At 68.9% G+C, this 111,602-nt stretch carries 113 protein-coding genes and 1 riboswitch; of the genes, 53 read left to right on the forward strand and 60 right to left on the reverse strand.

What is annotated here, in order from left to right; genetic code table 11:
- The first annotated feature begins 243 nt into the window (after positions 1-243).
- Entirely contained in the window at positions 244-1,149 is a 906-nt protein-coding gene (locus tag ACIHAX_RS23165) for an IS5 family transposase (RefSeq protein WP_397279491.1), read from the forward strand.
- Between the two features lie 240 nt (positions 1,150-1,389).
- Here ACIHAX_RS23165 and ACIHAX_RS23170 read toward each other — a convergent pair whose 3' ends face one another.
- Positions 1,390-2,148 (reverse strand): HAD-IIA family hydrolase, encoded by a 759-nt coding sequence (locus tag ACIHAX_RS23170; RefSeq protein ID WP_355072115.1) that lies wholly within the window; start codon positions 2,146-2,148, stop codon positions 1,390-1,392.
- 220 nt (positions 2,149-2,368) lie between these two features.
- Here ACIHAX_RS23170 and fgd point away from each other — a divergent pair, with 220 nt between their 5' ends.
- Positions 2,369-3,379: a glucose-6-phosphate dehydrogenase (coenzyme-F420) gene (gene fgd, locus ACIHAX_RS23175; protein WP_355071568.1), complete on the forward strand. Its 1,011-nt coding sequence runs from the start codon at positions 2,369-2,371 to the stop codon at positions 3,377-3,379.
- 69 nt (positions 3,380-3,448) lie between these two features.
- Here the strand turns inward: fgd and ACIHAX_RS23180 are convergent, their stop codons facing one another.
- Entirely contained in the window at positions 3,449-3,955 is a 507-nt protein-coding gene (locus ACIHAX_RS23180) for a nitroreductase family deazaflavin-dependent oxidoreductase (RefSeq protein ID WP_397279493.1), read from the reverse strand.
- 139 nt (positions 3,956-4,094) lie between these two features.
- On the opposite strand from ACIHAX_RS23180, the gene pta reads away from it, so the two are divergent.
- Positions 4,095-6,167, forward strand: a complete 2,073-nt coding sequence (gene pta, locus ACIHAX_RS23185; protein ID WP_397279495.1) for a phosphate acetyltransferase — start codon at positions 4,095-4,097, stop codon at positions 6,165-6,167.
- A gap of 102 nt (positions 6,168-6,269) precedes the next feature.
- Entirely contained in the window at positions 6,270-7,475 is a 1,206-nt protein-coding gene (locus ACIHAX_RS23190) for an acetate kinase (protein WP_356962812.1), read from the forward strand.
- Here ACIHAX_RS23190 and ACIHAX_RS23195 read toward each other — a convergent pair.
- From ACIHAX_RS23195 to ACIHAX_RS23205, 3 genes are read right to left on the reverse strand one after another with little or no spacing between them, the layout of a single operon-like run.
- On the reverse strand, positions 7,472-10,297 hold the full coding sequence (locus ACIHAX_RS23195; protein WP_397279497.1) for a tetratricopeptide repeat protein: 2,826 nt from the start codon (positions 10,295-10,297) through the stop codon (positions 7,472-7,474). The two genes, ACIHAX_RS23190 and ACIHAX_RS23195, sit on opposite strands and share 4 nt — an antisense overlap.
- 7 nt (positions 10,298-10,304) lie before the next feature.
- Positions 10,305-11,288, reverse strand: coding sequence for a glutamate ABC transporter substrate-binding protein (locus ACIHAX_RS23200; protein WP_397279499.1), 984 nt, complete (start codon positions 11,286-11,288; stop codon positions 10,305-10,307).
- Positions 11,285-12,649 carry a hypothetical protein gene (locus ACIHAX_RS23205; RefSeq protein ID WP_355071578.1) on the reverse strand — a complete coding sequence of 455 codons (1,365 nt, stop codon included), beginning with the start codon at positions 12,647-12,649 and terminating at the stop codon, positions 11,285-11,287. Before ACIHAX_RS23205 ends, ACIHAX_RS23200 begins: the two co-directional genes overlap by 4 nt.
- Before the next feature lie 186 nt (positions 12,650-12,835).
- Between ACIHAX_RS23205 and ACIHAX_RS23210 the strand changes: the two genes are divergently transcribed.
- On the forward strand, positions 12,836-13,528 hold the full coding sequence (locus tag ACIHAX_RS23210) for an NUDIX hydrolase (RefSeq protein ID WP_356963475.1): 693 nt from the start codon (positions 12,836-12,838) through the stop codon (positions 13,526-13,528).
- A gap of 9 nt (positions 13,529-13,537) precedes the next feature.
- On the opposite strand, the gene thiE is transcribed toward ACIHAX_RS23210, so the two are convergent.
- The gene (gene thiE, locus ACIHAX_RS23215) at positions 13,538-14,236 is read right to left on the reverse strand and encodes a thiamine phosphate synthase (RefSeq protein ID WP_355071580.1); all 699 of its coding nucleotides are present in this window, start codon (positions 14,234-14,236) and stop codon (positions 13,538-13,540) included.
- 56 nt (positions 14,237-14,292) lie between these two features.
- Between thiE and thiO the strand changes: the two genes are divergently transcribed.
- The 3 genes from thiO to ACIHAX_RS23230 are packed head-to-tail and all read left to right on the forward strand — an operon-like array spanning position 14,293 to position 16,359.
- Complete coding sequence (gene thiO, locus ACIHAX_RS23220) at positions 14,293-15,366, forward strand: glycine oxidase ThiO (RefSeq protein ID WP_397279501.1); 1,074 nt, start codon at positions 14,293-14,295, stop codon at positions 15,364-15,366.
- Positions 15,363-15,581: a sulfur carrier protein ThiS gene (gene thiS, locus ACIHAX_RS23225; protein WP_355071584.1), complete on the forward strand. Its 219-nt coding sequence runs from the start codon at positions 15,363-15,365 to the stop codon at positions 15,579-15,581. The genes thiO and thiS overlap by 4 nt, the downstream gene beginning before the upstream one ends.
- Entirely contained in the window at positions 15,574-16,359 is a 786-nt protein-coding gene (locus ACIHAX_RS23230; RefSeq protein ID WP_355071586.1) for a thiazole synthase, read from the forward strand. Before thiS ends, ACIHAX_RS23230 begins: the two co-directional genes overlap by 8 nt.
- A 187-nt stretch (positions 16,360-16,546) precedes the next feature.
- Here ACIHAX_RS23230 and ACIHAX_RS23235 read toward each other — a convergent pair whose 3' ends face one another.
- The gene (locus tag ACIHAX_RS23235; protein ID WP_397279503.1) at positions 16,547-17,533 is read right to left on the reverse strand and encodes an aldo/keto reductase; all 987 of its coding nucleotides are present in this window, start codon (positions 17,531-17,533) and stop codon (positions 16,547-16,549) included.
- A gap of 138 nt (positions 17,534-17,671) precedes the next feature.
- Positions 17,672-18,127, reverse strand: coding sequence for a DUF6194 family protein (locus ACIHAX_RS23240; protein ID WP_397279505.1), 456 nt, complete (start codon positions 18,125-18,127; stop codon positions 17,672-17,674).
- Between the two features lie 84 nt (positions 18,128-18,211).
- Here ACIHAX_RS23240 and ACIHAX_RS23245 point away from each other — a divergent pair, with 84 nt between their 5' ends.
- The 5 genes from ACIHAX_RS23245 (at position 18,212) to ACIHAX_RS23265 (ending at position 22,110) form a co-directional block, all read left to right on the forward strand.
- Positions 18,212-18,904 carry a MerR family transcriptional regulator gene (locus ACIHAX_RS23245; RefSeq protein ID WP_397279685.1) on the forward strand — a complete coding sequence of 231 codons (693 nt, stop codon included), beginning with the start codon at positions 18,212-18,214 and terminating at the stop codon, positions 18,902-18,904.
- A gap of 6 nt (positions 18,905-18,910) precedes the next feature.
- Positions 18,911-19,036 carry a hypothetical protein gene (locus ACIHAX_RS23250; protein ID WP_397279507.1) on the forward strand — a complete coding sequence of 42 codons (126 nt, stop codon included), beginning with the start codon at positions 18,911-18,913 and terminating at the stop codon, positions 19,034-19,036.
- A 93-nt stretch (positions 19,037-19,129) separates the two neighbouring features.
- Positions 19,130-20,074: an ATP-binding cassette domain-containing protein gene (locus ACIHAX_RS23255; protein WP_364424617.1), complete on the forward strand. Its 945-nt coding sequence runs from the start codon at positions 19,130-19,132 to the stop codon at positions 20,072-20,074.
- Positions 20,074-20,835 (forward strand): ABC transporter permease, encoded by a 762-nt coding sequence (locus ACIHAX_RS23260; RefSeq protein ID WP_355071593.1) that lies wholly within the window; start codon positions 20,074-20,076, stop codon positions 20,833-20,835. Before ACIHAX_RS23255 ends, ACIHAX_RS23260 begins: the two co-directional genes overlap by 1 nt.
- Before the next feature lie 354 nt (positions 20,836-21,189).
- The gene (locus ACIHAX_RS23265) at positions 21,190-22,110 is read left to right on the forward strand and encodes an adenylate/guanylate cyclase domain-containing protein (RefSeq protein ID WP_397279509.1); all 921 of its coding nucleotides are present in this window, start codon (positions 21,190-21,192) and stop codon (positions 22,108-22,110) included.
- Between the two features lie 21 nt (positions 22,111-22,131).
- On the opposite strand, the gene ACIHAX_RS23270 is transcribed toward ACIHAX_RS23265, so the two are convergent.
- Entirely contained in the window at positions 22,132-22,290 is a 159-nt protein-coding gene (locus ACIHAX_RS23270) for a hypothetical protein (RefSeq protein ID WP_356962800.1), read from the reverse strand.
- 181 nt (positions 22,291-22,471) lie between these two features.
- Here ACIHAX_RS23270 and ACIHAX_RS23275 point away from each other — a divergent pair, with 181 nt between their 5' ends.
- The 7 genes from ACIHAX_RS23275 to ACIHAX_RS23305 are packed head-to-tail and all read left to right on the forward strand — an operon-like array spanning position 22,472 to position 31,548.
- Positions 22,472-24,187, forward strand: a complete 1,716-nt coding sequence (locus ACIHAX_RS23275) for an acyclic terpene utilization AtuA family protein (RefSeq protein ID WP_364424613.1) — start codon at positions 22,472-22,474, stop codon at positions 24,185-24,187.
- Positions 24,184-25,335 (forward strand): acyl-CoA dehydrogenase family protein, encoded by a 1,152-nt coding sequence (locus ACIHAX_RS23280; RefSeq protein ID WP_397279512.1) that lies wholly within the window; start codon positions 24,184-24,186, stop codon positions 25,333-25,335. The genes ACIHAX_RS23275 and ACIHAX_RS23280 overlap by 4 nt, the downstream gene beginning before the upstream one ends.
- Positions 25,332-26,930, forward strand: coding sequence for a carboxyl transferase domain-containing protein (locus ACIHAX_RS23285; RefSeq protein ID WP_355071600.1), 1,599 nt, complete (start codon positions 25,332-25,334; stop codon positions 26,928-26,930). The genes ACIHAX_RS23280 and ACIHAX_RS23285 overlap by 4 nt, the downstream gene beginning before the upstream one ends.
- Before the next feature lie 8 nt (positions 26,931-26,938).
- A complete protein-coding gene (locus tag ACIHAX_RS23290) occupies positions 26,939-28,981 on the forward strand; it encodes an acetyl/propionyl/methylcrotonyl-CoA carboxylase subunit alpha (RefSeq protein ID WP_397279514.1) in 2,043 nt (680 codons plus the stop codon).
- On the forward strand, positions 28,981-30,141 hold the full coding sequence (locus ACIHAX_RS23295; RefSeq protein WP_397279516.1) for an acyl-CoA dehydrogenase family protein: 1,161 nt from the start codon (positions 28,981-28,983) through the stop codon (positions 30,139-30,141). The genes ACIHAX_RS23290 and ACIHAX_RS23295 overlap by 1 nt, the downstream gene beginning before the upstream one ends.
- A gap of 10 nt (positions 30,142-30,151) precedes the next feature.
- Entirely contained in the window at positions 30,152-30,928 is a 777-nt protein-coding gene (locus tag ACIHAX_RS23300; RefSeq protein ID WP_355071604.1) for an enoyl-CoA hydratase family protein, read from the forward strand.
- Between the two features lie 5 nt (positions 30,929-30,933).
- Positions 30,934-31,548, forward strand: coding sequence for a TetR/AcrR family transcriptional regulator (locus tag ACIHAX_RS23305; RefSeq protein WP_355071605.1), 615 nt, complete (start codon positions 30,934-30,936; stop codon positions 31,546-31,548).
- Here the strand turns inward: ACIHAX_RS23305 and ACIHAX_RS23310 are convergent.
- Both ACIHAX_RS23310 and ACIHAX_RS23315 read right to left on the reverse strand, forming a co-directional pair.
- The gene (locus ACIHAX_RS23310) at positions 31,519-32,859 is read right to left on the reverse strand and encodes a glycosyltransferase 87 family protein (RefSeq protein WP_397279519.1); all 1,341 of its coding nucleotides are present in this window, start codon (positions 32,857-32,859) and stop codon (positions 31,519-31,521) included. The genes ACIHAX_RS23305 and ACIHAX_RS23310 overlap by 30 nt on opposite strands.
- Before the next feature lie 318 nt (positions 32,860-33,177).
- Positions 33,178-33,543 (reverse strand): hypothetical protein, encoded by a 366-nt coding sequence (locus tag ACIHAX_RS23315; protein ID WP_364424601.1) that lies wholly within the window; start codon positions 33,541-33,543, stop codon positions 33,178-33,180.
- A gap of 243 nt (positions 33,544-33,786) precedes the next feature.
- On the opposite strand from ACIHAX_RS23315, the gene ACIHAX_RS23320 reads away from it, so the two are divergent.
- A complete protein-coding gene (locus tag ACIHAX_RS23320) occupies positions 33,787-34,551 on the forward strand; it encodes an NAD(P)H-binding protein (protein ID WP_364424599.1) in 765 nt (254 codons plus the stop codon).
- Between the two features lie 153 nt (positions 34,552-34,704).
- On the opposite strand, the gene ACIHAX_RS23325 is transcribed toward ACIHAX_RS23320, so the two are convergent.
- Positions 34,705-37,005 carry a glycosyltransferase family 39 protein gene (locus tag ACIHAX_RS23325; protein WP_397279521.1) on the reverse strand — a complete coding sequence of 767 codons (2,301 nt, stop codon included), beginning with the start codon at positions 37,003-37,005 and terminating at the stop codon, positions 34,705-34,707.
- Entirely contained in the window at positions 37,002-38,264 is a 1,263-nt protein-coding gene (locus ACIHAX_RS23330; RefSeq protein WP_355071612.1) for a bifunctional glycosyltransferase family 2/GtrA family protein, read from the reverse strand. Before ACIHAX_RS23330 ends, ACIHAX_RS23325 begins: the two co-directional genes overlap by 4 nt.
- 116 nt (positions 38,265-38,380) lie before the next feature.
- Between ACIHAX_RS23330 and ACIHAX_RS23335 the strand changes: the two genes are divergently transcribed.
- Positions 38,381-39,127: a TetR/AcrR family transcriptional regulator gene (locus ACIHAX_RS23335; RefSeq protein WP_397279524.1), complete on the forward strand. Its 747-nt coding sequence runs from the start codon at positions 38,381-38,383 to the stop codon at positions 39,125-39,127.
- A gap of 141 nt (positions 39,128-39,268) precedes the next feature.
- Here the strand turns inward: ACIHAX_RS23335 and thiD are convergent, their stop codons facing one another.
- The gene (thiD, locus tag ACIHAX_RS23340) at positions 39,269-40,114 is read right to left on the reverse strand and encodes a bifunctional hydroxymethylpyrimidine kinase/phosphomethylpyrimidine kinase (protein WP_355071616.1); all 846 of its coding nucleotides are present in this window, start codon (positions 40,112-40,114) and stop codon (positions 39,269-39,271) included.
- Positions 40,115-40,204: 90 nt separating this feature from the next.
- Between thiD and ACIHAX_RS23345 the strand changes: the two genes are divergently transcribed.
- The gene (locus ACIHAX_RS23345) at positions 40,205-41,341 is read left to right on the forward strand and encodes a GTP-binding protein (protein WP_397279526.1); all 1,137 of its coding nucleotides are present in this window, start codon (positions 40,205-40,207) and stop codon (positions 41,339-41,341) included.
- 45 nt (positions 41,342-41,386) lie between these two features.
- Here ACIHAX_RS23345 and ACIHAX_RS23350 read toward each other — a convergent pair whose 3' ends face one another.
- Together ACIHAX_RS23350 and ACIHAX_RS23355 are read right to left on the reverse strand one after the other, a co-directional pair.
- Entirely contained in the window at positions 41,387-42,010 is a 624-nt protein-coding gene (locus ACIHAX_RS23350; RefSeq protein WP_397279528.1) for an NAD(P)-dependent oxidoreductase, read from the reverse strand.
- 106 nt (positions 42,011-42,116) lie between these two features.
- Positions 42,117-43,199, reverse strand: coding sequence for an epoxide hydrolase family protein (locus tag ACIHAX_RS23355; RefSeq protein ID WP_364424570.1), 1,083 nt, complete (start codon positions 43,197-43,199; stop codon positions 42,117-42,119).
- 86 nt (positions 43,200-43,285) lie between these two features.
- Here ACIHAX_RS23355 and ACIHAX_RS23360 point away from each other — a divergent pair, with 86 nt between their 5' ends.
- Positions 43,286-43,930: a TetR/AcrR family transcriptional regulator gene (locus tag ACIHAX_RS23360; RefSeq protein WP_397279530.1), complete on the forward strand. Its 645-nt coding sequence runs from the start codon at positions 43,286-43,288 to the stop codon at positions 43,928-43,930.
- A gap of 62 nt (positions 43,931-43,992) precedes the next feature.
- Positions 43,993-44,400, forward strand: coding sequence for a VOC family protein (locus ACIHAX_RS23365; RefSeq protein WP_397279532.1), 408 nt, complete (start codon positions 43,993-43,995; stop codon positions 44,398-44,400).
- A gap of 37 nt (positions 44,401-44,437) precedes the next feature.
- Here the strand turns inward: ACIHAX_RS23365 and ACIHAX_RS23370 are convergent, their stop codons facing one another.
- Together ACIHAX_RS23370 and ACIHAX_RS23375 are read right to left on the reverse strand one after the other, a co-directional pair.
- A complete protein-coding gene (locus tag ACIHAX_RS23370; protein ID WP_397279534.1) occupies positions 44,438-45,232 on the reverse strand; it encodes a thioesterase family protein in 795 nt (264 codons plus the stop codon).
- 149 nt (positions 45,233-45,381) lie between these two features.
- Entirely contained in the window at positions 45,382-46,626 is a 1,245-nt protein-coding gene (locus ACIHAX_RS23375; RefSeq protein WP_397279687.1) for a KasA/KasB family beta-ketoacyl-ACP synthase, read from the reverse strand.
- A 39-nt stretch (positions 46,627-46,665) separates the two neighbouring features.
- Between ACIHAX_RS23375 and ACIHAX_RS23380 the strand changes: the two genes are divergently transcribed.
- Entirely contained in the window at positions 46,666-47,223 is a 558-nt protein-coding gene (locus tag ACIHAX_RS23380; protein ID WP_364424563.1) for a TetR/AcrR family transcriptional regulator, read from the forward strand.
- Positions 47,224-47,523: 300 nt separating this feature from the next.
- On the opposite strand, the gene ACIHAX_RS23385 is transcribed toward ACIHAX_RS23380, so the two are convergent.
- The gene (locus ACIHAX_RS23385; RefSeq protein ID WP_397279536.1) at positions 47,524-47,985 is read right to left on the reverse strand and encodes a MarR family winged helix-turn-helix transcriptional regulator; all 462 of its coding nucleotides are present in this window, start codon (positions 47,983-47,985) and stop codon (positions 47,524-47,526) included.
- 57 nt (positions 47,986-48,042) lie between these two features.
- Here ACIHAX_RS23385 and ACIHAX_RS23390 point away from each other — a divergent pair, with 57 nt between their 5' ends.
- A complete protein-coding gene (locus tag ACIHAX_RS23390) occupies positions 48,043-48,444 on the forward strand; it encodes a VOC family protein (protein WP_355071642.1) in 402 nt (133 codons plus the stop codon).
- A gap of 75 nt (positions 48,445-48,519) precedes the next feature.
- Here ACIHAX_RS23390 and ACIHAX_RS23395 read toward each other — a convergent pair whose 3' ends face one another.
- From ACIHAX_RS23395 to ACIHAX_RS23440, 10 genes are all read right to left on the reverse strand, one after another.
- Positions 48,520-49,143, reverse strand: coding sequence for a PIN domain-containing protein (locus tag ACIHAX_RS23395; RefSeq protein WP_355071643.1), 624 nt, complete (start codon positions 49,141-49,143; stop codon positions 48,520-48,522).
- 52 nt (positions 49,144-49,195) lie between these two features.
- On the reverse strand, positions 49,196-49,633 hold the full coding sequence (locus tag ACIHAX_RS23400; protein ID WP_355071645.1) for a helix-turn-helix domain-containing protein: 438 nt from the start codon (positions 49,631-49,633) through the stop codon (positions 49,196-49,198).
- Between the two features lie 326 nt (positions 49,634-49,959).
- A complete protein-coding gene (thiC, locus tag ACIHAX_RS23405; RefSeq protein ID WP_364424554.1) occupies positions 49,960-51,612 on the reverse strand; it encodes a phosphomethylpyrimidine synthase ThiC in 1,653 nt (550 codons plus the stop codon).
- Positions 51,602-51,724, reverse strand: a riboswitch (TPP riboswitch). (Overlaps the previous gene by 11 nt.)
- Before the next feature lie 89 nt (positions 51,725-51,813).
- Complete coding sequence (locus ACIHAX_RS23410; RefSeq protein WP_364424552.1) at positions 51,814-52,260, reverse strand: hypothetical protein; 447 nt, start codon at positions 52,258-52,260, stop codon at positions 51,814-51,816.
- Positions 52,261-52,420: 160 nt separating this feature from the next.
- Positions 52,421-53,599: a fumarylacetoacetase gene (gene fahA, locus ACIHAX_RS23415; RefSeq protein ID WP_397279540.1), complete on the reverse strand. Its 1,179-nt coding sequence runs from the start codon at positions 53,597-53,599 to the stop codon at positions 52,421-52,423.
- Complete coding sequence (locus ACIHAX_RS23420; RefSeq protein WP_355071651.1) at positions 53,596-54,792, reverse strand: homogentisate 1,2-dioxygenase; 1,197 nt, start codon at positions 54,790-54,792, stop codon at positions 53,596-53,598. Before ACIHAX_RS23420 ends, fahA begins: the two co-directional genes overlap by 4 nt.
- A gap of 65 nt (positions 54,793-54,857) precedes the next feature.
- A complete protein-coding gene (locus ACIHAX_RS23425; protein ID WP_355072123.1) occupies positions 54,858-55,484 on the reverse strand; it encodes a TetR/AcrR family transcriptional regulator in 627 nt (208 codons plus the stop codon).
- 71 nt (positions 55,485-55,555) lie between these two features.
- Complete coding sequence (locus tag ACIHAX_RS23430; protein WP_356962759.1) at positions 55,556-56,386, reverse strand: exodeoxyribonuclease III; 831 nt, start codon at positions 56,384-56,386, stop codon at positions 55,556-55,558.
- A 32-nt stretch (positions 56,387-56,418) separates the two neighbouring features.
- Positions 56,419-57,420: a GNAT family N-acetyltransferase gene (locus ACIHAX_RS23435; protein WP_355071654.1), complete on the reverse strand. Its 1,002-nt coding sequence runs from the start codon at positions 57,418-57,420 to the stop codon at positions 56,419-56,421.
- Positions 57,410-58,000 carry a peptide deformylase gene (locus ACIHAX_RS23440; RefSeq protein WP_355071656.1) on the reverse strand — a complete coding sequence of 197 codons (591 nt, stop codon included), beginning with the start codon at positions 57,998-58,000 and terminating at the stop codon, positions 57,410-57,412. Before ACIHAX_RS23440 ends, ACIHAX_RS23435 begins: the two co-directional genes overlap by 11 nt.
- Positions 58,001-58,181: 181 nt before the next feature.
- On the opposite strand from ACIHAX_RS23440, the gene ACIHAX_RS23445 reads away from it, so the two are divergent.
- The gene (locus ACIHAX_RS23445; RefSeq protein WP_356962756.1) at positions 58,182-58,535 is read left to right on the forward strand and encodes a DUF3263 domain-containing protein; all 354 of its coding nucleotides are present in this window, start codon (positions 58,182-58,184) and stop codon (positions 58,533-58,535) included.
- 53 nt (positions 58,536-58,588) lie between these two features.
- On the opposite strand, the gene ACIHAX_RS23450 is transcribed toward ACIHAX_RS23445, so the two are convergent.
- On the reverse strand, positions 58,589-58,891 hold the full coding sequence (locus ACIHAX_RS23450) for a hypothetical protein (RefSeq protein WP_379249049.1): 303 nt from the start codon (positions 58,889-58,891) through the stop codon (positions 58,589-58,591).
- Between ACIHAX_RS23450 and ACIHAX_RS23455 the strand changes: the two genes are divergently transcribed.
- The 4 genes from ACIHAX_RS23455 (at position 58,884) to ACIHAX_RS23470 (ending at position 62,582) form a co-directional block, all read left to right on the forward strand.
- Entirely contained in the window at positions 58,884-59,141 is a 258-nt protein-coding gene (locus tag ACIHAX_RS23455; RefSeq protein WP_379249047.1) for a LytR C-terminal domain-containing protein, read from the forward strand. The genes ACIHAX_RS23450 and ACIHAX_RS23455 overlap by 8 nt on opposite strands.
- 162 nt (positions 59,142-59,303) lie before the next feature.
- Complete coding sequence (gene sodC, locus ACIHAX_RS23460) at positions 59,304-59,990, forward strand: superoxide dismutase[Cu-Zn] (RefSeq protein ID WP_355071662.1); 687 nt, start codon at positions 59,304-59,306, stop codon at positions 59,988-59,990.
- An 11-nt stretch (positions 59,991-60,001) separates the two neighbouring features.
- A complete protein-coding gene (locus ACIHAX_RS23465; RefSeq protein ID WP_355071663.1) occupies positions 60,002-61,147 on the forward strand; it encodes a glutamate--cysteine ligase in 1,146 nt (381 codons plus the stop codon).
- Positions 61,148-61,223: 76 nt separating this feature from the next.
- Positions 61,224-62,582 carry a DUF5933 domain-containing protein gene (locus ACIHAX_RS23470; protein WP_364424544.1) on the forward strand — a complete coding sequence of 453 codons (1,359 nt, stop codon included), beginning with the start codon at positions 61,224-61,226 and terminating at the stop codon, positions 62,580-62,582.
- A 14-nt stretch (positions 62,583-62,596) separates the two neighbouring features.
- Here the strand turns inward: ACIHAX_RS23470 and mnhG are convergent, their stop codons facing one another.
- From mnhG to ACIHAX_RS23535, 13 genes are all read right to left on the reverse strand, one after another.
- Entirely contained in the window at positions 62,597-62,932 is a 336-nt protein-coding gene (gene mnhG, locus ACIHAX_RS23475; RefSeq protein WP_355071667.1) for a monovalent cation/H(+) antiporter subunit G, read from the reverse strand.
- Positions 62,929-63,189, reverse strand: a complete 261-nt coding sequence (locus ACIHAX_RS23480; RefSeq protein WP_356962749.1) for a monovalent cation/H+ antiporter complex subunit F — start codon at positions 63,187-63,189, stop codon at positions 62,929-62,931. The genes mnhG and ACIHAX_RS23480 overlap by 4 nt, the downstream gene beginning before the upstream one ends.
- Positions 63,186-63,752, reverse strand: a complete 567-nt coding sequence (locus ACIHAX_RS23485; protein WP_355071670.1) for a Na+/H+ antiporter subunit E — start codon at positions 63,750-63,752, stop codon at positions 63,186-63,188. The genes ACIHAX_RS23480 and ACIHAX_RS23485 overlap by 4 nt, the downstream gene beginning before the upstream one ends.
- The gene (locus ACIHAX_RS23490; RefSeq protein ID WP_355071671.1) at positions 63,749-65,353 is read right to left on the reverse strand and encodes a Na+/H+ antiporter subunit D; all 1,605 of its coding nucleotides are present in this window, start codon (positions 65,351-65,353) and stop codon (positions 63,749-63,751) included. Before ACIHAX_RS23490 ends, ACIHAX_RS23485 begins: the two co-directional genes overlap by 4 nt.
- Complete coding sequence (locus ACIHAX_RS23495; protein WP_355071672.1) at positions 65,350-65,727, reverse strand: Na(+)/H(+) antiporter subunit C; 378 nt, start codon at positions 65,725-65,727, stop codon at positions 65,350-65,352. The genes ACIHAX_RS23490 and ACIHAX_RS23495 overlap by 4 nt, the downstream gene beginning before the upstream one ends.
- Complete coding sequence (locus ACIHAX_RS23500) at positions 65,724-68,627, reverse strand: Na+/H+ antiporter subunit A (RefSeq protein ID WP_364424536.1); 2,904 nt, start codon at positions 68,625-68,627, stop codon at positions 65,724-65,726. The genes ACIHAX_RS23495 and ACIHAX_RS23500 overlap by 4 nt, the downstream gene beginning before the upstream one ends.
- A 110-nt stretch (positions 68,628-68,737) precedes the next feature.
- Positions 68,738-70,039, reverse strand: a complete 1,302-nt coding sequence (locus ACIHAX_RS23505; RefSeq protein ID WP_397279546.1) for a hypothetical protein — start codon at positions 70,037-70,039, stop codon at positions 68,738-68,740.
- A 131-nt stretch (positions 70,040-70,170) separates the two neighbouring features.
- Positions 70,171-72,435: an AAA family ATPase gene (locus ACIHAX_RS23510; RefSeq protein WP_355071677.1), complete on the reverse strand. Its 2,265-nt coding sequence runs from the start codon at positions 72,433-72,435 to the stop codon at positions 70,171-70,173.
- 75 nt (positions 72,436-72,510) lie between these two features.
- On the reverse strand, positions 72,511-72,951 hold the full coding sequence (locus ACIHAX_RS23515) for a hypothetical protein (RefSeq protein WP_355071679.1): 441 nt from the start codon (positions 72,949-72,951) through the stop codon (positions 72,511-72,513).
- Between the two features lie 73 nt (positions 72,952-73,024).
- A complete protein-coding gene (locus ACIHAX_RS23520) occupies positions 73,025-73,378 on the reverse strand; it encodes a UBP-type zinc finger domain-containing protein (RefSeq protein ID WP_397279548.1) in 354 nt (117 codons plus the stop codon).
- The gene (locus ACIHAX_RS23525; RefSeq protein WP_364424529.1) at positions 73,375-74,865 is read right to left on the reverse strand and encodes an ATP-binding protein; all 1,491 of its coding nucleotides are present in this window, start codon (positions 74,863-74,865) and stop codon (positions 73,375-73,377) included. Before ACIHAX_RS23525 ends, ACIHAX_RS23520 begins: the two co-directional genes overlap by 4 nt.
- 14 nt (positions 74,866-74,879) lie before the next feature.
- A complete protein-coding gene (locus ACIHAX_RS23530) occupies positions 74,880-76,547 on the reverse strand; it encodes an FAD-dependent oxidoreductase (RefSeq protein WP_364424527.1) in 1,668 nt (555 codons plus the stop codon).
- A 53-nt stretch (positions 76,548-76,600) separates the two neighbouring features.
- On the reverse strand, positions 76,601-76,801 hold the full coding sequence (locus ACIHAX_RS23535) for a hypothetical protein (protein ID WP_355156224.1): 201 nt from the start codon (positions 76,799-76,801) through the stop codon (positions 76,601-76,603).
- Between the two features lie 207 nt (positions 76,802-77,008).
- Here ACIHAX_RS23535 and ACIHAX_RS23540 point away from each other — a divergent pair, with 207 nt between their 5' ends.
- Entirely contained in the window at positions 77,009-77,464 is a 456-nt protein-coding gene (locus tag ACIHAX_RS23540) for an SRPBCC family protein (protein WP_397279551.1), read from the forward strand.
- A 63-nt stretch (positions 77,465-77,527) separates the two neighbouring features.
- Here the strand turns inward: ACIHAX_RS23540 and ACIHAX_RS23545 are convergent, their stop codons facing one another.
- Entirely contained in the window at positions 77,528-78,556 is a 1,029-nt protein-coding gene (locus tag ACIHAX_RS23545; protein WP_355071688.1) for a beta-ketoacyl-ACP synthase III, read from the reverse strand.
- Positions 78,557-78,775: 219 nt separating this feature from the next.
- Here ACIHAX_RS23545 and ACIHAX_RS23550 point away from each other — a divergent pair, with 219 nt between their 5' ends.
- From ACIHAX_RS23550 to ACIHAX_RS23580, 7 genes are all read left to right on the forward strand, one after another.
- On the forward strand, positions 78,776-79,048 hold the full coding sequence (locus tag ACIHAX_RS23550; protein WP_356962735.1) for a GlsB/YeaQ/YmgE family stress response membrane protein: 273 nt from the start codon (positions 78,776-78,778) through the stop codon (positions 79,046-79,048).
- 103 nt (positions 79,049-79,151) lie between these two features.
- A complete protein-coding gene (locus tag ACIHAX_RS23555; protein ID WP_355071692.1) occupies positions 79,152-79,880 on the forward strand; it encodes a phosphatidylserine decarboxylase in 729 nt (242 codons plus the stop codon).
- Positions 79,880-80,824, forward strand: a complete 945-nt coding sequence (locus ACIHAX_RS23560; RefSeq protein WP_355071694.1) for a phosphatidylcholine/phosphatidylserine synthase — start codon at positions 79,880-79,882, stop codon at positions 80,822-80,824. Before ACIHAX_RS23555 ends, ACIHAX_RS23560 begins: the two co-directional genes overlap by 1 nt.
- A 135-nt stretch (positions 80,825-80,959) precedes the next feature.
- Complete coding sequence (locus ACIHAX_RS23565; RefSeq protein WP_397279553.1) at positions 80,960-81,889, forward strand: RNA polymerase sigma-70 factor; 930 nt, start codon at positions 80,960-80,962, stop codon at positions 81,887-81,889.
- Between the two features lie 82 nt (positions 81,890-81,971).
- Entirely contained in the window at positions 81,972-83,060 is a 1,089-nt protein-coding gene (locus tag ACIHAX_RS23570; RefSeq protein ID WP_397279555.1) for an NAD(P)/FAD-dependent oxidoreductase, read from the forward strand.
- Positions 83,061-83,115: 55 nt separating this feature from the next.
- The gene (locus ACIHAX_RS23575; protein WP_364424514.1) at positions 83,116-83,841 is read left to right on the forward strand and encodes a Clp protease N-terminal domain-containing protein; all 726 of its coding nucleotides are present in this window, start codon (positions 83,116-83,118) and stop codon (positions 83,839-83,841) included.
- Positions 83,842-83,846: 5 nt separating this feature from the next.
- Positions 83,847-84,083, forward strand: coding sequence for a hypothetical protein (locus ACIHAX_RS23580; RefSeq protein WP_364424512.1), 237 nt, complete (start codon positions 83,847-83,849; stop codon positions 84,081-84,083).
- Here the strand turns inward: ACIHAX_RS23580 and ACIHAX_RS23585 are convergent, their stop codons facing one another.
- Positions 84,084-84,758 carry a suppressor of fused domain protein gene (locus tag ACIHAX_RS23585; RefSeq protein ID WP_379249010.1) on the reverse strand — a complete coding sequence of 225 codons (675 nt, stop codon included), beginning with the start codon at positions 84,756-84,758 and terminating at the stop codon, positions 84,084-84,086.
- A 59-nt stretch (positions 84,759-84,817) separates the two neighbouring features.
- Positions 84,818-86,875, reverse strand: a complete 2,058-nt coding sequence (locus tag ACIHAX_RS23590; protein ID WP_397279557.1) for an NAD(+) synthase — start codon at positions 86,873-86,875, stop codon at positions 84,818-84,820.
- Positions 86,876-87,064: 189 nt separating this feature from the next.
- On the opposite strand from ACIHAX_RS23590, the gene ACIHAX_RS23595 reads away from it, so the two are divergent.
- Complete coding sequence (locus ACIHAX_RS23595; protein WP_355071706.1) at positions 87,065-87,358, forward strand: hypothetical protein; 294 nt, start codon at positions 87,065-87,067, stop codon at positions 87,356-87,358.
- Positions 87,359-87,570: 212 nt separating this feature from the next.
- Positions 87,571-89,196: a chaperonin GroEL gene (groL, locus tag ACIHAX_RS23600; protein ID WP_364424505.1), complete on the forward strand. Its 1,626-nt coding sequence runs from the start codon at positions 87,571-87,573 to the stop codon at positions 89,194-89,196.
- 75 nt (positions 89,197-89,271) lie between these two features.
- Here the strand turns inward: groL and ACIHAX_RS23605 are convergent, their stop codons facing one another.
- Positions 89,272-90,270: an SMP-30/gluconolactonase/LRE family protein gene (locus ACIHAX_RS23605; protein ID WP_397279560.1), complete on the reverse strand. Its 999-nt coding sequence runs from the start codon at positions 90,268-90,270 to the stop codon at positions 89,272-89,274.
- A 122-nt stretch (positions 90,271-90,392) separates the two neighbouring features.
- On the opposite strand from ACIHAX_RS23605, the gene ACIHAX_RS23610 reads away from it, so the two are divergent.
- Positions 90,393-90,845, forward strand: coding sequence for a MarR family transcriptional regulator (locus ACIHAX_RS23610; RefSeq protein ID WP_355071711.1), 453 nt, complete (start codon positions 90,393-90,395; stop codon positions 90,843-90,845).
- Between the two features lie 60 nt (positions 90,846-90,905).
- Here the strand turns inward: ACIHAX_RS23610 and ACIHAX_RS23615 are convergent, their stop codons facing one another.
- On the reverse strand, positions 90,906-92,024 hold the full coding sequence (locus tag ACIHAX_RS23615; RefSeq protein WP_397279562.1) for an MFS transporter: 1,119 nt from the start codon (positions 92,022-92,024) through the stop codon (positions 90,906-90,908).
- A gap of 100 nt (positions 92,025-92,124) precedes the next feature.
- Here ACIHAX_RS23615 and ACIHAX_RS23620 point away from each other — a divergent pair, with 100 nt between their 5' ends.
- Positions 92,125-92,445 carry a helix-turn-helix transcriptional regulator gene (locus tag ACIHAX_RS23620; RefSeq protein WP_355071715.1) on the forward strand — a complete coding sequence of 107 codons (321 nt, stop codon included), beginning with the start codon at positions 92,125-92,127 and terminating at the stop codon, positions 92,443-92,445.
- A gap of 13 nt (positions 92,446-92,458) precedes the next feature.
- On the opposite strand, the gene ACIHAX_RS23625 is transcribed toward ACIHAX_RS23620, so the two are convergent.
- Positions 92,459-93,142, reverse strand: a complete 684-nt coding sequence (locus ACIHAX_RS23625) for a ZIP family metal transporter (protein ID WP_355071716.1) — start codon at positions 93,140-93,142, stop codon at positions 92,459-92,461.
- A gap of 54 nt (positions 93,143-93,196) precedes the next feature.
- On the opposite strand from ACIHAX_RS23625, the gene ACIHAX_RS23630 reads away from it, so the two are divergent.
- The 3 genes from ACIHAX_RS23630 (at position 93,197) to ACIHAX_RS23640 (ending at position 95,868) form a co-directional block, all read left to right on the forward strand.
- Positions 93,197-94,021 carry an HAD-IIA family hydrolase gene (locus tag ACIHAX_RS23630; RefSeq protein WP_355071718.1) on the forward strand — a complete coding sequence of 275 codons (825 nt, stop codon included), beginning with the start codon at positions 93,197-93,199 and terminating at the stop codon, positions 94,019-94,021.
- Positions 94,022-94,329: 308 nt separating this feature from the next.
- Positions 94,330-94,962 carry a TetR/AcrR family transcriptional regulator gene (locus ACIHAX_RS23635; RefSeq protein WP_355071720.1) on the forward strand — a complete coding sequence of 211 codons (633 nt, stop codon included), beginning with the start codon at positions 94,330-94,332 and terminating at the stop codon, positions 94,960-94,962.
- Positions 94,963-95,010: 48 nt separating this feature from the next.
- The gene (locus tag ACIHAX_RS23640) at positions 95,011-95,868 is read left to right on the forward strand and encodes an alpha/beta fold hydrolase (protein WP_356962720.1); all 858 of its coding nucleotides are present in this window, start codon (positions 95,011-95,013) and stop codon (positions 95,866-95,868) included.
- A 21-nt stretch (positions 95,869-95,889) separates the two neighbouring features.
- Here the strand turns inward: ACIHAX_RS23640 and ACIHAX_RS23645 are convergent, their stop codons facing one another.
- Complete coding sequence (locus tag ACIHAX_RS23645) at positions 95,890-97,947, reverse strand: prolyl oligopeptidase family protein (protein WP_397279564.1); 2,058 nt, start codon at positions 97,945-97,947, stop codon at positions 95,890-95,892.
- A gap of 33 nt (positions 97,948-97,980) precedes the next feature.
- Entirely contained in the window at positions 97,981-98,523 is a 543-nt protein-coding gene (locus tag ACIHAX_RS23650; RefSeq protein ID WP_397279566.1) for a hypothetical protein, read from the reverse strand.
- Positions 98,524-98,744: 221 nt separating this feature from the next.
- Here ACIHAX_RS23650 and ACIHAX_RS23655 point away from each other — a divergent pair, with 221 nt between their 5' ends.
- From ACIHAX_RS23655 to ACIHAX_RS23665, 3 genes are all read left to right on the forward strand, one after another.
- The gene (locus ACIHAX_RS23655) at positions 98,745-99,719 is read left to right on the forward strand and encodes a membrane dipeptidase (protein WP_364424492.1); all 975 of its coding nucleotides are present in this window, start codon (positions 98,745-98,747) and stop codon (positions 99,717-99,719) included.
- A 73-nt stretch (positions 99,720-99,792) separates the two neighbouring features.
- Entirely contained in the window at positions 99,793-101,196 is a 1,404-nt protein-coding gene (gene lpdA / locus ACIHAX_RS23660) for a dihydrolipoyl dehydrogenase (RefSeq protein WP_355071727.1), read from the forward strand.
- A 127-nt stretch (positions 101,197-101,323) separates the two neighbouring features.
- Positions 101,324-102,031 carry a polysaccharide deacetylase family protein gene (locus tag ACIHAX_RS23665; RefSeq protein WP_397279568.1) on the forward strand — a complete coding sequence of 236 codons (708 nt, stop codon included), beginning with the start codon at positions 101,324-101,326 and terminating at the stop codon, positions 102,029-102,031.
- A gap of 377 nt (positions 102,032-102,408) precedes the next feature.
- On the opposite strand, the gene ACIHAX_RS23670 is transcribed toward ACIHAX_RS23665, so the two are convergent.
- Together ACIHAX_RS23670 and ACIHAX_RS23675 are read right to left on the reverse strand one after the other, a co-directional pair.
- The gene (locus ACIHAX_RS23670) at positions 102,409-102,837 is read right to left on the reverse strand and encodes a PPOX class F420-dependent oxidoreductase (RefSeq protein ID WP_355071731.1); all 429 of its coding nucleotides are present in this window, start codon (positions 102,835-102,837) and stop codon (positions 102,409-102,411) included.
- A 36-nt stretch (positions 102,838-102,873) separates the two neighbouring features.
- The gene (locus ACIHAX_RS23675; protein WP_356962711.1) at positions 102,874-103,272 is read right to left on the reverse strand and encodes a helix-turn-helix domain-containing protein; all 399 of its coding nucleotides are present in this window, start codon (positions 103,270-103,272) and stop codon (positions 102,874-102,876) included.
- Positions 103,273-103,367: 95 nt separating this feature from the next.
- Here ACIHAX_RS23675 and ACIHAX_RS23680 point away from each other — a divergent pair, with 95 nt between their 5' ends.
- A complete protein-coding gene (locus ACIHAX_RS23680; protein ID WP_364424486.1) occupies positions 103,368-104,219 on the forward strand; it encodes an SDR family oxidoreductase in 852 nt (283 codons plus the stop codon).
- Positions 104,220-104,245: 26 nt separating this feature from the next.
- Here ACIHAX_RS23680 and ACIHAX_RS23685 read toward each other — a convergent pair whose 3' ends face one another.
- Entirely contained in the window at positions 104,246-104,623 is a 378-nt protein-coding gene (locus tag ACIHAX_RS23685; RefSeq protein ID WP_355071736.1) for a VOC family protein, read from the reverse strand.
- Between the two features lie 129 nt (positions 104,624-104,752).
- Between ACIHAX_RS23685 and ACIHAX_RS23690 the strand changes: the two genes are divergently transcribed.
- Positions 104,753-105,529 carry a TetR/AcrR family transcriptional regulator C-terminal domain-containing protein gene (locus ACIHAX_RS23690; RefSeq protein WP_397279571.1) on the forward strand — a complete coding sequence of 259 codons (777 nt, stop codon included), beginning with the start codon at positions 104,753-104,755 and terminating at the stop codon, positions 105,527-105,529.
- Here ACIHAX_RS23690 and ACIHAX_RS23695 read toward each other — a convergent pair.
- Entirely contained in the window at positions 105,526-106,059 is a 534-nt protein-coding gene (locus tag ACIHAX_RS23695) for a carboxymuconolactone decarboxylase family protein (protein WP_355072125.1), read from the reverse strand. The genes ACIHAX_RS23690 and ACIHAX_RS23695 overlap by 4 nt on opposite strands.
- Before the next feature lie 228 nt (positions 106,060-106,287).
- Here ACIHAX_RS23695 and ACIHAX_RS23700 point away from each other — a divergent pair, with 228 nt between their 5' ends.
- A complete protein-coding gene (locus ACIHAX_RS23700; RefSeq protein ID WP_356962705.1) occupies positions 106,288-107,160 on the forward strand; it encodes an NERD domain-containing protein in 873 nt (290 codons plus the stop codon).
- Between the two features lie 4 nt (positions 107,161-107,164).
- On the opposite strand, the gene ACIHAX_RS23705 is transcribed toward ACIHAX_RS23700, so the two are convergent.
- From ACIHAX_RS23705 to urtB, 5 genes are read right to left on the reverse strand one after another with little or no spacing between them, the layout of a single operon-like run.
- Positions 107,165-107,866, reverse strand: coding sequence for a GntR family transcriptional regulator (locus tag ACIHAX_RS23705; RefSeq protein WP_356962703.1), 702 nt, complete (start codon positions 107,864-107,866; stop codon positions 107,165-107,167).
- Positions 107,867-107,874: 8 nt separating this feature from the next.
- Positions 107,875-108,567, reverse strand: a complete 693-nt coding sequence (gene urtE, locus ACIHAX_RS23710) for an urea ABC transporter ATP-binding subunit UrtE (RefSeq protein ID WP_355071742.1) — start codon at positions 108,565-108,567, stop codon at positions 107,875-107,877.
- On the reverse strand, positions 108,560-109,414 hold the full coding sequence (gene urtD, locus ACIHAX_RS23715; protein WP_355071744.1) for an urea ABC transporter ATP-binding protein UrtD: 855 nt from the start codon (positions 109,412-109,414) through the stop codon (positions 108,560-108,562). Before urtD ends, urtE begins: the two co-directional genes overlap by 8 nt.
- On the reverse strand, positions 109,411-110,550 hold the full coding sequence (gene urtC, locus ACIHAX_RS23720; protein WP_397279575.1) for an urea ABC transporter permease subunit UrtC: 1,140 nt from the start codon (positions 110,548-110,550) through the stop codon (positions 109,411-109,413). The genes urtD and urtC overlap by 4 nt, the downstream gene beginning before the upstream one ends.
- Positions 110,547-111,431 carry an urea ABC transporter permease subunit UrtB gene (gene urtB, locus ACIHAX_RS23725; protein ID WP_379248979.1) on the reverse strand — a complete coding sequence of 295 codons (885 nt, stop codon included), beginning with the start codon at positions 111,429-111,431 and terminating at the stop codon, positions 110,547-110,549. The genes urtC and urtB overlap by 4 nt, the downstream gene beginning before the upstream one ends.
- Positions 111,432-111,602: the final 171 nt, after the last annotated feature.

Below are 111,602 nucleotides of genomic sequence, written 5' to 3' on the forward strand. Positions count from 1 at the left end.
TATACTCCCCCCCCCCCACCACCCGTGATTTGGGGCGCCCCTCACCGTCCAACCCTGGCAAACCCGCCCCCCCCCGGGGGGGGGGGGGGGGGTTTTTTGGGGGGGGGGGGGGGGGGGCCCCCCCCCCCCCGCCCCCACCCCATCAACGTGTTCAGCGGCATCTGTTGTCCGCGTTGGCATGTAGGTGAGGTCTCCGGTAGTTGGTTCAGCTGTCGAAGAAGAACCTTGAATACCGGAGACCTCGTGGCCAGCGTAGCGGTGGTGGCGGGGCGCGCGGACCTGACCGATGCCCAGTGGGCCCGGTTGGAGCCGTTGCTGCCCCGGAACAAGAAGGCGGGACGACCGCCTCAGTGGACGAAACGGCAGCTCATCGATGGGATCCGGTGGCGGACCCGAGTCGGATCACCGTGGCGTGACGTCCCGGCGGTGTATGGGTCGTGGCTGGCGGTGTATGGGCTGTTCCGGCGCTGGCAGCGCGCCGGAGTGTGGGTGTTGATCCTGAAGTTGCTGCAGGCGTTCGCCGACGCGGCAAACCGGATCGTGTGGCAGGTGAGCGTGGACTCGACGATTCTGCGGGCCCACCAGCATGCCGCCGGGGCTCGCCGCGATGGTGACGGGCAGGCCGAGCCGCCCGGAGGGGTGGTCCGCGAACCCGACGATCACGGGCTTGGCCGGTCGCGGGGCGGATGGTCGACGAAGTTGCATCTGGCTTGCGAACAGGGCTGCCGGGTGCTGTCGCTGCTGATCACCCCGGGCCAGGCCGGTGACAGTCCCCAGTTCACGGCGGTCCTCGACGGCATCGAGGTGCCCAAGACTGGTGGTGGCCGGCCACGATCACGACCGGTTCGGGTGCTGGCCGACAAGGCGTATTCCAGTCGAGGAAATCGGGAATGGCTGCGTCGGCACGGGATCCGGGTGACGATCCCGATTCCAGCCGACCAGGCCGGCCATCGCCGCAACCGCGGCTCGGCCGGTGGCAGGCCGCCGGTGTTCGATCCGGTCGTCTACCGCGACCGTAACGCTGTCGAACGTGGCATCAACCAGCTCAAACAGCATCGGGCGGTGGCCACACGCTACGACAAGCTCGCTGTCCGCTACCTGGCGACGATCCATATCGCTGCGATCAATCAGTGGCTGCGACACGGGTGAGGACGGGGCCCAACAGCCCGCCCTCCCCACTTCGAAACACTCCCTAGCCGCGCCAACCAACGACGATCGCGTTCGACCGCAGCGTACGTCGTCGTAGGCGGAAGTGCGGGTCGCGGAAAGCTTTTCGCGCGCCGAGCCTCTGGGCAGCGGCTGTTGTCGGATCGCCGAGTGCCTGGTCCCCGGCGGGCTTCCGAGACCCAGGCGGCGGCGGCGTGTTCGTCGCAGGCCCGGACGTGTCGCTCAGTCGGCGAACGGCGACTCGGTCTTCCCGATCAGATCGGCGACGGAGTCCACCACCATCGTGGGGCGGTAGGGGTAGGCCTCGAAGGACGCGCGGGTGGAGATGCCCGAGGTGACCAGGATCGTGCGCATGCCCGCTTCCAGGCCGGAGATCACGTCCGTGTCCATCCGGTCGCCGATCATCACCGTCGACTGAGAATGTGCGCCGATGCGGCGCAGCGCGGAGCGCATCATCAGCGGGTTCGGCTTGCCGACGTAGTACGGGTCGCGTCCGGTGGCGCGGGTGATCAGCGCGGCCACCGAGCCGGTCGCGGGCAGCGAGCCATCGCGGGACGGGCCGGTCGGGTCGGGGTTGGTCGCGATGAAACGGGCGCCTCGCTCGACCAGCCGGATCGCGGTGGTGATGGCCTCGAAAGAGTACGTGCGGGTCTCGCCGAGGACGACGTAGTCCGGGTCGCTGTCGGTCAGCACGTAGCCGATCTCGTGCAGTGCGGTGGTGAGGCCGGATTCGCCCACCACGTAAGCGGTGCCGTTGGGTCGCTGTTCGTTCAGGAAGGTGGCGGTGGCCAGCGCGGAGGTCCAGATCGCTTCTTCCGGGATGTCGAGCCCGGTGTGCCGCAGTCGCGCCTGCAGATCGCGCGGCGTGCGGATCGAATTGTTCGTCAACACCAGGAACGGTGTCTCGTTGGCGCGCAGTTCGGCGAGGAACTTGTCGGCGCCCGGAATGAGATGGTCCTCGTGCACCAGCACGCCGTCCATATCGGTCAAGTAGGACAGGATCGGCTCGTCGTCTGCGCTCACGCGGGCCATTATCCGCTATCGCCCCGCGGCGGCCACCGCAGAAACATTTCGCCCCCGCCGCGGTGTTCTCCGCTGTGAAGATCATCCGCGTCGGGCCGTCGGCGCGGAGGGCGGCAGCGTTGACTACTGTCGATGACGGATCGCGATGGCGGCGAAACGAAACGCGAGGAGCGTGCAGATGAGCGGACTCAAGCTCGGATACAAGGCATCGGCGGAGCAGTTCGGTCCCCGTGAACTCGTCGAGATCGCGGTGCTGGCCGAGCAACACGGCTTGGACAGCGCCACCGTGAGCGACCATTTCCAGCCCTGGCGGCACAAGGGCGGACACGCGCCCTTCTCGCTGGCCTGGCTGGCCGCGGTCGGTGAGCGCACCCAGCGCATCCAGCTCGGCACGTCGGTGCTCACCCCGACGTTCCGCTACAACCCAGCGGTGATCGCGCAGGCATTCGCCACCATGAGTTGCCTGTACCCCGATCGCGTGATGCTCGGTGTCGGCACCGGTGAGGCGCTCAACGAGATCGCCACCGGCTACACCGGCGAATGGCCGGAGTTCAAGGAGCGTTTCGCGCGCCTGCGCGAGGCGGTCGACCTGATGCGCGCCCTGTGGACCGGCGACCGCGTCGACTTCGACGGCGAGTACTACAAGACCGTCGGCGCCTCCATCTACGACGTGCCCAAGGGCGGTGTCCCGATCTACGTCGCCGCGGGCGGCCCCCTGGTCGCGCGGTACGCCGGACGCGCGGGCGATGGCTTCATCTGCACCTCGGGCAAGGGGATGGACCTCTACACCGAGAAGTTGATGCCCGCCGTCGCGGAGGGCGCGGCGAAGACCGGCCGCAGCGTCGACGACATCGATCGGATGATCGAGATCAAGCTCTCCTACGACACCGATCCGGAACTGGCCAGGGAGAACACCCGGTTCTGGGCTCCGCTGTCGCTCACCCCGGAGCAGAAGCACAGCATCACCGACCCGATCGAGATGGAGGCCGCCGCCGACGCGCTGCCCATCGAGCAGATCGCCAAGCGCTGGATCGTCGCCAGCGACCCCGACGAGGCTGTCGCCCAGATCAAGCCCTACATCGACGCGGGCCTCAACCACCTGGTCTTCCACGCCCCCGGCCACGACCAGCGCCGCTTCCTCGACCTCTTCCAGCGCGACCTGGCCCCCCGCCTCCGCGCTCTGGCCTGACCGTCCACGAGTGGCACACCACGGATAGGTCTTCTCGGCCGATGCCGCACTGGTGTGCCACTCGCGAAGTCACGCCCGGCGGAGGGCGAAGATGCGCAGGTCGCGGGTGGTGCGGGAGCGGTAGGCGGCGTAGGCGCCGGTGATGTCGACGAAGCGTTGGAAGATCGCGTCTTTGTCGGGAGTCTCGACGGGGGTGGCGGTTACCCGGATGCGTTCGCCCGCGATCGCCACCGTCGCGGTGGGGTGGGCCAGGAGGTTCGCGGTCCAGGCCGGGTGGTGCGCCTGGCCGAAGTTGCTGCCGATCACGTAGAGCGTGTCGCCGTCGTGCACGTACAGCAACGGCTGGGTGCGCGGTTGGCCGGACTTGCGTCCGATCGTCGTCAGCAGGATGACCGGCGCGCCGATCGGGCCGAGCACGGTGTACTTGGCATGGGTGCGCTCCAGGACCGCCCGGTCCAGTGGCGTGAGGGCCCGGACGAGTCGGGAGCCGGGCTTGGTGGCCGCGAATCTGCTTGCCGCGCGAGCGAATAGGTTGGTCCGCGAACCCCACTGCCGGTCCGGAAATTGCTCAGCCATGCCCGGACTATAGCGGCCCGGGATATCGGCTTCGGCGGCTTCGCGCCAGCACGTATCGAACCTCGCCGAGCAGGCCCCGGTGGGTGACGATCGTCGCGCGGCGGGTTCCGGTTGCCGCTGGTTCACTAAGCTCTGGGACATGGCCGACAACGCTCCATCCGCCGTGTACATCGCCTCTCCCGAAGGCGACACCGGTAAGTCGACGGTGGCCCTCGGGGTACTGCAGACGCTGTGCGCGACGACCGCGCGGGTCGGGGTGTTCCGGCCGATCACACGCTCGACCACCGAACCCGACTACATCCTCGAACTGCTGCTCGAGCACAGCACGGCGGACATCGACTACGCGCAGGCGATCGGCACCACCTACGAGCAGGTGCACGCCGATCCGGACGCGGCGATCAGCGAGATCGTGCTGCGCTTCCACGAGGTCGCCAAAGCGTGCGACGCGGTGGTGGTGGTCGGCAGCGACTACACCGACGTGGCCAGCCCCAGCGAGTTGCGCTTCAACGCCAGGATCGCGGTCAATCTGGGCGCACCCGTGTTACTGGTGGTCCGCGGCGCCGGGCGCACTCCGGACGAGGTGAAGCAGCTGGCCGAACTGTGCGCGTCGGAGCTGGCGCACGAGCACGCGCAGCTGGTCGCCATCATCGCCAATCGCTGCGACCCGCATCGGCTGGACGAGGTGAGCGCGGCGCTCGGCGGGTTCGACGTCCCGTCCTGGACACTGCCCGAGGTCCCCTTGCTGATCGCCCCCACCATGGCCGAGCTGTGCGCCGCCATCGACGGCGAGATGTACAGCGGTGACCCGGAATTGCTGCACCGCGAGGCGCTGAAGGTCATGGTCGGCGGCATGACCGCCGAGCACATCCTGGAACGGCTGACCGAGGGCGTGGTGGTGATCGCGCCGGGCGATCGGTCCGACGTACTGCTGAGCGTCGTGAACGCGCACGAGGCCGAGGGCTTTCCGTCGCTGTCGGGCATCATCATGAACGGCGGCCTGCTGCCGCATCCCGCGGTGGCGCGGCTCATGACCGGCCTGAAACCCAAGTTGCCGATCCTCACCACCGAGCTCGGCACCTACGACACGGCGGGCGCCGCGTACCGCAGCCGCGGCCGCATGTCCGCGGGCAACCCACGCAAGGTGAACACCGCTCTGGCTCTGATGGAGGAACACGTGGACGCCGCGGAGCTGTTGCGGCGCATCGACGTTCCGCACAGTCCGGTGGTCACGCCGCAGATGTTCGAATACCAGCTCATCGAGCGCGCGCGAGCCGATCGCAAACGCATCGTGCTGCCGGAGGGCGACGACGACCGTATCCTGCGCGCGGCCGGACGGGTGTTGCAGCGCAAGATCGCCGATCTGGTCATCCTCGGCGACGAGACGGCGGTGCGCGCCCGCGCCGCCGAACTCGGGGTGGACATCTCCGCCGCGCAGGTGCTCGACCCACGCAACTCCGGCTACCTGGACGAGTTCGCCGCCGAATACGCCGAACTGCGCAAACACAAGGGCATCACGCTGGAGCGCGCCCGCGAAACCGTCGCCGACATCTCGTATTTCGGCACCATGATGGTGTACAAGGGGATCGCCGACGGCATGGTCTCCGGCGCGGCGCACACCACGGCGCACACCATCCGCCCGTCGCTGGAGATCATCAAAACGGTGGAAGGCGTCTCCACCGTCTCCAGCGTGTTCCTGATGTGCCTGGCCGACCGGGTGCTCGCGTACGGCGATTGCGCGGTCGTGCCGGATCCGACCGCGGAGCAGCTGGCCGATATCGCGATCTCGTCCGCGGCGACCGCCGACCGCTTCGGCATCGAGCCCCGGGTCGCGATGCTGTCGTACTCCACCGGCGAATCCGGTAGCGGGGCGGACGTGGACAAGGTGCGCGTCGCGACGAAGCTGGCGCGCGAGCGCGCACCGAAGTTGCCGGTGGAGGGGCCGATCCAATACGACGCCGCGATCGAACCGACCGTCGCCGACGCCAAGCTGCCCGATTCGGAAGTCGCCGGGCGCGCCACGGTGTTCGTGTTTCCCGACCTCAATACCGGCAACAACACCTACAAGGCGGTGCAGCGCAGCGCGGGCGCGATCGCGATCGGCCCGGTGCTGCAAGGTCTGCGCAAGCCGGTCAACGACCTGTCGCGCGGCGCGCTGGTGGCCGACATCGTCAACACCGTGGCGATCACCGCCATCCAGGCGCAGGACAGCTGATGGGTGCGTTCGCCGTCGCGGCGCGGGCGCGTCGCGGAACAAGCGCGTGGTGATCGTGGTTGCCGAGCGAGTGCGACGCGACCGCGGGACACGGGAGGCGTGATGAGCAAGACGGCCGAGGGCATGGTGCTGGTGATCAATTCCGGCTCCTCGTCCATCAAATACCAGCTGGTGGACCCGGATTCGGGCGTGGTCGCGGCCTCGGGCGTGGTCGAGCGGATCGGCGAGGACGAAGGTGGGATCGAGCATCGCGCCGACGGCTCGACCACCGAGCGCCGCGAGCGGATCGCCGACCACGCCGCCGGGCTGCGACTGATCTTCGACACGTTCGCCGCGACGGGCCACGACTTGGTACGCGAAGGCGTGCGGGCGGTCGGGCACCGGGTGGTGCACGGCGGCGAGGTGTTCTACCGGCCCACCCTGATCGACGACGACGTGGTGGCCGCGATCAGCGAACTAGCCGCGCTGGCGCCGCTGCACAATCCGGCCAACGTCGCCGGGATCGAGAGCGCGCGGGCGCTGTTGCCGGGCGTGCCGCAGGTCGCGGTGTTCGACACGGCTTTCTTCCACGGCTTGCCCGCCGCCGCGAAGACCTACGCCATCGACGCCAAAGTAGCGGCCGCGCATGGCATTCGGAAGTACGGCTTCCACGGCACCTCGCACGAATACGTGTCCGGCTGCGCGGCCGACTTCCTCGGGCGTGACCCCGCCGAGCTGAACCAGATCGTCTTCCACCTCGGCAACGGCGCGTCGGCGTCGGCCATCCGTGGCGGTCGTCCGATCGATACCAGCATGGGCCTCACGCCGCTGGAAGGCCTGGTGATGGGCACCAGGTCCGGTGATCTCGATCCCGGCATCGTGGCGCATCTGGCGCGGTCGGCGCACCTGGACATCGATGCGATCGACACGCTGCTCAACCGGGATTCCGGGATCAAGGGCCTGTCCGGCGTGAACGACTTCCGCGAACTGCGCCGTCTCATCGACGGCGGGGACGAGGCCGCGCGGCTGGCCTACGACGTGTACATCCATCGGCTGCGGCGCTACCTCGGCGCGTACCTGATCGACCTGGGCGGCGTCGACGCGATCACCTTCACCGGAGGAGTCGGCGAGAACAGCCCACAGGTGCGGGCCGACGCCCTGGCCGGTCTCGGCGCGTTCGGCATCGAGGTGGATCCCGCGGCCAACACCGCGGAAAACCGTGCCGCGCGGCGTATCTCCCCGCCCGGCGCACCGGTCGCGGTGCTCGTGGTGCCGACCAACGAGGAACTGGCCATCGCCCGCGCCGCGCGGCACGTGGTCGACGGCTAGATCCAGGTCTTCGCGCGAATGAGGTTGGCCAGGTCGACGAGCGCGTAGCGATGCCTGCGGTTGGGCGCTCCACGAGCCAGCGAGCGCAGGCCCGTCTCGGCGCCCGCGCGGAGTTCGCGTTCGGTGAACGGCGCGCCGAACAGTGTGGCATCGGGACGCTTCGGCGTGTTGCCCGCCTGGAGCCACGCGAGGGCCGCGCCGAGCACCAGCACCCGCATCTGCACCGCGCGACTCTCGCCCGCGGGCAGGCTCAGCATCCGAGACGCCGAGATGTGCAGGGTGGCCTCGTCGAGATCGGCTATCGGCGCGGCGGTGAGCATCAGCAGCACCGCCGTCATCCGCGCGGTGGTGAAATGCCGTGACGCGGCGGGCACGGCGTCCAGCGCCTGCACGGCCTCGGCCACCCGCTCGTCCGCCGCCAGCTGCCTGGCCAGCCCGAAGGCGGCGCTCACCACGGTGCGGTCGGTGCGCCAGACGGTCTCGTAAGCCTGCTCGGCATAGCTGCGCCACTGTTCGGGATCCGGCGAATCCCAATGCTGGAGTACGAGTTCGGCCGTTGCGGCGAGCGCCAGCTGGGGGGCGAGTTCGCCGGGGAGCACCCGGAAGACCTCGTCGAAGTCGGTGAAGGCGCGCTCGTACTCCCGGTCGAGCAATTCGGCCATGCCCCGAAACCAGCTCACCCGCCACTCCCGTTCGGGCAGCCGCGCCAGCAAGTCAAGCACCGTGGCGGACTCGCGCAGATCGAGCCGCACGCGCGCCTCGGCGAGGGTGAGTTCCAGCTCGAGCGTCTCCGGGGCGTTGCCGGGATCGGCTTCGGCTCGCTCACGTGCGTGCCGCAGCGCCTCCAGCGCGTGGGCGGGCTCGGGATGCACGGCTGCCGAGAGCAGGGGCGCGGCCGGGTCGGCCGGATCCAGCAGCGGAATCGGCAACGCCGCCACCACATCGGGGGCGTCGAGCAGGCTGCTGCGGGGGCGGCCGTCGGTGTAGGCGTCGGTTTGACTGATCAATTCCTCGGTGCCGAAACTGGACCGCGGCGGCGTGAAGACGGTGGACAACTGCGGGTGTTCGGTCTCGGTCTCCAGCGCGAGGATCTCCCGCAGCACGCCCGACATCTGGGCGGACATCGCACGGGCGGAGGGAAAGCGGCGTTGCGGGTCCGGGTCGGTGGCGCACAGCAGCAGACGATGGAAACACTGGTAGCGAGCCAGCACCGGCTGGTCGGCTGGGTCGGGCAGGCCGTCGAGGTACCGTCCGTGCTCCGAAGGCATGTTCAAGGTGAGCACGGCCAGCGTGCGCCCCACGGTGTAGACGTCGGAGGCGACGGTCGGGCCCGTACGCGCGATCTCCGGCGCCTGGAACCCTCTGGTGCCGTAAAGGTTTCCGTACGCTTCGATGGTGGCGACGGCCCCGAGATCGATCAGTTTGACCTGGTCGTCGGTGACCATCACGTTGTCGGGCTTGAGGTCGTTGTAGGTCAGGCCGGTCGAGTGCAGGTAGTCCAGCGCGGGCAGGATCTCGAGCAGGTAGGCGATCGCCTCGGTGACCGGCATGCGCTTCGGGCGTTCGTAGGAGTCGAGGATGTCGCGCAGCGACCGGCCGCCGACGTACTCCATGACGATGTAGCCGACGGGTGTGCCGTCCGCGCCGGTGTGCTCGACGAAGTTGTAGATCTTGACGATGCTGGGGTGCGCCACCTCGGCGAGGAATTGGCGTTCGGCCATGGCGACCGCCTGCGCTTCGGCGTCACCGGCGTGCAGCAGGCCCTTCAGCACGACCCAGCGGTCGCTGACATTGCGATCGATCGCCAGATAGATCCAGCCGAGTCCGCCGTGCGCGATGCAGCCCTGGATCTCGTACTGTCCCGCCACCATGTCGCCCGGGTACAGCGTAGGACGGAAGTCGAAGGGCGCCTCGCAGGTCGCGCAGGTGCCCGCCGTGGTCGCGGGCCGGGTCGCCGTCGCCCGGCCGACCGGTTTGCCGCAGCGCCAGCAGAATCGCCTGCCTTCGGAGACGACCGCGTTGGTGAGCACGGCGTCGCGGGGATCCGCGGGCGTCACCGTCGGGATAGGCACCAGCCCGGCGCCGAGCCGCCGCACCGCAGGCCGGGTGCGCGCGGTGCGCACGCTGCGTCCGGAGGTGCGCTGCGGAGCCGACGCGGGTTCGGAATCCGTGCGTCGCGTCTGATCCGATGTCGCCGCGTACGCCGCCGTGCCCTGGGTTCCGCCCGGTTCCGGTGTCTCTTGCCTTTCGGCGGGGTCGCGTAGCCACGCGGCCGTGCTCGATGCCGTTTCCGGGCGGTTCAATCGGGTCGCGTCCGAATCCGCCTCTTCCGCCGACTGTTCCGCATCCGCGGGCAATGGTTCGCGTTCCGTGTCCGGTGGGTTGTCCCGCGTGGGCGGCCCATGTCGCTCCGCACCGGTGCGGTCCGGTGTGTCGTCGGTGGACGAGGCCGATTCCTCGGCGTCGCGCACGGCAGGGTTCCGTGGGGTCTGCGCCTCATCGGGGGGATCAATGTCCTCGACGCGGTTCAACGCGACTGGGCCGAACGAGGTCGCCGCACGACCGATCGGCGTATACGTGGTGTGCTCGATTTCTTCGGCCGCAACCGTTTCCGGCTCGCCCACACCCGCGCGCCGCCCCGTTCCCGTGGCGTGTGCCCCCAGTTGTCGCGGGTCCGCGTGGTCTCCACGCGACGGTTTCGCCGCCGCCGCGTTCTGCTGCCGCCCGGCCGCGCTGGATCCACCCTCGAACACAGCGGCCGGGCCGGGCCCTACCGCGGCGTTCTCGTCCGGGTCGGGCTCGGGGACCTGCCGTGTGCTCATCGACCCGTCAGTCCTGATACGTAGGGGCGGGTGGAGCGGGTACGGGGCCGAGAACGGTGAGATATTTCTGGTAAAGCCCGACCCAGGTGCCGTCGTTGCGGATGCGTTCCAGTGTGCCGTTGACGAAGCGGACCAGGTCGTCGTTGCCCTTGGTGATGCCGATGCCGTACGGCTCCTCGCTGATGCTGCCGCCGACCAGCTCGGTGTACGGGTCCTGCGCGGCCAGGCCTGCGAGCACGGCGTCGTCGGTGCTCACCGCGTCGACCTGGCGCTGTTGCAGCACGACCAGACAGTCGGCCCAGCTCGGCACGGTGAGGATGGTCGCGGCGGGCTGGTCGCGGCGCATGTGCTCCAGCGACGTGGTGCCCGAGACGATGCACACCCGCCGGCCCGCCAGATCGGCCAGGCTGCGGATCCCGGAGTTCTTCACCGCGAGCACCCGCTGGTTGGCGCGCAGATAGACGGTGGAGAACGTGACCTTCTCGCGGCGCTCGCAGTTGATCGTCATGGTCTTGGCGACCAGGTCGACGGTGCGGTTCTGCAACGCCGTCTCCCGCTCGGCGGAGCCGAGGCTGCGGAACTCGATCAGATCCGGGCTGCCGAGCAGATCGCGGGCCACTTCCCTGGCGATGTCGGCGTCGAAACCGACGATGGCGCCGGAGATCGGGTCACGGTAGCTGAACAGATTGCTGCCGGTGTCCAATCCGACGAGCAGCCTGCCGCGCGCCCGGATCGCGTCGATCGCCGCGCCGCGCGCGGCAGCGCCCGCTCCGGTCGGACGCAGGCTCGCGGTCGGGTCTCCGCACCGCGACGTGCCCGGCGACGGCGGGACCGGCGAATCGGTGAGCACCGGAACGGCCTTGGCAGGCAACGGGGGATCGGTGTACTTCGGCGTCTTGCCCGACACCGGCGCGCCGGAATCGCTCGCACAGCCGCTCGCCAGCGTCACTACGACGAGGGTGGCCACCAGAATGCCGCGCGCGGATCTCATCGGTACTCCCGAAGCCGGGGCCAGATGCCCAGTCCGACATAGCCTGCCGCCAGTATGCCGAGCACCATCGCGCCCGCGCCCAGGAAGTCCAGGGTGCGGGCCGCATGGGAGATCCTGTCGCGCAGCGTGTCCCTGGTGGCGGCGATGCCTTGCTCCAGCGAACGGTCCAGCGCCTCCACCTGCACGGTGACGTCCGCCGAGCCGGGTCCGGTCGCCACCACGGCCGCGCTGTTGAAATCGCCCTTCGCCAGCGCGTCGTTCATGCGCTGGTGCGCCACTCGCCAGCGCGCCAGGGCAGGCACGGCATTGCGCATCTCGTTCGCCGCGGGCGCGGAGCCGGGATACTTGCCGATCAGATCGGCCAGCCGTTCGATGTCCGCGTCGTAGGTGCGGTCGTAGTCGCCGGTCGCGTCGCGGCGCACCAATTTCAAGGTCTCCGCGGCGCGGGCCTGCTGCACCAGGATGCGGCTCTCGGTCAACCGGGAGGAGGGCACCGCGCCGTCGTCGCGAGCGCTGATCATCGCCGCCGCCGACACCGAGCCCGCGATCACCGTCCACGCGAGCAGGATCAGCATGGCCGCCGACGCGAGCACCAGTCCCGGGTTGAGCACCCGCCGCCAGCGTCGCGCCAGATCGCGCTGGACCCAGACCAGCACGCCGAGGGTGAGCAGCAGCAGGCCGATCGCGGACCACGGCGGGCGCACGTGGTTGCGCTGCGCGGCGGTCACCGCCGCCGAGCGATGATTGTGCAGTTCCTCGGCCATAGGTAGCAGCGTCGTCTGCATCTGGTTGGAGGCCTCGCTCAAATACGCGGCGCCGACCGGATATCCGCTGCGATTGTTCGTCCGTGCGGTTTCCACCAGACCGGAGTACACCGGCAGGCCGGTGACTATGCCGGTGCGCAGCCGCGCATCCGGATCGGCCGCCGCGTCGGATTGGGTGACCAATTCCGCCGACGCTTCGCCCAGTGCCTGCGTGTAGCGATCCCGCACCGCCTGCGGCTCCAGCCCGCCGGAGATGAAGGCGGTGCTCGCCGCTGCGTCGGCGATCGACAGCGAAGTGTAGAGCCGGAGCGCGGAATGCGCGTCCGGTTCGGTGTCGCGCAGCAACACATCCAGGCCCTGCTGTCGGTCACCGACCGTCGCGGCGGTCATCGAGCCCGCGGCCAGGCACAACCCGATGAGCAGCAGCCCGAGCGCGATCAGCCGTCCCGGTGAGGAATTGGCGAACGAACGCAGATTGGTCAGGTCGAGACGTTCGCGCACCACCGCGACGCTCAGGCCGCCCGGATCGTCCCGACCGGCGGGCTCGGGCGCGGACGACGGCCGGAGTTCGGCCGTCGTCGGCTCGGAGCTAGCCATGTCCACCTCCCCAGTTTGGGCCGCGTACGCGGATTTCTCGACGGCTGGACCGGATATCCGATCGATCCGTGCGTGTTGGTGCGGAGTTTATTGTGGTCGTACGGGCGCCGCGGCGTGTGAAACACCCCCGATTGGGAGGAGACGGCGGTGAGGCGCTGCCCGCGGCTGGACGAGGATGGGTACGACATGCGTGGTGACGGTGACGGTTGGTCGCGTGGCCCGGACGGATTGCGGCACTGGGGGCGCTTCGGCGCCGCCGGACTGCTGCTGCGCGCTCCGCTGGCCGATGGCGGTTCGGCGGTGCTGCTGCAACACCGCGCGCCGTGGAGTCATCAAGGCGGGACCTGGGCGTTGCCCGGCGGCGCGCGGGACAGTCACGAGACGCCCGTGCACGCGGCGGTCCGCGAGGCGTGGGAAGAGGCGGGCATCGACCCGGCCGACGTCCGGGTGCGCGGCGAGCGGGTGACAGCGTCGGCCCTGAGCGGCTGGACCTACACCACGGTCGTCGCCGACGCGGTGATGACGCTGCCGACCACCGGCAACCGCGAGAGCACCGAATTGGCCTGGGTTCCCGAGGACGACGTCGACGCCCGCCCGCTGCATCCCGGTTTCGCCGCGTCCTGGCCCACTCTGCGCGCCGCACCGGCGCGGGTGCTGCTCGCCGAACTCGGCGACGATCGAGCCGTCGCCGCCGCCCTGCCGCGCACGCTCGACCTCGCCGACCTCGGTTTCGTTTGGCTGCATTCGGATCCGGCCGGTCCGGGCGACTACGCCAGGATCGTCGACGAGCCGGGCGTGCAGGCCGCGGAGCCCGCGTCGAACGGGAACACGGCGGTGGAGACCGCGCTTTCGTTCACCCGCGGACAGGTGCTTTCCTGACCGCGGCGCTCACGCGTTCGCCAGTAGCGCCGTTTTCAGCTCACGCGCCGCGGCTTCCGGATCGCGTGCCTCGGTGATCGCGCGCACCACGACGACCCGCTTCGCCCCGGCTTCCAGCACCTGCGCCAGGTTCTCGGCGTTGATCCCGCCGATCGCGAACCAGGGCCGGGTGGGATGGGCGTCCGCGGTGGAGCGAACCAGTTCGGGGCCCGCCGCCTGCCTGCCGGGTTTGGTCGGGGTCGCCCAGATGGGGCCGGTGCAGAAGTAATCGATGTGCTCATCGATCGCGGCGAGCCCGGCCTGCGCGCGATTGTGCGTGGATCGTCCGATCACCACGTCGGGCCCGAGGATTCGGCGCGCGTACCAGGGCGGCAGGTCGCCTTGGCCGAGGTGCAGCACGTCGGCGGTGGCGGCGAGGGCGATGTCGGCGCGGTCGTTCACCGCGACCAGCCCGCCGTGCCTGCGCGCGGCGGCCTTCAGCTCGGCCAGCGCGCCGAGCTCGGCCCTGGCCTCCAGCGGGCCGAACTCGGCCTCGCCCGGTGATCCTTTGTCCCTGAGCTGGATGATGTCGACTCCGCCTGCGAACGCGGCCTCGGCGAACTTGGCCAGATCGCCCTTCTCCCGGCGAGCGTCGGTGCACAGGTACAGCCGCGCGTTCGTCAGACGCTCCCGCGGCGAGGCGGGTCGATTGGGGTGGGAGGGTTGCACGCCTTCGACCGTAGCCGCGCTACCGTGGGATGCGAAACAGGAGGCAGGTGGATCGGATGCGGACTCTGGCCGTCGTCGGTGGCGGCGCCGTGGGGCTCGCCGTGGCCTGGCGGGCCGCCGAGGCCGGTTGGTCGGCCACCCTGTTCGATCCGGCTGTCGCCACCGGGGCCTCCTGGGTGGCCGGGGGCATGCTCGCACCGCTGTCGGAAGGCTGGCCCGGCGAGGATCGGGTGCTCGAATTCGGCGCAGCGTCGCTGGCCCGCTGGCCGGAATTCGCCGCCCGGCTGGCGGACGCGACCGGCGTCTCGGTTTTCGTGGCGGACGAGACCATGACCGTCGCGCTGGACGCGGCCGACGTGGCCGACCTGCGCACGGTGGCCGATTGGGTCGGCGGACGCGGGCACGAGCTGCGCCTGCTGGACCGCGCTGGAGTGCGTGAGCGGGAACCCGGCCTGGCCAGGACGGTGCGCGCCGCGCTGCTCGCATCCGCAGAACCCGCGATCGACAACCGCAAGCTGGTCGCCGCGCTGCGGCGAGCCGCCGAGGCGGCCGGCGTCGTGGTGCGCGCCGAGTCCGTAGACTCGCTGACGGAACTTCCGCACGACCAAGTCGTGCTCGCCGCGGGAGCCGCGTCGGCGGCATTGTGGCCGGAGCTGCCGGTTCGCCCGGTGAAGGGCGAGATCCTGCGCCTGCGGCAACGGCCCGGCGTCGCGCCCGCGCCGCGCCGGGTGATCCGAGCCAGAGTGCACGGGCGCGCGGTCTACCTGGTGCCGCGCGCCGACGGAATCGTCGTCGGCGCCACGCAGTACGAGGCGGGTTTCGACACCGCGGTCACCGTCGCCGGCGTCCGCGACCTGATCGCCGACGCGGAGGCGGTCTTCCCCGGCATCGGCGAATACGAACTCGCCGAAGCGAGCGCCGGTTCCCGGCCGGGCAGCCCGGACAACCTGCCGCTGATCGGCCGGCTCACCGACCGCATCGTCGCGGCCACCGGGCACGGCCGCAACGGCATGCTGACCCTGCCGCTCACGGTGGACGCGGTGGCGAGCCTGCTCGGCGGGGCAATGCTGCCCGAAGCGGAAGTAGCCGACCCGCAACGCTTTTCGACGACTGTAGGAGGAATTCGATGACGCTGTCATCCGTCCCCATCGGTGTCACGGTGAACGGCGACGAGCACGAGTTCGCCGAGCCGCTCACCGTGCGCGAGTTGCTGGAGCGCCTCGGACTGCCGTGCCGGGGTGTCGCGCTCGCGGTGGACGGAGCCGTGTTCCCCAAGTCGCGCTGGGACGAACCGGTCGGGCGCGGCTGGCAGATCGAGGTGCTGACGGCGGTTCAAGGTGGCTGAGGCTGCGACGGCATCCGCGCGGGCCGACGCCCCGCTGCGGATCGCGGACCGGGAGTTCGGTTCCCGCCTGATCATGGGCACCGGCGGCGCGGAGAACCTCGCCGTGCTGGAGGAAGCGCTGATCGCCTCCGGCACCGAGTTGACCACCGTGGCCATGCGGCGCATCGACGCCGCGGGCGGCACTGGTGTGCTCGACCTGCTGAAACGTCTGGACATCGCGCCGCTGCCGAACACGGCGGGCTGTCGCACCGCGGCCGAGGCGGTGCTCACCGCGCAGCTGGCGCGTGAGGCGCTTGACACCAACTGGGTGAAACTCGAGGTGGTCGCCGACGAGCGCACCCTGCTGCCGGACCCCGTCGAACTGCTCACCGCCGCGGAACAACTCGTCGACGACGGCTTCGTCGTGTTGCCCTACACCAACGACGACCCGGTCCTGGCTCGCCGTCTGGAGGAGACGGGTTGCGTGGCGGTGATGCCGCTGGGCGCGCCCATCGGCACCGGCCTCGGCATCGGCAACCCGCACAACATCGAGATGATCGTCGCCGACGCGAAGGTGCCGGTCATCCTCGACGCGGGCATCGGCACCGCGAGCGACGCCGCCCTCGCCATGGAACTCGGCTGCTCCGCGGTGTTGCTGGCCACCGCCGTCACCAGGGCGAAGCGCCCCGAGTTGATGGCCGCGGCGATGGCGGACGCGGTGCGCGCCGGATACACCGCGCGCTTGGCCGGGCGCATCCCGAAGCGCTTCTGGGCCCAGGCATCGTCCCCGGGGCTGTGAGGCGTCGGGCTCGAGTCCAGAGGCTCGGGACGTCGATGACGGCTTTCGGAATCGCGTGCTCGGCCCTCACTCCGTCGGCGAACTATGGCGGCCCAGTCGTCCCCGGATCCAGCCGTTGACGGAAGCGGGTCGAGCAGGTGCCTGCCATCACTCGGTGGGGCGAGTCCGGGCGCGCTGGGTTCGGGCCTCAGCCGTTGACGAAGGTGAGGTTCGTCGCGTCGTAGCGGTCGCCCGCCACTTGCTCCGGCGGGGCGGCGGCCTCGATGGCGGCGATGTCGTCGACGGACAGTTCGATGGTCAGCGCTGCGAGGTTCTCCTCCAGGTACCGCTGCCGTCGGGTGCCGGGAATCGGCACCACGTCCTCGCCCCGGTGCTGCACCCAGGCCAACGCGAGCTGGCCCGCGGTGACACCTTTCGCCGCGGCCAGCTCGTTCAGCTCGGCGACGATCGCCAGGTTCCGTTCGAGGTTGCCGTCGGCGAAGCGAGGCTGGCTGCGCCGCACGTCGTTGTCCGCCAGGCCTTCCACCGAGTTGTACCGTCCGGTCAGGAATCCGCGCCCGAGCGGCGAGAAGGGGACCAGGCCGATGCCGAGTTCACGGCAGACCGGGAGAATCTCCGCCTCCAGATCACGCGTCCACAATGACCACTCGCTCTGCAACGCGGCGATCGGGTGCACCGCGTGTGCGCGGCGAATGGTGTCCGCGCCCGCCTCCGACAGCCCGAGGTGCCGGACCTTCCCGGCCTGTACCAGTTCGGCCATCGCGCCGACGGTCTCCTCGATCGGCACCTGCGGGTCCACCCGGTGCAGGTAGTAGAGGTCGATGTGGTCGACGCCCAGCCTGCGCAGCGATGCCTCGCATGCCTGTCGTACGTAGGCCGCGTCGCCACGGATATGAGTGGGCTCGCCCAAGCGGTTGGCGAAGCCGAATTTCGTGGCGAGCACCACCTCGTCTCGCCGCCCTGCGACGGCCCGTCCGATCAGCTCCTCGTTGTGCCCCGCGCCGTAGAAGTCGGCGGTGTCCAACAAGGTGACCCCCACGTCGAGGGCATGGTGCAGCGTCGCGATCGACTGCTCGTCGTCCGCGGCGCCGTAGCCGTGACTCATACCCATGCACCCCAGGCCCTGCGCGGAAACCGTCAGCCCACCGAGCTGCCGGGTCGGAACCTCGTTCATGCTGCTACCTCCTGCACTCGAATTCGTCGGCCCCGACGCTAGGTGCTGGAGCGCGCTCCATGTCAACCATTCCCGCGAGTGGCACATGGTCGAAGATGTTCTCGCACTTCGCCGCAACCATGTGCCACTCGCGGCGCCTCAGCGGCGCTCGTGGCGGGAGCGGGCGAGGTCGTGGGCGGTGCGGAGGAGGGTGCGGGTGGGGGCGGTGGTTCGGGGGCCGGGGTTGATGACTGCCAGCCAGGCGGCGGATGCGTAGACCGGGTGGGGGATCACCGTATCGGTTGCGCTCGGATTGTCGGGGGTGGATCGTTCGCGGGGAGTGTGGCCGGTCCAGTGGGTGAAGGCTTCTTTTCCGGCGGCGATGTTGACGCGGAACGCATCTGGGCGGTCCAAGTCCGAACTTTCGTCGCCGGGATAGTTCTTCGTCACGATCGTCGCGAAGGGCTGGGTCGCCTTCGGTATCACCCCGTCCGGTGAGTAGTAGAAGAAGGTATCGCCCCAGCTGATCTCCGGTGAGCCGTCGCCGGGGCCGGGGCTGAGGGTGAGGACTCCGTCGAGGGTGGAGACAAAGCCGATGATCTCGTCGATGGTCACGTATTCCAGCGTTTCATTAAGGTGCTTGTGGAGACTTCGAGCAGGAGACGCATGGTAAATGGCGTGACAAGTCGCAACTCCACGATGCGCACGGCCGATGTGGCGCTGCGGGTCGGGTATTCCGTGCAGCAGATCCGCAACCTCGAACGCGACGGTGTGCTGCCGACGGCGATACGCACCGCGACCGGCTACCGCAGGTACGGCGAGGTGCATGTGCGTTCCGCACTCGCCTATCGAGCGCTGGCGGCGGGCGTCGGCCCCGTCGAGGCCAAGCGCATCGTTCGCGCCGTCCACGAGGGACCGGTACCTCAGGTACTGGCTCTGCTCGACGCGGCACATGCCCGGCTGGACCGGGAACGCACCGATCTGGCACTCGCCAAGCGGGCGGCGGAGGTGATCTCCGCCGAGCCGATCGCCGACGTGCGCCCCTCCGATGCGATGAGCGTTGCCGAACTCGCCGCCGCGCTGGGCGTGCGCCCGTCGACACTGCGGCATTGGGACGCGGAGGGACTCGTCGTCCCGGATCGCGCGACCACGCAGCGCACGCGGCAGTACTCTCCCACCCAGGTCCGGGATGCCCGGATCGTCCATCAGCTCCGCAGAGCGGGATACCGCGTCGACACGCTGAAGACCTTGATGTCCGACCTGCCGCGCGGCCACCGATCCGATGATGTCGAGGCGGCGCTGGCGGCCCGGGACGCGAGCATCGCGGCTCGATCTCGCGCCCTACTCGACGCGGCCGCCGCGCTCGCCGCCGTGTTCGCCCTCGCGGTGTAAACGCCTGTGATCCTGCCGCTCCGAATATCGGCGGCGCTGCGCGATCCGAGTGCGATCCCCGGTTACATCGCTCCGCTGCTGCGCGTCGCCGCCGAACTACTCGGCCGTTGCGACTTCGGCCTCGACCCTTAAGGGATCCTGTTTCCTGTCCTCATCCTCGAGGATGATCCAACTCGGCACTAATTACCGACGCGCGCGCCCGCGATTTGCGGAATGCTGGGCGGCATGATCGAGCTGAAAGGCCTCACCAAGCACTACGGGCAGACCGTAGCGGTGCAGGATCTGACCTTCACCGTTCGCCCCGGGCAGGTAACGGGGTTCCTCGGACCGAACGGCGCGGGTAAATCGACCACCATGCGCATGATCCTCGGCTTGGACAAGCCCACCGCGGGCACCGCCTTGATCAAAGGCAGGCCGTACCACGAGCTGGACCATCCGCTGCGCACCGTCGGGGCGCTGCTGGACGCCAAGTGGGTGCATCCGAACCGGTCGGCGCGGGCTCATCTGGAGTGGATGGCCGCCTCCAACGACATCGCCAAGTCCCGGGTGGAGGAGGTGCTGCGGCTGGTCGGCCTGTCCGAGGTTGCGGGCAAGTCGGCGGGCGGCTTCTCGCTCGGCATGTCGCAGCGGCTCGGCCTGGCCGGCGCGCTGCTGGGCGACCCGGAGGTGCTGCTGTTCGACGAACCGGTGAACGGCCTCGATCCGGAGGGCATCCTGTGGATCCGCCGCTTCATGCAGCGGCTGGCCGCCGAGGGCCGCACGGTGCTGGTCTCCAGTCATCTGCTGTCGGAGATGGCGCAGACCGCCGAGCACCTGGTTGTGATCGGGCGCGGCAAGCTGATCTCGGATTCCACCACCCAGGAGTTCATCGAACGCGCCTCGGAGCAGACGGTCCGGGTGCGCAGCCCGCAGCTCGACCAGCTGCGCAGCGTGCTCACCTCCAACGGCATGACCGTCAGGGAGGACGGCGCGAGTGCCGACGGCCCCGCGCTCATGGTGGCGGGCGTCTCCAGTGACGCGGTGGGCAAGCTCGCGGGCGAGAACAGCATCACGCTGTTCGAGCTGGCCCCGCAGCGCGCGTCGCTGGAAGAGGCGTTCATGCGGATGACCGGCGGCGCGGTGGAGTACCACGGCGAAGGCTTCGATCAGGTGATGGGAGGTGCGCTCTGATGGGCGTGCTGGCAGCGGAACGAATCAAGCTCACCTCGACCAGGTCGCCCTGGTGGTGCTCGGCGATCGTCGTCGCCCTCGCGCTGGGCATGGCCGCCTTGCTCGCCTCGGTGGCGCGCGCGTCCTACGGCACGGAAGGCGCGATCGACCTGACGGTCTCCACCGCGGTGGCCGGGATCAGCGGTTTCGGCGTGATGGTCCTGATGATCATGGCCACCCTGACCGTGACCAGCGAATACCGCTTCGGCATCATCCGGACGACGTTCCAGGCGACGCCGCACCGGGCCAAGGTCATCCTGACCAAGGCCGGGCTGGTCAGCGTGTACGGCGCGCTGCTGACCATCGCCTTGGCGTTCGTCGCCTACGTGGTGGCGAAAGCGATCAGCGGGCCGGACGCGGGTGCGGCGCTCACGCTGTCCAGCGCGGCCGACTGGCGCGAGGTCTACTCCATCCCGATCTACGCGTTCCTGTGCGTCGTCCTCGCGGTCGGCGTCGGCGTGCTGGTGCGGCAATCCGCCGCCGCGATCTCGCTGATCGTGCTGTGGCCGCTGCTCATCGAGGGATTGCTCGGTGCGTTCGGCAGCTTCGGGCGCAATGTCACCCCGTTCCTGCCGTTCGCGAACGCGAACCATTTCATGAGCGCCTCCCCGTCCACGGCCAACTGGCACTGGGGACCCTGGGGCAGCCTGCTCTACTTCACCGTCTTCGTCGCGATCGTCTTCGGCGCGTCGCTGGTCGTGGTGAACCAGCGCGACGCTTGAGACGAGCTCCCTTGACGACCCGAGTCGCCTTCCCTCGCCACTCGGGTTGACGGTGCGCCGACCTTGTCGGGAGGTCCGGCGCTCCCCCCACCGCCCGTCACTGCCCGGCGGACGGTGCCCTGATCGGCCCGGTGCGAACCCTCGCGCCGGGCCGATCGTGCGTGTGAACATCGAGGAAACTATGCCGCTTGCCGGTTCCGAGACTCCTTCTCGCCCGAGTAGCCTCGGTGCGGCAACCAGCTCGTTATCCAATGCCGGGCCCGACGGTGTGCTCGCTGAGGTTCGCAGCGGAGGTGGCACATGGTGATGATCGGTAACCTGCCGACGTCGGATCGGCTGAGATACCCTCGGGGCGTGCATGAAACACCTTCCGGCGGCGCCGAGCCGGGGTCGGGGCCGGAGGCCGAGGGAGGGGTACCGCCCGAGGTGGTCATTCCGTTGGAGCCGTCCGATCCGGGCGATGCTCCCCGCCGTTCCGGCGGGTTACGGCGTGCCCAGATATCCGCGCTGGTGAACGCGGCGAATCAGCGGGCGGACCTGATCGGCGTGCTGCGCAAGGCGCGGCAGCAGCTGCCGGGTGATCCCGCTTTCGGCGACCCGCTGTCGGTTTCCGGGCCCGGCGGGGCGCGAGCGGTCGCGCGCGCGGCGGACAAACTGGTCGGCGACGCACCGAGCGCCGCGCGGGAGATCGGCTTCGGCGCCTTGCAGGTCTGGCAGGCCGCCCTGGAGCGGATGGGACGCGGTAAAGGTAGCCAAGAAGTAACTGTCATGTTCACCGATCTGGTGGCCTTCTCGCGCTGGTCGCTGTCGGCCGGTGACGAGGCCACCCTGGAACTGCTGCGCAAGGTGGCCAAGGCCATCGAGCCGCCGATCGCCGAGCGGGGCGGCCACGTGGTCAAGCGCATGGGCGACGGGGTCATGGCGGTGTTCCCCTCGGCCGACCGGGCGGTGCGCGCCGCCGTGACCGCCAAGCGCAACCTGGCCGACGTGCAGGTGCGCGGCTATACCCCGCAGATGCGGATCGGTTTGCACACCGGTTCCCCGCGTGAGATCGGGGGCGACTGGCTCGGGGTGGACGTCACCATCGCGGCCCGGGTCATGGAGGCGGGCGGCAACGGCAACACCATGCTGTCGGAGGCCACGCTCCAGGGGCTGCGGCCGGAGACGCTGGCGGAGCTGGGCTTGGCGGCCAAGCCGTATCGCCGCAGCTTCTTCGCGGCGCCACTCAACGGTGTCCCTGAGGACCTGCGAATCTTCCGGTTGTCGAGGGGCTGAGCGGCTGCCTCTCCGCTCGATCTATCCGAGCCACCAGGCCAGCGCGCCACCCGCCGCGAGGGCGGCGCAGACGGCGAGCGCGATGGACAGCGGCCGGGCCGTCCTCCAGGTGGTGTAAACGCCGCCGAGCAGGAAGCCCGCCAGGGCGAACAGAACGATCACGGTGACGTCGCTGGACACGGTGCCATCTTGCTCCAGCCCGCTCGGTCTCCCGGTGGCCGGGGCGGCGGGGCGACAATTAACAAGCACGCATGCTTGCTTTTTTCTGGCCCCGGTGTGATGCTGGTCGCGGAACGCGGACTTCACGGGTGCGGCATGCGGCTCATCCTGACGGTTCGCCGTACAGGAGGCATTCCCGCTGATGAGTATGCTGGCCGCCGACCCGGACGTGCTCCGGATCGGCAACTGTTCCGGCTTCTACGGCGACCGGCTCGGCGCCATGCGTGAGATGCTGGAAGGCGGACAGCTCGACGTCCTCACCGGCGACTATCTCGCCGAACTCACCATGCTGATTCTCGGCCGGGACCGGATGAAGGACCCGGACCTCGGCTACGCCAAGACCTTCGTCAAGCAGATCGAGGACTGCCTCGGGCTGGCGCTCGAACGCAACGTGCGCATCGTGGCGAACGCGGGCGGCCTGAACCCGGCCGGTCTGGCGCAGCGTCTGCGCAAGGTTGCCGCCGACCTCGGACTGGACGCCAAGATCGCGCACGTCGAGGGCGACGACCTCCTCGCGCGCGCCGGTGACCTCGGCTTCGGCGCGCCGCTGACCGCCAACGCCTACCTCGGCGCGTGGGGCATCGTCGAATGCCTGAACGCGGGCGCGGACATCGTGGTCACCGGCCGGGTCACCGACGCTTCGGTGATCGTCGGGCCCGCCGCCGCGCACTTCGGCTGGGGCCGAACGGATTACGACCGCCTGGCCGGCGCGGTGGTGGCCGGGCACGTCATCGAGTGCGGCACCCAGGCCACCGGCGGCAACTACGCCTTCTTCACCGAGCTCGCCGATCTGGGCAGGCCGGGTTTCCCGATCGCGGAGATCCGCGCCGACGGCGGCAGCGTCATCACCAAACACGCGGTCACCGGCGGCGCGGTCACCGTCGACACGGTCGAGGCCCAGCTCATGTACGAGATCCAGGGAGCGCGCTACGCCGGGCCCGACGTCACCTCCCGCCTGGACACCATCCGGCTCGACCAGGACGGCCCGGACCGGGTGCGGATCAGCGGCGTCACCGGTGAGGCCCCGCCGCCCCGGCTCAAGGTCTCGCTGAACACCATCGGCGGCTTCCGCAACGAGATGGAATTCGTGCTCACCGGTCTGGACATCGAAGCGAAAGCGGAACTGGCGCAACGGCAACTGGAGTCCTGGCTGCCGAGCCGACCGTCCGAGCTGACCTGGACCTTGGCCCGCCTGGACCGCCCGGACGCCGACACCGAGGAGCAGGCCAGCGCACTGCTGCGCTGCGTGGTGCGCGATCCGGACCCGAACAAGGTCGGGCGCGCGTTCTCCAACGTCGCGGTGGAGCTGGCGCTGGCCAGCTATCCGGGGTGCAGCTTCACCACCTTGCCGGGCAACGGTTCTCCTTACGGCGTGTTCACGCCCGGGTTCGTCGACGCCGCCGAAGTGCCGCACACGGCGGTGCTGCCCGACGGCGCCCGCGTCGAGATCGCCCCGGCGACGGAGACGGCCGAACTCGCCGCCGTCGACGAGCCGCCCGCTCCGGAACCGCTGCCCGCCGGGGAAACGCGCCGCGCGCCGCTGGGAACCGTCGCGCTGGCACGCAGCGGTGACAAAGGCGGTGACGCGAATATCGGTGTGTGGGTGCGCACCGACGAGCAATGGCGCTGGCTGGTGCACACGCTCACCGTGGAGCGCATCAAAGAACTACTCCCGGAAGCGGCTTCGCTGACCGTCACCCGGCATGTGCTGCCCAATCTGCGGGCGCTGAACTTCATCATCGAAGGCCTGCTCGGCCAGGGCGTGGCCTATCAGGCCCGCTTCGACCCGCAGGCCAAGGGACTCGGCGAATGGCTGCGGTCTCGTCACCTCGACATTCCAGTGGAGCTGCTGACATGACGAAACTCTGGGAAACGCCGGAACGACGCGAATTGCGATCCACGGTGCGCGGATTCGTGGAACGCGAGATCCTGCCGTACCTGGACGGCTGGGAGCGCGCCGGTGAGATCCCGCGCGAGCTGCACAAGAAGGCGGGCGCGCTCGGCCTGCTCGGCGTGCAGTTCCCGGAATCCGCGGGTGGTTCCGGCGGCGACGGCGTTGACGCGATGATCGTCTGCGAGGAGATGCACCAGGCCGGTGCGTCCGGCGGGTTGTTCGCCTCCTTGTTCACCTGCGGCATCTCCGTGACGCACATCATCGCCTCGGGCAACGCCGACCAGATCGAGCGCTGGGTGAAGCCGACGCTGGCGGGCGAGAAGATCGGATCGCTCGCGATCACCGAGCCCGGCGGCGGCTCCGACGTCGGGCACCTCACCACCACCGCGCGCCGCGACGGCGACCACTACATCGTCAACGGCGCCAAGACCTACATCACCTCCGGCGTCCGCGCCGACTTCGTGGTCACCGCGGTGCGCACCGGCGGGCCGGGCTCCGGCGGCATCTCGCTGCTCATCGTCGACAAGGACACGCCGGGCTTCACGGTCAGCCGCAAGCTGGACAAGATGGGCTGGCTGGCCTCCGACACCGCCGAACTGTCCTACGTCGACGTCCGGGTGCCGGTGGAGAACCTGGTCGGCCCGGAGAACTCCGGCTTCTACCAGATCGCGGGCGCGTTCGTCAGCGAGCGCGTCGGGCTGGCGGTGCAGGCGTATTCCAGCGCGCAGCGTTGCCTGGAACTGACGCTGGAGTGGGTGCGCAATCGCGAGACCTTCGGCCGCCCGCTGATCAGCAGGCAGGCGGTGCAGAACACGGTCACCGAGATGGCGCGTCGGATCGATGTGGCCCGCGTCTACACCCGGGATGTGGTGCAGCGCAGCGCCGAAGGCGAGACCGACCTGATCGCCGAGGTGTGTTTCGCGAAGAACACCGCGGTGGAAGCGGGCGAGTGGGTGGCCAACCAGGCCGTCCAGTTGTTCGGCGGCCTCGGTTACATGCGCGAATCCGAGATCGAGCGCCAGTATCGGGATATGCGCATCCTCGGGATCGGCGGCGGCACTACCGAAATACTGACCGGACTGGCGGCGAAGCGATTGGGGTACCAGTCATGACCATTCTGCGCAGCACCTTGGACACCGCCGCGCCCGAGTACGAGGCGGCCGCGGAGGCGATGACGGCCAAGCTCGCCGAGGTCGACGCGGAGTTCGCCAAGGCCATCGCGGGCGGTGGGCCGGACAAGCTGGCGCGGCATCGCAAGCGCGGCAAGCTGACCGCGCGCGAGCGCATCGAACTGCTCGTCGACGAGGACTCGCCGTTCCTGGAGTTGTGCCCGCTGGCGGGCTGGGGCAGCGAATTCCACGTCGGCGGCAGCACCATCGCGGGCATCGGCATCGTGGAGGGTGTCGAGTGCATGATCGTCGCGCCCGATCCGACCGTGCGCGGCGGCACCTCGAACCCGTGGACGCTGCGCAAGACGTTGCGGATCAACGACATCGTGCGGGAGAACCGGCTGCCGGTGATCTCGCTGGTGGAATCCGGCGGCGCGGACCTGCCGACGCAGAAGGAGGTCTTCGTCCCCGGCGGCCGGATGTTCCGCGACCTCACCCAGGCGTCGGCGGCGGGCATCCCGACCATCGCGCTGGTGTTCGGCAACTCCACCGCGGGCGGCGCGTACATCCCCGGTATGTCCGATCACGTGGTGATGATCAAGGAGCGCTCGAAGGTGTTCCTCGGCGGTCCGCCCCTGGTCAAGATGGCGACCGGTGAGGAATCCGACGACGAATCCCTCGGCGGCGCGGACATGCACGCGCGGATCTCCGGCCTGGCGGATTACTACGCCGTGGACGAGCAGGACGCGATCCGCATCGGCCGCTCCATCGTCAAGCGGCTGAACTGGCGCAAGCAGGGGCCCGCCCCGCGCGCCGAGGTGATCGAACCGCTCTACGACCCGGAGGATCTGCTCGGCATCGTGCCGTCGGATCTGAAGATCCCGTTCGATCCGCGCGAGGTGATCGCCCGCATCGTGGACGGCTCGGATTTCGACGAGTTCAAGCCGCTCTACGGCAGCAGCCTGGTCACCGGATGGGCCGAGCTGCACGGTTACCCGGTCGGCATCCTGGCCAACGCGCGCGGTGTGCTGTTCTCCGAGGAATCGCAGAAGGCCACCCAGTTCATCCAGCTGGCCAACAAGTCGAACACCCCGCTGCTGTTCCTGCACAACACCACCGGCTACATGGTCGGCAAGGAGTACGAGCAGAAGGGCATCATCAAGCACGGCGCGATGATGATCAACGCGGTCTCCAATTCGAAGGTGCCGCACATCTCGGTGCTGATGGGCGCGTCCTACGGCGCGGGCCACTACGGCATGTGCGGCCGGGCCTATGACCCGCGCTTCGTTTTCGCGTGGCCCAGTGCGAAATCCGCCGTCATGGGCGGTGCGCAGCTGGCGGGCGTCATCTCGATCGTCGGCCGGGCCGCCGCCGAGGCGAAGGGCCTGCCGTTCGACGAGGAGGCCGACGCCGGGATGCGCGCCATGGTGGAGGCGCAGATCGAGGCCGAATCGCTGGCGATGTTCATGTCCGGGCGGCTCTACGACGACGGCGTCATCGACCCGCGCGACACCCGCACCGTGTTGGGAATGTCCCTGTCGGCCATTCACAACGCCCCGATCAAAGGCGCCGACGGCTTCGGCGTCTTCCGAATGTGAGGCCGACGATGACTGCATCGCAGAGCGATTCGATGAAGGGCGGCGGCCGGGTGACGGGTGGGCTCACGAATGTCCTTGTCGCCAACCGTGGCGAAATCGCCCGCCGGGTCTTCGCGACCTGCCGCAGGATGGGTCTCGGCACCGTCGCGGTGTACTCCGACGCGGATGCCGCCGCGCCGCATGTCACCGAGGCGGACGCCGCGGTGCGCCTGCCCGGCAACACGCCCGCGGAGACCTATCTGCGCGGTGAGCTGATCATCGAGGCCGCGGTCGCCGCTGGCGCCGATGCCATCCATCCTGGATACGGATTCCTCTCCGAGAACGCCGAATTCGCCAAGGCCGTGCTCGACGCCGGGCTGGTCTGGATCGGGCCGCCTGTCGAGGCGATCGAGCAGATGGGCTCGAAGGTCGCCGCGAAGAAGATGATGGACGCCGCGGGCGTGCCGGTGCTCGCCGAACTGGACCCGGCCGAGGTCACCGAGGCGCACCTGCCGGTGCTGATCAAGGCGTCCGCCGGTGGCGGCGGGCGCGGCATGCGCGTGGTTCGCGAGCTGGCCGACCTGACTTCGCAGATCGAGGCCGCCCGGCGCGAGGCGGAATCCGCCTTCGGCGATCCGACGGTCTTCTGCGAGCGCTACCTCGAGACCGGCAGGCACATCGAAGTCCAGGTGATGGCTGACACGCACGGCACCATCTGGGCGGTCGGCGAGCGTGAGTGCTCGATCCAGCGCCGCCACCAGAAGGTGATCGAGGAGGCTCCGTCGCCGCTGGTGGAGCGCACCGAGGGCATGCGGGCGCGGCTGTTCGAGGCGGCGCGGCTGGCGGCGGGCGCGATCGGCTACACCGGCGCGGGCACCGTCGAGTTCCTCGCCGACGAGCAGGGCGAGTTCTTCTTCCTGGAGATGAACACCCGCCTGCAAGTGGAGCATCCGGTCACCGAGTGCACCACCGGGCTGGATCTGGTGCGCCTGCAACTGGACGTCGCCGCGGGCGGCGTGTTGCCCGCAGAACCGCCCGCCATGCACGGGCATTCGATCGAGGTCCGGCTCTACGCCGAAGATCCGGCGCACGACTGGCAGCCGCAGAGCGGCACCGTGCACCGGATCGATATCCCGTCGGTGCTCATCGAGTTCGACCTGCTGGACCGCCCGGGCGTGCGGCTCGACACAGGCGTGGTGGACGGCTCGGTGGTCGGCGTGCACTACGACCCGATGTTGGCCAAGGTCATCTCCTACGCCGAAACGCGCGGCGAGGCAGCACGATTGCTGGCTTCGGCGCTGCACCGCGCGAAGATCCACGGCCTGGTCACCAACCGCGACCTGCTGGTGCGCGTGCTGCGTCATCCGGCGTTCCTGGCGGGTGACACCGACACCGCGTTCTTCACGACGCATGGGCTGGCCGCCCTGGCCGCGCCGCTGGCGTCGGTGTCCGACGAGGCGCTGTCCATCGTGGCCGCCGCGCTCGCCGACGCCGCCGCCAACCGGGGCAGCGCGCGGGTGGGCGGCGGGCTGCCCAGCGGGTGGCGCAATCTCCCCTCGCAGTCACAGCGCAAGTCCTACGAAAGCCGCGCTACCGGAACGCACGAGGTGGGTTACCGGTTCGGCCGGACCGCCGTCACCGTGGACGGTCACGACGGTCTCGCTCTCGTCGAGTCGGCTCCCGATCGCGTCGTGCTGTCGGTTCCGGGTGAGCGCGGCCCGGTGCGCAGGCAGTTCGAGATCGCCCGCTACGGCGACCAGGTCTACGTCGACTCGCCGCTCGGCCCGGTGGCTCTGCGCAGGCTGCCGCGTTTCAGCGATCCGGCCGACCAGGTGGCCATCGGTTCTCTGCTCGCGCCCATGCCGGGCAGCGTGATCCGGCTCGGCGCGGAGGTCGGCAACCACGTCGAACAGGGCCAGCCGATCCTGTGGCTGGAGGCGATGAAGATGGAGCACACCATCGCCGCGCCCGCCGCGGGCGTGCTCAGCGCCGTCAACGTCACCGTCGGCCAGCAGGTCGACGTCGGCGCCGTGCTCGCGGTCGTCGAACCCGTAGAAACTCAGGAGAGCTGATGACGTTCATCGAAACCGACGAGCAGAAGGCGCTGCGGGCCGCCGTCGCCGCGCTGGCCACGAAGTACAACTACCGCGACTACGTGCTGCCGAAGGCGCGCAAGAGCGAGCCGCTGGACGAATTGTGGCAGGAGGCGGGCAAACTCGGGTTCCTCGGCGTGAACCTGCCGGAGGAATACGGTGGCGGCGGCGCGGGCATGTACGAGCTGTCGCTGGTGATGGAGGAGCTGTCCGCGCAGGGCGCGGGCCTGCTGCTGATGGTGGTGTCCCCGGCCATCTGCGGCACCATCATCACCAAGTACGGCACCGACGAGCAGAAGCAGGAATGGCTGCCCAAACTCGCCGACGGCTCCGGAAAGATGGTGTTCGGCATCACCGAGCCGGACGCGGGCTCCAACTCCCACCAGATCACCACCACCGCGCGCCGCGACGGTGACGACTGGATTCTCAACGGCCGCAAGATTTTCATCTCCGGCGTTGACCAGGCCGAGGCCGTGCTGATCGTGGCCCGCACCTCCGACCACAAGACCGGCAAGCTCAAGCCCGCCCTGTTCATCGTGCCGACCGACGCCGAAGGCTTCACCAAGACGGCGCAGGAGATGGACATCATCGAGCCCGATCACCAGTACAACCTGTTCCTCGACGACGTCCGGCTGCCGTCCACCGCGCTGGTCGGCAAGGAGGACGCGGCGTTGATGCAGTTGTTCGCGGGCCTGAACCCGGAGCGGATCATGGGCGCCGCGATGGCCGTCGGCATGGGTCGCTACGCCATCGAACGCGCGGTGGAATACGCCAAGGAGCGCACGGTGTGGAAGACGCCGATCGGTGCGCACCAGGGCATCTCGCATCCGCTGGCGCAGGTGAAGGTCGAAGTGGAGCTGGCGAAGCTGATGATGCAGAAGGCCGCGACCCTCTACGACGCGGGCGACGAGATGGGCGCCGCCGAGGCCGCCAACATGGCGAAATACGCGGCGGCGGAAGCCAGCATCAAGGCGCTCGACCAGGCCGTCCAGACCCACGGCGGCTCCGGCCTGACCAAGGACGTCGGACTGGCCGCCATGCTCGCCGCCGCTCGCATCGGCCGCATCGCGCCGGTGAGCCGGGAAATGGTCTTGAACTTCGTCGCCCAGTACTCGCTGGGCCTGCCGAAGTCGTACTGAGAGGACGCGCATGACCGAGACGGCTCCGTTCGTCCGCTACGAGGTGAGCGGCGGCGTGGCGACGCTCACCTTCGACTCGCCGCACAACCGCAACGCGCTGTCGTCCAAGCTGGTCGCCGAGCTGCTGCGCGGACTCGACGACGCCGCCGACGACGAGAAGGTGCGCGTCGTCGTGCTCGCGCACACCGGCAACACGTTCTGCGCGGGCGCCGATCTGAGCGAGGCGAGCGACGCCGATCCGGCCGTGGCCGCCGACGAGCGCACCCGGGTCATGATCGGCGTGCTGCGCAGGCTGGTGGAGATCCCGAAGCCGGTGATCGCGCGGATCGACGGCAACGTGCGGGCGGGCGGCATGGGCATCGTGGCCGGTTGCGACATCGTCGTGGCCGGGCCGGGCAGCAGTTTCGCGCTCACCGAGGTGCGGATCGGGCTGGCGCCGTTCATGATCTCGCTGACCCTGCTGCCCAGGCTCGATCCGCGCGCGGCCAGCCGGTACTACCTCACCGGCGAGAAGTTCGACGCCGCCGTCGCCGAGCAGATCGGCCTGGTCACGGTAACCGCCGACGACCCGGCCGCCGAGGTGGCGCGGCTGTGCGGGGAAGTGCGCAAGGGCTCCCCGCAGGGGCTGGCCGAGGCCAAGCGGTTGGTCAACGCGGGCATCCTCGCGGAGTTCGACGCCTCCGCCGAGGAGCTCGCGCGGCGTTCGGCGAGCTTCTTCGGCACCCCCGAAGTGCACGAGGGCATGCTGGCCTTTTTGCAGCGCCGCCCGCCGAGCTGGGCAGAATAACGACCATGGCGACACCCCACGAACCCAAGCAGGACCGCAGCCGAGCCACCCGGCAGCGCCTGCTCGAGGCGACCATCGACTGTCTGGCCGAGATGGGCTGGGCGGCCGCGACGGTCGCGGTCGTCGCCGAACGGGCCGGGGTGTCGCGTGGCGCGGCGCAGCATCACTTTCCCACCAGGGAGGATCTGATCACCGCCGCGCTGGAGTTCATGTTCGACACGCGCAGCGGGCAGGCGGTGCAAGAGGCATCGTCGCTGGGGGAGCTGGGCGACGGCGTCGGCCGTACGGAGGCGGTGGTGGCGGGGCTGGTCGAGTCGTACACCAGTCCGCTGTTCAAAGCCGCGTTGCAGGTGTGGACGCACGCCGCCGCCGACCCGGTGCTGCGCGAACGCATCGTCCCGCTGGAAGCCCGCTTCGGCCGCGCGTCGCATCGTCGCGCGATCGAGGCTCTCGGCGTGGACGACTCCGATCCGGTCACCCATCACCTGGTCCAGGCGACCTTGGACATGGCCCGCGGCCTGGGGTTGGCCGACGTCCTCACGGACGACTCGGCCCGCCGCAAGCGCATAGTCGAGCAATGGGCGGCCACGCTACACGCCGCTTTGCACGCTCCTCGCTGATCGGGAGTCCGCGATCGGCGCACTCAGCAGCAGGACTATCGCGGCGACCATGGCGGCGAGAGTGAGCAGAGCGTAGGAGTTGCCGACCAGGAATTGCATGACGGTCCAGTGGAATTCCCGGCCGTTGGTCTGGGGTACGAACCAGATCAGGCCTTGCGGAAGCAGCGGCAGCGTCTGATCCCATGTTCCGATCGAGTCGACTTGCATCGGCCACGCGAAGGCGAACAACGCGATCGCGCCGGGCACGGTGATGCCGGCTGTCCACGATCGGCGGGACAGTGCGTGCACGGCCCAGACGAGCGCGGGCACCGCCCACACCCAGTAGTGGGTCCAGGAGATCGGTGAGCACAGCAGCGTCACACCGGCGGCGAGCAGGGCGCCGAGCATCTCGTCTCCCCGCTGGTAGGCGATTCGCGCCGCGGCCAACCCGGCCAGCCCGAGCCCGCCGGCGCCGAAGAGCCACACCACGTGGCTGTCCCACGTGGTCCATTGCAGGCGGCCGAGCACACCGTTGAGCGACTGATTCTGCACGTATGCGAAGCCGATCCGGTTCTGCGACGCCACGGTCGAGGTCCAGAACTGGATCGCCTCGGTCGGCCGATACCAGAGACCGACCGCGACCGTGGCCGCGAACGCGCCCATCGCGACGGCGGCGGCCTTGAATTGGCGGGTGATCACCAGATAGACGACGAACACCGCGGGCGTCAGTTTGATGCCGGTGGCGATACCGATGAGGATGCCGCGACTCCGGCGGTGTTTCGGCATGGCGAGGTCGCCAAGGACCATCGCCATCAGGATCATGCTGATCTGCCCGAAGCGGAAGGTCTGCTGCACCGGCTCGAGCCAGAGCGCGGCGCTGCCCACGGCAAGCGTCATCGCCAGCATGCCGAGCCCACGCCGATACCGCATCAGTACAGCGGTGCACCACACGCTGACATACAGGGAGATCAGCGTCGTGACCACCATGCCGGTGCCGATGTAGTTGATCGGGAACCGCGCCAATTCGGCGCAGATCCACGCGGCGAAGACGGGATAGAGAAACGGCAGGAACATCGGGCCGCGGGCGGCGTACAACTGATCCGGGTGCAGGGCGGCGGCCTTGCCGCCCCACATGTAGACCTGCAGATCTATTTGGTGCCAGTACATTTCCCAGTTCGGCCGCAAGAACAGCAGCCAGGCCGCCAGGGAGATCGCGGTGAACACGATGGCCGCGCCCAGGGCGAGCGCGGCTCGTGGCGGTCGGCTACGCGCGGTCGATAGTTCCGTCGCCTGCGCGACAACGACAGTTGTCGCCGGTGCGACAGTTGCCATGAACTTTCCTTCATCAGATGACGATCGATCGGCGGAACCGTTGCCGGACAACATGATCGGCGCGGTCCCGAGGGCAACGCTGAAACCGTGAGCTCGTCTAACGATACGGCTACTACCAAAGTAGTATTACCATTAGGAAATGTAACATGTGTCACTTTTGGCCTCCCTGTGTGGGAAGCGCCGCTTACCGGGTCCCGATGTCCCGGTGCATGTGATCGCGTGGATCGGTAGGGGCGCGACAGACAACTCGCGCCCCTCATCTTCAACGAATTCGCTTAGGGCTCTACCGAAGTCGGCGCACTCGTGCGCTGTGCCCGATCAGCACAGTCCTTGCTGCTCGAGGCGCCCGGAATCGATGGCATAGGAGGAGGCCCCGATGGCGGCGCCGATCAGGCCGACGATGATCGCGCCGGGGATCGCGCCGACGAAGAAGACGGGCAGGCCGACCAGCGCGCCGATGGCGGCGCCGATCGCCGCGCCGATTCCCGTGCGCAGTTCGATCGTGTCGCCGGGCGGCAGGCACGCCTTGATGTAGGTCACCTGCGGGGCCTCGACGGTCGCCGCGGCGATCGGTTCGGTGCGGTCGACGGGCGCGGCCGACGCGGTAGCGGCGAATCCGACGGTGAGCGCGGTTGCGACCAATGCGCTGACCACCGTCACGGCCAGCTTCGTGAAAGCGTTCAACTGTTTCCCTGAATGTTCGCGGTGGACACGTGACCTGATGCGCTCCGGGTTCCCGCTCCGGAACGTGCGCTGTCACGCATCCGATCATCATCGCTGGAGTTTTGCGGTGTGCCAAGACCTGACGCTCGAATAGCCTGCGCCGGTGCCAACTCCGAGCGCCTTCGCGTCGATGTCACACTCGCCGGCGTCGCGTCGTCCTTCCTGTGAACGCGAAACGACGCAGCGACACAAGGAGTGAGGACCATGACGAAGGGCACGAAGATCGCGGTAGCGGGCGCGACCGGGCGGCTGGGCAGGCACGTGGTGGATGTGCTGAACGAGCAGGGGCACGACGTGGTCGCCTTCTCCCGGGCCGACGGTGTCGACATCGAGACCGGGCGGGGCCTGGTCGATGCGCTGGATGGTGTGCGCGTCGTGATCGACGTTTCCAGCACGCCGTCCCCGGACCGGGAGGTGGCGACGGCCTTCTTCACCGCGACCGCGCGCAATCTGCACGAAGCGGGACAGAAGGCAGGGGTCGAGCGTCTGGTGGTGGCGTCGATCATCGGCATCGACGGCACCACCGCCGGATACAACGCGGCCAAGCTGGCCCACGAGCGAGCGCTGCTGGAAGGGCCGCTGCCGGTGCAGATCCTGCGTGCGGCGCAGTTCCACGAACTGGTCGAGCTGATGATGGGGTGGGGCACCCAGGGGGACACCGCCTACGTGGCTGAGATGCGCACCCAATTGGTCGCCGCGCGTACCGTCGCCGAGGAACTCGTCCACCTCGCGCTCGCTCCCGAGATCACCGCGGCTCCTTTCCCGGAAATCGCGGGCCCGCAACCGGAAACGATGGCCGGTGCCGCAACCCTGCTTGCCGCCCGCCGCGGCGCGCCCGCACACGTCGTCGAGGTGAGCGACCAGGACAATCCCGATCGTGAGGTGTACGAAAACGGTGGACTTCTCCCCGGCCCGCACGCCAAGCTCGCAGGCCCGACGTTCGCCGAGTGGATCGAGTCCGTCCGGTAGCCACCCGGAGGCATCGAAAACGCGGTCCGCACCGGCGCCGAGGTATGACGCCGGTGCGGATGCGGTGTTCAGCGAGTGCAGGGGAATGCGCTGAACACCGGAAGGCGATGCGGCCCCGAGGGATGCAGGGCGACAGGGCAGCATCGCGTGGTTTCAGTGGGTGGCGGTCAGGTCGTACAAGGCGACCCCGTCCACCTGGATGGCGGTGAAGTTCTCCTCGACCCACTGCGTGATCTGCGCACTGGGGGAGGAGCTGGATGAACCGGGCCCGCCACGGCCGCCGCCGACGAAGTAGTGGATCTTCCCTTCGGCGACGTACTGCTGGAACTGCTCCAGCGTCGGCGAGGGGTCACTGCCGTTGAAGCCGCCGATCGGCATCACCGGAAGTTCGGTGGCCAACTGCAAGCCCGCGGCGCTGTTCGAGCCGATGGCCGCGGCCACCCAGGTGTAGTCGCCGCCGTTCTGCTCGAGCAGGGACACGATCTGCGCGCTCGGTTCGCTCGCCCCGAGGAGGCCGCCCATCCCACCGCCGCCATTGGGACCAGGACCGCCGTCTCCGGGCATACCGCCCGTTCCCTGCGGGAACACCGTGCCGTCCGGTGCCTGCCCGCCGGGCGCGGTGCCTTGCGGCGTGGTGCCGGACGGGAAACCCGGCGGTGTACCCGCGCCGTCGGGAGCTTGCCCGTCGGGCGGGAAGCCCGGCGGCGTACCCGCGCCGCCGGGGGCCTGCCCGTTGGGCGTGGTGCCCTGGCGTCCGCCGCTCGGTGCCCGGCCGCCGGGTGCGTTGCCCTGCGGTCCAGAACCCGGAAGTCGGCTGCCCGGCTGTGGAATTCGGCCGTCCGTGCCCTGCGGACCCGGCGAACCTCCGTCCGGCGGTGTGTCACCCGGGGCTTGCGCGGCGCCGTCGCGGCCCGTGCTCATTCCGTTCTGCATGCGGCGACCCATGCCGGGCATGCCTTCGCCCCACGGTGGCCGCCCGCGCATCGCGACGTTCGGCCCCGCCGAAGGAATCGAACCGGCGTGTGGCGTCGCGATGGTATCGACGGCATAGGCCACGGGCCCGGCCAGGAAAGTGAACGCGACCGCCAGCGCCGACACGACGGCCAGCTTGCGCGGCGCGGGAACGAGCACGGCGAGTGTCGCGAGCACGCCGACGACCAGCACCGTCCAGCGCAGCCACGACTGCCATTCCGGACTGCGCGACAACAGCATCCAGGCGGTCGCCGTGGTGAGACCCACCGCGAGTGCCGACGCAAGCCGCACCCACGGCCGATGCCGCCCCCGCCACGCCAGGACCGCGCCCGCGCCGACCAGCGCGGCGATGGCCGGAGCCAGGGCGACGGTGTAGTACTGGTGGAAGATCCCGGCCATGAAGCTGAACACCAGCCCGGTCGCCAGCAGCCATCCGCCCCAGAGGACGAGCGAAGCGCGCTGCCGGTCGGTGCGAGCCGCTTTGCCGCGCAGGAGGATTCCGACGACCAGCGCGACCAGCGCGGCGGGGATCAACCACGCGATCTGACCGCCCTGTGCCGGCTCGAACATCCGCGTGATGCCGGTTTCCCCCCACATGCCGTTGCCGCCCCGCGGCAGCTCACCGCCGCCCGGTACGACACTGCCGCGCTCGTTGCCGTTGAGCCGGCCGAGCCCGTTGTAGCCGAGGGTGAGTTCCAGGATGGAGTTCTCGTGCGAGCCGCCGATCCACGGACGGGACGAGGCGGGCCACAACTCCACCGCGAGCAGCCACCAGCCCGCGGCCACCACCATTGCGGCCCCGGCCGCGAAAAGTTGCAGGATGCGCTTGCCGAGTTTCGGCGGGCCCGCGAGCAGATAGGTCAGCGCGAGCGCCGGAACCACCAGCAGCACCTGCAATTGCTTGGTGAGGAAGCCGAATCCGATCAGCGCGCCGGTCAGCACCAGCCACCGCCAGCGGCCGTCCTCCACCGCCCGGGTCATCGCCCAAGCGGCGGCGATCATCAAGAACACCAAGAGCGCTTCGGGATTGTTGAAGCGGAACATCAACGCCGCGACCGGCGTCACCGCCAGCGCCAACCCGGCGAGCAATCCGGCCGCGGGCCCGAACGGCCTGCGCACCGTCGCCCACAGCAGTGCCACGCTGGCCACGCCGAGCAGCACCTCCGGCACCAGGATGCTCCAGCTGTTCAGGCCGAAAGCCCGCACCGAAAGCTCCATCAACCACAGCGAGGCGGGTGGCTTGTCCACGGTGATCGAGTTGGCCGCGTCGGAGGACCCGAAGAAGAACGCCTTCCACGACACCGAGCCCGCCTGCACCGCGGCGGAATAGAACGAATTCGCCCACCCGTTGGCGCTCAGGTTGCACAGATAGGCCACCGCCGTGCCGAGCAGCAGCGCCGCCAGCGCCGGAAACTCCCAGTTCCTTCTGGTCCGAGGCCGCGGTTCGGCCGCGACCGGTTGCGCGGTCAGAGTCGCCGTCATCGACGAACCTCCGCGGCGAGCCCCGATGCGTTCGACGCACGATCGCCTCCGCTGTCGCGGAACACCCAGCGCAGCCCGACGAACCGCAGCAGCGTCGCCACCAGATTGGCCACCACCAGCACGAACAGTTCCAGATGCACCGAGGAGTCCGGCGCCCACCGATGCAGCGCGAACAACGAACCGCTGGTGAGCGCCAGCCCGATACCGAAGATCACCAAACCCTGGAACTGGTGCGACACGGCCCCGTTCGAGCCGCGCACGCCGAAGGTGAAGGCCCGGTTGGCCGCCGTGTTGCCCACCGCCGTGATCAGCAGGGCGGCGAAGTTCGCCACTTGCGCGCCGGTCAATGGTTGCAGCGCCACGTAGAGCAGCAGGTAGGCCAGCGTGCTCAACACACCGACGATCGCGAACCGCACCAGCTGACCCACCATGCCGAGCGGCACCCCGGGCACCAGCGGTTCCCGGCCCACCGAGCGGCGCAGTTCCTCCAGCGGCAGCGCGCCGGTCGCCAGCGCCCGACCAAGCCGCCAGATGCCGAGCAGGTCCTTGCGGGCGGTGTCGATGATGTCGACGCGGCTGTCCGGGTCATCGATCCAGTCCACCGGGACCTCGTGAATCCGCAGACCCGCCCGCTCGGCGAGCACCAGCAATTCGGTGTCGAAGAACCATTCCCCGTCGTGCACCAGCGGTAGCAGGCGGCGCGCCACCTCGGTGCGCATCGCCTTGAAGCCGCACTGCGCGTCGGAGAAGTGCGCGCGCAGCGAGGCCTTCAGCAGCAGGTTGTAGCAGCGCGAGATGATCTCGCGCTTGGGTCCGCGCACCACGCGGGACGCGGCGTCGAGCCGGGTGCCGATGGCCAGGTCGGAATGCCCGGTGATCAGCGGCGCGACCAGCGGGAGCAAGGCGTTCAGGTCGGTGGACAGGTCGACGTCCATGTAGGCGACCACCTGCGCGTCCGAGTGTTCCCACACCGCGCGCAGCGCCCGACCGCGCCCCTTGGCGGACAGATGGACGACGCGCACATCGTCCAGTTCCTCCGCGAGCAGCTGGGCGACCTGGAGCGTGGCGTCGGTGCTCGCGTTGTCGGCGACCGTGATGCGCGCCGGGAACGGGAACCCCTCGCGCAGGTGGGCGTGCAGTCTGCGCACGCACACGCCGAGGTCGGTCTCTTCGTTGTAGACGGGTATCACCACGTCCAGCACGGGCGCGCCCGTGGTCTCGGTCCGTTCCGTCGCCGCGACGGTGGAAGTCTCGGTCATGCGAACCAGACTCGACGGCCACACTGCCACCGGGCTGGGCCTCAGCTGTGAGGTTCCTGGTAGCTCGGGATCGCCGGGTGGATGCCCGGCGGACGCCCGGTTATCGGGGCTGCTCGGTGCAGGTAGCATCCGGATTCGTGATGCTGCGCGGCCGGACGGAAGACGACCAGCCGCCGAAACGCGTGGACGCCCGCACCGAGCGCTGGCGCGAGCATCGCAGAAAGGTGCGCGAGGAGTTCGTGGACGCGGCGTTCCGCGCCCTCGACAAATTCGGCCCCGCCGTCAGCATGGGCGACATCGCCAAAGAGGCGGGCGCGGCCAAGCCGAAGCTGTATCGCCATTTCGAGGACAAGACCGACCTCTACAACGCGATCGTGGACCGGGTCCGCGACCTGCTCTGGGAACAGGTCATGACCAGCTTCGACCTCACCGGCGACTCGGCCGGTGACCTGGTGCGCCGCGCCGCGTCCGAATACGTGCTGGTGGTGTCGCGGCAGCCGAACGTCTTCCGGTTCATGCTGCACAGCCACTTCACGCAACGGTCCGACGACGCCGATCGCGCGCTGCAATCGGCCAGGCAGTCCGCCCGGCGCGCCGCCGAGCTGTTCGCAGGCGTCGTGGACGACGAGTCGGTGCGGGTCGAAAACGTGCAGCTGGTGATCTATTCGATCTTCGGCGCGGTGGCCTCGGCCACCGATTGGTGGCTGGGGGTGAACCGGCTGGAGCCGCCCGCCATGACGGCCGAGCAGTTCGCCGACTATCTGAGCGAGACCATCTTCGCGCTGGTGGCGGCGAGCGCTCGGCTGCACGGCATCGCCATCGCGGCCGATCGTCCGCTGCACCTCGCCTTTTCCACGTTGTGACCGGAGCGCCCCCCGGGCCGGGCGCCGAGGTCGTGCCGCGTCCACGCCGAACGTCATTGTTCCGATCGCCTCGCCGTTGAAGCCATCCGTGTCGGCGACGTCTTCAGTATCGCAGCGCCCACCGACAAGAAATGGCGCCGATCAGCTCCGGTGCAACCGCCACAGCGGGGACACCGGCCCATGGCCAGCGCCGAGATCGTAGGACGCGGCCAAGCAGCGGTAGGTCCACTCCTTGGCGAACTCGACCGCTTCGGGCACCGGATAGCCGTGGGCGAGCGCACAGGCGATCGCGGCGGCCAGCGTGTCGCCGCCGCCGTGGTCATTGCCGGTCGCGATGCGCGGCGCGGTGAATTCGAGGAATTGCTCGCCGTCGAACAGCAGGTCGGCGCTGTATTCGGAGGAACGCAGGTGCCCGCCCTTGACGATCGCCCACCGCGGTCCCAGCTTGTGCAGCGCCTCGGCCGCGCGCCGCGCCGAATCGTCGTCCGCTACTTCGATGCCCGTGAGCAGGCGGACCTCGTCCAGGTTCGGCGTCACCACGGTCGCGAGCGGAATCAGGGTGTTGCGCAGCGCGTCCAGCGCTTCGGCGTGCAGCAGCGGGTCGCCGTGCATCGAAGCCGCCACCGGATCGACGACCAGCGGAATCTCGCCATCGCGGCCGATGCCGACCTCCCGGCACACCTCCGCGACCGCCTCGATGATCGCGGTCGAGGCCAGCATGCCGGTCTTCGCGGCGCCGACGCCGATGTCCCCGGCGACCGAGCGCACCTGAGCGGCCACGACCTGCGGCGGAATCTCGTGGAAACCGCTGACGCCCACCGTGTTCTGCACGGTGACCGCCGCGACCGCGACCAGGGCGTGCACGCCGCACAGCGCCATGGTGCGGGTATCGGCTTGGATTCCGGCGCCTCCGCCGGAATCGGTACCGGCAATGGTGAGCGCCCGGACGGGGGTCTGCCCCTCGGCGGGCAATGGCAGCAATTTCACGACCCAAACCCTACGGCGACGTCGTTCTCCCGCTACGGGCAACCGGACCCGCCAGATGGGCGTAAAATGAAAATCGTTATCATTAACTTCATGGACTCCGACCTGCTTCCCGTCACCGTGCTGTCCGGCTTCCTCGGTGCGGGCAAGACGACGCTGCTCAACCACATCCTCGCCAACCGGGAGGGCCGCCGGGTCGCGGTCATCGTCAACGACATGAGTGAGGTGAACATCGACGCCGCGCTGGTCGCGGGCCAAGGCCACCTCGACCGCACCGAAGAGAAGCTGGTCGAACTGACCAACGGCTGCATCTGCTGCACCCTGCGCGAGGACCTGATCGAGGCGGTGGCCCGGCTCGCGCGGGAAGGACGGTTCGATCAGCTGGTGATCGAGTCCACCGGCATCTCCGAGCCGATGCCTGTGGCCGCGACCTTCGACTGGGAGTTCGAGGACGGGTTCCGGCTCGGCGACATCGCCCGGCTGGACACCATGGTGACCGTGGTCGATGCCTCGACCTTCCTCGCGGAAGTGGCGCGCGGCCAAGCGCTGGCCGAGCGGAATCTGGAAGCGGGGGAGGGCGACGCGCGCACCATCGCCGACCTCCTGGTGGATCAGGTCGAGTTCGCCGACGTCGTGCTGGTCAACAAGACCGACCTGGTCGGCGCCGCGGCGGTGGGCGCGGTGGAGGCCACGGTGCGCAGGCTCAATCCGCGCGCTCACGTGCTGCGGACCACTAACGGTGTGGTCGACCTGCGCGAGGTGCTCGACACCGGCCGCTACAACCCGCTGGTCGCCGCGGCGGCCGAGGGTTGGGCGGAGGAACTCGCAGGCGGCCACACTCCGGAGACCGAGGAGTACGGCATCCGCAGCCTCACCTACACCGCCGACCGGCCGTTCCATCCGCTGCGTCTGGCCGATGCGCTGGAGCGGTTGCGCGGCCTGTTGCGCAGCAAAGGATTCTGCTGGATCGCGAGCCGCTCGACGCTGGCCGCCGTGTGGTCGCAAGCGGGACCGAACCTGGTGTTCGAACCCGCCGCCTGGTGGTCGTCGCTGGAGGTGCCGCCAGGGCAGGAGATCGTGTTCATCGGGGTGAAGCTGGATTGCGCGAAGGTGCGCGCGTTGTTGGACGAAGCCCTGCTCACCGACGCGGAGTTCGCCGCGGGCCCGGGCGCTTGGGCCGAGTATCCCGATCCCTTCCCGGTGTGGGGTGAACTGCACGAGCACGCCTGATGGCTGTGTCGCTCCAGGCCGCCTCGGCGTCGCCGGATGACGTGCTCAGTTCGAGATTCCGGGTGCCTGGCGAAGGTAGGTGGTGTCGGTCAGTTGCTCGATCATGAAGTCGGCGATGTCGGCGCGGGAGATTTTCAGGGTGAGTCCGGGCTCGTCCGCCCGGAACCCGCGCCGGTAGCCGCCGGTGGCCGGTCCGTCGGTGAACGCGCTCGGCCGCACGATCGTCCAGTCCAGGTCGCTGGCCAGGACGTACTCCTCCTGCTCGACGTGGTCGGCATAGGCCGGGCGCAGCAGCAAGCCGAACATCACGTACTTCCACAGGAAGTTCAGGTTGCCCTTGCTGTCGCCCACGCCGAGCGTCGTCTGGCAGATCAGCCGTTTCACGCCCGTGCGCCGCATCGCGTCGATGATCGCTTTGGTGCCGCCCGCCCGGACCACGCCCTTGCGGCCGTTGCCGAGCGAGATCAGCACCGCCTCTTGTCCCTCCACCGCGCGTTGCACCGAATCGGTGTCCAGCACATCGCCTTCCACGACGCGCAGCCGCTCGTGCCGCTGGGTGACGCTCGCGGCGCTGCGGGTGAAGGCCGTCACCTCGTGGCCCTCCCGCAGCGCCCGCTCGACGACGAGACGCCCGACGGTACCGGTGGCTCCGAAGACCGCGATTCGCATGGTTTCTCTCCTTGTTCGAAAGCTGTTGTGCTGTTGATGAATCCAGTACATCAGCGGGAATCGAGACGAACCATGGCCGCGGCTCTCGATGCCATAAGCGACTGTCTCAGCGCAGCTTCGCGAAGAACTCCGTGATCTCCTCCGTCATGAGCGCGGGCGCCACATGGTGCAGGTAGTGAGTGAACACATCGTGCGTGCGCCACGAGACAACGTTGTGATCGCGCTCGGCGAAGCGCCGGATGCCGTGGAAATCGCCGGAGGAGCCGCACAGCGCGAGCGGAACCGTGGTCGGCGCGGTGGGGTGCTCGGCCTTGTCCTTCTCGAAGTAGTGCCGGATCGCCGAGCCCGCGGTGCCGGTGAGCCAGTGGATCGCGATATTGGTCAGCACGAAGTCGTCGTCCAGGTCCGGGCCGAGCAGTTGGCCGTTCCAGCCGACCAATCCGGCGGGCGAATCCGTGATCGCGTGCGCCAGCGTCTGCGGCTGCTGGGATTGCAGCACGTTGAAGCCCATCTTGTTCTTCACGAACCAGTCCAGGGTGGCCAGCGACCGCTGCTCGTCCTCGTCGAGATCGGCCAGTTCGGCCGGGTCGCCGGACGGGAACGAGTACACCTGCGCGACGTGCACGCCGACGACGTTCTCCGGAGCCACCCGCCCGAGTTCCGGCGAGATCTGCGATCCGCCGTCGTTGCCCACCGCGCCGTAGCGGGCGTAGCCGAGCCGCCGCATCAACTCGGCCCAGGCGCGGGCGATGCGAGCGTCGTTCCAGCCCGCCTCGGTGGTGGGGCCGGAGAAGCCGTATCCCGGTACCGAAGGGATCACCAGATCGAATCCGGCCGTGGTGAGCGGCTCGATGACGCCGACGAACTCGACGAAAGTGCCGGGCCAGCCGTGCGTGAGGATCAGCGGGAACGCGTCCTCCTGTGCGGATTTCACGTGCAGGAAATGGATGTTCTGACCGTCGATCTCGGTGGTGAACTGCGGGTAGGCGTTCAGCGCGTTCTCGACCGCGCGCCAGTCGAACCCGTCGCGCCAGTAATCGACCAGGTGGCGGACGCGCTCGACGCTCACCCCGTAGGTGTCGCCCGAGCCTGGGATCTGCTGAGCCCACCGGGTACGTGCGAGCCGGTCGCGCAGATCGTCCAGCTCGGCCTGGGCGATGTCGATGCGGAAGGGGGTGATCGCGGTCATGTCCTGCTCCTAGTGAAACGGAATGCTCTGTTCTGTTCCAACCGTAACAGAACGGATCATTCCGTTTCAAGTGCTACGCTGAATTCATGCCGAGAACAACCGACGCCCCAGCTCAGAAGGGTCTGCCCGGCCGCAAGGCGCAGGCGGCCCGCAACGACGGCTTGATCCTGGAGGCCGCCCGCGTGGTCTTCCTCGCCGACGCGACGGCCCCGATCTCCGCCGTCGCCGAACGCGCGGGCGTGGGGATCAGCGCGCTCTACCGCCGCTATCCGAGCAAGGAAGTGCTGCTGCGCACGCTCTGCCATGACGGTCTGCGCCGATACAACAAGGAGGCCGAAGCGGCGCTGGAGGATTCGGACGGATGGCGCGGACTCGTCGGCTTCTTGGAGCGCGTGGTGGACGCGGACGTGCATTCCCTCGCCGTGCACCTCGCGGGCACGTTCACTCCCGACGAATCGATCCTCCCCGACGTCCTGCGCTCCGGCGAGGCGACCGAGGAGCTCGTGCGCCGCGCCCACGCCACCGGCAAGCTGCGTCCCGACGTCACCCCGCAGGACCTCGGCCTGATCCTGGAATCCTGCGCGGCGGTCGCGGTGCCCGACCCCGAGCGCACCGTCCAGTTGCGCCGCCGCGTGCTCGCGATGCTCGTCGCCGGACTGAGCTCCGACGGCGAACTCCCCGGCCCACCGCCCGCGCCGGACGAGTTCTCCTGGCGGTGGGCACGGCGATGAATTTCCCGGGGTGAACCGGTCCGCACTGGTACGAATACCGCAGTCCGCCGAAAGGAAGTGCCGTGAACTGGACACTCGAGGTCGTGATCGTGCCCGTGTCGGACATCGACCGAGCCAAGCGGTTCTACGCGGAGCAACTGGGCTTCGCCGTCGACCACGACACGAAGATCGCCGAGGAGGTGCGCATAGTGCAGCTCACCCCGCCCGGCTCGGGCTGCTCGATCGTGATCGGCAAGGGCGCGGTGCCGGACATGCGCCCCGGATCCCAACAAGGTTTCCAGTTGGTAGTCAACGACCTGCGCAAAGCCCATGAGGAACTGACTTCCCGCGGCGTCGAGCTCACCGAAATCCAAGTCCTCGGCGAAAACCCGACCCCCATGCCCGACCCCTTGGACAACGTCGGATTCTTCTTCTTCACCGACCCGGACGGCAACGGCTGGGCCGTACAACAGATCTCGACCCGTCCGTGAACGCGGCGGTGACGAACGCCGAGTGGGTCTGCCTCGGTTATCGGTTGCCGAGGAAGAGGGTTTGCGTGCTGCGGCCCAAGGGACCCTTTTCGTCGTAGAGCGCTGATTCCGCCATACCTATGCCATGGGGTTGGGGGTAGGTGACGGCGTCGAGGCAGACCCATTCGCCCGCCGGCTGGCGGTACAGGGTGACCGTCAGGTCGGTGTTGATGAAGAGGTACTTCGACCAGTCCAGGACCGCGCTCACGCCGTTGCCGGAATCCGCGGCCGCGAGGGTGCGCTCCAGCGGGCTCGGATCGGTGCCCGCGACGATCGGGTGCTTGATCCTGATCCAGCAGATCGCCGGGCCTGGTTCGGAGAAGGATCCGCTGACGAAGCGGTAATCGATGGCCGTGTGGAACCCGATCGGCTGGGCGGACGGGAACGGCTCGGGCGCGTCCGCGTGCTCCGGGCCGGGGCGCGAGCCCGTCGGCAAGAAGCGTTCCGGCAGCGGCAATTCCGGTTCGGCCAGCTTGAATCGCCAGGCATTCGCCCGCATCACCGGCCCGCGCTCGGTCGACAGTGTCGCCTCGATGAGTTCGACGCTGCGACCAGGACGCGCGACGCGCGCCTGCGCGGTGAGCGGTTCCAGCGGCACCGGGCCGAGGATCTCGACGGCGACCCGGCCGACCTGGAACCCGGACCGTGGCTCGCACCGCTCGATCACGTGCCCGAGCAGCGCCGACGGTGGACCGGCGTGCTGGGCGTCCGGCGACCAGGGGCCACGGGTGAACTCGGTCGAGATGAATCGGTCCGGCCGATCGGGATCGGGTAGGTAGAAGGCGTCAGTCATGACCGTGCCTCGCCCGCGCTCGGCTCAGTGCGCGCCCGCGCACGGTGTCCTCGGCTGCTTCGCTGACGCTCGCTCACGTCGCTGTCCATCCTTCGGGCCGATCGGTCGCTTGCACAACGACGGTAACCCGCCCCGGAACGGGCTCGGGATCAGACCCGGCCGAACGCGAGCGCGACGTTGTGCCCGCCGAAACCGAACGAGTTGTTCAGTGCGAAATCGATGTGTTGAGTCCGTGGCGCGCCCGCGACGACGTCGAGATCGATCTCCGGATCGAGGTTGTCGAGGTTCAACGTCGGCGGGACGACCTGATCCCGCAGGGTGAGCATGGTGACGAGCGATTCCAACGCGCCGACCGCCCCGATCGAGTGACCCAGCGCGGATTTCGGAGCGTAGACCGAGGCGTCGGGCGCGACGGAGGTGATCGCGTTGGCTTCCGAGGCGTCGCCGATGGAGGTCGACGTGGCGTGGGCGTTCACATGCTGGATATCCGAAGCCCGCAGTCCCGCGGTTTCGATGGCCTTGCGCATCGCGCGGGCAGCGCCGAGCCCTTCCGGCTCGGAGGCGACGATGTGATAGGCGTCGGAGGTGATGCCCGCGCCGAGCACCCGTCCGTGCACGGTCGCGCCGCGCGCGCGTGCGTGCCGCTCCGATTCGAGCACCAGCAGCGCGCCCGCCTCGCCGAAGACGAACCCGTCGCGGTCCCGGTCGAACGGGCGGGACGCGCGTTCCGGTTCGTCGTTGCGGGTGCTCATGGCGCGCATCATGGCGAAGCTCGCGATGGGCACGGCGTCGATGTGTCCTTCGACCCCGCCCGCCACCACTACGTCCGCCTCGCCGGTGGTGATCAGCCGCCAGGCGTGCGCGATCGCCTCCGAACCCGACGAACATGCCGAGACCGGAGCGAAAACTCCTGCTCTGGCACCGATTTCGAGCCCGACGGTGGCGGCGGGACCGTTCGGCATCACCATCGGCACCGACATCGGCGACACCTTGCGGTAGCCGCCCGCGCGCATCGCGTCGACCGCGGAGATCAGCGCGTCACCACCGCCGAGCCCGGTGCCGATCGCCACCGCCAAACGGTCGCCGTCCACCTCGGGCGCGCCCGCCGCGCGCCAGACCCGGCGGCCTAGCACCAGGGCCATCTGCTCGACGTAGGAATGCCTGCGCTGTTCGAGCCGGGACAGTTCCCCGCCGGGCTGTGACTTCAACTTGCCGCCGATGCGGACCGGCAGGTCGTACTCGGCCACGAAATCGTCATCCAACGCGCCGATCCCGCTGTGCCCCGCCAGCAAACCGGACCAGGTCGTATCCATGTCGTCGGCCAGCGACGTGGTCGCCGCGTATCCGGTGACCACGACCGAATTCCGAGTTTCTGAAGCGATTGTTACAGTCACGATGTCATGAATACCTGTACCGATCGCTACAGTCAACCCATGGCCCGCCCTCTCGACCACGCCAAACGCGCCGAACTGCTCGCCGCCGTCGTGCGCTACATCGCCGATCACGGCCTCGCGGACCTGTCGCTGCGCCCGCTGGCCACCGAACTCGGCACCAGCTCCCGCATGCTGATCTACTACTTCACGACCAAGGAGGAATTGCTGGTCCAAGCGCTGGCGACGCAGCGCCCCGACATCGCGGCGATGTTCGCCGATATCGGTGACGCTGCGGAACTGCGCGACCGGTTGTGGGATTTCTGGACCGCGAACGCCTCGGGCGAGGGCCGCACCAGTGTCAGGGTGATGCTTCAGGTGCTCGGCGCGGCTTGTGCGCCGCGCAGTCCGTATGCCGATTACGCCAACTCGGCCATCGCGATCTTCGTATCGGCGCTGGCCGACGGGCTGCGCGTCATCGATTCCATTGATGACCCGGAAATTGTCGCCACACTGCTGATTTCGGGTCTGCGCGGAATTCTGCAAGACCGGCTGATCACCGGCGAGGTCGAGCGCACCGATCGCGCGGCCCGCCGCCTGATCGAACAGACGGTGCTCTGAACAGTTTGTCGGCGCATCGGCAGTGAGCGGCGTCCGGGCGGTGGTGCGGCCGGTGACGGCGGAATCCGGTAGCGACGCTGTTGCGGTTCGTCGGGCTGCGCTGAATGTTCCGTGACGGCGGGGGCGATCGTGAGTCGAACGGATCGGCCGCTGCTGGACCGTGACCTCGGGACAGGCGGAATCGTGGGTATCCACGCTTGCGGCGCTGCTGCTCGGCACGGCCGTGGCCCCACATGTGCGACTCGCTCTGCGACGAGGGCGGGGCAATCGTAGTGCCCGGATGGTCTCGCGCGGAGGCGATCACTCGGGCCGGGACTCCGGGTACGCATGCGCGAAGAGGCGTTCGAGCATCGCATGCAGCTGCTCTCGTTCCGCAGGGTCGAGCGGGGCGAGGATCTCGTCGCCGACCCGACCGGCTTCGCGATCGAGGGAACGCAACGCGGTACGGCCGGTCCGGGTGAGGCGCACGGTGATGCGGCGACGGTCGCGCTCGTCCCGCGCCCGTTCCACCCTACCGGCGGCTTCGAGTTCGTCGACGATCTTGGCCACGTCGCTGGGGTGGATGGCCAGGCGCTCGGCCAAGTCCCGCTGCGCGTGCGGGCCGAAATCGGCGAGCGCCGCGAGAATCGCCATGTGCCACAGGCGCAGGCCGCGAGCGGCGAGGCGGTCGGCGAACCCGGTGCGCGCGGCCTTGCCGACCCGCGACAGGAGGTAGATGTCGAGGCCGAGCAGGCTCGGTGGGAGTGCGCGTCCGGTACCCATGGGCCTATTGTAGGAGCGAACCTAACATAGGTCAGCACCAACTAATCGGAGATCACCGTGGACGCGCTACATCCGAGACTCCTCGTCACCCGCTTCGCCGAATGCTTCGGGTTCTACGCGGCGGTGCTACCCGAGCTGATCGGGGCGACCCTCGTCAAGGGAACCGCCGCCGGTCCATACGCGAACTGGGACGTGGCGGACCAAGGCGTACTAGTGCTCTTCGATCGCGCCGCGATGGCGGAGGTCATCGGCACGTCTACGCTGCCTGCCGCACCGTCGCAGGACACGGTGATGTTCGTCTGCCGAGTGCCCGACGTCGACGCGGGCGCGAAGCTGTGCGCCGACCACGGCGCGACCGTTGTCGCGGGCCCAACCGACCGCCCGCAGTGGGGCCCCGGACTGCGCACCGCCCACCTGCGCGACCCGGAGGGCACGCTCATCGAACTCCAGTCCTATTGACCGCCAGGTAGTTCGACGATTCCGTGCCGCACCCGTACGCCAACCGGTGCCTACCGGAGTATCAGGCGTTGTACTTTACAAGTCCGGTTCGCGCAGAAGAGCGTTGATATCAAGTGTCAGCAGATGCTTTCGGACGCGTTCTGCGAAAGCGGGCGCCCCAGCCGCCTTCAGTCGTTCGGGGAGTGCGGCGCTGCTGGTATCGCTATTGCGAACGTGGTAGACGAGTTGCTTCGCGGTGACGGCTCGAACCATATGGGGGGCCGAGTCATCGACAAGCTCGAAGAATTCATCGGCTGTGTAGATCTCGTAGGGAAGCTCATCCATCTGAGTGAAGTGCTTATCGTTGTCGGTGAGCAGGATGTCGATGGCGGCGTAAACCGCCGCGCAGTGGACGTGGGCATCGCCCACGTCGGGGTAAGTCGCCGACTTATCGATCGTGTAGCCGGTTATGTGGCCCGTCTCGAACGTGTGCTCGAGTCTGCGGCGAATGCCTCCGACCTGGGCGTCATCCAGCAGCGGGTTGTTTTTCCTCAGGTGGTAATGGAACTCCGCCATGATGTCGTCAGTCCACATGACCTCGAACATCTCATTGTCCGGCTCGAGATAGAGCAGTGCGAGCCAATCCCGGAGCGTACGGGAGTACAAGACGTTCGCATCGACAAGCACATTCGTACCCCACCCGCTGACCATGACGGACATGGTACAAGCGGACGGGGCACCACTTACCGGATCAAACAGGCATCGTGAGCAGTCAGTCGACTACGCCGAGTTCGTCTTCGAGAGCGCGCAGGTCATCGAAAGCCTGACGCTGCGCAGCCCGCTGGGATTCCCTGTGCGCGAGAACATCCCTGCTGAAAAGTCGAGTGTGCGAGCCGACCTTGTGCGCGGGCAACGTGCCTTCGTTGACCAGCTTCATCAGTGTCGGACGTGAGATGCTCAGCATCTTTGCGGCGACGGTGGTGGTCACCTCGTTCGGGACACTGCCGACAGTCACGGTGCAACCACGGCTGATGAAGTCGAGAATCTGAGAGATCAGCGCCGTCAGCTGGGCGGGCATCTCCACGGAGTCCCCACTTCGGAGACCGACAGTAATGGTCTCCTCTGCATCATCCGACGCGACGCCGCGAGCCTGCTCGACGTGGGCCTGGAACGCCCGAGCCTGCTCGATTTCGCTTGCGGTGATCGACACGACCGCTTTCTCGTCGTGAATCAGTGACGGACTCATCGACTCGAACTCCTTTCTGCTCTCGCAGGTACTACTTACCGTAGGCGCTTGCACTTATAAGTGCAAGGGCGACGCCAGGCTTACAGACACCAGCAGCGCTAGGGGTCCGACGACGCGTCGACTCTAGGCGCGCTACTCGGCCCCAATCCTCGCCAGCCCGAGAGTGCTTGCCATGCGAACGTCTCTACCTGGAACTTCTGAGCAGATGAGATCCAGCGTCGAAAATTCAGCCGGCTTTTGTCGTCCCACCGCCCGCCGCATCGTGGAGATGCGGCGGGCGCAGGCGGTGACTACGAGACCACGGGCAGGTAGACAGCGTTGCCGTGGCTGGCGAACTCGGCGGACTTCTCCGCCATGCCCGCCTGCAGTGCCTCCGCGTCGTTCAAGCCCTGGCGCTCGGCGTATTCGCGCACGTCCGCGGAGATCCGCATCGAGCAGAACTTGGGGCCGCACATGGAGCAGAAGTGTGCGGTCTTGGCGGGTTCGGCGGGCAGGGTCTCGTCGTGGTATTCGCGCGCGGTGTCCGGATCGAGGGACAGCGCGAACTGGTCGCGCCAGCGGAATTCGAAGCGGGCCTGGGACAGCGCGTCGTCGCGCTGCTGTGCGTGCGGATGGCCCTTGGCCAGGTCGGCGGCGTGTGCGGCGATCTTGTAGGTGATCACGCCGACCTTCACGTCGTCGCGGTTGGGCAGGCCGAGGTGTTCCTTCGGCGTGACGTAGCAGAGCATGGCGGTGCCCGCCTGCGCGATGATGGCGGCGCCGATCGCGGAGGTGATGTGGTCGTAGGCGGGGGCGATGTCGGTGGCGAGCGGGCCGAGGGTGTAGAACGGGGCCTCCTCGCACAGCTCCTCCTCGAGCCGCACGTTCTCCACGATCTTGTGCATGGGCACGTGCCCCGGACCCTCGATCATCACCTGCACGCCATGGGATTTCGCGATCTTGGTCAGTTCGCCAAGGGTGCGCAGTTCCGCGAACTGCGCCTCGTCGTTGGCGTCGGCGATGGAGCCGGGCCGCAGGCCGTCACCGAGGGAGAACGTGACGTCGTAGCGGGCCAGGATCTCGCAGAGCTCCGCGAAGTGCGTGTAGAGGAACGATTCCTGGTGATGCGCGAGGCACCAGGCCGCCATGATGGATCCGCCGCGCGAGACGATGCCGGTCACCCGCTTGGCGGTCAGCGGAATGTAGCGCAGCAGCACGCCCGCGTGGACGGTCATGTAGTCGACGCCCTGTTCGCACTGCTCGATCACGGTGTCCCGGTAGATTTCCCAGGTCAGCGCGGTCGGGTCGCCGTTCACCTTCTCCAGCGCCTGGTAGATCGGCACGGTGCCGACCGGGACGGGGGAGTTGCGCAGAATCCACTCGCGGGTCTCGTGGATGTTCTTGCCGGTGGACAGGTCCATGATGGTGTCCGCGCCCCAGCGGGTGGCCCACACCATCTTCTCCACCTCCTCCGCGATCGAGGAGGACACGGCCGAGTTGCCGATGTTCGCATTGATCTTGACCAGGAACTTCTTGCCGATGATGGTCGGCTCGAGCTCCGGATGCTTGTGGTTGGCCGGGATCACCGCGCGGCCCGCGGCGACCTCCTCGCGCACCGATTCCGGCGAGACGCCTTCCCGTGCGGCGATGAAACGCATCTCCGGCGTGACGATGCCCTCGCGGGCCCAGGCGAGCTGGGTACGCGGGCCCTTCCCCTCGGGTCTGTTCCACGTGTCGCGCAGTTTCGGTAGACCGCCTTCGAGATCGATCGTCGCCGACTCGTCGGTGTACGGGCCCGACGTGTCGTAGACGTCGAAGTGCTCGCCATTGGTCAGATTGATCCGGCGCACCGGAATGCGCAGGTCATCGACCTCGAGATAGTGTTTGACGCTGCCCTCGATGGGGCCGGTGGTGACGCTGTCGACGGGTGCGGATCCGCCGTCGGACGCAGCGGCGCGTGCCATTTTTCCTCCCTACGCCGGCATTACCCGGTCAGGTTCATACGGTCGACGGCCCTGACGCCTCTCGGCTAGCCGTCCTCTCAGCCCGCTGGTGCGAGCCCCCGTTGGTTTGTGAAATTTTCCCGCCCGACCATACCCGGACCCGCCGAGCGTCTGCCCGGCGATTCGGCGGATCGAGTGAAGACGCAGGCAGCGGCATTGGGATCAGGCGTCTTCCGCTGGCTGCGGGGTGGCCGAATGTCCCGGCGCGCCGTGGGTGCGGCGAGCTTCTTTCATCTCGGCCTCGTAGATGTGGCGGCGGCCGTCGAGCAGTTCGTCGCGGGCGGCGCGCTCGATGTCGCGGAACAGGTCGTAGTAATTGTCGTCGTATTCCTCGATGATCTGGAATGTCCAGCGTCCGGCCAACACGTTGCGACCGATCAACTCGGCGGAGATCCGATCGGCGATGTGCGCGTGACCCGCCGCGCGGAACAGCTCCACCGCTATGTCGAGCGCCAGATCGGCCCCGCCGGTCAGTTGGTGGAAGGAGTACAGGTGGCCGCGGGCGCGTTCGACGATCTCCAGGGCCTCCGAGAGTTTGCCGGTGGCGGCGACGGTGCCGTCGTCGACGCCATCGGGGCGACGGTGTTGAGCGGCCGGGCGATCGGTCATGACCTCGCTCCTTGTCCGGAGGATGGGTGCGGCCGTGAACTCCGCGGTCCGGCCGGGCAGCGGAGATCGAGGCGCTCGGGTAGCGGCGTACCCGGAGAACGCCGTTCTCAAGCGCGGCTGTCGTCGAACCCGGTATGCGGTGGGACGAGACCGAACGTGTTCAGCGCGGGTGTGCTGGCAGGATCCGGCCGGTGACCTCGCCCAATCCGATCCTGGCCGAACCCGGGCCCGGGGCCGATGCCGTGATCGTCACCGCGTCGCCGTCCTCGAGGAAAGTGCGTTGCTGATCGTTGACCGATACCGGCCTGCTGCCGCCCCAGGACACCTCGATGAACGATCCGCGCTGGCCGGGTTCGGGACCGGAGATGGTGCCAGAGGCGTACAGGTCCCCGGTACGCGTCGACGCGCCGTTCGCGGTGAGATGAGCCAGCATCTGCGCCGGTGACCAGTACATCCGGGAGTAGGGCGGGTAAGTGACCGGTTGTCCGTTCCACGTCACGGTGAGTTCGATGTCCAGGCCCCAGTGCTCGGTGCCGAGCAGGTAAGGCAGGGGCGCGGGTGACTGCTCGGGCAGCGGTATCCGCGCCGACTCCAAGGCAGCCAGCGGCGTGATCCACGGCGATATCGAGGTCGCGAACGACTTGCCGAGGAACGGGCCGAGCGGCTGGTACTCCCAGGCCTGGATGTCGCGGGCGGACCAATCGTTGACCAGCGCGACGCCGAAGACCCGGTCGGCGAACTCATCGATCTCCACCGGTACGCCGAGCCGCGAGCCGACGCCGATCACGAATCCGAGCTCGGCTTCGATGTCCAGCCGCCGCGACGGGCCGAAATCCGGTGCGCCGGAGTCTGTTCCGCGCTGCCCGCAGGGACGCGCCACATCGGTGCCGGACACCACCACGGTGCCCGCCCGCCCGTGATAACCGACCGGCAGATGGCGCCAATTCGGCAGCAGCGGGTCGCCGTCCGGCCGGAACAGGCGGCCGAGGTTCGTCGCGTGGTCGATGCTGGCGTAGAAGTCCACGTAATCACCGACACGCACGGGCAGCCGCAACACCACGTCGGACAGCCGATGCACCGCGGCGTGGTCCAGTTCGCCGTCGACCGCCGCGCGAATCCGGTCGCGCACCGTCCGCCAGCGCACGGGGCCCTGCGCAAGGAAGGCGTTCAGGCTCGGTTCGGCGAAAACCGAATCATCGAGCAGCACAGCCAAATCGATGACATTTTCGCCGAGCCGCACCCCCACGCGGGGGCCTTCTCCGGTCGGCGCGAACACCCCGTAGGGCAGGTTGTCCGGACCGAACAGCGAGTCCGGCGCTACCTCCACCTCGGTCCTCACGCGGGGCCCCGCCCCGACCAGCTCCACGCATAGGTCGGGTCCTCGCAGGCCAGCGCGCCTTCGCCGAGCTCCAGCGGGCGAAAGGTGTCCACCATGACGGCCAGCTCGTCGAAGTACTCGATGCCGATGCTGTTCTCGTACGCGCCGGGCTGTGGACCGTGTGCGTAACCGCCGGGGTGCACCGACACCGAGCCTTGCGTGATTCCGGAGCCTTTGCGCGCTTCGTAATTGCCGCCGCAATAGAACATGACCTCGTCGGAATCGACGTTGGAGTGGTAGTACGGCACCGGGATCGACAGCGGGTGGTAGTCCACTTTGCGCGGAACGAAATTGCAGACGACGAAGTTGCCGCCTTCGAACGCCTGATGTACCGGCGGCGGCTGATGGATACGGCCGGTGATCGGTTCGAAGTCGGCGATATTGAAGGTGAACGGATACAGGCAGCCGTCCCAGCCGACCACGTCGAACGGGTGCGCGGCGTAGACCATCCGAGTGCCGACGACCTGGCCGCCGGGGCGGTGCTTGACCAGCACTTCCACTTCGGTGCCGGTCGCACTGATGGTCTCGGTGGGTCCGTGCAGGTCGCGCTCGCAATACGGGGCGTTTTCGAGCAGCTGGCCGAACTTCGACAGATAGCGCTTGGGCGGCGTGATGTGACCTGTCGCTTCGATCGCGTACGCCCGCAAAGGTTCCGGGCCGGTGGGCCGCCAGCGGTGTGTGGTGGCACGCGGGATGAGCACCTGATCGCCCTGCCGTGCGGGCAGCGCGCCGAACACGGTCTCCACCACCGCCGCGCCCGACTCCACATAGACCAGCTCGTCGCCGATCGCGTTGCGGTACAGCGGCGAACCGCCTTTCGCGACCACATAGGAGATGCGCACGTCCGCGTTGCCCAGCAGCAAGCGGCGCCCGGTCACCGGATCGGTCTCCGCCGGGGTGTCGCCGGGGAACAGCGTGTGCAGGCGCAGATGGCGATGACGCAGCGGATGGTTCGGCGTGGTCCGCTGATCGGGCAGCTCCCAGACCGTCGAATCGACCAGTGCAGGCGGCAGGCCACGGTGATAGAGCAGGGAGGAGTCGCCGGAGAAGCCCTCCTCGCCCATCAGCTCCTCGTAGTAGAGCCGCCCCTGCTCGTCACGATGCTGGGTGTGCCGCTTCGGCGGTACCGCACCCACTTGCCGATAGAACGCCATGACCGTTCCTCCGCCAGCCGGTGGTCGGGTAGTTGATCACCATCGTAGTGCGGCCGAATCCCCGATCAGGCGTTTCGCATGGCTCGGTAGACCGCGGCTCCGACGAACGCGCCGAGATCCGCCGGTGTCCAGCCGTCCTGGTCCGCGAGGAGCGCGCGTACGGCGGCCTCGCCCGCGGACACCCACTGCTCCACCAGCACCGGCAACTTGTGCTCGGCGTCCGCCGTGCCCCAGGCGCGCAGCGTCGGGCGCAGGAGTTTGGTACAGCGCTCGATGACGAGCGCGCGCCCGCGCCCGAAGGAATTCGCGACGGCGGGGTCGGGATTGCCGTAGACCAGCCGCCAGGCGTCCGGCCGGCTCGCGGCCTTCGTCAGCAGGGCGCGGAATCCCTGGACGAACACGGTTTCGTCGGCGTCGACGTCCCGTGGCTTCATCACCTCGAGCACGCCGCTGACCAGGTAGCCCTCCTCGCGCTGAATCAGCGCCTCGATCAGCTCGACGCGATCGGCGAAGCAGGCGTAGACCACCGGCCTGGTCACCTTCATCCGCTCCGCGATGGCGGCCATGGTGACCGCGGCGATGCCGTTCTCCACGGCGATGGCGAGCGCGGTGTCGAGCACCTGCGGACGGCGGCGCTCCGGGCCGAGATGCTGTGCGCGCTGCCGTTGCCGCACGGCCGGGTCGGCGCCCATACCGCCCAGCCTGCCGCCGGTGGCCCGGTTACCGCTGCTGCGGCGGGGGAAAGGCGGCTGCGCCGGGCGGGTCATGAGCGCCCGGGTTCGTCGGCGAACTCGGCGATCACCGGGGCGTGGTCGCTGGCGCCCTTGCCCTTTCGCGCCTCACGATCGACCGTCGCGTCCGATACGGTGGCGGCGAGCGCGGGAGAGGCGAGGATGAAATCGATGCGCATCCCCTCTTTTCGCGGGAAGCGCAGCTGGGTGTAGTCCCAGTAGGTGTAGACGCCCGGTCCTGGCGCGAACGGACGCATGACATCCGCGAATCCGGCGTCCACGACGGCCTGGAAGGCATCGCGCTCCGGCTGCGACGTGTGCGTCTTCTCGGCGAAGTACTCCACGGACCACACATCGTCGTCGGTCGGCGCGATGTTCCAGTCGCCCACCAGCGCGATCTTGGCCTGCGGGTCGTCGGCCAGCCAGCGCGCGCCGTTGTCACGCAGCGCGGCAAGCCATTCCAGTTTGTAGGCGTAGTGCGGGTCGCCCAGCATACGGCCGTTGGGCACGTACAGGCTCCACACCCGCACGCCGCCACAGGTCGCCCCGATCGCGCGGGACTCGACGACCGGCGTGCTGATCAGCGACTCACCCGCGTCCTTGTCGAAGCCGGGCTGGCCGGGAAAGGCGAGCTCGACGTCGGAGAGACCGACGCGGGAGACGATCGCCACCCCATTCCACTGGTTGATCCCCAGGTGGGCGACTTCGTAGCCCAGTTCGTCGAAGCGCTCGAACGGGAACTGGTCGTCGCGGCACTTGGTCTCCTGGATGGCCAGCACGTCGATGTCCTGGCGGTCGAGCCAGTCCGCGACGCGGTCGAGCCGGGAGCGAATGGAGTTGACATTCCAGGTGGCGAGACGCACTGCGGCCTTCCTTCGGGGGTGACAGGTCTGTTCTACCGCAGGCCGCCGGGCCCGGCGAGCGGTTCCGGCGCGGCGTAGCGATAGGTGTGGTGTTCGATGAAGCCCAGTTCGCGGTACATCGCGCGGGCCGGCTCGTTGGTGGCTTCCACCTGGAGATAGGCGTGCGTCGCGCCGCGGTCGCGGCCCCAGCGGATCAGTTCGGCGCAGACCAGCGAGCCGAGCCCGTGCCTGCGGTGCGCGGCGGCCACGGCCACGCAGGTGAGGCCGATCCAGCGGCGTCCGTCCGGGGCGGTGGTGAGTGCGCCGCGGCCGATCGCGATGGGACGCGGCAGGCCGAGCGAGGCGAAGCCGAGTTCACCGTTCAGGACCGCGGTCAGCACCTCGGGATCGGGCGCGGGAATCGTCCGCGCGCCGGGTTCCTCGCCGTCGTAGCGGTGCGTCTCCAGCCAGTCGGCGTCGGGAGCGGGCGCGATCCGCACCATCGAAGGGCCTTGGGGCAGCACGAAATTGTCGATATCGAGAGCCAGCATGGCCGTCTCTCGCCAGCTGTGCCAGCCGGGCGGCACCGGGGCCAGCCGATCGGGCAGCGCGAGCTGCACAGGCAGGCCCTGCGCGGTGTACCACTCGCCGATCCGGTGCAGCGTATCCGCCGACACGGTGGCGGGTCCCTCGGAGCTGCCCAGCGGCACAGCGGAATTCGCGCGCCCGGTGTATCCGTTGCCCGCGCGCGCCAGCCAGCCGTCGATCCACGCGTGTTCGACGCCCGGCCAGCCATAGGCGGCCGCGGCCTCCAGCGCGCGGATCTCTCTGATGCGAATCGGCCTCGGCCCGACGGCTTTCAGCGCGACGACGCGCTCCGGCGCCACCGAGACGAGCTCGCCGCCCGCGCCGCGCACGGTCGGCGGGTCCAGGGAGACGAGTTCGCCGATCACGTCGGTCAGCGGTTGTGGATAACCCGCGGGCAGCTGATAGCGCAGCACCACGCGGCGGCCGAGCGGGATATCGGGCAGGCCGGCGGCGGGGTCAGTCGTCATGCCCGAACGGGTCGGGGTCGGTGCCGGGCAGCCAGCTCAGACCCGGTGTGCCCCAGCCGTTGCGTTTGATCGCCTTCTTGGCGGCCCGCGCGTTCCGTCCGATCAGCACGTCCACGTAGAGGAACCCGTCCAGATGCCCGACCTCGTGCTGGAGCATGCGGGCGAAGAAGCCCTTGCCCTCCACCTCCACCGGCTCGCCGTTCTCGTCGGTGCCGGTCACCTTCGCCCATTCGGCGCGACCGGTGGGGAACTGCTCCCCGGGCACCGACAGACAGCCTTCCTCGTCGTCGTCCGGGTCGGGCATGGTCTCCGGGATCTCCGAGGTCTCCAGCACCGGATTGACCACCACCCCGCGTCGTCGGGTCGCGGTGCCGTCCGCGCCGAGGTCGGGGCAGTCGTAGACGAACAGGCGAAGCGGAACGCCGACCTGGTTGGCGGCGAGCCCGACGCCGTGCGCGGCGTCGAGCGTTTCGTACATGTCCGCGATGAGCGGAGCCAATTCCTCCGGCGATCGAGTGACCCGCTCGGTCGGGTTGTGCAGAACCGGGTCGCCGACGATCACGATCGGGAGGATTGCCATGGGCCAATTATTGCCGTGGGCGCCACGTCACAGCTTCCCGGGTGCCGAAGTGGAGACCGCGACTACCGGCCGGTAGGGAACACGCCGCGCTGCGGGCCCGGCGATTCCTCGCCCGCGTGGTTGAATGTTCCGCGACGTACAAGCACCATTTTCGTCTGGTGGTCACTCGGCGAGGAGCGAGATGGACGGCGCAGCGGCACGGAATCTTTCCGCGACCCACAACGGCCCTTCCGCGAGCGAAGATGGCACGACGGAGCACGCTTCGGCCGAACAGGCCGACGGTGACGGACTGAGCCGTCGCGAACTCGACATCCTGGCCTTCGAGCGGCAGTGGTGGAAGTACGCCGGGGCCAAGGAAGAGGCGATCCGCGAGCTGTTCGCCATGTCGCCGACCCGGTACTACCAGGTGCTGAACGCGGTGGTCGATCGGCAGGAGGCGCTGGCGGCCGACCCGATGCTGGTCAAGCGGCTGCGCAGGCTGCGAGCGAGCAGGCAGAAGGCGCGCGCGGCGCGGCGGCTCGGATTCCAGGTCTGACCCGGCGATGCGGACCCGGACCCGTCCCGTGCGACTAGGCTCGCGAAGGTGAGCTACCCGAACCCCACCTCCGGTGGGCCACCGTTGCGTGCCCTGGCGATGGTGCTGATCGCGTTGGCCATCGTCTTCGCCGGTCTCGGGGCGATGTCGCTGTCGAGCTCCGACGCCGACACCGACGCCTCGGGGACCAGCGCATCGCCGACCTCGAGCGCGAGCGCCGCGCCGCAGGTCCCGGCGAGCACCACCGCGCCCAAGGCGCCGACCTCGTCCACCGCGGTGGCGACCGTGACGCCGACCAGTGCCGCCGCGTCGACCACCACCACGGCGGCGCGTTCGGTCCCGGTGCGCGTGCTCAACAACAGCATGGTGGCCGGACTCGCGGCGAAAACGGCAGGCCAGCTGGAGGCGAGCGGCTGGACGATCGCGGAAACGGGCAACTACCCGGGCTCGAACATCGCCAAAACCACGGTGTACTACGGCGATTCGTCCGGCGACAAGGAGGCCGCGCAGGCCATCGCGGACCAGCTCGGCGCGTCGGTGGCACCGAAGTCGAGTGCGATCGGGGATACCGCGCCGGGTGTAACGGTGATCGTCACGGGTAACTGACCCATATGTGGCCGCTGGCCGCACGCCCGGACCAGCGAACACGCGTGAGGGCGCGCCGCCCTGTCGGGAGCACGGCGGGACGGCGTGGCATCATCTTGTCCGGTAACGAACGTGTCCACCCGCCCTTACTCGTAAACTCGGTACTCGTAAAGGAGTTCCCCGATGGCCCCGTCCACAACTCGACGCCCGTCCTGGCGGACTGTGACCCCGGTGCTCGCGGTCGCGGTCTTCGGCCTCGCCGCATGCTCGAACAGCCAGGAGTCGAGTGACGTCCAGGGAACGACCCCGCCGGTGTGGAGCGGGTCGCCCGCTCCGGCCGGGCAGTCGAGCACCGAGCACGGTGGCTCGCCGAACGCCGAGCAGGGCGTGAACGTGCAGCTGAAGGACCCCTCGGGCGCCTCGGTCGGCACCGCGAACTTCGCCAAGGACGGCAACCACCTGCAGCTCACCGTCGAGGCGCACGGCCTGCGCCCCGGCTTCCACGGCCTGCACGTGCACCAGGTCGGCAAGTGCGAGCCGAACTCCGTCGCGCCGACCGGCGGCCCGGCGGGCGACTTCCTGTCCGCCGGTGGTCACCTGCAGGTCGGCAGCGCCAACGCGCATCCGGCCAGCGGCGATCTGACCTCGCTCGAGGTGCGCGGCGACGGCGTCGCCAAGCTGATCACCACCACCGACGCGGTGACGCTGGACGACGTGAAGGGCAAGGCCCTCATCATCCACGCCGACGCCGACAACTTCGGCAACATTCCCAACCGTTACTCCCGTGCCGATGGCGTCGCGGGTCCCGATGAGACGACCCTAGCGACGGGCGACGCGGGCGGCCGTGTCGCTTGTGGCGTGATCCAATAGCGCGGTGGCATATGGCCGGGGCAGGAATCGAACACGTTCCCTTCGATGGTTCGCCCCGGCCCACCATCGGGGTCGAATGGGAGATCGCCTTGGTCGACAAGGTGACCCGCGACCTGTCGAATACCGCCGCGGCGGTATTCGATTCACTCGGTGAGCTCCGTGCCCACGACGGCACACCCCAGGTCACCAAGGAATTGCTGCGCAACACCGTCGAACTCGTCACCGGGGTGCACGAGACTGTCGGCGCGGCGGTGGAGGACCTCACCGGCACGATGAACACGGTGCGCCGTGCGGCCGAGCAGCTCGGTGTCGACTTGTTCTGCGCGGGCACCCATCCGTTCGCGCAATGGTCGGCCCAGCAGCTGACCCGATCGGAGCACTACGACGAGCTGATCGAGCGCACCCAGTGGTGGGGTCGCCAGATGATGATCTGGGGCGTGCACGTGCACGTCGGAGTCTCCCACCGCGACAAGGTTTTTCCGATCCTCAACTCGTTGCTGCTGTCGTATCCGCATCTGCTCGCGCTGTCGGCGGGCTCGCCGATGTGGTCGGGATCGGACACCGGCTACGCGAGCAACCGGACGCTCATGTTCCAGCAGTTGCCGACCGCGGGCCTGCCGTTCCAGTTCGAGAACTGGACCCAGTTCGAGCATTTCGTGCACGATCAGATCAAGACCGGTGTCTTCACGCAGCTCGGGGGCATGCACTGGGACATCCGCCCGGCGCCGAAGTGGGGCACCATCGAGGTCCGGGTGTGCGACGGGATCTCCACGCGCGCCGAGCTCGCCGCGATGGCCGCGCTCATCCATTGCCTCATCGTCGACCTCGACCGCCGCGTCGAGAACGGCGAGGAACTGCCCACCCTGCCGCCGTGGCACGTGCAGGAGAACAAGTGGCGCGCCGCACGTTACGGGCTGGATGCGATCATCATCACCGACGCCGACAGCAACGAGCGGTTGGTCACCGACGACCTGGCGGATCTGCTGAACCGGCTGGAGCCGACGGCGGCGCGGCTGGGCTGCGCGGACGAACTCGCCCTGGTCGCCGAGATCCCCAAGCGGGGAGCCTCCTACCAGCGGCAGCGCCGGGTTGCCGCAGCGTCGCAGGGAGATCTGGTCGCGGTGGTGGACGCGCTGGTCGAGGAGCTGAAACAGTAGCGATCGGCCGCGTATAGGTCGGTTGCTGTTCAGCTGGCCAGGGGGATGACGTTCACCCCACGTTTACTATGGTCGGATGCTTGTCGAATACCCGGGTTCCAGAGCAGGAAGCGCGGTCTCGCGCCGTCGCGTACCGCGGACTCGGATCCGGGTCGTCGCGGCGGTGGCCGCGGTGCCGGTCCTGCTGATCGTGTTGCAGGGCGTAGCCATCTGGCAGGGATTCGAAGGCCCCCTGGAGAGCTTGGGGCGGGACTACATCGGCACACCGAAATCGATGTCGGTGCCGTGGGCCGGACTGGTCCTTGCGCTGGTGGGCATTTCGGCCCGCCGCAGGCTGGTCGCGGTGGGTGTCGCGGCTGCCATCGATGTGGCGTGGGCCGGTGTCCGCTTGCTGGCGGGAGAGCCGTTCGCGATCGGGAACGGCCCCGTGATCGTGCTGACCGGCTTGGCGCTGGTGGCCTGGCTGCGCTGGTCCGGAACCGAACGGCGGGACGCGCTGCACGCCGCCGCGCTCGGCGCGCTGCTCGTCCTGGCCACCAAAGTCGGCGATGTCTGGTTGCACGTCACCGTGATCGGCAGACCGACGGTGCTCGACGAATACGTGATCCTGGCCGACCATGCGCTGGGCGATCCGTCGTGGGTGCTCGGGCGGGCGGTGGACACGCTCGGGCCGGTGGTCTACGCGGTGCTGCACTGGGTCTACATCGAGCTGCCCGTGGCGGCGATCGTCGTGGCCGTGTGGCAGCTGCGCCGAGTGGTGTCGTCGGGCCGGTGGCCATCGCATTACCTGGTGCGCACCTTCCTGGTGCTCGGCTTGATCGGTCCCTTGGTGTACGTCCTCTTCCCGGTAGTCGGTCCGATGTTCGCGTACGGCCCGGACGGCAACGGGCTGCAATTGGGCAACTACTGGCCGGGGGTGGTGCCGCCGATCGATCGCAACCCGCTGCCGCTGCCGTTCGACGCGGCGGTTCCACGCAACTGCATGCCCTCGATGCACACCGCCTGGGCGCTGTCGGTGTTCCTGCACACCCGCCGCGACGGCGACGGCGAGCCCGCTCCGGGCTGGCTGCGCTGGGGCGGCGCGTTCTGGCTGCTGGCCACCCTCACCGCCACCCTCGGTTTCGGCTACCACTACGGCGTCGACCTGGTCGCGGGCGCGGTGCTGTGCCTCACCGTCGAATCGGCGCTGCGCGCACCGGAGCGCGGCTGGGGATGGTTCCGGATCCGGTTGGTCGGCGCAGGCGCGGTCGTGCTGGCCACGCTGCTGCTGTCCTACCGGTACCTCGCCGTGCCGATGGCCGAGTATCCGGTGCTCGCGGGCACGGTCGTGCTGGGACTGCTGGCCGGACTGGCCGCGGCGTTCCACGCGACGTGGTTCGCGACCGCGCGGCAGCCGGAGCAGGCCGTCCGCGAGGTCGAGCCCGTCGCGCGCTGAGGCCGGTCACGCGGCTAATCGACGTCGTCGTCGCGCATCTCGTTGACGCGCAACAGGCCGTCGCGGTGGCGCTGCTCGCGGTAGGCGGTGCGGCCGATCAGGTGGGCGATCACCGGGGCGGTCAGCAGGGTGAACAGCCCGACCAGCACCAGCGCCCAGACGTTGCCGTGTCCGCCCAGCTGGATCGCGGCGCCCGCCAGCACCAGGATCAGCCCGATGACCTGTGGCTTGGTGGCGGCGTGCATCCGGGTCAGCGTGTCGGGAAAGCGCACGATCCCGATCGCCGCCGTGAGCGCCAGCGTCGAGCCGAACAGGATCAGGGTGCCCGCGAGCACGTGCCAGAGGTTCATGTGTCGTCCCGCACTCGGAATCGGGACACCGCGGCCGAGCCGAGGAACCCGACCAGCGCCAGCGCGACGATCGCGGGCACCACGGTGGTGTCGGCGCTGTAGGCCGCCCAGACGGCCAGCCCGGAGGCGGCGATGGCGATCAGCGAGTCGATGCCGACCACCCGGTCCAGCGTGCTCGGCCCCATGACGACGCGATACGTGGTGATCAGTGCCGCCGCGGTCAGGATGACGGCGGCGAGGACGGCGACGACGGTCACGATGTCACCTCCGGGGGAGAGGGCGGCCGGGAGTACGGCCATCCGGTCGGGCGTTCGAACGTTTCGATCAGCAGGCGTTCCAGCCGCCGGGTGGTCCGGAAGAACTTGTCCACCGCCGCATCGCTGCCGACATCGAGAACGTGCACGTAGACGACGCAGCGCCTGCGGTCGATCTCCAGCACCATGGTGCCGGGGATCAGGTTGAGCAGGTCGGCCCACAGCACCAGCACCAGATCCGATCTCGTGCCGGAGTACACGCGCAACACGCCGGACACCGGGGTCTGCTTGGGGCGGATCGCGAGCCAGGCGACCTGAAGACTCGACTCCAGCGCGTAATACGCGCTCGCCACGATCAGCTCGGGCAGGGGAAACGGGTTCAGCCGCCCGGACACCGGCACGCGCGGCAGCGGCAGTGCCACCATGATCAGCGCGGCGACCGCCAGCCCGCCCAGTACATTCGCGATGCTCAGATCGCCCCACAGGGCGAGCCAGACCACGGTGAGCCATACGAGGATGCCGACGCGGACGGTCGTGTCGCGCACCGGGCCCCGCTCGGCGCTCATCGTGGGCTTCCCGGCGATTCGCCCAGCACCGCACCGATGTACACGCCGGGATCGCGCAGGTCCACCGCGGCGCGGTCGGCGATCATGAGGATCGGCCCGGCCAGCACCGTCAGGCACAGCCCCACCGTCACCAGGGCCGCGGTGGACAGCACCATCAGCGGCGGCATGCGGCCGGGATCGGTGCGCTCGTCGTAGTGCACGTCGGTCGCTTCCTCGATCAGCGTCGGCGGCCTGGCCGCGGTGAGATGGCCCTCCGGCGCGTCCTCGCGGGGCCGCCAGAACGCTTTGCTCCATACCCTGGCGACGGTGTAAAGCGTGAGCAGGCTGGTGAGCACGGCGCCGCCGACCAGCACCCAGGCCAGCACGCTGCCGCGTTCGGCGCCGGCCCGCAACAGCGCGACCTTGCCGATGAACCCGGAGAACGGCGGTATCCCACCGAGATTCAGCGCCGGGACGAGGAACAGCACGGCCAGCAGGGGGCTGGCCGCGGCGAGCCCGCCCAGCCTGCGCAGCGAGGTGGATCCGGCTTGCCGCTCGATCAGTCCCGCCACCAGGAACAGCGTGGTCTGCACCAGAATGTGGTGCGCCACGTAGAACACCGCGCCCGACAGCCCGGCCGCGTTGGCGAGGCCGACGCCGAACACCATGTAGCCGATGTGACTGACCAGCGTGAACGACAGCAGACGGCGGATGTCGCTCTGCGCGATGGCGCCGAGGATGCCGATGAGCATGGTGAGCAGGCCCGCCACCAGCAGCACCGAGTCGAAGCCGCCGTCGGGGAACAGCAGCGAGTGGGTCCGGATGATCGCGTACACGCCGACTTTGGTGAGCAGACCGGCGAACACGGCGGTGACCGGCGCCGGGGCGGTCGGATAGGAGTCGGGCAGCCAGTTCGACAGCGGGAAGACGGCCGCCTTGATACCGAACGCCACCAGCAGCACTGCGAAGATCGCCGTGCGCGTGCCCTCCGGCACGGCGCCGAACCGGACCGCGAGCTGGGCGAGATTCAGCGTTCCGGTGGCCGCGTAGGTGAGCCCGATGCCGGCGAGGAAGATCAGCGACGAGACCGACGAGACCATCACGTAGGCCACGCCCGCGCGGATGCGTTCGGTGGTCGCGCCCACGGTGAGCAGCACGAACGACGCCGCGAGCAGGATCTCGAAGCCGACGAAGAGGTTGAACAGGTCACCGGCGAGGAACGCGGCCGAAACACCGGCGGTGAGCACCAGATACGTGGGCCGGTAGATCGAGGTGGGCTGCCGCTCGTCGCCGTCGCGGATGTTCTGACCCGCGCCGTAGAGGTTGACCGACAGCAGCACGATGGACGAGACCAGCAGCATCGCCGCCGACAGCCGGTCCACCACCAGGGTGATGCCGATCGGCGCTGCCCAGTCGCCCACCTGCAACGCGGTGGTGCCGTCCCGGTCGACCAGGAACAGCAGCAACCCGCAGATCACCACGACAGCGGTGAGCGCCCCGACGCTGACCGCGCTCTGGATGCGCGGCCTGCGCCCGAACACCAGCGTGGCCGCAGCGCCGAGCAGGGGGACGAGCACCGGCAGAGGGGTGAGGACCGGCAGCAGGCCGGGTGAAAGGCTCACGTCTCCGGGTCCTCTCCGATACGACGCCGGGCGACATCCACGTCCTCTTGGTCGTTGGCGACGTCGTCGCTGGTGGTGAGCATGTAGGCGCGGTAGGCGAGGGCGAGCACGAATGCCGCGATGCCCATGGTGATCACGATGGCGGTGAGCACCATCGCCTGGGCGAGCGGGTCGGCCATCTCCTCGGTGTCGGCCGTGCCGCGGATGGGCGGTTTGCCGCGACCGCCGCCCGCGGTGAGGATCAGCAGGTTCACCGCGTTGCCGAACAGGATCAGCCCGAGCAGCATCTTCGACACGGCGCGTTCCAGGAGCAGGTATACCCCGCACGCGACGAGGATGCCGATCACCACCAGCAGGGTCAGATTCGCGGTCACGTCGCGGAACCTCCGTTCGCCGAGGGGGTCTCGGCGTCGGCCAGCTCGCTGTCCAGGCGCGCGCCGAGACTGCGCAGCACGTCCAGCACCAGGCCGACCACGATGAGGTAGACGCCGAGATCGAACAGCAGCGCGGTGACCACCTTGACGTGCCCGATCACCGGCAGCGAAACCTCGATGATCGCCGAGGACAGCGGCGGCGCGCCGAGCAGCAGCGACGAGACGGCAGTGCCCGCGGCCAAGGTGAGGCCGGCGCCGAGGATGTGGCCCGCGTCGACGGGCAGTGCCTCACCCAATTCGTAGCGGCCGCCCGCGAGGTACCGCAGGGTCAGCGCGAGCCCAGCGGTGAGCCCGCCCGCGAACCCGCCGCCGGGCGCGTTGTGGCCGGAGAAGAAGAAGTAGACCGACAGCACCATGATGGTCGGGAACACCAGCCGCGTGGTGATCTGCAGGACCATCGAGCGTTCGGCCCGGGCCACCAATCGGCCCGCGGGCAGCCAGCTGACCAGCTCCGGATCGTAGTCGGGGGAGTCCGTCGCGCGCGGCGCGCTGCCGAAGCGCCTGCTGCGGAACACCAAAGAGGCCACCCCCGTCGCGGCGACGACGAGCACCGAGATCTCACCGAGGGTGTCCCACGCCCGCAGGTCGACGAGCAGGACGTTGACGGCGTTCTTCCCCCCGCCGAATTCGTAGGCGGCATCGGGAATTCTGAGCCAGATGGGTTCGGCGGTGCGGGCCGCCACGGCGAACCCGGCCAGGACCGCGACCACCGTCCCGGTCCCGACGGCCAGGACCGCTCTGCGCAGCTTGAACGCGGCCGTCCGGCTCGGCTCGATCGTCGCGGGGAAAGCGCGCAGCACCAGCACGAAGATGACCAGCGTGAGCGTCTCCACCAGGAATTGGGTCAGCGCGAGGTCGGGCGCGCCGTGCAGCGCGAAGATCACGCCGCTGCCGTATCCGGTCACCCCGACGACCAGCACGCTCGCGAGCCGGTTGCGCAGCACCGTCGCGGCGAGCGCGCTCACCGCCATGATCGCGCCGATGGCCGCTTGCAGCGGCGAGTCCCACAACCGCAGCGTGACTCCGGTGCGGGTGCCGAGGGCGAGCAGGACGGTCGGCAGGACGATGAGCGTGACCAGGATCGCGGCTTGGCTCAGCGGCAGCGACCCGCGCTGCACCGCGCCGGTCATCCGCAGCGAGAGGGTGTCCATCGCGCGCAGCGTGGCGTCGTAGGCGCGGTCGGCGTTGCCGAGGCGCGGGTGCGCCGATTCGGCGAAGCGGCCGCGCAGCCGCCACAACACGACGCCGACCGCGACGATCAACAGTGTCGACGCGAGCGCGGCATCGAAACCGTGCCACAGCGCCAGATGCGAAAACGGAACGGCGGCCAGCGTTTCGGCGTAGGGGCGCAATCGTGCGTCGAGCCAGGACGGGGCGAGACCGGCCGCGAGGCTCGCGACGGCGAGGATCACCGGTGCCGCGAGGAACAGAGCACCCGGCGGATGCCAGCGGAGACGACGCTCGGCTTCCGGCTGATCTTCGGCGACGGGTACTTCGCTCGGGTGGTGTGCGACGGGCGTGGCGCCTGCCGCGGGTTCCGGCTCGCGGTCCTTGTCCGCGAAAGCGCCCCAGACGAACCTGATGCTGTAGCCGACGGTCAGCATCGACCCGAGCACCACTCCGGTGAACACCGCGCCGCGTACGGGCGCGGTGAGCACGTCCGCGTCCAGTACGGCGTTCAGCGCGCTTTCTTTGCCGACGAAGCCGAGCAGCGGCGGTATGCCCGCCATGCTGAGCGCGGCCAGGACCGCGGTGGCGCACAGCACGGGAGCCCGACGGCCGAGCCCGGACAAGCGGCGCAGATCGCGCGTGCCCGCACCGTGGTCGATGATCCCGACCACCAGGAACAGGCACGCCTTGAACAGCGCGTGCGCGACGACCAGCGCGACTCCGGCCAGCGCGGCATCGGGTGTGCCGATGCCGACCAGCACGATCAGGAATCCCAGCTGGCTCACCGTGCCGAAGGCCAGCACCAGTTTCAGATCCACCACCTGGAGCGAGCGCAGCCCGGCCAGCAGCATCGAGGCGAGGCCGAGGGTCAGCACCAGCGGATGCCACACGGGGTTCTGCGCGAACGCCGGTGCCAGGCGCGCGATCAGGTACACGCCGGCTTTCACCATCGCCGCGGCATGCAAGTACGCGCTCACCGGGGTGGGTGCGGCCATCGCGCCGGGCAGCCAGAAATGCAAGGGCACCACGGCGGATTTGGTGAGCGCGCCCACCAGGATCAGGGCCACCGCGACATTCACCGCGGTCCCGCTCGGGTTGGTCCCGGAAAGGAGATCCGACAGCAGATAGCTGCCGTTCACGGTGCCGAGCACGACGATGCCCGTCAGCATCGCCAGTCCGCCCGCTCCGGTCACCAGCAGCGCCTGGATCGCGGCCCTTCGGCTGGCCGCCTGCTCGGCGTTGTGACCGATCAGCAAGAACGACAGCACCGTTGTCGCTTCCCAGAACACATAGAGCAGGAGCATGTTGTCGCTGGTGACCAGCCCGAACATGGCGCCGGCGAACGCGACCAGCTCGGCGGCGAACACCCCGAGCCGCGGTTCGTCATCCTCGAAGTACCGGGCGCAGTAGATCAGCACCAGCGCCCCGATGCCCAGTACGAGCGCGCACAATACCGCCGCGAGGGTGTCGAAGCGCAGATCGATGTTCAGGGCGATGCTCGGCGCCCAGGTCAGCCGAACTCGCTGCGGCTCGGACCAATTCGCGATCACCCAGGCGAAGCCGCCGAGCGGGACCACAGCCAGTAGAAAGAATGCGTTGCGCCCCAGTGCCCGCACCCACAGCGGAGCCAGCAGGGCGGCCGCGGCATGAGCGAGCAGGATTGCGAGCAAACTTCACTCCGTCGGGTAGGGGCGGCGGGGTGTCCGGCACAAGCCTACGGAAAGCGTGCTTTTTCCGTGGAAGGGCTGAGTATGGTGTCCGTCATCCGCCCGAACCGAAGCTATATGTCCGCTAATGATTCGCTCTCTGGTTGCCCATTTGTTTGCGGCCTGCTGCGTGGCCGTAATTTACGCAGCATGACGAGCCCGACGGCGCTGCCGATGACGATGGCGAGCGCGGTGCCGCCCGGGGTCGCGTCGTGCGCCGCCACGTCCTCGCGCCAGTCCTTGACGCGGTCAGGCATCACCGAGACCGCCGACGGCAGATACAGCGCGCTGAGCGCGAGTACGCCGCTGGGCGCGTAGTGCGGCCGCGCGGTGCCGCAGCAGTATCCCGCCGTCAACGCGATGACCCCGCTGATCACGGCGAACGCGACGGTGCTCGCGGACGTCGAGGTGACGAGGGCGAAGACCGTGATGCCCAGCAGCAGCAGGATGGCGAGGGCGGTCGATGGCATCCGGGCGCCGATGACGAGTCCGGCCGCGGTCAGCGCGATGAGCACCGGCGCGGTCCAGCCGGGCCGCACCGCGTAGCCGACCGCGTCGACCGCCGCGGTCAGGCTCACGGCCAGGTACACGCCGGTGCCGTCGCGGCCGGGCAGCAGCATGGCGGCCGCGGTCGCGCTGACGATCGTCGCCGCGACGACGATGACGATCTCGACCACGTGACTCTCCCCCGGCAGTTTGCTGTACTGCCTGCCCAGCCATTCGGTGCCGGCCAGGACCACCAGCGCGAGCACCATGGCGGCGAGGATCGGCGTCACCGGCAGCGCGATCGCCATGTGCGGCTCCTTCGCGTCCTCGGTTCGCTTCCAGTTGTGCAAGGTGCTGATCATCAGCAGGATCAAGCTCACGCCGATCATCCAGCGCGTCGGGGTCTCCAGGACCGCGTACGGATCCGCGTTGATGTTCAGCAGGCCGGCGAGATCGCCGAAGCCGAAGAAGCCGACGCCGCCCACCGCGAACGCCGCGGCGGGCAAGGGTCTGCGCAGCACCACCGCGCCGAGCCCGCCGAGCAGCACGGCGGCGCAGATCGAGTCGATGTAGTTCTGCGTGGTCAGTATCTCGGCCGTGGCCACGTGGCGTCCGGTGAAGTGGTTGATCAGCTGCGCCAGCGCGGCGGCAGTGGCCGTCGCCCACCCGGTCAGCGGTCGCGAGGTGGTGGCGACCAGCACGGCGACCGCCACGGCGACGATCACGCCCAGTGCCGCGCTGCGCGGCACGCTGTTGAGCAGCCCGGCGATCCGGTACGACGTGGCTTGCCCCTGTGTGTTGACGGTGACCGGCAGGAACAGCGTCACGCCCGCGACCGCGGCTCCGGTGAAGGCCGTGGTCGCGTCGACAATGTCGCCGACCCTGCGCACGGTTGTCGAACATACCCGTGGTGGCGACGTGATCTTGTGATTGCCGACGATTCGCCCGAAAATGTCTCCGGTGCGAAAAAGGCAACAAGAGCCGGTTTGCCGGAGATTGTCCGAAGCGGGTCGCCCGCGACCTACCCGCGGCTGTCGGCGTAGCGGCGCAGTGTGTCGATCTGCGACGGATCCAGCGAGGGCCGCACCACCGTCTTGGCGGCCAGCACATCGGCGGCGGTGACGTCGGCCGCGTGTACGTCCCGGCGCATCGCCGCGAGCGCGGACTCGCGCAGCAGCGCGGCGCAGTCGGCGGCGGAGTAGCCGTCCAGTTCCTCCGCGAGCGCGTCGAGGTCGACATCGTCGGCCAGCGGCACCGCGCGGCCCGCGGTGCGCAGGATCTCCCGGCGGGCGGCGGCATCCGGCGGCGGCACGAACACCAGCCGTTCGAGCCTGCCCGGGCGCAGCAGCGCCGGATCGATCAGCTCCGGCCGGTTGGTCGCGCCCAGCACCACCACGTCGCGCAGCGGCTCCACGCCGTCGAGTTCGGTGAGCAGTGCCGCGACCACCCGATCGCCCACGCCCGCGTCGGCGCTCTGGCCGCGGCGCGGGGCCAGCGCGTCCACCTCATCGAGGAAGATCAGCGAGGGTGCGGAATCCCGCGCCCGCTGGAACAATTCGCGCACCGCGCGCTCCGACGAGCCGACCCACCGGTCCAGCAGTTCGGCGCCCTTGACCGCGTGCACGCTGAGCTGACCGGTACCGGCCAGCGCGCGCACCAGGAAGGTCTTGCCGCAGCCGGGCGGGCCGTAGAGCAGCACCCCGCGCGGCGGCTCGATGCCGAGGCGGGCGAAGGAGTCCGGGTGCTTCAGCGGCCACAGCACCGCCTCGGTGAGCGCCTGCTTGGTTTCCGCCATATCGCCGACGTCATCGAGGCTCAGGCTGCCGATGGCGAGTTCCTCCATGCCCGAGCGTGACAGCGGCCGGATGACCTCGAGCGCGCCGAGCAGGTCGGATTGGGTGAGTTGCGGCTCGCCGTGCTCTCTGGCCCGCGACGCCGCGCGCAACGCCGCCTCCCGGCACAGCGCCGCCAGATCGGACACCACGAATCCGGGTGTGCGCGAGGCGATCTCGTCGAGTTCCAGCTCCGCGGTCGGCACCCGGCGCAGCAGGTACTCCAGCAGCGCCTTGCGCACGCCCGCGGTGGGCAGCGGCAGCGCGAGTTCGCGATCGCACAGGTCGGGGGCGCGCAGGCGCTGGTCGACGCCTGCCGGGTGCGCGGTGGTCGCCAGGAACGCGACGCAGGGACCCGCGATCGCGGCGCGCAGCTGGTCGAGGATGAGTGTGGCGACGGGTTCGGGGTCGGCGGGCAGCAGCGCGTCGATGTCGGTGATCAGCAGGACGCCGCCCCTGCCGCAGCCGATATCGGCCACCGCCTCGGCGACCTCGCGCAGTCGCGCACCGCTCTCGGCCGCGCCGATGCTGGGGCCGTCCAGCTCCACCAGTCGCCGCGATCCCGCGACCGCACGTGCCAGCGTGGCTTTGCCGACGCCGGCCGGGCCGGTGATCAGCACGCCGAGATGAGGTCGTGCGCCCAGCGTGCGCAACAGCTCGGGCTCGTCCAACGCCAGGCTGAGCCACTCCTCGAGCTTCGCGGCCTGGCTGCGCCCGCCCGCCAGGACTTCGACCGAGACGCTCTGCATGTCGACGGCCGCCGTGGCCCGGACCATCGCGGCGCCGTTGTTACCCGCGGCGGTGTCGAACGCGGCGGCTTCGGTGGCGGCCCGCGAGGCCTCGCCCACCGGGATCGGGGTTCCGGCCCAGGCCAGATCGGCGGCGTCCCGCGCGGCGACCGCGCCCGCGCCCCAGCTCACCGCGGTATTCGGTTGCACGCTCACCGGCCCGCGCGGATCGGTGCCGGTGACGGTGAGCAATTCCGTGGTCCAGGCGATGCCGAAGGTGCGCGACAGTGCCTGGGTGGCCGCCGTGGAGCTGATGTCGGGGCCGAGATCGCGCGGCAGCAGGGAGACGGCGTCACCGACGGTGACGACCTTCCCCAGCAGCGCCTGCCGCAGTGTCGCGGCCGGGATCGTGCGGGTGGCGTGCACCGAACCGCTCACCGTGATCTGTCTCGCGCCGTAGACGGTCGCGGGGGAGACCACCACCGTCGCATCCTCGCGCAGCCCGGCGTTGGACAGCGTGACGTCATCGAGCAGGGCTACCCCGGCGGGCGTGCCCTGGCGCGCGACGCCGACCACCGCGGCCGTGCGCCGGGAGCCGACCAGCATGATCCCGTCCCATTCCCGCAACCCCAGCGCGGTCAGCGCCTCCGGATGCAGCCGGACCACCCCGCGCCGGGCATCGGCGGCCGAAGGGTTCAGACGGGCGGTGAGTGCCAGTTCTGCCACTGTGCCATTCTGCCGCGCGGCCCCGCGTTCGGTCACGGTCCGCCGTCCGGGAATGGTGGACGACGACGCTTTCGGCTATTTCTTGACGAGTCCCGCGGCGGTCGCGACCGACTTGTCGGCGACGCTCGGCGCCAGGCACACCAGTTTGGCCGTGCCGAGCGCGACGTTCGGGCTGCCGTCGAACGGGCCGCCCGGGTTCTCCGCCAGGATCTGCTCGATCAGGACCTTCTCTTCGTCGGTGTCGAGCTTGCGGAACTCACCGCAGGTGGTGCTCGACGCCGGACCGAGCGCCGGGTCGCGCTGCTTCGTCGTGGCGGGGGCGTCCGTATCCGCCGGGCCGCTCGGCGTCGCGGTGCCGGGAGCGGTCGTCGTGCGGGCGGCCGAGGCGGCCGCGGTCGCGGTCACGGAGCCCTGGCGCAATCCGTTCGCGTCGGTGGACTCGTCCCCTCCGCCGCAGCCTGCCAGCAGGAAACCCACCGTCCCGGCGATCAGGACGATGGCGGAAGTTCGTTTCATACCGATGCTTTCCCGGGTGGATCGTGGCGCCGGAGGCCCCGGCGTCGGCAGCAGCGTACCGGTTCCGGCGGCATCAGTGGATGTGTGCCTGCCAATCCGCGGGAACCCGCTCGCGCGGGCCGGGGACGCCCTGATCGGCGGGATGACTGTGCGGTGGCGCCAATTCCGGTCCGCCGCTGCACATCTCTTCGGTTTCGAAGTTGTAGTACCAGTCCTCACCCGGCTCGAAGCTCTGGATGAACGGGTGACCGGTGCTCTTCGCGTGCGCGGTGGCGTGCTGCGCGGGGGAGGTGTCACAGCAGCCGATATGCCCGCACTGGGCGCACCGGCGCAGATGCACCCACCAGCCGGAGTGCTGCTCGCACTCCGCGCAACCCGGCCCACTGGGCGGTACCGCGGGATCGATGCCCGCGAGCTGCTCGGTCATGACTGCCCTTCCGTGTCGATTCCGGCTCGATCCTGTTCTGGGCGGTGCAGCGGCAGCCAGACGGTGAACCTGGTGTCGCCCGGCTCCGAGTCCACCCTGATGTCGCCGTTGTGTTTCTTGACCACGATGCGGAACGAGATGTCCAGCCCCAGTCCGGTGCCCTCGCCCATCGGCTTGGTGGTGAAGAACGGCTCGAAGATCCGGTTGCGGGCCTCCGGCGCGATGCCAGGCCCGGTGTCGCCGATCTCCACGACCGCGCAGTCGTTCTCTTTCCTGGTGCGAATGGTCAGCGTGCCCTCACCGTTCATCGCGTACACCGCGTTGTCGATGAGATTGGTCCACACCTGGTTGAGTTCGGCCGCGTAGCACGGCACTTCCGGCAGCGTCCGGTCGTACTCCTTGACCACGTGCACGCCGTCGCCGATCTTGCGGCTGAGCATCACCAAGGTGCTGTCCAGCAGCTCGTGGATGTCGACCACCTGGAACGGGGCGCGGTCCATCTGCGAGTACTGCTTCGCGGCGCCCACCAGCGCGGAGATGCGCGTCGTCGAGTCGGCGATCTCGTTCATCAGCAGCTCGGTCTCGATGGTGTAGTTCAGCCAGCGGATGGCCCCTTGGAACACCTGCTCCGGCGAGCCGTCCAGGGTGGCGGCCACCCGCTCCAGCCAGTCGGTGTCGAACCCGGCCTGCACGAAGTTCGGCGCGAGGTTCCAGCCGTCGGCGATCCCGTGGTCCTCCAGCCATTCGCCGAGCACGTCCTCGCGATCGGCGGCTTCCATCGGCGTCAGCTCCGGAGCCTTCGCGACCTGGGCGGCGGCCTCCTCCTGCAGGCGCACCAAGGAACCCAAGGACGACGGATCGAACTTGCCCTCCGCCATCATGGCGAGCTTGTGCCGCATGCCCGCGACCCGCTCGCGCAGGCCCGCGGTGGCGCGCACCGCGGCGGCGGCCGGGTTGTTGAGCTCGTGGGTGAGGCCGGCCGACAGCGAACCCAGCGCGAGCAGTCGTTCGCGCTCACCGATGCGCGCGTTGGTGTTGCGGTTGCCGAAGAACACCCCTTCGAGCAGGTGCACGGCCATCGGGAACCACTCGTGCATCATCCTGGCGAAGATCTCGGCGTCCAGCACGAAGAACCGCGCCGGCCGCGTCACCTGCATCGTCCCGCTGTAGGTCTGGTCGACCTTGTCGCCGATGTAGGACATCCAAGCGCCCGCGTAGGCGCCGTGATGCTCGGTGCGCACCAATTCGATCTCCGCGCCGCCGGACTGCTTGGTGAGGATCAGCTCGCCATCCATCAACACGTAGAAACAGGTGGCCGGTTCGCCTTCGCGGAAGACGACACCGGGTTCGATCGTCTCGATCCGGCCGTCGGCGCACAGCCATTCCAGCTGCTCGTCGTTCAGCTTCTCGAACAGGAACAGGGTGCGCAGCTCGGCGGGGTCGCACACCGACCTGCTGCTGCGGTCCGCGGTCTGGTTCGAAGTCATCTGCGGCCTCCTGGTTACGCGAGATAGCGGTGCACGAGCATGACGGCCATGGCGCCCTCGCCGACGGCGGAGGCGACGCGCTTGGCCGACTCGGCGTGCACGTCGCCCGCCACGAACACGCCGGGCACGCTGGTTTCGAGGTGATGCGGTGGCCGGGATAGCTCCCAGCCCGCGGGGCGCGCGCTCTCGACCATCAGGTCGGGCCCGGCGAGCACGTAACCTGCGTCGTCACGGATGACGACGCCGTCGAGCCAATCGGTCTGCGGCGCCGCGCCGATGAACAGGAACAGCCGCTCCGCGTCGGCCTTCTCCTCGGCGCCGGACTTGTTGTTGCGCAGCACGATCTGCTGGAGGTGATCGTCACCGTCGGCGGCGATCACCTCGGTGTTGGTGTGCACCTCGATGTTCGCGATCTGCGCGATCTGCTGGATGAGGTAGTGCGACATGGACTGTTCCAGCGAATCGGCCCGGACCACCAGGTGCACGGTGCGCGCGTTGCGGGACAGGAACACCGCGGCCTGACCGGCGGAGTTCGCCCCGCCGACGATGTAGACCTCGTGATCGGCGCACTCGGACGCTTCGGTCATCGCCGATCCGTAGTAGACGCCGCGCCCGGTGAAGTCGTCGACGCCCGGCGCCGGGTGGCGGCGGTAGTCGACGCCGGTCGCGATGATCACGGTGTGCGCGCACAGTCTGCCGCCGTCGGCGAACCGCACGGTGCGCGCGGACCCGTTCACCTCCAGCCCCACCACCTCGCGCGTGGTGATCACTTCGGCGCCGAATTTCGCCGCCTGTCGCCGGGCCCGGTCGGCCAGTTGCGCCCCGGACAAGCCGTCGGGGAAGCCGAGGTAGTTCTCGATGCGCGAACTCTGCCCCGCTTGGCCGCCGGTGGCGGTCCGCTCGACGAGGACGGTGCGCAGACCCTCGGACGCGCCGTAGACCGCCGCACCGAGACCGGCGGGACCGCCGCCCACCACGATCAGGTCGTAGAACTCGCCCGCCGGGTCGACGGTCAGGCCGACGTTCTGGGCCAGTTCGCTGTCGGTGGGCTGCACGAGCGCGTCGCCCGCGGAAGTGATCACCACCGGACAGCGCTCCGGGTCGGCGCCCGCCGCTTCCAGCAGGCGCGCGCCCTCGGGCTCGTCGGCCAGGTACCACCGGTAGGGGAGCTGGTTGCGGGCGAGGAATTCCCGCACCTGCGACGACCGCGGCGACCAGCGATTGCCGACCACCTTGGTCTCGGTGACGGGCCGATGCTCGCTGCTGCGCCAAGCGTCGATCAGCCCGTCGAGCACGGGATAGAGCTTCTCCTCCGGCGGGTCCCACGGTTTGAGCAGATAGTGGTCGAGGTCGATGACGTTGATCGCGTCGATCGCGGCATTGGTGTCGGCGTAGGCGGTCAGCAGCACGCGGCGCGCGTAGGGGTGCAGGTCCATCGCCTGCTCGAGGAATTCGATGCCGTCCATGCCCGGCATCCGATAGTCGGCGATCAACACGGCGACCGGCTGCCCGCGCAGCTTCATCTCACGCAGCGCGTCCAGGGCCTGCGGACCCGATTCCGCGCGCAGAATCCGGTAATCGGCGCCGTAGCGGCGGCGCAGGTCGCGGACGACCGCCCGGGAGACGCCCGGGTCGTCGTCGACGCTCAGGATGGCCGGTTTCGTGGCAGCGGGTGAAGTCACCTGTCGAGTATGGAGCCTCGCGGCGCGGTCTGTCGTGGGCGTTCGCCGAGGGCTCAGAGGCGATGGTGCAAGACGAGATCGAGCTCACGCGGGGTGAGCAGACGCTCCAGACGTTCTTCCTGCACGGCCCCGCGAACACTACGTGGCGGAAAGACCGACGCGCCGTGCGCTTTTCGCCCGTCCTCCGGCTCGATGGCGGGAAGCAGCGGAACCGGGTCCGCCGGACGACGATGGAGCAGGGAGCGCAGTTTCACGGCCGATCACCTCACGTTGGACGCCGAAATGTTGGAGGCGGTGTCTGTGCTTCATGTATCCGTTATTGTGCGCCGATCATTACACCGGCCGGTGCGCGAGTAGCGAAAATGTGACGCAACTGTCGGCGCGTTTAAAATGTGCGCGACTCGTCACATCGCGTTCGGACGGATGGTCGTCGGTCCGTCGCTCGTATCCCGGAGGCAGCGTTGCCGAAAAATCTCGAAGCCAGCATCGACATCTCCGCGCCCCCGGAGCAGGTGTGGGCGGTGATCTCCGATCTGAAGCGGATGCGGGAGTTCAGTCCGCAGTGCGTGCGGATGGTGGCGCTCGGCTCGCTCAAGGCGGGCACCTGGACGCTCAATCTCAATCGCGACGGCAAGAAGTTCTGGCCGACCACCTCACGCATCGTGCGGTTCGAGCCGAACAAGGCGTTCGCGTTCCGGGTCACCGAGAACCGGACGGTGTGGAGCTACACCTTGGAGCCGACCGAGTCCGGCACGCGGCTGATCGAGCGGCGGGATGTGCCCAACGGCACCACTTGGTTCTCCCGTAAGGCGATCGAGGCCGCGCTGGGCGGCGAGATCCCGTTCGAGGAGGCGTTGGTGCGCGGCATGAACGAGACGCTGGGCAAGGTCAAGGCGGCGGTCGAAGCCGGCGCCTGAGCGCGGTGCTCGCCGCGGCCGGTGCACGAGATGTCGTGACCCGGCCGCGGCGAGTGGGAGCGGTTACTTCCAGTTCGGCAGGTTCACGACCTGAGCGGCGTAGGACAGGCCCGCGCCGAACGCGATGAGCAGCGCCGTATCGCCCGGCTTCGACTCACCCTTGCGCAGCAACGCCTCCATGGCCAGCGGGATCGAGGCGGCCGAGGTGTTGCCCGCCTCCTCGATGTCGTTGGCGAGCGCGCAGTGCTCGGGCAGCTTCAGCACCCTGGCCATGATCTCGATGATCCGGCCGTTGGCCTGGTGCGGGATCATCGCGTCCAGGTCCTCGGGAGACAGGCCCGCGCGGTCGATGGCGTCGCGGCACACCTTCTCCAGCGAGTGCGCGGCCCACCGGAACACCGCGGTGCCCTCCATGGCCAGATAGGGCCGCACCGCGTCCAGGCCCTTCTCGTCGATCTCGTGGAAGAACTCCATCCAGTCCTTGTCCTGCCGGATGGCGTGGTGCTGGGTGCCGTCCGAGCCCCATACGGTGGGGCCGATGCCCGGCTCGTCGGAGGGGCCGACGATCACCGCGCCCGCGCCGTCGGCGAAGAGGAAGGCGGTGGAACGGTCCTTCGGGTTGACCGTGTTCGTCAGCTTCTCCACGCCGATCACGAGGACGTGCGAAGCGGTGCCCGCCCGGACCAGATCCGACGCCAGCGCGATCGAGTGGCAAAAGCCCGCGCACCCGGCCGAGACGTCGAAGGCGGCGGAGCCGTTCATGCCGAGTTCGGTGGCGATGCGCGGGGCGGCGGCCGGCGTCAGCAACAGGTGGGTGGATGTAGCAACGATCACGCAATCGACTTGGTCGACCGCGATACCGGAGGATTCCAGCGCGCCGCGCGCGGCCGCGACGCTCATGCTCTGGATCGTCTCCGACTCGTCGGCGAACCGGCGGGTTCTGATTCCCGACCTGGTCCTGATCCACTCGTCGCTGGAGTTGATCGGGCCGGCCACCTCGTCGTTGGTGACCACTCGAGCAGGGCGGTAAACGCCGAGCCCGAGGATCGCCGTGTGCTCAGCGCCGGTGGTCTGGGCGATTCGAGCAGCCATCTGCGTCTCCTATGTACCTGCGGCGACGCCGCCGGGGGTGCCCCGAAGCATCGAAATCGGTCCCTCATCAGCCACTGTCCATTGGCGAACAGACATGAGGCTTCCTCATATTAGCTTGAAAGTCGCTCATCTGCCGCGCGTATTCCGACAATCGGTGGGTATCACGTCGAAGCACGCCACTGCTGCACGAGGCGTGGCCCAACTGAATGCGAGGACACCATGCTCGGTCTCGGGATTATCGGATGGATCATCATCGGCGGTCTTGCCGGATGGATCGCGAGCAAGTTCATGAAGACGGACGCCCAACAGGGCATCTTGCTCAATATTGTCGTCGGGGTGGTCGGCGGTCTGCTCGGTGGGTTCCTGCTGAAGCTGCTCGGAGTCGACGTCGAGGGTGGCGGCCTTTGGTTCAGCTTCTTCACCTGTCTGGGCGGTGCCGTCATCCTGTTGTTCCTGGTTCGACTGGTCACCGGTGCCCGAGTCAGGTCCTGACCCCGCGTGCCACAGGCTCCTTTCCCGTAAGGTGTGAACGCTTGCGCCGGTCCTATCGTCGATACGGCGCAAACCGTCTGCATCGAGCACGAAAGAGGAGCCTGTGGCCCGCCGTCCCACCCCGCCCGGCACGCCTGAACGCACCGGAGTCGGCCACGTCGTCGATCTGGTCCGCAACGCGATCCCTCCGTTGCATCCCGCCGGGCTTCCGTTCGTCGCCGCACCCTTGGCGGTCGCCGTGGTCGGCGGCAAGCGCAAATGGGTGCGGCGCACCGGACTCTTCGCCGCCGCGGCCTGTGCGACCTTCTTCCGTCACCCGCGTCGCGTGCCGCCGAACCGCCCGGGCGTCGTGGTCGCCCCGGCGGATGGCGAGATCGCCTTGGTCGACACGGCCGCTCCCCCCGCCGAGCTGGGTCTCGGCGACGCGCCGCTGCCGCGCGTGAGCATCTTCCTGTCCGTGCTGGACGTCCACGTGCAGCGCACACCGGTTTCCGGCGTCGTGCGCACCGTGCTGCACCAGCCCGGCCAGTTCCGCTCCGCCGACCTGCCCGAGGCGAGCTCGGTGAACGAGCGCAACAGCATGGTGCTCCAGACGCCGGAGGGCGACCAGGTCGTCGTGGTGCAGATCGCCGGGCTGCTCGCGCGCCGGATCGTCTGCGACGCCCAGGTCGGCGACGTGCTGACCATCGCCGACACCTACGGCCTGATCCGCTTCGGCTCGCGGGTCGACACCTACTTCCCGGCGGGCACCGAACTGCTCGTGCAGCCCGGCCAGCGCACCATCGGCGGCGAGACAGTGCTCGCCGTGCTCGGCACATCCGCTGACGCGTGATGGAAGCGGCGGTATCCACCCAGCGGCGCAGGCGGCGGTCCGTCCGCCTGCTGCCGAGCATCGTCACCATCCTGGCGCTGTGCGCCGGGCTGTCGGCGGTGAAGTTCGGCCTCGACGGCAAACTCGGTATCGCGCTGGCCATGATCGGCGCGGCGGCCGTGCTGGACACCCTCGACGGCAGGCTGGCCAGAATGCTCGACGCAACCACGAAGATGGGCGCCGAGCTCGACTCGTTGTCGGATGCCATCTCCTTCGGCGTCGCCCCCGCGTTGGTGCTGTACGTGACCCTGCTCAGCAGCAACAGCGTCGGCTGGATCGTCGCGCTGCTGTTCGCCGTCAGCATCGTGCTGCGCCTGGCCCGGTTCAACACCCTGATGGACGACGACACCCGGCCGGATTGGTCGCGGGAGTACTTCGTCGGTGTGCCCGCTCCGGCGGGCGCGCTCATCGCGATGGTGCCGGTGGCCCTGTTCGTGCAGTTCGGCGACGGCTGGTGGGTCGGCTTCTACGAGGTCGCGGCGTGGACGGTGTTCTCGGCCGCGCTGTGCGTCAGCACCATCCCGACGCTGGCCATGAAATCGGTGTCGGTGGCGCCGCAGGCCGCGGCCGGGCTGCTGGTGCTGGTCGCGCTCGCCGCCGCGGCGCTGGTCACGTATCCGATCGTGCTGCTGCTGGTGCTGGTCGCGTTGTATCTGGGCCACATCCCGTTCGCCTGGCATTCCCAGCGCTGGGTGGCCGCGCGTCCGGAGACCTGGACGCACAAACCCGCCGAGCGGCGTGCGCAACGACGGGCGGACCGGCGGCTGCCAGGCATCCGTCGTCCGGCGATTCCGCGTCCGACCATCCCGCGTCCGGCGATCCGCGGCTCGGCCCGGCTGCGGCTGCGCCGACCTGGGGCGAAGCAACGCCAGAACGGTGATGGGCCGCCGCGCGCGGAGCTCTAGCGGCGGCTTCCGGAGCGGCCGCTTCCACTTCGCCGTGCCAATGCGCCGTGTCGCCGGATCGGCGCATCGGCACCTCCGCGCGCTGCGCTGGGAGCGGTACGGTCATGTCCGTCGGGCGGGTGGAGGAAGGTGCGTATGGAGCCGGACGGTTTGCGGGAATTCGAGGGGCATCGACCGCGCTTGTTCGCGCTCGCCTATCGGATGCTCGGCTCGGCAGGTGAGGCCGAGGACGCGGTGCAGGAGACCTATCTGCGCTGGGACGGCGCCGACCGCGGCGGTATCCGCTCCGCCGAGGCCTGGCTGACCACGGCGCTGGTGAATCTGTGCCGCACCTGGCTCGTTTCGGCGCGGGCCCGGCGGGAGAGCTACGTCGGGCCGTGGCTGCCCGAACCGGTGCCGACCGCGCGAGGCGAGCTCGGACCGCTGGAGACCGTCGAGGAGCGCGAACAGGTCTCGCTCGCGCTGCTGACCGCGCTGGAGCGGCTGACCCCGCTCGAACGCGCGGTCTTTGTCTTGCGCGAGGCGTTCGGATACGCGCACCGCGAGATCGCCGACATGCTCGATATCACCGAGACGAACTCGCAGCAGATCTTCCGCAGGGCGGGCCTGCGGGTACGAGAGGACCGCCCCCGCTTCGGTATCACGCCCGACCATGCCCGCGAGTTGGTCGAGCGGTTCCTGAAGGCGGCGCGCGACGGCGACGTCGCGTCGCTGGAGCAGATGCTCGCCGCCGACGTGAGCGCGACGGCCGACGGCGGCGGCAAGGTGAACGCGGCGCGCCGTCCCGTGCGAGGTGCGGCGCAGGTGGCGCGGTACCTCGTCGGGCTCATGCGCTGGGAGGTGCCCGGCATGCGGCTGGTCGTGGAGGAGGTCAACGGCGCGCCCGCCGCGGTCGCACGGGTGAACGGTGCGCCACTGCTCGTGGTCGCGGTGGACGAGGCCGACGGCGCGGTCACCGCGCTGCGGTTGATCGTGAATCCGGACAAGCTCGCCTATTTCGCCGGGGCGAGCGGGTCGGCGGGCGCGGTGGACACAATGCCGGACCGGCTTCGCCGTCCGCTGTGACGCGCTTCACGGCACCGGTCTGTCAGGGATCGGGGCCCTGTCCGGTCTGAGTGTTGATGGCCGATCGAAAGGAGCCTCAGCAATGACCGGACAGCATCGGATCGTCGTTCTCGGCGCGGGGTACGCGGGATTGGCGGCGGCCCGCAGGCTCGCTCGCACGGCGCGGGACGCTCGGATCACCGTGGTGGACGCGCACGCGTTCTTCGTCGAGCGGGTACGGCTGCATCAGCAGGCGGCCGGGCAGCGGATCGCGGCATGGGATCTGCGGGAATCGCTGGAAAGCAAGGGCATCGCCTTCGTGCAAGCCCTGGCGACGGAGATCGATACGGTCGCGCGTCGGGTGGTGCTCGACACTGCGCCCGCACTCGATTACGACACTTTGATCTACGCCCTCGGTAGCGTCGCCGATCTCGCGAGCGTCCCCGGCGTCGCCGAACACGCCTTTTCGGTCGCCACGCAGGAAGACGTGCGCGGTCTGGCCGTGGCGGGCGGACCGGTGGCGATCGTCGGCGCCGGAGCCACCGGCATCGAGCTGGCGGCGGAACTGGCCGAATCGCATCCGGAGTCCCGGGTGATGCTGCTCGGGTCGGAGGAGCCGGGCGCCTGGCTGTCGGCGCGGGCGCAGGCGCACATCACGCGGACGCTGGAGCGACTCGGAGTCGAGATCCGGTCCGGCGCCAAGGTGATCGAGGTGACAGCCGAGGGGCCGCGCTTGGCCGACGGCTCACTGGTTGCGGCCGCCGCGACGGTGTGGACCACCGGTTTCCGGGTGCCCGACCTCGCCGCCCGCTCCGGTCTGGCGGTGAATTCCGACGGTCGGGTGCTCACCGACGCGACCTTGCGTTCGGTGTCGCACCCGGACGTTTTCGCCGCAGGTGACGCCGCCGTGGTCGCGGGGCCGGGCGGACGCGAACTGCGCATGGCGTGTGCCACCGCGCTGCCGACCGGCAAGCACGCGGCGGACGCCGCCATCGCCCTGATGCGTGGTCGTGAGCCGAAGGAGCTGCGGTTCCGCTATGTGCTCCAGTGCCTCAGCCTGGGTCGCGGCGACGGGGTCGTCCAAGCGGTGCGCGCCGACGACGCACCGGCCAGGACGGTGCTGACCGGGCGCACGGCCGCGTGGGTGAAGGAACGCATCGTGCGCGGCGCGGCCTGGTCTGCGCGCCCGTGAGTCGCACCGTCAACTAACGGTTGACGATGGGTCATCGTCAACTTATGGTTGACGCATGACCGAACAATTCCGCCTCGACGACCTGATCGACGGCATCAAGAAAGCCCGTCCCGACAATGTGCTCGAACAGCTGTCCGATGCCGTCGTCGTGGCGAATCACCTGGGTGAAGTGGCCGACCACCTGATCGGCCACTTCGTGGACCAGGCCCGGCGCTCCGGCGCCTCGTGGACCGATATCGGCGCCAGCATGGGCGTCACCAAGCAGGCCGCGCAGAAGCGGTTCGTGCCCAAGGTGCCCGATCCGGCCGCCGCGGCGGCCATGGACCCGAACGCGGGCTTCGCCCGTTTCACCCCGCGAGCGCGGGCGGTCGTGATGGCGGCGCAGGAGGCCGCGCGTACCGCGGGCAATCGGGAGATCTCCCTCGGGCACATGGTGCTGGGGTTGCTCACCGAACCCCAAGGTCTCGCGGTGCACGAACTCGTCCACCAGGGCGTGTCCGTCGACGTGATCTCCGCCGCCGCTTCCGCGTCGTTGCCGCAGGCCGAGGGGGACGTCCCCGCGCTGATCCCGTTCGGCGCGGAGGCCAAGAAGGTCCTGGAACTCACCTTCCGTGAGGCGCTTCGGCTGGGGCACAACTACATCGGCACCGAGCACATGCTGCTGGCGCTGCTGGAACAGGAGAACGGCGCCGGTCTGCTCAGTGATCTCGGCGTCGACAAGGCGAGCGCCGAAGCGCATCTGGGCGAGCTGCTCGCGGTTATCAAGACCGAGAAGTCCTGATTCCGATGGGCGACGGGAAGTTCCGTGCGCGGACCGCGCTCGCCCTCGCGGTGCTCTTGCTGGTGATCGGCGTGGCCCGGCGATCGGTTGCCGCGCACGAGATTCGCAACGTCGTCAACGGATTGCGGTGCGCGCACGCCGCGCGGGCGCGCCATCGCAGGGCGCTGCGCACGCGGGGAGCCGGTATCCGCGGACCACGCCCGGCCGTTCCGATCGCACACCGCGCGACGCAGGCGGCGTGATCACCCTCGTCCGGCCAGGCCGCCGCCCCATCGGGGCCAGAGGGCTTGCGGTTTCGGCTCGGGAACCAACGGTTCGCGATGGATGTCGGTGACGAACAGGGGTAGTCGCGGTTCCAGCTCGGCGAGCAGTGCGAGGGCGCGCCCGCCTTGCGCCGCGCGGTATTCCCGCATGGTCAACCCGACGATCTGCAGGAACAACACGCGGCCGTGCGGGCTGTCGATGGCGCCCAGTTCCGGGTCCGTCGTGAAGCAGACCGCGTGATTGGTGCAGTCCGCGTGGCCGGCCGCGATCGGCCCGTTCGTCTTGATGGTGTGCCCCGGTTCGAACCACTTGCCGGACTGGAAGACGTAGTGGGCGAGGTTCTGCATGAAGTTCGTCGGCCACACGGGCGGCTCGGTGTCCTCGGGCCCGCGCGCCAAGCGGAAGGTGAACTCGAAGCCCCAGCCGGACTCCGCCGGGTTGTCCCACTCCTTCTCGTACAGCTCGGTCATCCCATAACTGACGTAGTGCCAGTGCGGCACCGGATCGGTGCGTGAGTAGGCGCTGATCCCGTCGAGAGGGTCGGACCCGCCCAGCGACCACGGGTGGTCGGAGGCCCAATGGAAGGGTTCGATGTCGCCGTACAGCGGCCGCAACGCACCGTCGATGGCATCCCAGCCGGATCTCTCACTCACGCAGCCACCATAGGCAGGGGTGCGTCGGGCCCTATCCGGGGCGTCGGACACCGCGCCGGTCAGGCATCCGGCACGTTGCGGGCGAGCTCGTCCAGCCAGGCGGCCGCGGACGCGTCGCTCGGCGCGCGCCAGTCGCCGCGCGGCGAGAGCGAGCCGCCGGAGCCGACCTTCGGCGCGTTCGGCAGCGTCGAGCGCTTGAACTGGCTGGTCTGCACGAAGCGGCGCAGGAACTCGCCCAGCCAGTGCTTGACGGTGGCGAGGTCGTAGGCGTTGCGCTGGTCGGCGGGGACCAGATCGGGCCAGCGGCCGGTCGCCGGATCGGACCAGGCGTGCCAGGCCAGGTAGGCGATACGGCTGGGCAGGTAGCCGAAGCGCAACAGGTAATAGAGGTGGAAGTCCTGCAATTCGTATGGACCGACGGTGGCCTCGGAACTCTGGGCCGGCGCGGAGGAGTCCTCGTGCGGAATCAGCTCCGGCGAGATCTCGGTGCGCAGGATCGATGAGAGCACCTCGTTCGCTTCGGCGCCGAACTGCTCGGTGTCCACCGCCCAGGCGATCAGGTACTTGATCAGCGTCTTGGGCACCGACGCGTTCACGCTGTAGTGCGCCATGTGGTCGCCGACGCCGTACGTGCACCAGCCCAGCGCGAGTTCGCTGAGGTCGCCGGTGCCGACCACCAGCGCGCCGTGCATATTGGCCAGCCGGAACAGGTGCGAGGTCCGCTCGCCCGCCTGCACGTTCTCGTAGGTGATGTCGTACACCGGCGCGCCGTCGGCGGCCGGATGGCCGAGGTCGCGCAGCATCTGCGTCGCCGATGGGGTGATGTCGATCTCGCGCGCCGTGACGCCGAGGGCGGCCATCAGGCGGTGCGCGTCGGTCCTGGTCCTGGTGCTGGTCGCGAAGCCGGGCATGGTGTAGGCGAGCACGTTCTCCCGGGGCAGGCCGAGCCGGTCCATCGTCTTGGCCGCCACGATCAGCGCCTGCGTGGAGTCCAAGCCGCCGGAGACCCCGATCACCACGCGCTGCGTGCCGGTGGCGCGCAATCGCGTGCTCAAGCCCTCAACCTGGATGTGGTGCACCTCGGCGCAGCGCTCGTTGCGCAAGGCGGGGTCGGCGGGGACGTAGGGGAAGCGCGCGAGCTCGCGCTCCAGCGCCACCGGGGCCTCGGGGACGGGCAGCCGCACGTCGATGTGCCGCAGCGAGGTCAGCCGGTCGCGGTGGTCGTGCACGTTGTCGGCGAAGCTGGTGGTGCGCAGCCGGTCCGCGGCGAGGCGGCGCAGGTCCAGGTCGGCGGTGACCAGCTGGGGATGATCGGAGAACCGCTCGCCCTCCGCGAGCAGGTCGCCGTTCTCGCAGATCAGTGCCTGGCCGTCCCAGGCGAGGTCGGTGGTCGACTCGCCGGTCCCCGCGGCGGAGTACAGGTATGCCGCGAGATAGCGCGCCGAATGCGAGGTGCACAGCGACCGCCGGTAGTCCGCCTTGCCGATCACGATGTTGCTCGCGGACAGGTTGATCAGCACGGTCGCCCCGGCCAGCGCGGCGAAGCCGCTGGGCGGCAACGGAACCCAGCCGTCCTCACAGATCTCCAGGTGGAAGACGAAGTCGTCCAGATTGCTCGCGCGGAACAACAGGTCGGATCCGAACGGCGCCCGGTGCCCGGCGACGGTGACGTGATCCTCCAGCGCCTCCCGCGCCGCCGCGAACTGACGCTTCTCGTAGAACTCCCGATAGTTCGGCAGGTAGCTCTTCGGCGCCACGCCGAGCACGATGCCCCGGCAGATCACGATCGCGCAGTTGAACAACCGGTGGTGCACCCGCAGCGGCGCGCCCACCACGAGCACCGTGTCGATGTCCGTACTCGCCGCGACCACCCTGGCGAGCGCCGCCTCCACCGCCGCGTCCAGCGCGTCCTGGTGGAACAGGTCGTCGGCGGTGTAGGAGGAGAGGCCCAGCTCGGGGAACACCGTGAGCACCGCCCCGGCCGCCGCGGCTTGCGTGGCCAGCTCGACGGTCTGTTCCACGTTGTAGGCGGGGTCGGCCACCCGGATCCGGGGTACCGCGACCGCCACCCGGGCGAAGCCGTGCCGGTAGAGCGAATCGAACGGCAGGTCGTCCACCCGCGTCCCCTTCCGGGCTGAGGTTGATCATGGTCCACCCGGAATCTACGCCGCCCCGGCCGCCTCGGCGCGGTGCCTGGTTCACCCTGTCCCCAGGAGGGGTGGTGTGACCTGCGCTTTCATCGTCGGCGCCGGGCGGCGCGAATCGTCCGGCCGAAGATGTGAACCACTGGCGGCTAAGCTATAGCAATGGCGGATGAAACGGATTCCGACCTAATAGCGGGGGAACGGCGCGCAGATCTGCTGCGCGCGCTTTCGTATGTGTCCACCGAGTCCCAACCGGACGGCAGCTACGTGGTGAACGGCGACCTGCCGCCCGACGTCGCCCCGCCGTTCATTCGCGCGATCATGCGGGTGGAGGCGGAGTTGCTGCTGCACGACGCCGAGCTCGTCACCGTCGAGGACGGCGAGCCCCGCACCCCGGAGGAACGCCGTACCGACGCGTTCGTCGCGCTGGTGCTCCGTGTCGACGACCGCCCCTAGCCCGCGCGGACCTTGCACTCGGCACCCCTGAGTGCTAAAAATGCTTTTGGCACTCTCGACCTGTGAGTGCCAGGTCGGGACGGTGAGACCGGGTTCCCTAGACACCCTCGGTCGTCCGTCGCGGGCACCGAACCTGGCCAGCGTAACTGGGGCGACCCAACCGGCGGTCGTCCTGTGTGTCAGCCATACACATGGAGGATCTCAACAACGCCATGGCCAAGACAATTGCGTATGACGAAGAGGCCCGCCGCGGCCTCGAGCGGGGTCTGAACAGCCTCGCCGACGCGGTCAAGGTGACGCTGGGCCCCAAGGGTCGCAACGTTGTCCTGGAGAAGAAGTGGGGCGCCCCCACGATCACCAACGATGGTGTGTCCATCGCCAAGGAGATCGAGCTGGAGGACCCGTACGAGAAGATCGGCGCCGAGCTGGTCAAGGAAGTCGCCAAGAAGACCGACGACGTCGCGGGCGACGGCACCACCACCGCGACCGTGCTCGCCCAGGCGCTGGTGCGCGAGGGCCTGCGCAACGTCGCGGCCGGCGCGAACCCGCTGGGCCTGAAGCGCGGCATCGAGAAGGCCGTCGAGGCCGTCACCGCCAAGCTGCTCGACACCGCCAAGGAGGTCGAGACCAAGGAGCAGATCGCCGCCACCGCCGGTATCTCGGCAGGCGACGCGTCCATCGGTGAGCTGATCGCCGAGGCCATGGACAAGGTCGGCAAGGAAGGCGTCATCACCGTCGAGGAGAGCAACACCTTCGGTCTCCAGCTGGAGCTCACCGAGGGCATGCGCTTCGACAAGGGCTACATCTCCGGCTACTTCGTCACCGACCCGGAGCGTCAGGAAGCGGTCCTCGAGGACCCGTACATCCTGCTGGTCGGCTCGAAGGTCTCCACCGTCAAGGACCTGCTGCCGCTGCTGGAGAAGGTCATCCAGGCGGGCAAGCCGCTGCTGATCATCGCCGAGGACGTCGAGGGCGAGGCCCTGTCCACCCTGGTGGTCAACAAGATCCGCGGCACCTTCAAGTCGGTCGCCGTGAAGGCTCCCGGCTTCGGTGACCGCCGCAAGGCTCAGCTGGCCGACATCGCCATCCTGACCGGTGGCGAGGTCATCAGCGAAGAGGTCGGCCTGTCGCTGGAGAACGCCGGCGTCGAGCTGCTCGGCCAGGCGCGCAAGGTCGTCGTCACCAAGGACGAGACCACCATCGTCGAGGGCGCGGGCGACGCGGAGGCGATCAAGGGCCGGGTCGCGCAGATCCGGACCGAGATCGAGAACTCCGACTCGGACTACGACCGGGAGAAGCTGCAGGAGCGTCTGGCCAAGCTGGCCGGCGGTGTCGCGGTGATCAAGGCGGGCGCGGCCACCGAGGTGGAGCTCAAGGAGCGCAAGCACCGCATCGAGGACGCCGTCCGCAACGCGAAGGCTGCCGTGGAGGAGGGCATCGTCGCCGGTGGTGGCGTGGCCCTGCTGCAGTCGGCTCCGGCGCTGGAGGAGCTGAAGCTCGCCGGTGACGAGGCCACCGGCGCGAACATCGTGAAGGTCGCGCTGTCGGCTCCGCTGAAGCAGATCGCGTTCAACGCGGGCCTCGAGCCCGGCGTGGTCGCCGAGAAGGTCGCCAACCTGCCCGCGGGTCACGGCCTGAACGCCGACTCGGGCGAGTACGAGGACCTGCTGGCCGCCGGTGTCGCCGACCCGGTCAAGGTCACCCGTTCGGCGCTGCAGAACGCGGCCTCGATCGCGGCTCTGTTCCTGACCACGGAGGCCGTTGTCGCCGACAAGCCGGAGAAGGCCGCCGCTCCCGCCGGCGACCCGACCGGTGGCATGGGCGGCATGGACTTCTGAGTCCGGCCACCCGGCAACACATTTCGAACCGGAAGCCGGTCCACCGCGAGGTGGGCCGGCTTCCGGCGTTCCGGGTCAGATTCCGTCGAGAGTGACGACGGTGAAAGGCGTCTTCGGGGTGCCGGGGCCCATCGGGCCGCCCTTGTCGAATTGGGAGGAGACGATCAGGATCCGGTCACCGGCGCGGGCCAGGGTGGTGGGGATGGACAGGGCTTCGTCGGTGCGTTGCTGCGCGAGCGTGGCCGTGGCGCCGTCGTCGGAGAGGGTCCAGCGGCTGATGGTGTTGGTCGTGTTGTGCGCGGCCCACAGGGTGTCGTCGCGCAGTTCCAGTCCGTCGCCCTGACGCAGATCGCCACCGCGCAAGGCCACCTTGCGGATCGGATTCGGGTCCGGAGTCAACGCGATGCGGTACAAGTCGCCGCGCGGCATGTCGACCGTGAGCAGATAGCGGCCTGCCGGATCGGCGACGATGCCGTTGAGGCTGAAGCCGCCCGGCTCGATCGGCGGCAGCGCGGAGTGCAGGTCGAACCGTGGGGTCAGTTCGGCTCGCCCACCCTGCGCTCTGGCGGCGGCCAGTTGATCGGGTGTCACGCGATAGACGAGCGCGCGTGTGCTGTCGGTCAGATACGCCGTGCCGTCCGGGGTGATGGCGAGATCGTTCACGAAGCGGGGCTCGCTTCCGGGCACGGTGAAGTCGGCGAGCAGCGCGCGGGTCGCGATGTCGTACACCGCGACGCCGGTTGTCGAGTCGGTCACCCACAGCCGTCCGGCCGTGTCGACTTTCAAGCCGTTGGCGGTCTTGTGGTTGTTCGCGCCTTCGGGGAGGAAGATCTCGGCTCGGTGCGCGTTTTGCGTCGCGCGATAGACGGCGCCGGTGGTGTAGGAGCCGACGTAGCTGTCTCCCGTCCGCGCGTCCACCGCGATGCCCTCGGGGTAGGCCCGGTCGCCCGGCAGTTCGTAGGCGGTGTGGACGGCAGCGTTCGGTTCGTCGCTGGTGCCGCAGGCGACGAGCGGGAGGCAGGCGCTGGCTGCGGCCAGGCTCGACAGCAGGCGGAGGGGTAGTGCGTGGGGCATCGATTACCTCTTAGAGATCATGCATGCAAATGTGCTCACATCAAGCATCTTGCTCGAATCTAAGTTAGAACTCTAATATCAGTCAAGACTGAAACAAGAAGACGTGCGGATACCATGCGCTTATGACGTCGATGCCCGCCGCCGAACGGATCGGCTCGTACCTCAAACGGGCCGAGCAGTCCCTCAACACGGCCAAGAACGCCGCGTTGAAACCGGCGGGCGTCACCGTGCCCCAATACGCCGCGCTGCTGTTCCTCGCCGAGAATCCCGGTATCTCCGCCGCCGCCCTGGCCCGGCTCTGCGGCGTCACCCCGCCCTCGATGAACACCGTGCTGGGCAATCTGCAGGACCGCGGGCTCATCGAGCGCACCCCGCACCCGTGGCACAAGAACGTCCTGGAGACCACGTTGACCGAGAAGGGCGCGGCGGTCATGCGCGACGCGGACGCCCGCGCCGTCCGAGTCGAACGCGCCTTGGCCGAAGAATTCACCGACGCCGAGCGAGCCTCCTTGCAGGACTTGCTGACTCGCTGTGCCGACCGATTGGACTCGATCCGCCCCGGCCCTGCCGCTTAGTCGCCGGTAGCGGGGCACGCGGTATGGCGAGTGCCCCGCCCGATCCCGGCGACGGGTAGCTCATGCCGGAACTGGAGCCCTGGTGGGGGATTGGGTCTTCTGGAGCGCGAGGGCGAGGGCGAGGCATGCGATGAGCGTGGAGGTCCACGGGAGCCACTGGCTGCCGGAGGAATCCAGCACGGTCGCACCGATGATCGACCCGATTCCCGCGCCGAGGTAGATGGCCGATCCGTTCAAGCCGAGGGCGACGGTGGGCGCGTCATGGGCGATGCCGAACAGCCGATGCTGTTGCGGAACCAGGATCGCCGAACCGAACAGTCCGGTGATGGCGAGCACCACGAACACCGCCCACGCGGCATGTACGGACACGCCGAGCAGTGCGAGGCCGACCAGCGCGCCCGCGAGTCCCACCGTCAGCGTGCGCTGCGGGCCGTAGCGGTCGACCGCCCGCCCGGCCTGCGCGTTGCCGATCACCTGGCCGATGCCCATGGCCAGCAACAGCCAGGCGAGCATGTTCTGCGGCACCGATGCCGCGACCACCACGGGCAGGTAGACGATGGTGGTGTAGACGGCGGTGATCTGCGTTGTCGTCACGATCAGCACCCGCAGCACCGACGGACGGGTCAGCACGCCGATCCGGGCGCGCAGTCCCGCGCTCGGCAGGGTCACCCGTGGCAATAGCAATACCAGCAGCGCGGCGATGGCTCCGCCGAGCGCGATGCCCCACAGCACGCCGCGCCAGCCGATCCAGCGCTCGGCGAAGATGCCGATCGGCACGCCCGCGACGCTGGACAGCGTGATGCCCGCCGTCACGATCGCCAGTGCCCGCCCCCGATGGGCTTCATCGGCGACGACGCCGGCGACGGCGTACGCGTTGGCCTGGAAGGCCGCCGCCCCGATTGCCGCGACGACGCGCGCCGCGGCCATGACGCCGAAGCTCTCCCCGGCGGCCTGCCCGATCATGCCGACCACGAAGAGCGCGGCGCCGCCACCGAGCAGCACGCGGCGATCCCAGGACCCGGTCGCCGCCGCGATCAGCGGTGCGGCGATGGCGTAGGTCCAGGCGAAGATCGTGGTCAGCTGCCCGGCGGTGGACACGGAGACGTGCAGATCGGCGGCGATCAGCGGAAGCAGGCCGCTGAGTACGAAGCCGTCGGTGCCGAGCACGAAAGTGCCCACGGCGAGCGGGAGGAGCGACCGGTAGAGATTATTTGATGGTTGTCGAAACATCATAGGATGAGCGTGAGATACAATTCGATTGTTGTCAAATGATCGGGGAATGGAGATGCGTACGCTGCCGCAGCCGAGTACCGCCGACATCGATCTGGTCCGCGTGCTGAGCGCGCTCGCCGACCCGGTGCGCCTGGAACTGGTGCGCGCGCTCGCCGGGGAACGGGAACCGTTGAGCTGCAATGTCCGAGAGTTCGATGTGGAGATCACGGCGGCCACCGCCTCGCACCACTGGAAGGTGCTGCGGGACGCGGGCGTCACGATGACGTTCGTCTCCGGCCGCAATCGGCTGGTCGCGCTACGGCGCGAAGATTTGAATCAGCGCTTCCCCGGCCTGCTGGACGCGGTCATCAGCGGCGCGCGGCGCTGACGACCGCCGCCGGTCAGCGCAAGATGAAAGCCACGAGAAACCCGGCCGCCGTGGCCATTCCGACCCACCAGCCGCCTTCTCGGTAGGCCTCCGGCATCAGTGAGTCGGCCAGTACCGCGATCGTGGCACCGCCGGCGAACGCTTGCACCGCGCCGATGTGGGTCTCGGACAAGTTGTCCGACAACGCGTTTCCGAGCATCGTGACCAGTACGAGCACCGCGCCGGTCGCCGTCCACAGCCAGAGGGCGCGGTGCCGCGCCACGCCGTGCTGGTCGCGCATCAGCGCGGCTCCGCTGATCGCCTCGGGCACGTTGCCCACGGCCACTGCCACCAGCAGCACCAGTCCGCCGCCACCGGTCAGTGTGACGCCGAGCGCCGTGTTCTCCGGGACGCCGTCCAGCACCGCGCCCAGCATCAGCGCCCAGCCGAGCGCGCGGGGACCGAGCTTGTTCTCGATGAGGTGATCGGCCACCACGTAGACCCCCGCGCCCGCGAGCAGCGCGATCGCGGCGATCGTCGCGTTCTGGCGAAAGGCGGGCTCGAACAGCTCGGTGGACACCGCCGCGATCATCGTGCCCGCGCCGAAGGCCATCAGGGAGGCGAGCACCGCCTTGGGCAGTTGCCACCGCGACCCGATGGCAGCGCCCAAGACCAGCGGCACGGCCGTGCCGAGTCCGTAGAGCAGCGCCTTCATCATGGGAACACCCTAAGTCGGCATGCCGGGCCATCGGGTCGGTCGTACGCTGAAACCATGCCTGACCGCGTCCGGATCCGAGGCGTGCTCTACGACATCGACGGCGTCCTGGTGACCTCCTGGCGGGAGATCGCGGGCGCCGCCGCAGCGGTGCGCCGGATCCGGGAGAGCGGACTGCGCCGGGCGTTTCTGACCAACACCACTTCGCGTACCTGCGCCGAGATCGCGGAACGCCTGTGCGGCGCGGGTATCGAGGTCGAACCCGCCGAGATCGTCACCGCCGCAAGACTCACCGCCGAGTTCGTGCGCGGGCGCTACCCCGGCGCCGCCGTCTGGGTGCTCAACCACGGCGACATCGATGCCGACCTCGCCGGTCTCCGGCTCGACGAGGAACATCCGGACGTGGTCGTGATCGGCGGCGCGGGAGCGGAATTCACCCATGCCGCACTGAGTCGAGTGGCGGAACTGATGCTGGACGGCGTGCCCGTCGTCGCCATGCACAGCGGACTGACCTGGGCGACCGCGGACGGATTGCGTATCGACGCGGGGGCGTATCTGCCCGGCTTGGAGGCGGCGGGCAATGCCCGCATCGAGGTGGTGGGCAAGCCCGCGGCCCCCGGTTTCCGGACCGCCGCGGGGCTGATGCGCCTCGAGCCGGCGGAGGTCGTGATGATCGGTGACGATCTGTACTCGGATGTGCTTGCGGCGCAGGACGTCGGGTTGACCGGCGTGCTGGTGCGCACCGGCAAATTCCGGCCGGGCGTGCTGGCGTCGGCCGACCGCGCGCCGGATCACGTCATCGATTCCGTGGTCGATCTGCCGGAATTGCTGGGCGGTTCGGTGGGAGCCGGCGAACTCGCCGTAACCGACGAATCGGAATGAAACAAAAAATTCTACAGTGTCCCTCTAAAATTGCCCGCAAGCGCGACGCTGCTAGGTATCGTCTGTTCCGGCAAATAGCCAGTGACAAGAAATCTCCTACGGCCCAGATCGGAGTTGCCGAATGCTCGATCCGTGGAAAAGAGTGCTTGTGCGCAAGCTACTATGGTCGCCGGGCTTCTGTCCGGCGACCATTTGATGAGGTAGCAACTGCTCAGCCAACTTTCGGCTAACCGTAGATTGGTCGAGGGTTGTAACGAAGGGCCCGATCCGTGACGATGAGTTCGGGCCCTTCTGTATTGTCTGCCCCAATGTCACAGGATGCGAATACGGGTCGAATGTATGCCGGGCAACCCGTGGAGGACCGGCAACGTCAGCGGCGTGCGCGTTTTCTGGAGTCAGGCCTGACGGTCTTCGCGCGGGACGGCTACGCCAACAGTTCGGTCGGCGCCATATGCAAGGACGCCGGACTCTCCTCGCGACAGTTCTACGAGGAGTTCACCGGGCGCGAGTCCCTGCTCCTAGAGCTGTACGAGCAGATCGACCGGGAGTCGCGGGACGCCGTGAAGAAAGCGTTGGACGCGAAGTCCGGCGCGAAGGCCCTGGACGTCATCGACGCCGCGGTTCGCGCCTACGTCGAATCCATCGGTTCCGATCCGCGCAAGGCACGCGTCGCCCTGGTGGAAGTGGTCGGCGCGGGCCCGAAGGTGGAAAAGTTCCGTCTCGCGGTGCGCCGGGAGTGGGGTTCGCTGCTGGCCGGCGCTGCCGAAGACGCCGCCCTGCACGGTGAGATACCCGCGGGCGACTACGAAATGCGGATGCTCGCCATCATCGGCGGTGTCAACTATGTGGTCGACTCGTGGAGCGGCGCGGAGCCGCGCCCGCCGCTCGACGACGTGATCCGGGTGCTCAGCAGGGTGATCATCGGCGCGGTCCGCGCATAGCGTCCCGGCCTGCGGGATCGGGCGCGATGAGCGCGGTAACGTGCGGGGATGCAAACAGTTCCGATCCAGATGCCGGACGGCACAACGGTCCCGGTGCGGTTGATCCCCGCCGGGGGGCCGCACCGGCACGCGGTGGGTCCGGACACGCCGCGACCGGTGCTGGTGATCGTGCCCGGGCTCGGCGTTCCGGGGGGCTACTACGAACTGTTCGCCTCGGGACTGGCCGCGCGCGGGTTCGACGTGGCCATCGGCGAGCTGCGCGGCAACGGCGACAGCAGGCCGAAGCCGAGCTCCGCCAGCACCTTCGGCTACCACGAACTGGTCTCGGTGGACTTCCCGGCGATCTTCGAGGTGGTCCGCGAGCAGTTTCCGGACAGCACGCCGTACCTGCTCGGTCACAGCATGGGCGGCCAGCTCGGCGTCATGTACGCCGCGCGCGTCCGTGGCAGGCTCGGCGGGCTGATCCTGGTCGCCTCCGGCACCCCCTATTACCGTGGCTATCGGGGACTTTCGGGTCCGGGCATGCTGGTCGGCACCGCGGCGATCTCGCTGACGGCCAACCTGGCCGGCTTCTGGCCCGGTGACCGTGTCTCGATGGGTTTCGGCCGCCAGTCCAAGGTGCTGATCTCCGACTGGGCCCGGCTGGCGCGCACCGGCCGGTTCGTTCCGGTCGGCGCGGACATCGACTACGAGGAGCGCATCGCGCGGCTGAAACTCCCGGTGCTGTCCATCACGATCACCGGCGACGACCTCACCCCGCCCAGCTCCGCCGAGCATCTGCTGGAGAAGCTGCCCAACGCGGAGGTGACGCGCTGGCGCCAGCCGGAACCACTGGGCCACAACGGCTGGATCCGGCAGTACACCAGCACCGTCGACCAGATCGAGAAGTGGTTGCGCGACCGCTGAGCGTTGCTCCGCGTCGATCCGTCAGCCGCGTCGTTCGATCAGCATCTGGGTGAAGAACTCGTAGATCAGCGCCGCCTGGAAGGCCGACTGCTTGTTGTCGGCCGCGCCGCCGTGGCCGCCTTCGATGTTCTCGTGGTACCAGAACTCGTGGCCCTGCTCCTCGAGCAGGGCGGCCATCTTGCGGGCATGGCCGGGGTGCACCCGGTCGTCCCTGGTCGAGGTAGTGAGCAGGATCGGCGGATAGGCGCGGTCGGCGTGCGCGTTCTGGTAGGGCGAGTACTTGCCGATGTACTCCCATTCCTCCGGTTTGTCCGGGTCACCGTACTCGGCCATCCACGAAGCGCCCGCGAGCAGCAGGTGGTAGCGCTTCATATCCAGCAGCGGCACCTGGCAGACGATGGCGCCGAACAATTCGGGGTAGCGGGTCAGCATCACACCCATGAGCAGTCCGCCGTTGCTGCCGCCCACCGCGCCGAGCTGGTCCGCGGTGGTGATGCCGCGCGCGACGAGGTCTTTCGCGATCGAGGAGAAGTCCTCGTACACCTTGTGCCGGTTCGCTTTCTGCACCGAGGTGTGCCACTGCGGTCCGTACTCGCCGCCGCCACGGATGTTCGTCATCACCCACGTCCCGCCGCGCTCCAACCAGCCCATGCCGGACGCGCCGCTGTATGCGGGGGTTCGGGACACTTCGAAACCGCCGTAGCCGGACATCACCGTCGGCCCCGGCGCGGCCTTCCGGTCACGATGGCGGATCACGAAGTACGGCACCGGCGTGCCGTCGTCGGATGTGGCGAAGAACTGCTCGGTCTCCACCCCGTCGGCGTCGAAGAATCCGGGTTCCTGTTTGAGCCGCTCGGTGCGCCCACCGACGGCACTGGCCAGCAGCGTCGCCGGGGTGGTGAAGCCGCTGGTGTTGAGCATGAACTCGTCGCCGCTCTCCAGCGGGTCGAGATTCAGGACGCTGGTGGTGGCCATCGGCGGGGTATCGGCAAGCGGCTCGCGGCGCCAGCCGTCGGATCCCGGCGTCAGCACGTAGAGCTTGGTCTGCACGTCCTCGAGCGTGACCAGCAGCAGGTGGTTCTCGGTCCAGCCGTAGCCGTGCAGCGAGGTGTGCGCGTCCGGGGTGAAGATCACCTCGAATTCCCGTGCGCCGGAGAGGAACTTCTCGAAGTCGATGGCCAGCAGCGCGCCCGCGGGATAGCTCGTGCCGCCGACCTCCCACGGCGACTTCAGCCGCACCAGCAGCCAGTCCTTGTACCAGGACTCACTGGCGTCGGTGGGGATGTCGAGGTGCCGCAGGGCGCCGTCGTCCTCCAACAGGTAGACCTCTTCGTTGAAGAAGTCGGTGGCGCGGCCGACGTAGTGCCGTTCGTAACCCGGCGTGCGGTCGTAACCCGCCGAGACCGCGACATCGCCGCTCTCGCCCTCGAAGACGGTGGTCGCCTCCTCCAGCGCGGTACCGCGCCGCCAGCGTTTCGCGATGCGCGGATATCCCGAATCGGTCAGTGTGCCAGGGCCGAAGTCGGTGCCCACGTACACCGAGTCGATGTCGATCCAGCGGATCTCCGACTTGGCCTCGGGCAGGAAGAACCCGCCATCGGCCGGATCGAGGAACACCCTGCGCTCCATGTCGAACTCGCGGACGACCTTCGCGTCCGCGCCGCCGCGCGACAGGCTGATCAGCGCGCGGGACTGTTCCGGGCGCAGCACCGCCGCGCCGCCCCACACCCAGTTCTCGTTCTCGTCGGCGGCCACCGCGTCCAGGTCGATCAGCACGTCCCAGTCCGGCGCGTCCTCGGCGTACTCGGCGAACGTGGTGCGCCGCCAGAGGCCGCGCGGATGCTGGGCATCCCGCCAGAAGTTGTAGAGCCAGGGCCCGCGGCGGGATGGGTAGGCGATCTTGGTGTCGGTGTCGAGCATGTCGAGGATGCGTCGCTCCAGGTCGCGGAAGCGATCGGAGTCGGCGAACCGGGCGCGCACGACCGTGTTGTGCGCGCGAGCCCAGTCCAGAGCGCGCTCGCCGGTCACTTCTTCCAGCCAGAGGTAGGGATCGGTCACATTCCGCTCAACGCCGCTCATCCCCACATTGTTGCCGAGCCGCGCGGCGCGGGGTCACCAGGAGTGCGCTACATCGATCACGATGCGCGATCCGCTGCCCGGCCCGGCCAGGGTGGACACCTGGAACGGCAATCGCGCGCGCGTGCCCAATCCGACGTTGGTCTGACCTTCGAAGGAACCGGCCCAGGCCACCTGGCGGAAGGTCCGGTAGTCCCGCACGTCGGCGAGTTCGGCCCGATTCGCGGGGGTGTAGGTGGGGTTGAACGCGTCGTCGTAGGCCGGGGCGTAGACGGCGATGCTCAGGAACGCGCCGCCGCGCAGCGTGACGGGTGCGCCGGAGCCGTCCATGACCACTCGCTCGACGTAGCCGACGTGATAACCGGTCACCGGACCGGCGATGTCGAGTACCAAGCGGTCGAAGCAGTCGTGCCGTCCGGCGCGGATCCCGGTCAGCGGCGTGAGCGTCCGAGCTCGGCTCACCTTGGGTATCGAACCCCAGCCGGAGGCGCACGCCGGGGCGGCGGAAGCCGGGGCGGGGGCGACGAAAAGACCGGCGAGGGTCACGAAGGAGACGAACAGGAGAAGCAAGCGACGCATGGTCGCACCGCCTTCGGGCACAGGAGGGATTGATGTATAACATGCATCGGTCCAGGTGGATGCCTCGTTACCGGTGGGTGAGGGCGAAAAGTGTTGGCGGTCGCGGCAACTCGGTCACGGCACGGCGGCTCGGCGGCCCGGCGTTCGCTGCGCGCCTGTGCTCGCTCGGCGCCAACAGTAGGATCGCTGCTCCAGGCTGGATCCGACCAGGAGGTTCGAGGTTGCCGCCCTTTCTCTGGGAACAGCACTGCTGTCTGCCGCTGTCGCCCGCCGCGCGCATCGGCGACCTCGCGCGCTACCCGGCCGGATCGTATCTGTCGGTGAACGTCGGCTACTCCCGGCAATCGACCGCGGACTCCATGGCGCTGCTGGATCGATTCCGCCGGGATGCCATGGCGGACGGTCGGTTCCGCCTCGTCGAGACCGTGGCGGACATCGGGGCCGCGGACACCATCGCGCTGGCCTTCGATCTGGAGGACGCGGGGCCGCTGGGCGGCGACCTGGACAACGTCGCTCGCTTCTACGACCTCGGCGTGCGGTCGTTGCTGCCCGCCTACAACCACGCCAACGCCGCGGGCTGCGGCTGCCTGGACACCGTGGACACCGGGCTGACCGGTTACGGGCGCGATCTCGTTCACGCGTTGAACGAAGTCGGCATGTTCGCCGACGGTTCGCACTGTTCCCGGCGCACCGGGCTGGAGCTGGCCGAGCTGAGCGTTGTCCCGATGATCTACAGCCACTCCAATTTCGCCGCGCTGTGGGACCACCCGCGCAACATCACCGACGACCAAGCGCGCGCCTGCGCCGCGACCGGCGGTGTCATCGGCATCAACGGCGTCGGCATCTTCCTCGGCCGCAACGCGCCCCACGAGCGCGCCGAGCGGATCGCGGCGATGGCCCGCCACATCGAGTACGGCGTCGAGCTCGTCGGGATCGAACACATCGGCATAGGTTCGGACTACTCCTTCGACGCCGACGACTTCAACGCCGAACTACAGCAGAACCCCGAGGCCTTCTCCGAGGCGTACACCCAATGGGGGCCCCTGCACTGGACTCCGCCCGAAGACCTCCTCGGCCCCTCCGAAGTCCCCACCCTCGACGCGGCCCTCTCCCAGCGTGGCTTCACCTCCGCCGACCGAGCCGCGATCTTCGGTGAAAACTTCCGCCGCGTCGCCCGTCAGGTCTGGCGTAGCTGACGGGTGTGGCCCACGCCTCACTGTGGTGGGGGATGGGTGGGTGAACTACCCGCTGCGGAGTTAGGCTCGGGTCGTGACTTCCCACTACGATGTCGTCGTTCTCGGCGCTGGTCCCGGCGGATACGTCGCCGCTATCCGCGCCGCTCAACTCGGCCTGCGAACAGCGATCGTCGAGCAGAAATACTGGGGTGGTGTGTGCCTCAACGTCGGCTGCATCCCGTCCAAGGCGCTGCTGCGCAACGCCGAGCTCGCCCACATCTTCACCAAGGAGGCGAAGACCTTCGGCATCTCCGGTGAGGTGAACTTCGACTTCGGGGTCGCCTTCGACCGCAGCCGCAAGGTCGCCGACGGCCGGGTCAAGGGCGTCCACTTCCTGATGAAGAAGAACAAGATCGACGAGTTCGACGGCAAGGGCACCTTCACCGGCCCGAACTCGCTCTCGGTCGAGCTCACCAAGGGCGGCACCGAGTCGATCACCTTCGACAACGCGATCATCGCGGCGGGTACCGTCACCAAGCTGCTGCCCGGCACTCAGCTCAGCGCCAACGTGGTCACCTACGAGGAGCAGATCCTCACCCGTGACCTGCCCGGCTCGATCCTCATCGTCGGCGCCGGCGCGATCGGCATGGAGTTCGGCTACGTCCTGAAGAACTACGGCGTCGACGTGCGCATCGTGGAGTTCCTCGATCGCGCGCTGCCGAACGAGGACGCGGACGTCTCCAAGGAGATCACCAAGCAGTACAAGAAGCTCGGCATCACCATCACCACCGGTGCGGCCGTGCAGTCCATCGAGGACGACGGCGCCAAGGTCACCGTCGCGATCAAGGACAACAAGACCGGGTCGATCGAGACCGTCACCGTGGACAAGGTGCTGCAGGCCGTCGGCTTCGCCCCGCGCGTCGACGGCTACGGCCTGGAGACCACGGGCGTCGTGGTCACCGACCGGGGCGCGATCGGGATCGACGACTACATGCGCACCAACGTGCCGCACATCTACGCGATCGGCGACGTCACCGGGAAACTGCAGCTCGCGCACGTCGCGGAGGCCCAAGGCGTGGTCGCGGCCGAGACCATCGCGGGCGCGGAGACCGTTCCCCTCGGCGACTACCGGATGATGCCGCGCGCCACCTTCTGCCAGCCGCAGGTCGCCAGCTTCGGCCTGACCGAGCAGCAGGCCCGTGACGAGGGCTACGACGTGAAGGTCGCGACCTTCCCGTTCACCGCGAACGGCAAGGCCCACGGCCTCGGCGACCCGACCGGTTTCGTCAAGCTCGTCGCCGACGCCAAGTACGGCGAGCTGATCGGCGGGCACCTCATCGGCCCGGACGTCTCCGAACTGCTGCCCGAACTCACCCTCGCGCAGAAGTGGGACCTGACGGTCAACGAGCTGACCCGCAACGTCCACACTCACCCGACGCTCAGCGAGGCCCTCCAGGAAGCCTTCCACGGCTTGGCCGGCCACATGATCAACTTCTGATCCCTTCGCGTCGAAAGGGCGTGCGGTCGATGATCGCACGCCCTTTTTCGCTATCCGGCAAAGGTTTCCGCGCCGGTAGGGCCGTCGGTGGTCGGCATCGGTGCGAGCGTTCTGCTATACAGCGTGCATGTTTCGCAGGTGGCTGATCGGAAGTGTGCCGGTGCTCGTCGTGGTGGTGCTGCTGGGGACGGGCACCTTCTACCTGATGAAGGCGCGCACCTTCCAGTTGGCCGGTCACGTGGTCAGCCGGGTGGACACCGACGCGCGGGTAGTCGCGCTGACCTTGGACGACGGGCCGTCCGATCGCGCGCCCGAGGTGCTGAAAGTCCTCGCCGACGCGCAGGTTCCGGCGACCTTCTACCTGAACGGGCGTGATCTCGCCGAACACCCGGAGTACGGCCGGGCGATCGCCGCGGCGGGCCACGAGATCGGCAATCACACCTATTCGCATCGGCGGATGGTCTTCGTGACGCCCGGCACGGTCCGCGACGAAGTGGAGCGCACGGACACCGAGATCATGCAGACGGGTTACGTGGGCCCGATCACCTTCCGTCCGCCTTACGGCAAGAAGTTGTGGGTGCTGCCGCATTATCTCGCCGAGCACAACCGCGTCACCGTGACCTGGGACGTCGAGCCCGATTCCGGCCGGGCCGGCGTTACCGCGGACGACATCGTCGCCGAGACGCTCGGCAAGGTCCGCCCCGGGTCGATCGTTCTGCTGCATGTCATGCACGGCAACGCGGAGCCCTCGATCGCCGCCATCCCGCGCATCGTCACCGAATTGCGTGCCGCGGGATACCAATTCGTCACGGTGTCCGATCTCATGTCCCGCTGATCCGACCGGCCCGGCGCACTGGCCGTCGTCGACGGCGGTCGATGCGCGGGGCTGCCGGGCGACGGCGGATTTCGCAGCCCGCGCCGACCGCGGAGCCGAGCCGGTCGGCGGCGCGGCGAGGTCCGGTCGGCGGCGCACATCAGCCGCCGCGAGGTGGGGCGGGGTACGGCGTATCCGCTACTGCTACGCGCGCCCACGCGCCGATCCGGTGTCTGTCTCGCCACCCAGTCGTGGGCGCTCTCGGCCCGGCTCGGGTAGCCGGACGGGCCGCCCTGCTTCGCCTTGTGCGGGGCAAGTGGGCTATGCCCGCGCGGCCGCAGGCGCCGATGGAGGCGATGCGCCGGAGCGTCGGTGTTCGTGGCGCAGGATTCGTTCGGCTACCCGGCGGCCGGGAGCATGCCGTAGGCGTGAGTCGGGGTGAACAACACCAAGGCGCGGCGGTCGGTGACCATCGCGTCGCGGTATTCGTCCCAGTCGGGGTGCTCGCCGGTGGCGGTGCGGTAGTAGTCGACGAGTGCGTCGACGGTGGGGTCGTCTGGCTCGGCGGCGACGGGGGTGAGTTCGACCGTGCCTTCGAGGACGGCATACGCGAAGAAATCGTCGCGGGTCACGTGCAGCGCCGCCCACGGGTCTCGGACGAGGTTGTAGTACTTCGCCCGGTCGGCGGTGATGGAGATGCGAATGCGGCCATCCGCGCCGACGACGTGCAGCACGTTGGACAGTTGCGGTCGTCCGTTGCGGCGAATCGTGGTGAGCACGGACCTGCGGTGGTCGCGGGCGAAATCGACTGCGGCGGCGAGTTCCATGCCCGTGTAACCCGTGGTGACGCTGGTCTCTTCCCGTCAGTCGCGGTGGTAGGCGGCCTGCGCCTCGCGCACGCGCGGCATGTTGGTTTCCAGTACCCGGATGAGCGCCTCCAAGCGGTCGGCCACCTCGACACCCAGGTCGGTGAGGGTGTATTCGACCCGGGGCGGAATCGTTTCCTGCACCTCGCGGTGCACCATGCCGTCGCGTTCCAGGGCCTGCAGGGTCTGCGACAGCATGCGCTCGCTGACGCCGTCGACCCGCCGCCGCAAGGCGCTGAACCGGTACGGCCCCTCGCGCAGCGCGACCAGCGCCAGCGTGCCCCAACGACTGGCGACGTTCTGCAGGACCGGCCGCGACGTGCAGTTCCGGGCGAAGACGTCGGCTTCCAGCGTGGGATCGTCGGCGTCCGCCGAGGCAATGCGCTGGGTGGACATACTTCGATAGTACCCAGCTTGACGGCAGTGTCTACAAGGTGCATAGTGCTTACGAATAGTTAGTGCTATTCGAAGATGCGATCTTGGAGGTAGTCATGACCGTCGCGGTGACCGGGGCCAGCGGACAGCTGGGCCGGCTCGTAGTGGACGCGCTGTTGAAGGTGGGATCGACACCGGTCGTGGCGATCGTGCGCGACCCGGCGAAGGTGGCCGACCTGGCCGAACGTGGCGTGGACGTCCGGCAGGCCGACTACGACGACGCGGCCGCGCTGGACCGGGCGCTCGCGGGTGTCGACCGGGTGCTGCTGGTCTCCGGTAACGAGTTCGGCGCGCGCGTGGCGCAGCACACCAACGTCATTCGCGCCGCTGAGCGGGCCGGTGTGGAATTGCTCGCCTACACCAGTATTCCCGGCGCGACCGACAATCCGCTCATTCTCGCGCAGGAACACAAGGGCACCGAAGCGGTGCTCGCCGAATCGGCTGTGCCGCACACAGTGCTGCGCAACGGGTGGTACTGGGAGAACTACCTGGGCGGTCTGGCGCACGCGGTGGAGTCCGGCGTGCTGCACGGCGCGGCGGGTGAAGGTCGCGTGGCGGGCGCGGCGCGGGCAGACTACGCCGAAGCCGCCGCCCGGGTGCTGACCACCGACGGCCACGCGGGCCGGGTATACGAACTCGGCGGCGACGACCGGCTCACCTATGCCGAACTGGCCGAGGCGATCTCGGAGGCATCGGGCAAGCCGGTGCGCTACGAGAACCTTCCGCAGGCCGACTACGCGGCTGGTTTGACCGGGGCGGGATTGCCCGCCCAGTTCGCCGAGGCGCTCGCCGACGCCGACGCCGGTATCGCACAAGGCATCCTCGACGTCCGCTCCGGCGACCTGGCGCGACTGCTCGGTCGCCCGGCGACTCCCGCCGTCGACGTCTTCCGCGCTGCGCTCGCCTGACATCATCCGAGCCGCTCGGACACAACTCAGACCCACTGCACCAATTGGATGATGATCCCGTTCGGATCGCTCATCTGGAAGTACCGCTCGCCCCACTCCTCGGTTTCGATGGGCGTCACGATCGGCACGCCCTCGGCTCGCAGCCGGGCGTATTCGGCATCGATGTCGTCGACGACGAAGACGACGAGCAGGCCTTCGCCCGCGCTGCCCGCCGCGCTCCGCGGTTTGAAGCTCGCCAGTCCGGTGCGCAGGTAGATGACGTTCAGTCCGGCGTCGTCGCGGTCCAGCGAGACGAACCCGTCGGCCGACATCTTCTCCTCGAAGCCGAGGTGCTCGATGAGGAACCGCGCCGAGGCGGCCGGGTCGGGAACGTTGAGCGAGATGGCGGAAGCGGTGATGTGCATGGGCCCTCCTCGGCGGAAAAACTCCGTACTAAGTACACTGTACTTTGTACGGAGTTGATGGGCACTGCGCATTATGAGGTGCGTCACATCGATACCATCGGGGAAGCGAGGCGGTTGAGGAGGCGAGCGATGAGACAGCCGAAGGAGCGCAGCGGCGCCGGTGACCCGGTGCGCACGCTGGAATTGCTGTGGCGGATTCCGTCGGAGCCGGGCACCGGCCGGGGGCCGAAACAGCGCAGCAGCGTCGATGCGGTCGTCGCCGCCGCGATCGAGATCGCCGACGTGGAGGGAATCGCAGCGGTCACGATGCGTGCGGTCGCCAACCGGCTCGGCCTGACTCCCATGGCTACCTACACCTATGTGCCGGGCAAATCCGAACTGATCGACCTGATGCTGGACACGGTGTACGCGCGGATGGAGCGCGCCGACCTCACCGGTCTGCCCTGGCGCGAGCGGGTCGCCCGGATCGCCGCCGAGAACCGCGCCCTGCTGGCCCGTCATCCGTGGGTGGCGTATCTGCCGACCACCCGGCCACCGCTCGGGCCGGGCCTCGCCGCGAAATACGACCACGAGCTGGAGGCCTTCGCGGACCTCGGCCTCGACGACCTGGCGATGGACGCCGCTCTGACCTTCGTGCTCGGCTTCGTCACGTCCGTCGCCCGCATCGCCATCGACAACGCGCGGGCGGCGGCCGACAGCGCCATGTCCGACGGTCAGTGGTGGGAGCGGGCCGCGCCGGTGCTGGCGCAGGTCTTCGACGCGCGGCGGTACCCGCTCGCCGCGCGCGTCGGGACGGCCGCGGGCCAGGCGCACGACGCCGCCTACAGCGCCGACCATGCCTACGAGTTCGGGTTGACGCTGGTGCTGGACGGTCTGGCCCGCCGTATCGAGGGCCGGTCCGACTAGAGGCCGTCGCGTTGGATGCGCAGGGCGGTGATCGTGGCGGCCAGCCCGTCGTATTGGTTGATCAGCAGGACGATCTCGATCAGACTGCGCTCGTCGTAGTGCTTCGCCAGCTCGGCCCAGGTGTCGTCGTCGAGGTCACGGGTCTCCACCAGCTGATCCACGGCGGCCAGCAGCGCGCGGTGCTTGTCCGACCACTCCGCCGCCTCGGGGCCTTTGCGCAGCCGCTCCAGGATTTCGCTCGTCACCCCGGCGCGCCGGCCGAGCCGGATGTGATGGTCCATCTCGTACTCGCACCCGCGCAGATGTGCGACCCGGATGATGACCAGCTCGGACTCGTGGCGGGGCAGCCGCCCGCCTGGCATGAGCTTGCCCGAGAAGTGCAGCCAACCGCGGAACAGGCCGCGGGTGCGGCCCAGCGTGCTGAACAAATGGGCGTCGTGGGTGCCCGCGGCGCGGGAGAGCACCTGCCAGACAACCCAATTGAGCGCCCCGAGTTCCCGGAGCCGTCCGGGCGAGATGCGTGGTTGCAGCGCTGAAACCATGCCGGTTGCCACCTCCGCGTGGTCTGTGCGGCCGGCGTCGGTGCCGACCGAGATGAGAGCCTACTTGGCAGTATCCCGTCCGGCGCGCCACCATTCTTTTGCTTTCCAGTGGTTTTCAGCGGGGTACCCCGTCATCATCAGTACCGGTGCGGGTCGCCGCGGCCGCAGCGCGTTTCCGCGGCGTCAGGTGTGGACAACAGGTCGTCAGGGGAAAAGATGCTGGTGAGGATCAGGCCGGGAGCGGAGCTGTCCGGCGCTGAGCGGGAATTCGTCGCGTGCCTGAGGTCGTATCCGACGACCGGCCTCGCCGTGATAGATCTCGAGGCGGACAACCGGCGTGTCGACGCGGTGGTGTGGACCCCGCGCGGGTTGACCGTGCTGGAGGTGCACGGGTTCCAGCGCAGGCAGAGCGGCATCCTGAGCACACCGGCCGAAGGGCCGTGGACGATCAGCGACGCGCCGGTGGAGCTGGACGACCCGGAGAACGGAAGCCCCGCCGAGCGCGTGGAACACGGCATCTACGCGGTCAAGCACATGCTCCAGCGCGCGTTGCAGGACCCGGGACACATCAGCGGCGCCGTCGTGCTCGTCCCCTTCCGCGGCGCCGTGGTGCGCCCGGCGCGCACGAATCTGCGTCCGGGGTTGGACGTGGTCGTCGGGAATGTCACCGACGCGACCGAACTACGCATCTACCTGGAGGGTTTCTCCGCGGGACCGCGCGACTGGACCGCGGACCGGGTGATCGGCGCGTGCGGCGCGCTCGGCCTGGCGGAAATCGCGCCGTCCCGCGCGGAGCTCCTCGAGGCGGGCTTCGAGGAGAACGCGCCGGAACCGGTCACCACCATCCCGCGCACACCGAAGCCGCGAGTCGAGCCGACGGCGGGCGTCGCGACGAAAAGCCAGGCCTATGCGGGCTGGTCCGTCATCGTGATCGCCGTTGTCGGGGTCCTGTTCGTGCTCGGCGTGATCGCCACCGCGTTGGCGCACGACTCGGCCCAGCCGATCCCGGCGACCGGCACGACGAGTCCGACGCCGTCGCCGCCGGCGTACCGGCCCACCCAGTGCTACCCCTTCCAGCAGCACTGCTGAACGGTCAATCCCGCACGGCGCGGCCCAGTTTGGTCAGGCGCATGGCGTACTGCGCTCGGGCCAGCACATGCGTTCGCGAGGTGTCGATATGGGCGGTGAGCGTCGCCAACGCCGCGTCCACCGCCCCGGACACCAGGTGTTCGGCGATCGCGATGTGCTCGGCGGTCATCGTGGCGATGCGTTCCGGAGTCGGCATGTCCAGCGTGCGCACCGGACGCACCCGGACGTGCACGGCGGTGAGCGCGTCGGCGAGCGCGGCGTTGCCCGCGGCTGTGAGCAGGGTGGTGTGGAAGTGTTCGTCGGCGGCCACCAGCGCGGGGCCCGGTTCGGGTGGGGCGTCGCGCAGTGCGCGCCAAGTGTCGAGTTCCGTGCGCACGAGATCCAGATCGTGCGTGGGCGCCTCGCCGGGCGGGGCCACGCGTTGCATGCCCCTGGCTTCCAGTACGAGCCGCAACTCGTAGAGGTGATCGAGTTCGTCGAGCCGGGGACGGTACGGGTAGAGGCCGTCGGCGAGCCGCTCGACCAGTCCGTCCGCTTGCAGTCGCGCCAGCGCCTCGCGCACCGGCGTGCGCGACACGCCGTACGCCTCGGCGAGGCGTTCTTCGCCGAGCCGTTCGGTCGGCACGATGGCTCCGGTGGCCAGATCCCGGCGCAACGAGTCGTACACCTGCTCGCGCAACGGAATCCGGCCCCTGTCGCGGGCCACGGCGGCGCTCAGATCGCCATCGCCGAGCGGACTTCGCGCTCGGCGCCCGCCCCACCCGCGCCCGTGGAGGTCACCCGGCCCGATCGCAACACGTAGTAGCGCTGCGCCGCCTGCAATGCGAAGCCGATGTGCTGTTCGACCAGCAGCACGCTCAGCCCGCCGCGCCGGGTGAGATCGATGATGGTGCGCTCGATCTCGGCGACCACCGACGGCTGGATACCCTCGGTCGGCTCGTCCAGGATGAGCAGCTTCGGCTCGGTGATCAGCGCCCGCGCGATGGCGAGTTGCTGGCGCTGGCCACCGGACAGCAGGCCCGCCTTCCGGGTGAGCAGCTCGCGCAGCGCGGGAAACAGGTCCAGCGATTCATCGATCAGCGCCTTGCCCCGTTTGCGGCCGTCGGCGACCACTTGCAGATTCTCCGCCGTGGTCAGTTGCGGGAAACTTTGCTGTCCCTGCGGCACATACGCGATCCCGCGGCGCACCCGGCGCGACGGCGACAGTTTGGTGATGGTCTCCCCGTCGAACTCGATCCGGCCCGACTTCGTGCCGATCAGCCCGACGGCGGTGCGCAGCAACGTGGTCTTCCCCGCGCCGTTGTGCCCCATGATGGCGACCACGCTGTCGTCCGGGACGGTCACCGAGACGCCGTGGATCACCTCGGTGCGGCCGTAACCGGAGTGGATATCGGTGAGTTCAAGCATCACTGTCCCCTTTCTGGGGTGACTCCGGGCTCGGCGCGATCGACGCGTCCTCCAGCTCGGTCCCGACGGCCGCTGCGGTGCCGAGGTAGACCTCCTGGACTTTCGGGTCCGCCTGCACCTGTTCGACGGTTCCCTCGCTGAGCACCTTGCCGCCGGCCAGGACGGTGACCGAGGTGGCGAAGGCGCGCATGAAATCCATGTCGTGCTCGACCACGACGACCACCCGGTCGCCGCCGATGCGGCGTAACAGATTGCCGGTTTCCTCGCGCTCCTCGGCGCTCATCCCGGCGACCGGTTCGTCCAACAGCAGCACCGACGCGTTCTGCACCAGAAGCATGCCGATCTCCAGCCATTGCTTCTGCCCGTGTGCGAGCACCCCTGCGGGTTTGTCGCGCAGGTCGGCAAGGCCGGTGGTCTCCAGCGCCTCCTCGATCGCGGGCAGCACCGTCTTGCGGCGGCGCAGCATGGTGAGCGCCGAACGGCCGGCGCCCGCGGCGATGTCGAGGTTCTGCAGCACGCTGAGCTGCTCGAACACGCTCGCGGTCTGGAACGTTCTTCCGACACCGAGCCGGGCGATCCGGTGTACCTTCTGGCCGAGCAATTCCACACCGGTCTTCTGCGCGGAGCCGGTCGCCGGGACCAGTCCGGTGATCGCGTCGATGAGCGTCGTCTTGCCCGCCCCGTTGGGGCCGATGAGGAAGCGCAGATCGCCCTGCAACACCGTCAGATCGACGTCGGTGACGGCCTTGAAACCGTCGAAACTCACCGAGAGACCGCGGATCTCGAGGTACTCGCTGGACATTCCGGCGTTGCCGCCGAGCTTCGGTTCGTGCGTCGTCTCGGTCATCGCGATTCCACCTTTTCCGTCGCGGATTCCGGCAGCGCCTCGACCACCACCGTCGCGGGTGCGGGCGCGGAACGCCTGTTGTCCAGCAGGCCTTTCAGCATCGGCCACAATCCGGCCAGACCCGCCGGAACGAAACCGACCACCACGATGAACAGCACGCCTTGCAGATACGTCCACCCCGAGGGGAACTCCTCCGACAGCGCCGTCTGCGCCCACGCCACGCCGATCGCGCCGAGCACCGGCCCGAGCAGCGTGGTCCGGCCGCCGATCGCGACGCCGATGAGGAACGCGATGGACGGGACGACGCCGATGTCGGCGGGGGAGATGATGCCGACGATCGGGGTGAACAGGGCGCCTGCGATGCCCGCGAAGAACGCGGCGACCACGTAGGCGACGATCTTGACGTTCGCCGGATCGTAGCCCAGGAAACGTACCCGTTCCTCCTGATCGCGCACCGCGACGAGCAACTCGCCGTAGCGGCTGTGCATCAACTGCCGCACCAGCGCGACCACCACCAGCAGCGCGGCCGCGGCGAAGAAGAACAGCATGCGCCGGTTGACCGGGTCGGACAGCTTGAACCCGAAGAACGCGCGGAAATCCGACAGGCCGGTGAACCCGCCGATGCTCTGCTGACCGGTCAGCAGGATGGCCAGCGCGGCGGCCAGCGCCTGACTGAGGATGGCGAAGTAGGCGCCCTTCACGCGGCGCTTGAAGACGCCGTAGCCCAGCACCGCGGCGATCAGAGCGGGCAGCACGAGGATGCCGATCAGCGCAACCGGAGCCGACGCGAACGGCTTCCAGAACGAAGGCAATTCGCGAATGCCCGCGATCTCCATGAACTCCGGCACGTCGTTGCCCAGCCGGGCGGCGTCGGCCATCTGCAGGTGCATAGCCATGATGTAGGCGCCGATGCCGAAGAACACACCTTGTCCCAGGGTGAGCATTCCGCCTCGGCCCCAAGCCAATCCGATGCCGACCGCGACGATCGCGAAGCACAGGAACTTCGCAAGCAGGTTGAGCCGGAAATCGCTGAGCAGGGCGGGCGCGACCGCGAACAACAGAACGGCGGCGACGGCGAATCCGGCCAGCGCGCCGAGCGAGGAGTGCGCGCGCCACCGTTGTATCAGCGTGGTCATGCCAGGCTCCTTGTCCGGACGGTGAACAGACCCTGCGGGCGGACCTGCAGGAAGATCACGATGACGACGAAGACGATGACCTTCGCGATGGACGCGGTGGTCGAGTATTCGATGTAGGAATTGAGCAGCCCGAGCGCGAACGCCGCGATCACCGTGCCTTTGATCTGACCGAGCCCGCCGATGACCACCACGAGGAACGCGTCGATCAGGTAACTCTGGCCGATGGTCGGGCTGGTCGAGCCGATCAGCGTCAGCGCCACACCGGCCACGCCCGCCAGGCCCGAGCCGATGAAGAACGTGCTGATATCCGTGAAACGACTGGATACGCCGGACGTTTCGGCCAGGCCGCGATTCTGCACCACCGCTCGGATACGGCGGCCCAGCGGCGTCGTCTTGAGCACCGCGGCCAGCGCGGTCACCGCGACCACCGCGAGGACCAGGATGAAGATTCTCGTCTTCGGCACCACCGCGCCCAGGATCGTGACGCCGCCGCTGAGCCATTCCGGCGCGATCACGTTCTTGGCGGGTGCGCCGAAGATGTCGCGGGCCAATTGTTGCAGCACCAGGCCGACACCGAAGGTGACCAGCAGGGTGTCCAGCGGCCGGTCGTACATCCAGCGGATCAGGCCCATCTCCAACGCGGCGCCCAACAGTCCGCCGACGAGGAAACCGATCAGCAAGGAGACGACGAGCGAGACGCCCGCCGACGAGATCACTTTTTGCACAACATAAGTGGTGTAACAACCAGCCATGATGAACTCGCCGTGCGCCATGTTGATCACGCCCATCTGACCGAACGTCAGCGAGAGACCGAGTGCGGCGAGCAAAAGAATGGATCCCAGACTCAGCCCGGTGAAGAGCTGTCCGATCACAACATCCATGGGGAAGGCTCCTGTGTTGGATTTGCCGCGACTTCGTCGCGGCGTGTTCGCGGCCCCCTTGTGGCTCGCGTTTGCGCGACCGCCGCTTGCTCCTTCGTCGCGTGCGCGGCGGCCGCGCAAACGCGAGCCGGGCCGCGAACGGCGCATGCTCGGTCTCGCTTCGCTCGAAAC

The organism is Nocardia sp. NPDC051929 (assembly GCF_044548645.1).
Lineage (GTDB): Bacteria > Actinomycetota > Actinomycetes > Mycobacteriales > Mycobacteriaceae > Nocardia > Nocardia sichangensis.

Excerpts from the sequence above, each read along its gene's own strand:
- ACIHAX_RS23170 (WP_355072115.1), bottom strand. The coding sequence starts at position 2,148 with ATGGACGGCGTGCTGGTGCACGAGGACCATCTCATTCCGGGCGCCGAC.
- fgd (WP_355071568.1), top strand. The coding sequence starts at position 2,369 with ATGAGCGGACTCAAGCTCGGATACAAGGCATCGGCGGAGCAGTTCGGT.
- ACIHAX_RS23180 (WP_397279493.1), bottom strand. The coding sequence starts at position 3,955 with ATGGCTGAGCAATTTCCGGACCGGCAGTGGGGTTCGCGGACCAACCTA.
- pta (WP_397279495.1), top strand. The coding sequence starts at position 4,095 with ATGGCCGACAACGCTCCATCCGCCGTGTACATCGCCTCTCCCGAAGGC.
- ACIHAX_RS23190 (WP_356962812.1), top strand. The coding sequence starts at position 6,270 with ATGAGCAAGACGGCCGAGGGCATGGTGCTGGTGATCAATTCCGGCTCC.
- ACIHAX_RS23195 (WP_397279497.1), bottom strand. The coding sequence starts at position 10,297 with ATGAGCACACGGCAGGTCCCCGAGCCCGACCCGGACGAGAACGCCGCG.
- ACIHAX_RS23200 (WP_397279499.1), bottom strand. The coding sequence starts at position 11,288 with ATGAGATCCGCGCGCGGCATTCTGGTGGCCACCCTCGTCGTAGTGACG.
- ACIHAX_RS23205 (WP_355071578.1), bottom strand. The coding sequence starts at position 12,649 with ATGGCTAGCTCCGAGCCGACGACGGCCGAACTCCGGCCGTCGTCCGCG.
- ACIHAX_RS23210 (WP_356963475.1), top strand. The coding sequence starts at position 12,836 with ATGCGTGGTGACGGTGACGGTTGGTCGCGTGGCCCGGACGGATTGCGG.
- thiO (WP_397279501.1), top strand. The coding sequence starts at position 14,293 with ATGCGGACTCTGGCCGTCGTCGGTGGCGGCGCCGTGGGGCTCGCCGTG.
- thiS (WP_355071584.1), top strand. The coding sequence starts at position 15,363 with ATGACGCTGTCATCCGTCCCCATCGGTGTCACGGTGAACGGCGACGAG.
- ACIHAX_RS23235 (WP_397279503.1), bottom strand. The coding sequence starts at position 17,533 with ATGAACGAGGTTCCGACCCGGCAGCTCGGTGGGCTGACGGTTTCCGCG.
- ACIHAX_RS23245 (WP_397279685.1), top strand. The coding sequence starts at position 18,212 with ATGCGCACGGCCGATGTGGCGCTGCGGGTCGGGTATTCCGTGCAGCAG.
- ACIHAX_RS23255 (WP_364424617.1), top strand. The coding sequence starts at position 19,130 with ATGATCGAGCTGAAAGGCCTCACCAAGCACTACGGGCAGACCGTAGCG.
- ACIHAX_RS23260 (WP_355071593.1), top strand. The coding sequence starts at position 20,074 with ATGGGCGTGCTGGCAGCGGAACGAATCAAGCTCACCTCGACCAGGTCG.
- ACIHAX_RS23275 (WP_364424613.1), top strand. The coding sequence starts at position 22,472 with ATGAGTATGCTGGCCGCCGACCCGGACGTGCTCCGGATCGGCAACTGT.
- ACIHAX_RS23280 (WP_397279512.1), top strand. The coding sequence starts at position 24,184 with ATGACGAAACTCTGGGAAACGCCGGAACGACGCGAATTGCGATCCACG.
- ACIHAX_RS23285 (WP_355071600.1), top strand. The coding sequence starts at position 25,332 with ATGACCATTCTGCGCAGCACCTTGGACACCGCCGCGCCCGAGTACGAG.
- ACIHAX_RS23290 (WP_397279514.1), top strand. The coding sequence starts at position 26,939 with ATGACTGCATCGCAGAGCGATTCGATGAAGGGCGGCGGCCGGGTGACG.
- ACIHAX_RS23295 (WP_397279516.1), top strand. The coding sequence starts at position 28,981 with ATGACGTTCATCGAAACCGACGAGCAGAAGGCGCTGCGGGCCGCCGTC.
- ACIHAX_RS23300 (WP_355071604.1), top strand. The coding sequence starts at position 30,152 with ATGACCGAGACGGCTCCGTTCGTCCGCTACGAGGTGAGCGGCGGCGTG.
- ACIHAX_RS23305 (WP_355071605.1), top strand. The coding sequence starts at position 30,934 with ATGGCGACACCCCACGAACCCAAGCAGGACCGCAGCCGAGCCACCCGG.
- ACIHAX_RS23310 (WP_397279519.1), bottom strand. The coding sequence starts at position 32,859 with ATGGCAACTGTCGCACCGGCGACAACTGTCGTTGTCGCGCAGGCGACG.
- ACIHAX_RS23320 (WP_364424599.1), top strand. The coding sequence starts at position 33,787 with ATGACGAAGGGCACGAAGATCGCGGTAGCGGGCGCGACCGGGCGGCTG.
- ACIHAX_RS23325 (WP_397279521.1), bottom strand. The coding sequence starts at position 37,005 with ATGACGGCGACTCTGACCGCGCAACCGGTCGCGGCCGAACCGCGGCCT.
- ACIHAX_RS23330 (WP_355071612.1), bottom strand. The coding sequence starts at position 38,264 with ATGACCGAGACTTCCACCGTCGCGGCGACGGAACGGACCGAGACCACG.
- ACIHAX_RS23345 (WP_397279526.1), top strand. The coding sequence starts at position 40,205 with ATGGACTCCGACCTGCTTCCCGTCACCGTGCTGTCCGGCTTCCTCGGT.
- ACIHAX_RS23350 (WP_397279528.1), bottom strand. The coding sequence starts at position 42,010 with ATGCGAATCGCGGTCTTCGGAGCCACCGGTACCGTCGGGCGTCTCGTC.
- ACIHAX_RS23355 (WP_364424570.1), bottom strand. The coding sequence starts at position 43,199 with ATGACCGCGATCACCCCCTTCCGCATCGACATCGCCCAGGCCGAGCTG.
- ACIHAX_RS23360 (WP_397279530.1), top strand. The coding sequence starts at position 43,286 with ATGCCGAGAACAACCGACGCCCCAGCTCAGAAGGGTCTGCCCGGCCGC.
- ACIHAX_RS23370 (WP_397279534.1), bottom strand. The coding sequence starts at position 45,232 with ATGACTGACGCCTTCTACCTACCCGATCCCGATCGGCCGGACCGATTC.
- ACIHAX_RS23380 (WP_364424563.1), top strand. The coding sequence starts at position 46,666 with ATGGCCCGCCCTCTCGACCACGCCAAACGCGCCGAACTGCTCGCCGCC.
- ACIHAX_RS23385 (WP_397279536.1), bottom strand. The coding sequence starts at position 47,985 with ATGGGTACCGGACGCGCACTCCCACCGAGCCTGCTCGGCCTCGACATC.
- ACIHAX_RS23395 (WP_355071643.1), bottom strand. The coding sequence starts at position 49,143 with ATGTCCGTCATGGTCAGCGGGTGGGGTACGAATGTGCTTGTCGATGCG.
- thiC (WP_364424554.1), bottom strand. The coding sequence starts at position 51,612 with ATGGCACGCGCCGCTGCGTCCGACGGCGGATCCGCACCCGTCGACAGC.
- ACIHAX_RS23410 (WP_364424552.1), bottom strand. The coding sequence starts at position 52,260 with ATGACCGATCGCCCGGCCGCTCAACACCGTCGCCCCGATGGCGTCGAC.
- ACIHAX_RS23420 (WP_355071651.1), bottom strand. The coding sequence starts at position 54,792 with ATGGCGTTCTATCGGCAAGTGGGTGCGGTACCGCCGAAGCGGCACACC.
- ACIHAX_RS23425 (WP_355072123.1), bottom strand. The coding sequence starts at position 55,484 with ATGGGCGCCGACCCGGCCGTGCGGCAACGGCAGCGCGCACAGCATCTC.
- ACIHAX_RS23435 (WP_355071654.1), bottom strand. The coding sequence starts at position 57,420 with ATGACGACTGACCCCGCCGCCGGCCTGCCCGATATCCCGCTCGGCCGC.
- ACIHAX_RS23440 (WP_355071656.1), bottom strand. The coding sequence starts at position 58,000 with ATGGCAATCCTCCCGATCGTGATCGTCGGCGACCCGGTTCTGCACAAC.
- ACIHAX_RS23445 (WP_356962756.1), top strand. The coding sequence starts at position 58,182 with ATGGACGGCGCAGCGGCACGGAATCTTTCCGCGACCCACAACGGCCCT.
- sodC (WP_355071662.1), top strand. The coding sequence starts at position 59,304 with ATGGCCCCGTCCACAACTCGACGCCCGTCCTGGCGGACTGTGACCCCG.
- ACIHAX_RS23465 (WP_355071663.1), top strand. The coding sequence starts at position 60,002 with ATGGCCGGGGCAGGAATCGAACACGTTCCCTTCGATGGTTCGCCCCGG.
- ACIHAX_RS23470 (WP_364424544.1), top strand. The coding sequence starts at position 61,224 with ATGCTTGTCGAATACCCGGGTTCCAGAGCAGGAAGCGCGGTCTCGCGC.
- mnhG (WP_355071667.1), bottom strand. The coding sequence starts at position 62,932 with ATGAACCTCTGGCACGTGCTCGCGGGCACCCTGATCCTGTTCGGCTCG.
- ACIHAX_RS23485 (WP_355071670.1), bottom strand. The coding sequence starts at position 63,752 with ATGAGCGCCGAGCGGGGCCCGGTGCGCGACACGACCGTCCGCGTCGGC.
- ACIHAX_RS23515 (WP_355071679.1), bottom strand. The coding sequence starts at position 72,951 with ATGAAACGAACTTCCGCCATCGTCCTGATCGCCGGGACGGTGGGTTTC.
- ACIHAX_RS23520 (WP_397279548.1), bottom strand. The coding sequence starts at position 73,378 with ATGACCGAGCAGCTCGCGGGCATCGATCCCGCGGTACCGCCCAGTGGG.
- ACIHAX_RS23525 (WP_364424529.1), bottom strand. The coding sequence starts at position 74,865 with ATGACTTCGAACCAGACCGCGGACCGCAGCAGCAGGTCGGTGTGCGAC.
- ACIHAX_RS23545 (WP_355071688.1), bottom strand. The coding sequence starts at position 78,556 with ATGGCTGCTCGAATCGCCCAGACCACCGGCGCTGAGCACACGGCGATC.
- ACIHAX_RS23550 (WP_356962735.1), top strand. The coding sequence starts at position 78,776 with ATGCTCGGTCTCGGGATTATCGGATGGATCATCATCGGCGGTCTTGCC.
- ACIHAX_RS23560 (WP_355071694.1), top strand. The coding sequence starts at position 79,880 with ATGGAAGCGGCGGTATCCACCCAGCGGCGCAGGCGGCGGTCCGTCCGC.
- ACIHAX_RS23565 (WP_397279553.1), top strand. The coding sequence starts at position 80,960 with ATGGAGCCGGACGGTTTGCGGGAATTCGAGGGGCATCGACCGCGCTTG.
- ACIHAX_RS23570 (WP_397279555.1), top strand. The coding sequence starts at position 81,972 with ATGACCGGACAGCATCGGATCGTCGTTCTCGGCGCGGGGTACGCGGGA.
- ACIHAX_RS23575 (WP_364424514.1), top strand. The coding sequence starts at position 83,116 with ATGACCGAACAATTCCGCCTCGACGACCTGATCGACGGCATCAAGAAA.
- ACIHAX_RS23580 (WP_364424512.1), top strand. The coding sequence starts at position 83,847 with ATGGGCGACGGGAAGTTCCGTGCGCGGACCGCGCTCGCCCTCGCGGTG.
- ACIHAX_RS23595 (WP_355071706.1), top strand. The coding sequence starts at position 87,065 with ATGGCGGATGAAACGGATTCCGACCTAATAGCGGGGGAACGGCGCGCA.
- groL (WP_364424505.1), top strand. The coding sequence starts at position 87,571 with ATGGCCAAGACAATTGCGTATGACGAAGAGGCCCGCCGCGGCCTCGAG.
- ACIHAX_RS23605 (WP_397279560.1), bottom strand. The coding sequence starts at position 90,270 with ATGCCCCACGCACTACCCCTCCGCCTGCTGTCGAGCCTGGCCGCAGCC.
- ACIHAX_RS23610 (WP_355071711.1), top strand. The coding sequence starts at position 90,393 with ATGACGTCGATGCCCGCCGCCGAACGGATCGGCTCGTACCTCAAACGG.
- ACIHAX_RS23620 (WP_355071715.1), top strand. The coding sequence starts at position 92,125 with ATGGAGATGCGTACGCTGCCGCAGCCGAGTACCGCCGACATCGATCTG.
- ACIHAX_RS23625 (WP_355071716.1), bottom strand. The coding sequence starts at position 93,142 with ATGATGAAGGCGCTGCTCTACGGACTCGGCACGGCCGTGCCGCTGGTC.
- ACIHAX_RS23630 (WP_355071718.1), top strand. The coding sequence starts at position 93,197 with ATGCCTGACCGCGTCCGGATCCGAGGCGTGCTCTACGACATCGACGGC.
- ACIHAX_RS23635 (WP_355071720.1), top strand. The coding sequence starts at position 94,330 with ATGTCACAGGATGCGAATACGGGTCGAATGTATGCCGGGCAACCCGTG.
- ACIHAX_RS23640 (WP_356962720.1), top strand. The coding sequence starts at position 95,011 with ATGCAAACAGTTCCGATCCAGATGCCGGACGGCACAACGGTCCCGGTG.
- ACIHAX_RS23645 (WP_397279564.1), bottom strand. The coding sequence starts at position 97,947 with ATGAGCGGCGTTGAGCGGAATGTGACCGATCCCTACCTCTGGCTGGAA.
- ACIHAX_RS23650 (WP_397279566.1), bottom strand. The coding sequence starts at position 98,523 with ATGCGTCGCTTGCTTCTCCTGTTCGTCTCCTTCGTGACCCTCGCCGGT.
- ACIHAX_RS23665 (WP_397279568.1), top strand. The coding sequence starts at position 101,324 with ATGTTTCGCAGGTGGCTGATCGGAAGTGTGCCGGTGCTCGTCGTGGTG.
- ACIHAX_RS23670 (WP_355071731.1), bottom strand. The coding sequence starts at position 102,837 with ATGGAACTCGCCGCCGCAGTCGATTTCGCCCGCGACCACCGCAGGTCC.
- ACIHAX_RS23675 (WP_356962711.1), bottom strand. The coding sequence starts at position 103,272 with ATGTCCACCCAGCGCATTGCCTCGGCGGACGCCGACGATCCCACGCTG.
- ACIHAX_RS23680 (WP_364424486.1), top strand. The coding sequence starts at position 103,368 with ATGACCGTCGCGGTGACCGGGGCCAGCGGACAGCTGGGCCGGCTCGTA.
- ACIHAX_RS23685 (WP_355071736.1), bottom strand. The coding sequence starts at position 104,623 with ATGCACATCACCGCTTCCGCCATCTCGCTCAACGTTCCCGACCCGGCC.
- ACIHAX_RS23690 (WP_397279571.1), top strand. The coding sequence starts at position 104,753 with ATGAGACAGCCGAAGGAGCGCAGCGGCGCCGGTGACCCGGTGCGCACG.
- ACIHAX_RS23700 (WP_356962705.1), top strand. The coding sequence starts at position 106,288 with ATGCTGGTGAGGATCAGGCCGGGAGCGGAGCTGTCCGGCGCTGAGCGG.
- urtE (WP_355071742.1), bottom strand. The coding sequence starts at position 108,567 with ATGCTTGAACTCACCGATATCCACTCCGGTTACGGCCGCACCGAGGTG.
- urtD (WP_355071744.1), bottom strand. The coding sequence starts at position 109,414 with ATGACCGAGACGACGCACGAACCGAAGCTCGGCGGCAACGCCGGAATG.
- urtC (WP_397279575.1), bottom strand. The coding sequence starts at position 110,550 with ATGACCACGCTGATACAACGGTGGCGCGCGCACTCCTCGCTCGGCGCG.
- urtB (WP_379248979.1), bottom strand. The coding sequence starts at position 111,431 with ATGGATGTTGTGATCGGACAGCTCTTCACCGGGCTGAGTCTGGGATCC.